The following is a 99,956-nucleotide window of genomic DNA, read 5'->3' as shown; positions in this document are numbered from 1 at the left end:
GTACGAGGAAAATCGAAGGTAGAAAACGAAATGGGCCTCGCGTTAATGGCCGTGAATTTAAGAAAATTCACGGCCATTAACTAAAGAAAAAAGAATTTACACACAAAAATAGAGAAAGGTGAATTTGAGTTTCATCAAATTCACCTTTCTCACTATTTGAAGCTAGTTATGTCCCAGCCTCTTTTTTACATCATGGATAATAATGTCCCTCCAATTATACCAGTAAGAACAATAATCCACGGTGTAATTTTCCAATAGGAAAGCATGCTAAACAGAATCACGGCAAAGACAAAATCAATCGGTTCCATAATTGATGAAGTAAAGATTGGGTTATAAAAGGCTGCAATTAAAATCCCTACAACAGCCGCATTAATACCCATAAACACTCCCTTCATTTTACCGTTCCGCCGTACAATATCCCAAAATGGTAATGTACCAAGAACAAGTAAAAAAGCCGGTAAAAAGATGGCAATCGTAGCTAAAATTCCACCAAACCAGCCATCCATGACCGCACCAATATAAGCGGCAAAAGTAAATAACGGACCTGGAACTGCTTGGGTTGCTCCATAACCAGCTAAAAATGCCCCTTCACTAATGAAATTTGTCGGAACAAATTCCCGCTCAAGTAAAGGCAACACAACGTGTCCTCCACCAAATACAAGGGATCCCGCTCGATAAAAACGATCGAACATCTCAACGAATGGAGATGCAAACGCTTCTCTTAATATCGGTAATAAGATGAGAAGACCAAAAAATAAAGTAATGCAGAAAAGTCCTATTTTTTTACTAATTGGTACTTTGAAATAAGTCGTATGATCATCACTTTTTTCTTTATATAATAAATATCCTATAAGACCGGCTATTAGTATAACTCCTACTTGTGCATATACCGTTTGCCATAACAATACAACCGCTAAGGCGAAAATAACAATAGCCTTTCGAGTTAGATCTGGTGCTAAATTTTTTGCCATTCCTAATATAGCATGGGCTACAACTGCCACCGCAACAATTTTCAAACCGTGAATCCAACCCATGTCACTTACATTCAGCTCGCCAATCAATAATGCGAAAATGATTAGGGCAATAACAGAGGGCATCGTAAAGCCGAGAAAAGAAATGATGCCTCCTAATAATCCACCGCGCATAATACCGATACCAATTCCAACCTGGCTACTAGCGGGACCTGGTAGAAACTGACATAAGGCTACTAATTCCGCATAAGATTTTTCATCTAACGACTTTCTGCGGCGAATATATTCCTCATGAAAATATCCTAAATGGGCAATAGGACCACCAAAGGAGGTTAGCCCTAATTTTAAGGATACTAAAAAAATTTCAAACCAAGTTTTAAACAATGACCTGTTGTCAATCATTTTGTTAATCTCCACTCTTATTTTCCATTTATCATAACAAGGTTTTCTATTGGGGAAAATTCAATCACAAAGAAATTAACATAATTTTAATATAAATCAATTTAAGCCCTGTCCATAAGGAAGGGCTTAGTTATAATTTATAGAAGTTACTTTTTCTTCGAACTTGTTTCAACAACTTCTTCGATCTTTAATTCTTCTGGTGTGTCATCCATTACACCTTTCGTAGATGATTTAAATTCTTTTAAAGTTTCTCCAACCGCTTTACCTAGCTGAGGTAATTTAGCAGGGCCAAAGATGATTAATGCTAACACTAATATGATGATTAACCCAGGTACACCGATACTTGCCATCTTAAAACCTCCTCTCTATTAATAAGTTATGTTTAACCGTTCCCTTCTTTTTAAAGACCAACTGGATACACTGATACTAATTTCAAATAGTAATAATAAAGGGACAATGATGATAATATCCGATAGAAAATCTGGGGGAGAAATGGACACCCCGACGATTATTAAAATAAAATAAGCAACTTTCCTCATTTTCTTTAATTTATCGGGAGTTACTAACCCGATATTGGTTAAAAACAATATAACAACCGGTAACTCAAAAACGAATCCTACTGGTAGCACGATATTAAATAACAATGTGAAATATTGTTTTATTCCATATGTTTCAATCGCACCAATCGACGTGTTCACATTCGATAAGAAGTTTAACATTAAAGGAAACAGCAAAAAGTAACTAAAACTAATACCGAATAAAAATAGTAAAAAAGAAATCGGTATATAAAAAAGGGTTCCCTTCGCCTCTTTTTCTGTTAGGCCCGGTTTTACAAATAACCAAATTTGCCATAAAGTCACTGGTAATGTAATCAGAATAGCGAGGATAAGGGCACATTTCACATAAATCATAAGCCCATCTGTATATCCAAATAAATTCCAATCAACAGTTGCGGCGGTTGGCTGCTGTTTTATCATATTTAATGTTTTCGGAGCTAACCAAAAACCAATTAAACATGATAAAACAAACGTTACGGATATTATAATTAATCGTTTTCGTAATTCCTCTAAATGCTCAACTAGTGTTAATTCTTTCTCTTCATCCATCGTTCTCACCAAATTTCATAAAGAACATCTCCTTTGGTGCCATTATTATGTGCATCAATGAACCGTTCCATTATGAACGTTCAAAAATTTTTAATACTAAGGAAATTCATAAATAGTAAAACTACTATGAAAAAAGAACTTAACGAGCTACTTTTTCGATATATTTCGACCTTTTTTAATATTTATTTGACCTTCCTTTCGATTCATAGTAATATTTTTTCATAATTCAAAAAGAATAGGTGTTCATTTTGTCGAATTTATTTAGAAAAAAAAGGATAGATGATTTATTAAATCAACATGGACAAGGTCAATTAAAAAAAACATTAGGGGCCTTTGATTTAATTTTACTCGGCGTTGGTGCAATTGTTGGAACAGGAATATTTATACTCCCTGGAACAGTAGCTGCCAGTCATTCAGGACCTGCTATTGTTTTTTCCTTTTTAATAGCAGCTTTTGTTTGTGCCCTTGCCGGAATGTGTTATTCCGAGTTTTCATCCGCCATCCCTGTGACTGGTAGTGCCTATACTTATGGCTATGTAGTGTTTGGGGAAATCATCGCTTGGTTTGTCGGTTGGGCTTTAGTATTAGAATATGGATTAGCCGCTGCCTCCGTTGCTACCGGTTGGTCATCTTATTTAATTTCATTATTAGAAGGACTTAATATTTCCATTCCTAACGCTCTATCGGGACCCTTTAACCCGGCAGAAGGAACTTTTATGAATCTTCCTGCTATTTTAATCGTATTGATCATTTCCTACTTATTAACACTCGGCATGCAAGAATCAGCAAAAGTAAATCGGATTATGGTTTTTGTTAAAGTAGGGGTTATTCTTTTATTCATCGTTGTCGGTATGTTTTATGTAAAACCCGATAATTGGCAACCATTCATGCCATTTGGTATAGAAGGGGTTGTTTCGGGGGCAGCACTTGTATTTTTTGCTTACCTAGGTTTTGATGCTGTATCTTCTGCAGCAGAAGAAGTAAAAAATCCACAACGAAATTTACCAATTGGAATCATTGGTTCTTTGTTAATTTGTTCTTTACTTTATATAGCGATGTCCCTTGTTTTGACTGGAATCACTCCATATACAACTTTAAACGTAAGCAATCCCGTTAGCTTTGCTATCGATTTAGTTGGACAAGATTGGATTGCTGGTATTATTTCATTAGGTGCTGTAACTGGGATGATGACCGTTATCCTAGTGATGATTTATGGCGGATCCCGCTTACTTTTTGCTATTGGCCGGGATGGCTTACTACCAAAAGTAATGAGTAAAATTAATCCAAAACATAACACGCCCGTTATAAATACTTGGATTTTCGGAATAGTTATAGCCTTTTGTGCTGGTTTTATCCCATTAGGTACTCTCGCAGAGTTAGTGAATATGGGGACTTTAATTGCCTTTACGATTGTTTCTTTAGGTATTATTTTCTTGCGAAGAAATAAAAACATTCTTTTATCAAATGGTTTTAAAGTGCCGTTCTTTCCAGTGCTACCCATATTATCATTTTTAGCTTGCCTCTTTTTAATGACACAGCTTTCGATTAAAACTTGGATTGCATGTGGAATTTGGTTTGTGATTGGTCTTGTATTTTACTTCTTATACGGAAGAAAACATAGTACATTAAATGAAATAAAATAGAGGAGCTTCTATTGTCCCTTTGACAATGGAAGCTCCTTTTTACTTATTTGCTTTATCCTTTAAATATTGTTGGTATGAATAGGCAACCCATATGCAATGATTATTTGCCCGGATATTATTTATTAACCCTTGAACAATCGTATTATTCAAGTTTGGATTATTTAAATCTTCCTTCAACATCATTAAAGATTCTTGGACAACCGGATCTTCATGTATCTCCTCTAGCACTTCGCTTAACAATTCATTAAGTCTTTCCTTCGAAATAGTTGGATGTACATTCGTTTTAATTAAGTACTCAGGTGTAATGAAAGGAATTTTAGAATGTTCAGCAACAATTGTCACCTTTTCGACAATTGTTTGGCACAACTTGTTTAAATCAATTGCATAATTATCTATTAGGAATAGTTCCGAATAACTTTTCGTTAGTCCATTAATAGTAAATAAAATATCAAGATGCATATGGTGATTTATATGTGCAAACTGTCTTTGAACAATTGATAGAACAATTTTATTTAACATTGTCATATACATGTGCATTCTTTCTAAAAGCTCTTGATTGAAGGACAGCACTTGCTCTTTAACGAATACTTTCGCGAAGTTTGCCTGCTGTTGAAATTCACTGAAAGTAACATATAAGAAGTGAAATAGTAAATGTTCCGTCGGCTTTTCACTGACCACACGTTCAATCTCTGCTATAAAGCCGTTCATAAACTGGTCGATTAAACTATGAATGAGCTCATCTTTTGATTTAAAGTGAAGATAAAAAGCTCCTTTTGATATACCACAACGCTCTGTTATTTGCTGTACTGATGTCGCCTCAAAACCGTTTTCAGCAAATAACTCCAGCGCTTTCTCCATGATAATTTGTTTCTTTACCAATTAAAACACTCCTACCCCATTTGTTTGACAACTGACTAATTAGTCATTAGTATAAATAACTGTAATACAAGAGTCAATTAAGGGCAGGTGTAAAGGTGAAAGGTTTAGTAAATTTTGTCCTGAAAAATAAACTTGCTGTATGGTTACTTACTATTATCATTACAGTTTCAGGTATTTATTCAGGGACACGAATGAAAATGGAATCCATACCTGACATTTCGATTCCGTACTTAATTGTGATGGGGGTATACCCAGGTGCAACTCCAGAACAAGTAATGGATGAACTGTCAATACCAATGGAAAAAGCAGTGGAAGGTCTCGAAGATGTCAAAGCTGTATATTCAAACTCATCATCCAACGTTTCCCAAATTCAAATTGAATATGATTACGGCGTTGATATGGATGAGAAAAAACGTCAGTTAGAATCCGCGATTGATAATGTTACATTACCAGAAGAAGTGGAAGAGCCTACCATTATGGCAATCAGTATGAATATGATGCCAGTTGTTGCTCTTTCGATTAGTAGTACTGAAGAAGACATTGTTGAATTAACTTCAACAGTTGAGGATATTTTATTACCTAAAATTGAAAAAATCGATGGAGTAGCTTCGGCTACGATTACTGGGCAACACATCGAGGAAGTTGAATTCACTTATAATGAAGAAAAAATGGCTTCCCTTGGATTAACAGAAGACACTGTTAAACAAATGGTTCAAGCTAGTGATATGGCCCTATCATTAGGTCTATACGAATTTGTTGAAGGTGAAGAAGCAGTAGCTGTTGACGGTGATATTCAAACTATCGATCAATTAAAAGAAATGCTTATACCAGTCACACCTACAGCTGAAAACCCAGTGCCATTTGTTAAACTTGGAGATATCGCGACAATTGAGACGGTTGGTAAAGTTCAATCCGTATCTCGTACAAATGGTAAAGATGCCATTGCAATTCAAATTGTCAAAGGCCAAGAAGCAAATACGGTAACTGTAGTTAATGCTGTAAAAGACTTAATTGAAGAAGAAGAGGCTGCTATTGATGGCTTAAAGGTTGATATCTCTTTAGACCAAGCTGAACCAATTGAAGATTCTGTATTCTCAATGGTTGAGAAAGCAGTATTCGGTGGTTTAATTGCCGTTTTAATTATTCTTTTATTCTTACGCGACTTTAAATCTACTATTATTTCAATCATTTCAATTCCAGTTTCAATCTTTATGGCTTTATTGCTACTAAACTGGTTAGATATTACGTTAAATATTATGACGTTAGGTGCCATTACGGTAGCGATTGGTCGTGTTATTGATGACTCCATCGTAGTAGTGGAGAACATTTACCGTCGTATGCACTTAAAAAATGAAAAACTCCATGGTCGTGCCTTAATTCGGGAAGCGACAATTGAAATGTTCAAACCAATTCTTTCTTCTACACTAGTAACAGTTGCAGTATTTGCACCGCTTATTTTCGTAGGTGGAATGGTTGGAGAATTATTCATGCCATTCGCTTTAACAATGACCTTCGCTTTAGGCGCGTCATTGCTTGTTGCGATAACAATCGTACCAGCATTATCCCACTTCTTATTCCGTAAAAAACTTTATGGTGAGAAAACAGAAAAGAGCCATAAAGAAGTGGGTAAACTAGCATTATGGTATAAAGGTGTACTAGAAAAAACATTAAATCATAAAGTGATTACATCCATAATCGCGATTATCATTTTAGCTGGTTCCCTTGCCCTTACTCCTTTAATCGGATTTAGTTTCATGGGCTCTGCGGAAGAAAAAGTTATGTATTTGACTTATACACCTAAAACTGGAGAGTTACTGGAAGAAACTGAAGCGAACATTAAGGAAGTAGAACAAGAATTATTAAAACGCGAAGACCTTGATATCCTTCAATTATCCATTACAGATTCAGAAAATGCTGATCCATCTGCTATGATGATGGGTGGCGGAGGCGGTGCATTAATGTACCTTATCTTTGATGACGAAATGGAAAACTTCCCTGAAGTAAGGGAAGAAATTGAAGACTATGTGTTTAACATCGGTCAATCCGGTGAGTGGAAATCACAAAACTTTAGTACATCAGCGATGTCCTCAAATGAAGTTAGCTACACGTTATACAGTGAGGATTTAAATGATTTAATGACTGCTGTTAAACAAGTAGAAGATGCTTTAAAAGAAGTAGATAACTTAGAAGATGTAACAAGTGATGCAGAAGATCCATATGTTGAAAACGTGTTTAAAGTAGATCAAGAACATGTATTGCAATATGGATTAACAACTGCTCAAATCGTGATGGCATTAAATGATTCTGGCTCAAAAGAAGTGTTAACAACGGTTGAAAATGACGGAGATGAAATTGAAGTCATTGTCCAAAGGGAAGCAAAAACTGCTCCAGAATCTTTAGAACAACTATTAGAAACTGCGATTCCAACAGCAACAGGAACTGCAGTTCCATTATCTGAATTAGTAACGGTTGAAGAAGGAACAACTTTAAATACATTAAGTCGTTCTGCTGGTGAATACTACGCAACTGTTTCAGGTACAATTGTTGGTGATGATATTTCGGTAGCTACATCGGAAGCAGATGAAAAAATCGAAGATCTTGATTTACCGAAAGGTGTAACGACTGGTGTCGCAGGCGTGGCAGCAGACATGACTGAAACATTTACACAACTAGGAGTGGCAATGATTGCGGCTATCGGTATTGTTTACTTCATTTTAGTTGTAACATTTGGTGAAGGTTTAGCACCATTTGCAATTCTATTCTCATTACCATTTACCGTAATTGGTGCGTTTATTGGATTATTTATTACAGGACATACGATTTCTGTCCAAGTAATGATGGGTCTATTAATGTTAATTGGTATCGTTGTCACAAACGCGATTGTTCTTGTAGACCGCATTATCCATATGGAACGTGATGGTTTATCTATGCGCGAAGCTATTCTAGAAGCTGGTGCAACACGTTTACGTCCAATCTTAATGACGGCTATCGCAACAATCGGTGCTATGTTACCAATGGCAATTGGTATTGGTGGTGGCGGCGGTCTTATGTCAGCCGACCTCGCAATAACAGTTATCGGAGGTTTGTTAAGTTCAACCCTTTTAACTTTAGTCATCGTTCCAATTGTTTACGAAACGCTTTCTAAAATGTTAAAGAAAAAACGTAACGAAATTCGAGAAGATTAATAGCAAATGAAAAGGTGTCTCTTTTATGGGACACCTTCTTTTTGTTTTAGTATATAAAAAAGCCGAGAACGATAGTTCCCGACTTATTGTATTGATTATTTTTGAATAAACATTTGAGTCCAGTAGTTACCATCCGCTACATAGCCTACACCAATGTGTGTGAAGTTTTTATTTAAAATATTTGCTCGATGGCCTTCTGAATTCATCCATGCTTTCACAACTTCTGAAGCTGTTCTTTGCCCTTGGGCGATATTTTCACCAGCTGATTTATATGTAATGCCGTAGTTTTTCATCATTGTAAATGGTGATCCATAAGTTGGGCTAGTATGGCTGAAATAATTTTTGTCTGCCATATCTTGTGACTTATCTTCCGCTACTCTAGCAAGTTCCCAATCACTTTTTAAAGCTGGTAGACCTGCGTTGGCACGCTCTACATTTACAAGACGTACAACTTCTTGTTCAACTGCTTGTCCTTCTTGTTCTGGTACGTTAATTTTTTGACCTGGATAAATTAAATTCGGATTTGCTAATTGTGGATTCGCATCAATTAACTCTTGAACTCCTGTTTTTGTTTTTACTGCGATTTTCCAAAGAGTATCTCCTGACACTACTGTATATGAATTAGCCGCTAAAGCGGTTACTGGTAATAATAGAGATGCTCCAAGAACAGTAGCGATCACGCCTTTTTTCAAGTTTTTAAACATCGATTGTTACCTCCTGTTTTATGTATTTTTATAGTACAGGAGTTTAATAGAGAAAATCATTAATAAAATAATGGATAGATTATTACGATATCTTTTCAAAGGGAGTATTTTGACCTACTAATCAAAAGAAACACTTATTTTATCCATCCTTTGTTCTGTTAAAATTGAAACCAATTTGTAATAGGAAAATATTCCGGTTGGAAATAAATAACCAATACTATAATGAAATTGGTAAAAAGCTGAATAGTATTTAAAAAAGATGTCTATCATAAAAGTATACTAGATTTAGATACTCTCCATATTTACTATCATTCAAGTTAAATATCATTCTATGAATCTTTCTTTAGATTCATTTTTTGATGAAACGCCTGATTATATAATATGATGGGGATGAGGTGATGGAATGAAAACGAGAATATATTTAAATAACCCTCAATTCGTATTGGGGACTACATTAAAAGACCATGAAGAACCTGAACATAATAACATGGCCTTACACGTATGTGAAAATGTTGAAAATGTACTGAACAATCGATTGAAGTTAGCGTCTTTTTTAAATTGTGATGTAGACGACTTCGTTTGTGCAAATCAAACTCATAGTGCTAATGTCCATCACGTCACGGCGGAAGATAAGGGGAGGGGCTCTAGAAGTGTAGATAATGCCATTTCCAACACAGATGCCCTTTATACGTATGAACCAAATATATTGCTCTGTACCTTTACGGCAGACTGTGTACCCGTTATTTTTTATAATGAAACAACTGGCCTCACTGGAGTTATTCATTCTGGATGGCAGGGGACTATAAAAGAAATTACTTTAAAAGTATTTGAGCATTTAATAAAAAACGAACAAAATAACCCGAAAGATATTAAGGTCGTGCTTGGACCTGCATTGAGTCAAGAGCGATTCGAAGTAGATGAAGATGTTTACCAAAAGTTTAAAGATCTAGGTTATGCTGATGAATTTATTTATTTTAAAGAAGAAACAAACAAGTACCATATTGATAATCAACAAACCGTAAAAAAACAATGTGAATTAGTTGGGATTCCATTGAATAACGTTAAAATTGACTTAACATGTACTTTCCATCATCCAGATGGTTTTTCCTATCGAGAAGATAAAAAAACGGGGAGACATTTAAGCTTCATAATGAGAAAAGAAAACTAATTTTTTGAACTTGGAACTACTTCGTAAAACTAAAGCGAAGTAGTTTTCTTTTTTAGGAATACGGTTTATTAGTTGTTATTCATGAATAATCCTTAAGTAAACATATATTATTTCATAAAGCATTTTTAAGGAGGCTATGCATTGCTCATTCATGTTGTCCGTTCGGGTGAGTCACTATGGGAAGTTGCCAATCAATATTATGTCTCTATCAATGCAATACAACAAGTAAATCAATTACCGGATCCAAACAAGTTGTTAATAGGGCAGGCATTAGTCATTCCAACAGCTGTAGACACGCATACTATTCAGGTAGGGGAAAATTTATGGTCTATCGCGCAACGTTACGGTGTCTCGGTACAATCCCTTTTAAATATAAATCAAATTACGAACCCAAATCTTTTGTACCCAGGGGTTACGATATACATTCCACCAATCATCCATACTGTCCAATCAGGCCAAACATTATCTCAAATTGCTACTCAATATGGCACAACGATTCAAGCCATCCTTAATGCCAATCCATTACAAAATCAAAACCTCATTTACATCGGAACCCCATTAGTTATTCCTAGAAGAAAACCATTAATCGAAGTCAATGCATACACCTACCAAAAGGATGAAGAAGCAGCTCAAAGCGTCAATGAAATTGGTTACTTACTCACTTATTTAAGCCCGTTTGCTTATTTAATTAAAGAAGATGGTACGTTGCAACCCTTTGAAGATGAATTGATGATAAACGCTGCTATTTCTCAGAACGTAACACCTATGTTAGCAATTACGAACTTATCCACGACATCAACTGGAACGAATTTAGCCAATGCCATTTTGTCAAATCCTGAACTGCGTGAAAAACTGATTTCAAATGTACTTCAATTGATGGATGAAAAGGGGTATAAAGGGTTAAATATTGACTTTGAATATGTTTTACCGGAGGATCGTGAAAACTACAATCAGTTTCTTCAGTTGGCCGTTAATCGATTGCATCCTAGAGGTTATTTTGTTTCCACTGCTGTTGCACCTAAAACAAGTGGAGAGCAAGAAGGGTTATTATATACTGCCCATGATTATGAAGCCCATGGGAGAATAGGTGATTTTGTTATTCTAATGACCTATGAATGGGGGTGGAGAGGGGCATCCCCACAAGCAATTTCTCCTGCTAACCAAATGCGAAGAGTTGTACAATATGCCCTCTCTGTTATGCCAGCGGATAAAATCTATTTAGGTTTCCAAATTTATGCGAGGGATTGGAAGATTCCCCATATTGAAGGAGCAACAGCTGAAACCTTTAGCCCTCAAGAAGCTGTTCGACGTGCTACTCAATTTAATGCAACCATTCAATACGACAATACCGCTCAGTCTCCTTTTTTCCGTTATGTTGATGAACAAGGGCAAAGGCATGAAGTATGGTTTGAAGATGCTCGGAGTGCCCAAGCAAAATTTGACATGGTTAAACAGTATAACTTAAGAGGAATTAGTTATTGGGCATTAGGCTATGATTATCCTCAAAATTGGGCTTTATTAAATTCCAATTTTGACATTCGGAAAGTGTGAAGTAAGAATTTTGTTTCTTAAGACATGTATGAAATTGAAAAATACGAAATATTTCCAGCTGGATATACACGCTTAATCCAGCTTTTTTGTTATGTAAACATTCCAAATAGGTGACCATTGAAAAATTAGTAACACATTTTAAAATCTTGAATATCCTATAAAGAATGCAATTTATAAAAAAAGCAATCCAACGGTTCAAATTTCGTTGGAGGATAGGAGTCACATGAAAAGATTATTACTTTTTCTTTCGATGGTAACCTTTGTTTTTTTAGTTGGTTGCAGTAATTCTGATTCAAAGGAAGAATCTAAAGAATCTAAAAGTGAAGAAACAACTTCTGAAACGAAAACGGATACTAAGACTGAAACAGAGACTAAAACTGAAAATGAAACCGATACTGATAATGCTTCTAATACTGAGACTACAGCTCCAAGTACAGATGATGAGTTTGCACAAGCATTTTCAGATTACTTAGATGAAATGATGTTATTAGCTGTGGAAGAGGAAAGAATTATTGGTTTATACGATAGTGTAACCGGTGTAAATTATACAAATGATGAAGTTTTATACTATACCCTTTTAGATGAAGTCATTCCTGGCTATCGTCAATTCGTAGCGGATTTAGAAGCGATTATGCCGAAAAATGCCGAAGTTCAAGCACTTCATGAAAAGTATATTGAAGCGGCTAATATTCAATATAACTCCTTTACCCTAATGATTTCCGCAATCGAACAGCAAAGTATGGATACAATGACTGAAGCAAATCAAGGTTTAGATGAAGCAAGACGTTTGCTAAGAGAATGGCTATACCAAGTTGACGAATTTTCAATAAAAGCGGGTATTCCATTAGAGTAAAAAGGGACGTACACAACACTAGTTGTTGTGTATTTTTTTGTGATAAAAAACGATTCCTAAGCCATATTAAGAAGGAATCCAATCGAAAGGAGAACTTCTTATGGGAAGAGATGATAGTAAAAGTAAAGGAACAAATAAAGCTTCCTTACCACAAACACCAAAAACGCAAAAAATAGCTCCTGGTAAGATGCGAGAAGAAGTTGCTCAAGAATTAGATGAACTTCACCAACTAGTTGAAAAAACAAAACATAACACTCGAAAGAAGAAATAGGAGGGATTCAATTGGATTACAATCGTGCTCAAGAAATCTATGCTTCTCCAAAGGAATATGAAGTCAGCTATAATGGTGTTTCCGTGTGGATTGATAAACTTCATGATGATGGAAAGACTGCTACTGTTCATTTACGCCAATCCCTCGAAGAACGTTCAGAAGTAGCCGTGTCAGAACTTAAAGAGGAATACCTCGTTCAATAAAAAATCATCCCATTGGATTAGTATCCAGTGGGGCGATTCTTTTTATACGCCAAAACAAAAGATGAAGTGAATCCCATTTATGCTTAATGTCCATATATTAGTTGCAATGTTTGTCTAAATAAGTGATCCAACTTCTCTGTTGCGTTCCTCTGTTCTTCTTTTAACGTCGGAATATAATTTTTAATGCGAATGCACTCTTCTTGTATATAATTATTCAAAATAGGAAGGGGTACCGTCATGTTAAACTCTTCCCCTAAATTTCTTCGTTTCAGCAATTGTTCCACTTCCAATTTTTCTTTTTTATAGTCCAGCAAAGGTAGTAAATCTTGGATGGTGATAGGTGGAACCGTTTGGAACTTTTCAATCCAACTACAGGCCAAAAGCGATTTTACGGCATAAAGATAAATTTTAACTTTCACTATTGGACGTTGAAGATATGATTTATAGTTATTGTTCGCTACATTCAAGTAATGATGTAAGCAGGAAATGGGTGAAAAGACATCCTTTTGTAGCAAACATAAGTTATCAATAAAAAAATCATTCTGGTAGTAAACGATTTCGCTATTTAACCATTCTAAAATGGTCGGATTACTTTTCCTAAAAAGACGTAAAGCTTTCGTTAGTTCCCATCCATTTATATCTAAATGATTATTTATCGGGAACTCCATACTGTCTTTTTTTGAGCCGATCCCTTGTGGATCAATGGAAAGGTACCAATTGGGGTGATGAACATAAATAAAACGAACATCATAATCACTATGTTCTGTTGCAAATCCCCAAGCTCGACTTCCTGACTCAACGGCATACAATATTTTAACTGAATACAACTCTTCAATATCCATCAACTTTTGTAAAATAGCCTCTTTCATAGATCCATCTCTCTTTTAACTATTCTTCCTACATCATACATAACAATTAAGAAGGACTAAAGGATATGAATCCTTTAGTCCAACAACAACCTCAATGTTCGAACAGCCTTGCCTTCATGTTGTAACAAATGGAATGGATGAACACCATTTATTTTTCACGTTCGTTTTTAGGTTCAAACGTTTTACAGCATGTATCTTGGGAATGATTTGCTTCTTCTGAAATCTTATCAAAGTCAAGATCCGAAGCAAACTCTGTATTCCGATTTTTGGAGTGATAATCCATATCGATTTGAATTTTTTCTGCTCCACAAAGGTTTCCCTCTTTATGGAAAAAACAGTTCGATACAGCACAGCTTACTTCTACGTTTGGCATAGCTATCCTCCTCATTGATATGTTGTGAAAAGTCAAAATGAGACTCCATTTAAACTCTTCAAATTGTATTTTGTCCAATTCAAAAGTTTTTATTTTGAAAGTATGACTCCTTTTTAGGAAAAAACGTTTTTAATAAAAAATACCATCAAAGAATGATTCTTTGATGGTACTTAATTTTACTATTTAAGATTACTCTGCTTTTTTATCTGATGTATCTCCTTTACTTTTTACATCAGTAGTTTTAGTTGGCTGGTCTACATTGATATAAAGTTTACCTGCTGCTTTCATGCGTGTTTCATTCTTAAAGCTATCTACAGCCTTCACTTCAATTTGCGCACCATCAGCAACTGTTCCTGATGGTACCGTATAGTAGCCAACGTAATGACCAGGACTCATTTCCATTAAAGGAAGTTCTGTTGCATTTTGAGCCTGAGCTTTCGTATTCGTCAATGGCATATGCACCATAAACGTTGCTCGTAGTCCAGGTTCACTGTCAAATTCGATCATGACACTTTTACCCGTTTGAATGTAAAGATCTTTTGCAGGCTTCACATTTTCAATAACTGGTGCATCATAATCTACACTTACAGTCATTGTTTTTGTCGTGCGATTTCCTGCTAAATCTTGAGCAACTACTTTTATTTCGTTAGATCCGTTCTCTAAAATAATACGTTTTGAGAATTGACCGTCTTTAACCGTTGCTGCTTGTCCATTTACTTTAACAAATTCTAAATTAGCATCTTCAATTGTACCTTTTACCGTTACCGTCTCACGATTAATTTTAGCGCCATCTGTTGGTTCAGTAATCTTCACAGCTGGTTTCACGGTATCTAACGTAACAGAAATTGGTGTGGATTCTCCTGTTGTGCGACCATTTAGAGTCGAAATGGCTTTTAACTCGTTTTGACCTTCCACAAGCGTTACCGGAATCTCAAATTGGCCATTCTCTCCTACGTCAACCGTTCCTGCATCCTTACCGTTATGCTTTAACTCAATTTTAGTTGTTGGAGAAGCAGTACCCGTTACAGTTAAACTTTTTTCATTTGTAATCAGGCTATCTGTTGGTCCAGTAATAACAGGTGCATCGACTTCATAGCTAACACGGGCACGAATCATATAGTTTCCTTCCTCTGCTGGAGCTGGAGTCCATGCACCGGAAACAAATTGATAACTTCTAGCCGCATTTTTCCCGTCTTCATCTGTTCCTAGACCAGGCGCATTAGGATTTGGCTTAGCTTGAATGTAAACCATGTAGAAATCCCCGTTTACAACAATATTATGTTCACGTAAATCTACAACAGTCCATTCACCATTACGTAGCGCCTTCGCATCGATTGGTCCTGCAATTTTTTTACCAGGTGCACCATTCGCTCCTGTTGCATCCCAAACTTCTACTTTAAAATCAGTACCTCCAGGTGCTGGCCATGACGTATCCCAGAAACGGAATACCCCATCTGTTACGATTCCACTTTCTTCTCCTTCAGGAAGGGACATTTTCACTCCCCAACCATTTCCTGCATCATAAAATGCACGGGCATTTTCTGCAGTACCGTCATCATAGCCGATTTCCCCACCAGGATACGTGTAGAATGGCTTAAGACTAATATCCATCGTTGCTCCATCACCATCGATTGAAACAGCCACTTCTTTACTATGGTAACCATCCGCAACAACTTTCAACGTATAGTCACCTTCGTATGCAGTAATTGAATAGCTACCATTTGCGTCTGTTATAACCGGTGCTATGTTCGCATCTTCTACAAGAAGTAACGTTGCTCCTTCAATTGGTTCTCCAGTTTGTTGATCAGTAATGGCACCTGCCACTGAATTTTGAGGTAATTCTTCCAACGTAAAGTTTGCAGAAACTGAACCGTCTGCCTCTAACTCTACTGATTGTTGCTCCGATGCAAATCCATATGCTTCCGCTTTTACTGTGAAATCACCAGCACTATGCGTTAAAGAGTAGGAACCATTTCCTGGATTTGTATAAACAGAACGGCCTGATTCAAGAACACTTACTTGTGCTCCTAATGGAAGAAGCGTTGGATTTGCCACTTCTTCTACAATTGGACCCGGTGCCTTTTCAGGTAATACCGGTTTAATTGTTTTTGGATCAATTGGCTTTTCTGTTTTTTCCTTTTTAGCTTCAGCAGCTTTTTCCTTTTTAGTTAACTTTGGTACTTTTTCAGTTTTTACTTCTTTAATAATACCTAATTGTTTCTTAGACAGTGACGAATCTGATAGAGCTACATCATCAATATACCAGCCATCACGCATTACGCTTCCATCTGAGTAAGAGTTAAAACCAATATACACTCGTTGACCAGCATACTCAGATAAATTGACCTCTGTACTTAACCAACCATTTGAAACACCGTTTACTTGAAGTAATTGCGTCCAATTTTCTAAGTCCGTTGAAATAACAACGTGACCATAATCCCAAGCTCTTCCTGTAGAAGATTTCTCAAAATTATGCCAATGCTTGAATTGTAAATAAGCATTCCCTTCTGGTAAATCAACTGGAGGCATCACGAGAGTTGCATTCATATTATTGTCGTATGTTCCTTCTAGATTCGTTGCATATACTTTTTCACCTGATGCAGCATTACCAGGACCAGATGTTGGGACACCCCACTCCCAGCTATTTGCATTACCAAACGAATACCAGCCAGTTGGTTGATTTTCAAAGTCGGTAAAGTAACCTGTCGTAATACCTGGTTTTACTTCAACCGTATACTCATCACTTGTTACCTCATTATTTCCAAAGTCATTGATAGTCCAGAAATATTTGAATGACGAGCCATTAATCAAACTACCTGGTACAACAACGCCAAACTCTCCAGATTTATAGTCTCCAGAAAGACGGCCCGCTTCGATTGATTGAACCTCACCATTTGCATCAGTATAGTTTAAATGTACAGACGAAATACTAATATTATCGGAGATGGAAATGGATAAAGGTAAATCCATTCCTTCAAATGTTTCCTCAGGAGCTACATGCTCGAAAGTTGGTGCTTCTGCATCTTCACCTTGTTTTGTTACTTGTCCTTCGATTGTACCTAAACCAGAAATAATAGAAGATACAGCTGAATAAGCATCAACTAAACCATAACCGTAACCATGGTTTGGAGATTCTGGATACTGTTCATCTGTTAACGGAGTTGCCGTATTCAATAGAATTTCTTCCATTTCATCGACGGTTATGTTCGCATTTACTTGGCGAAGTAATGCGGCCACACCAGATACTGCAGGACCTGACATGGATGTACCATTCCATCCACCTTCATAAGCACCACCAGGTACCGATGAACGGATGTTTACACCAGGAGCTGAAATATCAGGTTTAATTTCATCATACGGAGAAGGTCCACGTAGAGAGAAACTCGCTACTTTATTGTTAATATCCGTTGCACCGGTTGCAAAGGATTCAGGATAGTTAGCAGGAGCTGCTACAGATCCAGGTCCACCCGGATTTGTTAGCGTTGTATTTCCAGCTGAGAATTCTGGGAAAATTTCAGCTGCACGCCAGTTATTAACAACATCTCGGTACCATTCATCTAAACCGGGTCCACCACCCCAAGAATTGTTCACCACATCAGGAGCTAAGTCAACACGGGCATTGCCTTCGGAATCCGTTGGTGCTAAAATCCATTCAGCTGCTTCTAAAAGGTCTGCATCTGTACCACCAGCTGCAGTAAATGCTTTAACAGCAATAAATTTAGCACCTGGAGCAACACCGATTTGATTTGTCCCATCTGGTTCGCTACCAACCATTGTTCCTGTTACATGCGTACCATGTCCTTGATCGTCATAAGGTTCGTCTTGTCCAGCAGTGGCATCGAACCAGTTATAATCATGATCAACTTCACCCGTAGCTGCATTGTAACCACGATATTTTTCCTTTAATGCCGGATGGTCCCATTGAACACCTGTATCAATACTAGCCACTACTGTACCGGAACCGTCAATACCCATCTCCCACGTTTCAGGAGCTTTTACACGGGCGACATTCCATTCAACATTCGCAACTTCAGACGCTGGTGCTGGAGCATCCTCTACTACCGTTGCTTCCAATTTTCGTGTTTCATTTGGAAGTACTTTTTCAACTTCTGAAAAAGTAGCAATCTTTTCAGCAATCTCTTTTGTTGCTGTTACTGCCATTCCATTTACAATGTAGTAAGAATCAAAATCATCTACATTTCCCTTTTTCGCTTCTTGTTCAAGAAAATCGATGACTGATCGTTGTGACTCGATGGAAGTTGATTTCAATTCGGAGACAACAGCTGAACGTTGTACTAATTTCGTGTTTTGTGCAGATAGCTTCTTTTCCTTCGCAGTTTTTCTTGCTTCTTTTGCTACTTCTTGTGCTTCTGCCTTATCCTTAAATTTTACAAGGAAAGTTATTTTCTCTTCATCTTTAAAATTAGTTAACAAACGGTCACTAATTTTATCCTTCGCAAGAACATTACTTACACTTGATTCTCGTAAAGATTCATGAAGTTTGTTTGTTGTTTCCGCACTAGCAACAGTAGGTGCTATGAGGGAAAACGCAACGAGTAAAGATGCTGTAATGTTAAACGCTTTGGTTGAACGTTTCTTCTTTTTCACATATTCTCCTCCTTCCGATTTTTAACAACGACCCGTTCACCTGACGTTCAACTAAAAAACACCTTGTCCCTCCTTCCTAAACGATAATATCCAGGTAAACAGAAAACAAAGGTGTCATCCTAATCTCTAGTTGTTAACAATAACTATATTCGATTGGGAGATTAATTTCTGTCTAATTTTGTAAGCTACTTTCAATAATTTGGTAAATTGAATAATTGGTACCATATCGCAAATTACTTATAAGTATTAAGTGGGAATAAAACAATAGTTAAATAATCCCTTTTCTATTAAAATCTTTATTAATAAATAGCGTTACAAGTTTACAATGATAGAAAAATGATTCCTTCCACCTATTTCCATTCTATCAATCAAATTTACTATTTGATGGAACAGTATATGTTAAGGATAAAAGTATTATATTTCCTTTTATATCCTTAATATTTTACGATTCTACTATTTAATCTCATTTTAAAAATAGCGACTATTTCACTAAATCCAATTGAATACCAGCCCTTTTAAAAAGATAAAATTCAAGAAAAGTTTACTTAAAGTTCCTTCTCCCTCTGCCTATTTTCGACATCGTTTTAAAATTAAATTTACTTTGGCAGAGAGTTGTTAAATGAATGGATACATTTTTGTTATTTCAAAATTGGGAATGGTTTTATTGAATCTCCTATAAACTGACCACTGTATTTTTAATAAAATTGATACTTTTATAAATATCAGTCCTTTGCTATGTTATCTATACATTAAAATAAGGAAGGTAACATTCATGCAAAAAATACAAAATCATTCAAATACCCGTTCCCAAACTTTCGATATGGTTCTATCCGCTATGCTTATTGCTCTCGTCTTTGTTGCGACGGTTTTTTTAAATATTAAATTACCAATTACGGCTAATGGTGGTTTAGTCCACCTAGGGACAGCAATGCTTTTTATCACATCCATTCTTTTTGGTCCTAAAAAAGGAGCAATTGCTGGCGCTATTGGAATGGGCTTGTTCGATTTAATCTCTGGCTGGACATTATGGGCACCTTTTACGCTAGTTGCCCGTGGTTTACAAGGATATGTCGTTGGGAAAATCGCTTGGTCGAAAGGGCGAAATGGCAGCAGTATTACTTTTAACCTCTTCGCTACCATCCTTTCCGTTCCTGTTATGTTAGTAGGATATTATATTTGTGAAGGAATTCTTTTTCATAACTGGATTGTTCCTGTAGCTTCTATACCAGGAAACATCGTTCAAAATGTAGTAGGTATCGTTGTTGCAATACCTGTTTGTGCTGTACTGAAAAAAGTATCTTTTTTTAAATAATGACGAAAGGAGGGAGCTTTTTTTAGCCCCCTCCTTTATCGTCTGAATCGTATCTTTTAACAATAGATTACGATAAATAAACCGGAAGTGATTCACTTAATATTAATCCGTCTTTTTTAACCATCGCATCATAGGCTAAAATCCGGACCCCTGTTTCGTACGCTTGTAACAAAGCATCTGCAAAGGCTGGGTCCGTTTCCCTATTAGGGATAAACCCATGGCATCCTTTTAATTGAATAATAAATAAAATAGAACAACTGTAGCCTTCACGAGCTGCCTTTACTAACTCTAATACATGTTTTGTTCCCCTTACAGTGGGGGCATCAGGGAACATCGCCATTCCCTCCCTTTCAAGGGTAACACCCTTTACTTCAATAAATCCCTTTTGGTCACCTTGTTCAAAAAATAAATCGAAACGGGAACTACCATAGGTAACTTCTTTTTTAACCGTATCTACCTTTCCAAATTCCAACAGCTTTCCTTCTTTTAATGCATCAAAGGCAACCAAATTTGGAGCTTGGGAATCAATATTAACCCAATCCCCATTCTTTACAACTGCTATAAGAGAAAACTTTGTTTTCCGATTAGGATGATTATTTCGTTCTAGAAGCACTTTTGCATCGGGTAGAAGAAGTTCTCTTAAACGGCCTGTATTTTTCACATGTACCCTTTCTAACATCCCATCGATAAAAACTTCAGCGATAAATCGGTTTATTCGATTACTAAATCTTCCTTCGATTATTTCACCATACTGCATTTACTTCACTTCCTATATCAATTCCAATTACGTTTTCTTGTCTCAAGTATAACAAGAGTTGCCTTTTAACCCAAAGTTACATAAAAATGCTTCTTGTGATGATTGAAAAGATATGAGTTGATTCCATAACTCTATTCTATAAATATTCAACAAAAATCGTTATATTTGTTGGTTAAACTTCACTTTTTGTATTTCTGTTTACCTTACTTTTTTAAAAGGATGTTACATTTAACCTGTTCATCACATGAACACTAAAGAAATATTATAGAACAATTGATTACTGGGGAAATTATTTCTCCCAATGATACTCGTTATGATTTTGAAGTATATAAACAAGAAAATTATAAACAATAGATGAGAGCATGGAAATTTTTTAACTCATGGAGGTATTTTGATGACAGATTTAAAAGACAAGGTTGTGATCGTCACTGGCGGTGCATCTGGTATTGGGTTAGCTACTGCAAAAGCTTTTTTAGAAAAAGGTTCTAAAGTTGTAATTGGTGATTATAATAAGGAAGCCGGGGAAGAAGTAGTCCATACATTAAAAGAACACTATACAGATGTTTTATTTATAGAAGTAAATGTAGCTGATGAAAAATCCGTTGAAAACCTTGTATCACAAACCGTTTCCCAATTCGGTCAACTTGATGTCATTTTTAATAATGCTGGAATCGGTATTCAAAAACCAACTCATGAATTAACAGATGATGAATATAAACGTGTCATTGCCGTTAACCAAGACGGTGTATTTTATGGGATGAAATATGCACTTCGTGAAATGCTTAAAACAGGTGGAGGTTCAATCATTAACACTTCATCCATTTTAGGAAGTGTTGGTGAACCAACTTCTATTCCTTATGCTGCTAGTAAAGGTGCTGTTAACTTAATAACAAAATCAGCTGCTTTAGAATATGCTAATCGTAATATTCGAGTAAATGCCGTAGCCCCAGGATTTATTGAAACAGGTTTGGTTAACAAAGAAGCGCTTGGTGATTTTTACGATAGCTTAGTCGAAAAGCATCCTATCGGTCGTTTAGGTAAACCAGAAGAAATTGCCCATGCTGTTGTTTTCTTAGCAGAAAATGACTTTGTAACAGGTACTACAATCCTTGTTGATGGTGGATATACTGCGAAATAATTTATTTGATAAGCAAAGGGATAATTTATTCTCCTTTGCTTTTTTGTTTTATAAAATGATTTAGCGCACACCTAAACATGTTATTTTAGATGATGGTGGGTTGTACCTATTTAAAAAAATTTTTATTCGACGATAAATACTTATAAATTTTTTTAAAAGGGTGTAGCTCATGAGTATATTCACAAAAAGAGAAAAATCGTTGAAATTGAGAGAAGAAGCGGATAAACAAAAGCAACATGTAAAAATAAACATTCATCAATACCCTAATTTACTTCAACAGTTATCTATCATTGAACTTACTTTGGAAGATTTAGCTGTAGCGAAGGCAATACAACCTCTTATTCACGACAACATTGAGAAAATATATAACCCTATTTATAATCATTCCTTTGAAGGAATACGAAAAGTCGTAGATATGACACCATTAGGAATCGATCTAGCGGGTTGTCAGCAATACGTCATCAGCTTTTTTGATGGAATCATCGATGATGAGTTTGCTGCTAAAAGATATCAAATCGGTAAATATTATTTAAAGGTTGGGGTTGAAGTTAGATGGTACCTTTGCACAAACCAAGCTTTTTTAAACAAGATTATTGATATCCTTCATGAAGAATATAAAGACGATTTGGAGAGCTTAACACTAGCATTAAAAGTAACAAATAAAATTTTCAATTTAGAATTACAACTTTGCCTATCAGCTCTGCAAGAACTACAAAACGAAGCTGCCGCAGCGAAAGAAATTCAAGCGAAACAAAACGTAAAGCAAAACATTGGCGCTATTACAGAGGAACTGGCAGCTATGTCAGAAGAAGTTGGCGCATCCGTTGCCGATGCCATTGTTCGCTCCGAAAGTATAAAGTCAGACATAAACGAAGGTTTGCAATCAGCTATTATTACTTCTGAAACGTCTATGACTGGAAGAAAACAGTTAGATCAAGTTATTGAACAAACCCTTTCTTTAAAAAATAGTGTAAATGATATTAAAACAAGTATTAGTTCATTAGAAGCAAACTCAAGGGAAATTGGAGATATCGTTTCCGTTATTACTTCTATTGCGGAACAGACAAATTTATTAGCGTTAAATGCAGCAATTGAAGCAGCAAGAGCAGGGGAACATGGCAAAGGATTTTCTGTAGTAGCAGCAGAGGTTAGAAAGTTAGCAGAACAAACAAAAGATTCTTCAAGCGATATTAAAGAGCTGGTCGCTTCCACAACGAAGCAAATCGAAGAAGTGGTCAATCAAATAAACGACGTTAATAATAAAACATTATCAGCTAATCAAAATGTACAAGATACGGTGAATAGTTTTGACGAAATTTTAGCAGCCAGCAGTGCTAGTAAAGAACAGAACGAGCGAAACAACCAAGAAATGATAAAATTCACAAGTGCATTAAAAGAAATTGGTGAAGCAGGTCAAAAAGTTGCAGAATTGGCAGATGAATTAAATCAACAAATGCAGGAATATTAAAATTAAGGGCCCTTTAAGGACCCTTTTTATCTTTTGTAAAAACTACTCTACTTTTTGCTATCTTTACTCATTTGAATATATTCTTCTTCCGTTATAGCATGAAAAGGCACTTTCTCTTCAGCCATCCATAATGATAAATCGAAGCTTTTAGCATCTCCATCAAAATGCCCTTCCAACTTAACCGATTCTCCATCTACAGTTGTAAAGAACTCCAGTATTTTCCCATCAGTTATGCCGTTCAATTCATACTTTGTTTCCTTATATTGTTTTTCCCCATTTCCTATATGTTCCATTACACGGAGAGTTGCCGTCACTTCCCCCTCGCGAAGTGCCTCGTTGATTTTTAAGAATAGTTGTATTGATCCATCATTCGAAGAATAGTAGTAGCCATAGATGCTATTAAGCTCAGAGAAAAATTGGTTTTTCCGTTCTTTTTCGATTTGTTCCGAATGATATTCAGCATCTTCCATTTCATTTGTTACCCACCAATAAGCTACACCAAGCACCGCAACTAGTATCACCGCTACCCGATATTTCTTCATTTACCTACTCCCCCTAATTATCAAAAGGTGAAAACTTTAGTACTCTATTAGTTTATGTTAAACGTTTATTTAATAAATGTGGTAATGTAAATTACTCCTTATTATAAATAAAGACACCCTTCGCCCTCCATGAACTGCCCCGAAAAAATAGATTCAGGGCTGTTCACCAATTGGGAAAGGATGTCCTTATTTCTTTTGAATATATCAAACTATATTTTTTTCGAACAACGGGGAAATTTAGTTGGACTAAATATTCGAGACCGTTACACATTCATAACCTTCTTCTTTTAAAAACTTCAACACTGGCTCTAATGCCTCTACCGTAGTTGCATGAATGTCATGCATTAAAATGACAGAACCATCTTTCACATTTTCTTTTACTATACTCAAAATGGCTTTCGGATCATGGGATTTCCAATCAAGTGTATCTATTGTCCATAATGTAGCTGGCATTCCACTTACCTCATCGACCCGGTCATTTATCGCGCCGTAAGGAGGTCGGAAAACCGTAGGATATTCTCCTACAGCTTTTAAAATTGCTTCATTGGTCTGCTTGACTTCCTTTTTAACTTCATCATTACTTAAAGTCGTTAAATCTTTATGACTCCATGTATGATTACCTAATTCATGCCCCTTACTAGCTATATCTTTTACAATATTCGGATAGAAGTCTACTCGATTACCGAGCATAAAAAAGGTTGCTTTAGCATTATATTTATCTAATAATTTAAGAATTTTCTCTGTATTTTTTGGGTGTGGTCCATCATCAAATGTAAGAGCGACACGTTTTCCACCCGTAGATGCGCCTTTATCTGAAGGTTTCTCTGAATCTTCTCCATTATTTACTTTCGGTGGTACCGTTTGATGATCAGGCTCAACTTCAACGGCCAATTTATTTTTCCACTCATCTGTTAAAAATTCTTTAAATTGATCAAATGGAATCGAAATTTCAGGCGTACCTGCAGCACCAGCAGTAACTTCATATTCGTTAAATTTGAAGACGACTGACTTATCAGTGAGATACATATTAGAGAAGTGATTATCTTCATCTTCGATCCAATTCTTTAAATCTTCTTTGAAGAAATATAGACTATATTGTTCCGATTGTTCAAAGGCATTTCGTAATAATTCATAAATTTTATCCCGATTTTGTTCGTTATCATTTAAAATAGCTGTTTGTTGTATATATTGATTGTTATGTATATCAACTAAAAATACTTTTGTACTTTGTGTACCATTTGCTCCGACAACGTAACTTTCATTTGAAAAAACGATGGAGTAAACATTATCAATTACCGGGTAAATATTAAATGATATATTCAATTCCGCTATATTTTCTTTAAGAAATTCCTTATTGTTTTTTACTTCATTTAAGAAATTTTGCTTAGATTCCGATACATAATCGGCAATTCCTTGATTTAACTGTTCATCTTTAAATTTTGGATAATGAATTGCGATATGAAAAGTCGTTTCATCAAACACTTCCGATACGATATTCACTCCAGAGTATGCAGACGCTTCCGTCTTTTTACTACTATTCTTTTCATTAGAAGTGTCACTTCCATCATTCTTTACTAATAAAGATTTGAATAATAGAATAGCTCCTAAAAATACAAAAATAGATAATACAAATATAATGATTCTTTTAGCTTTCATCACATGACACCTTCTAACTTCTCTTGTTGTAAACAGTTCCCATTATACGCTCCGAGATAGGTATTAACAATATGAACTTGAAACAATTTAAAAGAATTTTTCCCTTCTATCAATTGGTCATAATAATCGGAGTTTTAGGAAAAAATAAATACTAAAAGAAACGGATAGGATGTCTAAAAATGAAAGAATATACGAACTACAAAACCTTTTGTATGAGTGAATACGATACGTTAAAACGAGTCATTCTTTGCCAACCTCAATATATGACAATTCGAGAAGTCATAAATGAGACGCAAGAACATTTTATAGATGAAGGCATTCATATTGAACGGGCCCTTCAGCAGCATGAGGAATTTGTTAAAACCCTTAAAAATCATGATATTGATGTAATTTTACTGCCTTACCATAAAAAGTATCCAGAACAGGTCTTCACACGGGATATCGGTTTTACATTAGGTCAAACTATCTTTGTCGCAAACATGGCAACAGATGTTCGTGCAGGAGAGGAAAATGTATTAAAACAATGGTTAGAGGACGAAGAAATCTCCTATTATAATTTAGTTGAAGAGTTAATAGAAGGTGGAGATGTTCTCATAGATCGGGATACAGTATATGTTGGACTAAGTAACCGAACAAACCAAAAAGCAGCCGATCAACTACAACGTCTGTTAACTGACTTTCAAATCGTCACAATTCCTTTTAAAGAAAGATACTTACATTTGGACTGTGTATTTAATGTTATTTCTCCTAATGTCGCCCTAATCTATCCGAAAGCCTTATCACAAAAGGAAATTGACTTATTCGCCTCTCGTTATGATTTAATAGAGGTTTCAGAAGAAGAACAATTTCAATTAGGTACAAATGTGTTGAGTATCGGGAACAAACGATTATTTAGCTTACCTGTAAATACCAATGTAAATAATCAACTGCGAAAACGGGGCTTTGAGGTAATTGAAGTCGACATTACGGAAATTATTAAATCAGGTGGTTCCTTCCGGTGCTGTACCCTTCCGATTTTACGCGAAAGCTAAAAAATGCCCATATAAACAACCTTAAATATAATAGGTTGTTTATATGGGCTTTATTTTGTTAAAAAGCTGTCTTTAAAAGAAAAATTTTAGAAAGCAGGAATAGCTGTTTCATCATAATTTTCTTCTAAAAACTTTTTCACTTCTGGACTTGTCATCGCCTCTGCTAATTTTTGAATCGCTTCAGAATCTACATTATCTTTACGAGCAACTAAAGTAATAGCAAAGTCATTTTCCACTCCTTCAGTAAGGAGCGCATCACTTTTCGGCGTTAATCCTAGTGGTGCTGCATAAGCAGGTGTCATAACGACAGCATCTGCATCATCATACATTCTCGCTAACATTAACAAATCGACTTCTTCAAACTTTAAATTTTTTGGATTTTCGATAATATCGGCTTTTGTATAATAATTATCCGTTTTTTCTTTTAATTTTATAACATTATGTTGGGCTAACAAGGATAATGAGCGATCCACGTTAGAAATGTCATTGGCAATTGCAACAACAGCACCTTCAGGTAACTCTTCCATTGATTTATAATTTTTTGAGTAAACACCGTAATTCGCAAAATAGATTGGTTCAACAGGGACTAAATCTGCATCATTGTTTCGATTGAATTCCTCCATGTACGGAACATGTTGGAAGAAATTCGCATCCACTTCACCTGCTGCAAGAGCACTGTTCGGTTGGACATTATCACTTAATACGACCACTTCAAGTTGAATGCCTTCTTCTTCAAGTTTTGGTTTAACAAGGTCTAAAATTTCTGTCATCGGTGGGATTAATGAAGCTACTTTTAATGTTACTTCCTCCTGCTTTTGATCTTGTCCATTTTCATTATTTTTTGCTTCATCTGTTTGGCCACAACCAGCCAAAATAAATAAAAAAACAGTTATAAGGGAAAGCACTTTTTTCATGATTTTTCCTCCAGTATTTTATCTTTTATCAATGATTCTCGATAGATTTGTTCCAATAAATTGGATGATTTGTACAAGTATGACCATGATAATAATCACATAAATCATTAATTCGGTTTTAAATTGCTGGTACCCGTACCGAATAGCAAAATCCCCTATTCCACCGCCACCAACTACCCCCATGATTGTTGAATAGGAAATAAAACTAATAATCGAAGTTGTTAATCCAAGAACGAGACCTGAACGAGCTTCTACATAAACAAATTTAAAAATCACTTCTTTAACAGAAGCACCCATTGAAATTGCTGCTTCGATAACTCCTTTTGGGACGTCCAGTAAGGATTGTTCGACTAACCGCGCATAGTGGGCAATAGCGATTATCGAAAGTGGCACCGTTGCTGCTATTGTTCCGATAGCTGTTCCGATAATGAATCTTGTAAACGGTATTAAAAAGACAACTAATAATAGGAACGGAAAGGAACGGATTGTATTGACTAATAAATTGAACGTCGAGAAAAGGAATCGATTCTCTAGCATATTGCCTTTTCGGCAAAGAAAAAGTAATGTCCCAACTGGGAGACCGATTAGAACGGCTGCAAGGATAGAAACTCCTACCATGACAAAGGTTTCTCCAATCGCTTGCCAAATCTCCGTTTCATATTGACCTAAAGTATCAAGCATGATCTATCTCAACATCCTTTGTTAGTTGTTCGACAAAGTATTTTGGGCTATTCTCTTTATTTAATATTCCCGTTGGTTTACATTTTACTGTGTCATAAATTTCTCCGTCTGCCATGACCGTTACGCGATTACAAATACTTCGAATGACTTCCATCTCATGACTGACGATAACAATTGTCACGCCTAAACTTTTATTAATATTTTCTAATACCGTTAATATATCAGCAGTAGTACTTGGATCTAGGGCAGAGGTTGGCTCATCACATAATAATACTTGCGGCTTGTTCGCTAATGCTCTAGCTATCGCAACCCGCTGTTTTTGGCCACCGCTTAATTGGGCAGGATATTTATCCATTAAACTATCCAAACCAACAAATTGAAGACACTCCATAACGCGGCTTCGTCGTTCTGCTCTTGGGTAGTTTGCCAATTCTAAAGGTATAACGACATTGTCATAAACCGTTTTATTGGCAACTAAATTAAAATGCTGAAATATCATTCCTAATGATTTGCGAACTTGTCGAAGTTTTTTACTATTCATACTTGTTAGTTGTTGACCATTTATTTCTACTTCGCCTTCATCTGGGACTTCCAACAAATTCATTAATCTTAATAAAGTCGATTTACCAGCGCCACTTGCCCCAATTATGCCATGGATTTCCCCCTGATTAATCGTTAAAGAAACTGATTTTACTGCTTGAAACGTTGAAAAGCTTTTTGAAACACGATCTAATTTAAGCATAAAAAAACCCCTTTCTATGATGGGAAGGGTGATGTCAATTCTTCTCATTATAGCCCAATAAAAGATGGTTGTCATTTTCGTTTAGTTTTCAAAGTAACTAACTACCGGCTCTACTTTTACCTTTTAATAGTTCAATAATCCATTGTAAATTTATAATGATTTTTGAATAAAATCAAGGTATACATTTATACTAAGGAAGATTTTAAATTCTCTGTTGAAAAAGAGAAAGAAGGGCAATTTTTATGGATACCATTATTTACTTTTTACTTACTATTGCGTTCTTCATTTTATTGATAATAGGTATCCTTTTAGCTAAACAGGATGGCTGGATCGACGTCAGTAATGTTCTATTACTCGTTATAATAGCCTTGCTCTATGATAACGGAATTCTAGCTTTAGGAAAGTTTATAGGGGAAGGCGATTTACTGAAAGCTTTAAATGAAATACGTTATTGGTTACATGCATTGATTACCCCTCTACTCGTGCTTTTTGCCTGGCATACGATAGTAAATACTAAGATAAAATGGGCTTCAAAAAAAGGAATACAATGGCTCGTTATCTTTCTTACACTTTTTTTCATCATCTTCGAATTATACTCACTAGTTCCTAGTTTCTCTTTAGAGCCTACTTGGAAGAATGGGGTTTTAAGTTATACAAAGAATGAAGAAGACATTCCTGTTATGATTATTGGCGTATCCATTATTTTATTAATAACTTCCATTTTGGTTTGGTGGAAACAAAGATGGCCATGGTACTTTATTGGCATTCTTTCTATGGGATTAGTCCCTATACTCAATTATCTTTTGCAAATCAATGCTCCTCATAATATAGCCGAATTTCTTTTAATAGTTGCACTACTTGCAACAAAGGCTTATCAACAAAAACGACTAATACAAGAAAAATCCCGCCTTTCTTAAAAGGTGAGATTTTAAAAATTTATATACTACTTATTCATTTTACTTAGAAAATCTCCTAATAAACTGTCGAGATCATTTTCCATGTCTGTCGGTTCTTCTTCCACATTAATCGATTGATGTTGTGTTGCTTTGTCCCAATCAAAGGTGTCCAAATCATCCATCATTTCTATATTCCCGTCAGTAGGTGTTCCTTTACTATCTTCCCCATAAGTTGTTTCTTTAATGGATGACTCTTTGTACATCTCTTCTGGTAAATACAAAGCTTCATCTATATCTAAGGAGTTACTATTTAAAGATGATAACAAAGCAGTGGCACGAACAGGATCCATTAAAAGTTGGTAAAGTATCGTTCCTAGTAGCGCCTCTGAATGCTCATGTTTTAGCCAGTCTCGTTGGGATTTGCTTAAACTATGAGGAAGGGGAATCGTAATCGTTTCCCTTTCCTTCGAAAAAGATTGACCGACCCCTCGCAAGACAAACTCGGCAATTTTACTTGAGAAATTCCGTCTTTCAATTTCCTTTAGCTTTTGTAAATGTTTCAGTAGATGGTCAGGTGTATCGGAAGGGATACGAAATGAAATGGCTTGTCCCCTCTTTATCTCATTAGAATTTGAGCTTTTCATATGATCACCCTAATTAATTTTTCACAGGTTCTTGAGGTGATTTCGGCTTTTCCATCTTTCGGGCAAAATCCGTAATAAGTTTATAATAAGCATTGGCCATCATCCAAATGCTCTCTTTTTCATCTTCAAAAAATTCAATATTATATCCATCTAAATTGTTATTTAATGTTTTTATATATTCTTTTAATACATTAGCTCCTCCACCTACAAAATAGCAGATTTCTGTTTGGGAATTTTTTTGCCAAACATTTCTTAATAGACGGTATTGCTTTTTAGCTAGTTCAAGTAAGATCCGGTCTGTAATATCATGGACACTTGTCCGACTTCCCTTTACCATAATATGATTCCGATCATTTTTCCTCGTAATAATTTCAACAACATCACGACGACTATCCAATTCAATACCATGTTTGGAGCGAATTTCTTCTCTAATTGCCTCTAATGATTCCGATACACCTAGATTAAATCCTTGTGCTTTATCATCATCAACATTTCGGTTTTTAATGACGGCAATATCCGTTGATAGTCCTCCTATATCTTGGATGATAATTCTTTTATCGATTAAATCTTTATTAATAACTTTTAGTTGATTGTCCATTACGAGATTAATGTAAGCGGCAAATCCTTCTGGATATATCTTTACCTCATTGAATTTAATATTTACCTTTAACCCTTGATATTTTGGTGTAACTAGAAACTCTACTTGGTGGACAGAACCAACTAATTTAGAGCGATATCCTGCATCCTTTCCTTCCTTTACTTCACGTAGAGGTAGGCCCGTTCCAAGGGTATAATTTGCATCAATCACATTTTTTGTACGAGGGAACTGGCTCGTATTTTTTTCATGAACAGCATCTAATGCTAACGTTGCAAAAAGCATGACTAATGTTTGATCTTCTTCGGATTTTGCACTTCCCGGATCTAGTTCCGTAGCATTGCCACTTTTCGTTGCCAAATGACCTACACGATAGATCGCATTATTTTCTTTCAATGCAGGTGAATGTACTTTAATATGAATTCCTTCTAATGGATTTTTATTATCTAATTCTTCTTTTCCAATTACCGGTCGATCTTCCGTGTCAATTGCCATAATATTAGGAATATTTAACTCATACTCTAATTCTCCAAAAATAGCTTTAATGGAATCATTACCAACATCAACAGCTGCCATTCGAGTGTTCATCATTTAATCATTCCTTTTCATTAGTTTAGTAAAACCTTACTTCTAACTTAAAGGTTATAGGAGATTTCTACATTCTTCAATTGGCATTACCTAAAAGATATATAACTGTAAACATCTTGTAAACTGTTGTGTTTTGTAGACATTTCGGTAATCTTTAGTAACAAATTTGTTTACATCTTGCTATTATCCCATGTAAACGAGTTTGTTTACATGTAAACAAAATTGCCTACATGTAGTTTACTATTTGTAAACTTGCAAACATTTTTGTAGACGAAACGAATATTGGGATTCTTTTTAAAATCAGAGTAACTATCCTTACGGCCTAAAATAAAAAACTCAACCATTAGTCGATGCTAATGGTTGAGCTTTGTTATCGTCCACATATTTAAATAGCTGTATACCCACCATCTACTAAGAGACTTGCCCCTGTAATAAATGACGCATCATCACTTGCAAGGAAGGCAACTGCTTTCGCCACTTCCTCTGGTTTTCCTAATCTACCAATCGGATGAAGGTTAATTAGCTCTTGTCGCATTTCTGGTGTTAAACCAGCGAGCAAAGGCGTATCAATATAACCCGGATTTACATTATTTATTCGGATACCTTTAGAAGCATACTCGGCAGTTGCCGTTTGCGTTAATAGTTTTACTCCACCTTTTGCTGCACTATAAGCACCTACGCCTGCTTTCCCTACAAAACCATGGATTGAATCATTATTAACGATTGCTCCTCCGTTTTCTTGCTTTAACATTTGTGCAATTGCATATTTGTTACATAAGAAAACACCATTCAAGTTAACATCAACTATTTTCTTCCACTCCGAATAATCTGTTTCATGTACAACTGTCATGCCACCGATTCCTGCATTTGCAAAAAGTACGTCGACACTACCATATTTCTCAACTGTAGCATCAATAAGATTTTTAACGTCCTCTTCATTAGTTACATCTGTTCGAATATAAGTTGTTTCATTTCCTTCACTATTAAGTTGATCAGACAAATTCTTCCCTTTATCTGACATATCTGAGATAACGACCTTTGCACCCTCTTGTACAAATTGCTTTACTGCCGCTTCACCAATTCCACTTGCACCACCCGTAACGATAACTACTTTCCCTTTAAAACGTTCTGACACTTATATTTCCTCCTTGTTCTAGTACGTGTAATGTATTGAATATTGTTGATTAGAAATCTATGTTAATGTAAACCACTAAAGCCTAAAATTATTATATTCAATAAAGTAAATACTATAAGCCCAATTAAAATAATCTAGTTGAAAGATACTGATCCTACTACTTTAAATGTTCATTTAAAATATTCTCTTCTAGAACTGCAAATTTATCACCATATACTTTTGTTATATGATTTTCTCCCCACGAACAAAGGGCATCCAAAATCCCTTTCAAACTCCATCCATACTCACTTAATTCATATTCCACTTTTGGTGGTACTTGATTATAGACAATTCGATTTATAACTCCATCTTCCTCTAATTCCCGCAACTGTTGGGTTAACATTTTTTGCGTTATGTTCGGCATAAGACGTTTTAATTCATTTGTACGTTTCTTTCCGTGGGTTAAGTGACATAAAATGACGCATTTCCACTTTCCACCAATTACTTCTAAAGTAGCTTCTACAGATATATTGTACTTCTTTTGTTGCATACTAAATTCTCCTTTATAGGTACTTTAAAGTTCCTATAGTACTTTCTTGTGCCTATATCACTTTAAAGTACGTACTTCTCTTTTAAATCTTTTTATCTCATAATAGCATCTGCGGGTTGAAAAGAACATATTCACTGTAGCGCTAAGTGAAAGGAACAATCTGTTACTAAAATGATTAGGAGGAAAAATTATGTCGTCTACAAATAATAAACGAAGTACTTTCGCCTTGTTAGCCCTTGCAGTGAGTGCATTTGCCATAGGCACTACAGAGTTTATTAGTGTCGGACTATTGCCTTTAATTGCCGAGGATTTAAATATATCCGTTACTACAGCGGGTTTAACGGTTTCTTTATACGCGTTAGGCGTAACATTTGGAGCACCTATTTTAACTTCAGTTACTTCTAGAGTGCCACGTAAAACTTTATTAATTTGGATTATGATTATATTTATTTTAGGGAATAGCATCGCTGCAGTTGCTACTAACATCGGGGTATTACTAGGAGCTCGAGTGATTTCTGCCTTTTCCCATGGAGTTTTCATGTCCATCGGATCAACGATTGCAGCTGATTTAGTACCAGAGAATAAAAGAGCTAGTGCCATTTCCATTATGTTTACCGGACTGACAGTCGCAACGGTTACTGGAGTTCCTTTTGGGACATTTATCGGCCAACAAATGGGTTGGAGAGTGGCCTTTCTCGTAATTGTATTAATTGGGGTCATTGCCCTTATCGCGAATAGTATTCTTGTACCATCAGATTTACGAAAAGGGAAGCTTACTAAAATTAAAGATCAATTAAAACTCATTACAAATGGTCGTTTATTATTAATATTTATCATTACCGCTTTAGGATACGGAGGAACCTTCGTAGTTTTCACTTATTTAGCACCATTACTACAAAATATCACTGGGTTAAAAGAAGATACAGTTGCTATCATTTTACTTATTTACGGTATAGCCATTGCCATTGGGAATATGGTAGGTGGAAAACTTTCCAACCAAAATCCCATTAAAGCATTATTTTATATGTTTATAATTCAAGCCGTTATTCTATTCATTTTGTACTTTACAATCCCTTATAAAGTCGTTGGATTAATCACGATATTCTTTATGGGACTGATGGCGTTTATGAATGTACCGGGTCTACAAGTTTATGTCGTTATGTTGGCAGAACGCTATGTTCCTTCTGCAGTAGACGTAGCGTCGGCTATTAATATTGCCGCATTTAATGCCGGAATTGCACTTGGCTCCTTCTTAGGTGGTCTTGTGACAAACTCTATTGGAATCATTCATACAACTTGGATAGGAGCTCTTATGGTTTTAGCAGCCGTCCTTTTAACAGGGTATAGTCGTTCACTTGAAAAAAAAGACGCCTGACTGTAATTAAACTAGCACTTTAAAGTAAAATAAGGGAGTGATATGTAATTCAATTTTATTACATGTTTCTCTTAATATAAAAAATGGAGGTATATATCATGGTGAAAAATTTACAAGATACAACAACATTGAATAACGGGGTTAAAATGCCTTGGTTTGGACTTGGTGTTTTCAAAGTAGAAGAAGGACCTGAATTAGTAAACGCCGTTAAATATGCTATTAAACACGGTTATCGTAGTATTGACACAGCAGCTATTTATGAAAATGAAGCAGGTGTTGGACAAGCAATTCGTGAAGCAATTGAAGAAGAAGGTATTTCTAGAGAAGATTTATTTATTACTTCGAAAGTTTGGAATTCTGAATTAGGCTACGAATCGACACTTGCAGCTTATGAAGCAAGTTTAAATAAGTTAGGTCTTGATTATTTAGATTTATACCTAATTCATTGGCCAGTAGAAGGTAAATACAAAGATGCTTGGAGAGCATTGGAAACTCTTTATAAAGAAGGAAAAGTTAGAGCAATTGGGGTAAGTAACTTCCAAGTGCATCACCTTGAAGACTTACTAAAAGATGCAGAAATTAAACCAATGATCAACCAAGTTGAATATCACCCACGTTTAACACAACTGGAAGTAAAAACGTTCTGCCAAGATAATGGCATTCAATTAGAAGCTTGGTCACCATTAATGCAAGGTCAACTATTAGATCAACCAGTTTTAAAAGATATAGCAAATAAATATAATAAAACTGTGCCACAAGTCATCTTAAGATGGGACTTACAAAATGGAGTTGTGACAATTCCAAAATCAACAAAAGAGCACCGAATTGTGGAAAATGCTAACATTTTTGACTTTGAACTATCAAATGAGGATATGGAGCTTATTAATAGCTTAAATCAAAATTTACGAGTAGGTCCAGATCCTGATAATTTTGATTTTTAATTAAAAATTCATCAAAAAGATGCGTTTGGATAATAATCCGAACGCATTTTTTTGATGATCATTTCCATCTTCTATTTACTACTATGTAAAGTCTCCTAGGATTGAACCAACCTATTTTTATTTTTCCTTTCCACCTTTTTCTCTGTATACGGTCATTATTTTGGAGAAAAATAAACCATTATTAATGGTATATCTCATATTCAAATTTTTTAGGGGAAAACTAGATGAAAATTCGGTTTGGTTATGTTGCAAATGCTTTGGGCTTATGGGATGCAAGTCCATCAAAAACAATAACTTTTACGCATTATTCAAAACTACCTAAAGGTGAACGGATAAACAAGTTAAAATCTATCACCGCCCAAAATTTATATCATACGAAAAGAATTTTGTATTATAATATCGCGCATGAAATTCAATTATATCGGTTATCAAGTTCCATTGTCCCTTTAGCAACTCATCCTGAAGTAATGTGGGATTTCTATACTCCATTCAAAGATAAATGGGACGAACTTGGAGAACTAATACAAAAATTTAATTTGAGAGTAAGTTTTCATCCAAATCAATATACTCTTTTCACAAGCCCAAGAGAAGAAGTCACAATGAATGCTGTTAAAGATATGGAGTATCATTTTAAAATGCTTCAAGCATTGAATGCCCTCCATAATGGATTAATTAATATTCATATAGGCGGAGCATATGGAGATAAAAATCAATCTTTAAAAAGATTCCACCATAATCTAAAACAATTACCAAAGGAAATTCGCAATCATATGACGCTAGAAAATGATGACAAAACGTATAACGTTCGGGAAACCCTCTCTACTTGTGAAAAGGAAAATATCCCAATGGTACTCGATTATCATCACTATATGGCAAATAAAGGGGATGTTGATCTCCCTCATTATTTACTTCGAATATTTAACACATGGAATTCTTTTAACAATGTTCCGAAAGTGCACATTTCTTCACCAAAATCTAATCAAACCTATCGTTCACATGCAGATTTTGTTTCGATTGACTTTGTTCTCCCTTTCTTGAAGATCGCAAAAGAACTCAATCAGGACTTTGACATAATGGTTGAAGCAAAACAAAAAAACCTTGCTATGCATAAACTTGTAGATGAAGTAAGTGCCATTCGGGGGGTAAAACGTATCTCGAGCTCTTCTATTGAATGGTAACTTTAAAATGTTACTGTAATTGGATTCTATCCTTAAAAACCACTTCTTTTATGTGTCATATGCCCTCTCTAGTCCAAAATAAGGAACTCATAATTTATAAAACAAAAGGGAGAATATAAATAAATATGACTAATGAATGAAGGTGATGGAATGGATAACCAATATTATCAGGCCGGAGATATTGTATATGTTTTTTACCGCAATCCCCATACTCAAGATGTAGCAAATGTTCAAGCGGCAGCAGTTGTAAATAATCCTCAGAAAGAGGATGAGTTAGCTTTATTTTTATATGAAACCTATTATCCACTCTCAAATGAAATGGCTGTCTATTCTACAGAAGAAGAAGCAAATCAAGCATATAACTATTATTATGGGAATGATTCTGAAAGGTTATTGCAATGAATAAACCATTTACACCGAAACTTGTCTATTTTGAACCTGATGCATTAGATTATCCTTTAGGTAAAGAACTATATGACAAATTCAAAAAAATGGATATCGAAATTCGCCAAACTACTTCCCACAATCAAGTGCGAAACCTCCCTGGCGATAATGATTTTAAAAAGTATCGTGTTGCAAAATCAACCCTTGTAGTAGGAATTAGAAAAACGCTTAAATTTGATACTTCTAAACCTTCAGCGGAATATGCAATTCCTTTTGCTACTGGGTGTATGGGTCATTGTCATTATTGCTACTTACAAACTACTATGGGCAATAAACCATATATCCGTACATATGTTAATGTTGAGGAAATCCTTGAAGCCGCTGATAAATATATGGAAGAGCGTGCACCAGAAATAACAAGATTCGAAGCCTCTTGTACATCTGATATTGTAGGAATTGATCATTTAACCCATACACTTAAAAGGGCAATCGAACATTTTGGAAAGTCGGAATATGGTAAATTAAGATTTGTTACGAAATTTCATCATGTGGATCATTTACTTGATGCTAAACATAACGGAAAAACGAGATTTCGCTTTAGTGTGAATGCGGACTATGTTATTAAAAACTTCGAACCCGGGACATCCCCTTTAGAGAAAAGAATTGAAGCGGCAGGAAAAGTTGCAAGAGCTGGCTATCCACTTGGATTTATAGTTGCACCTATCTATCTTCATGAAGGGTGGGAAGATGGCTACTATAAAATGTTTGAACGTTTAGATGCGGAATTGCCTAAAGATGCTAGAGAAGATCTTACTTTCGAGTTTATCCAGCATCGCTTTACAAAGCCTGCAAAGAGAGTAATTGAAAAAAACTACCCTATGACAAAACTAGAATTAGATGAAGAAAAAAGAAGATACAAATGGGGAAAATACGGAATAGGGAAATATATTTACCAAAAAGATGAGGAAGAAGATATAAAAAAACATCTTTATAATTACATGGAGAAGTTTTTCCCGAAGGCGAAATTAGAATATTTTACTTAAACGTAAAGAGTAAGTTTACCCTCACCCTTCCTATTCTAATTTAGAAATATAACTGTTCAACGCAAAAAAATGCCCCACCTAATTGGTGGGGCATTTTTAATGCTATTCGAGGAATTCCTGCATATCTTTATCTAAATAAACCCAACCTTTCCAACCAATATGAATCGTGTCACGCATAAAATACGGATCATATTCATGGTCGGAATAATCAGCGTAAGTAAAGCCACTATCACTAATCTGCTGTTTTATACGATCGTAGTAATCTTGTCTTCCTTTTTGAGGGAATCCTGTGTAATCATAATACGATCCATTTACAGGGATAATCACAAAGAGCGGTTTAGCCTCAGCTTCCTTAAGAATATCAAGCATTAACTGGAAATCATCGTACTCAAGGGATTCTGCATAGGAATGATCTTTGTTCTTTCCTTCCATGCTCTTAATGTAATGTTTCTTATGATTATACACTTTGTCATCAATATAAAATTGGGAATGCTGTGTCCGTTTCTCGCCGTAAGCATCGGCTTGTGCCTTCAGTTCTTCCCATGTTTTGTCCTTCACTTCATCTGACTGATGGCGATTAGTTGGTTTATCTTTCAGAAGAGTAAAATACAAATCCTTTTTCTCAAGCATGGATATATAAGCCTTTGCAGGAACAGATAAAGTATTAAACATAGCCTTTTTATCATTCAAGTAAGCATCGTAAAGCTTATAAAGTATCGGGTCGTTTTTGACCGCATTATACGTCATTAGACGCTCCATCAATTGGCGTTTCACCTGCTCGTCTACAACCTTATTGAAAGGAAGCTGGTACGCTTGCAAGGAAGAATAGTTTGGTGCAAAATGCTGTTCGTCTGTACCATGCTTTACAAACCATTGCGGCGATACGATGATGACCATTTGCTTGTTCTTCAATTGATCGGCATGCGTTGCAAAGTTTAAATCATGAATAATTGAAGTCATTCCGCCTTTCCCTACTAAATAAGGTGTAAAGGCAGCATCATTCGTTTCAAAATAATTCGATGGATGGAATGGATCCCAACGCGACAATTCAGAAGAACCATAAATTGGAACATACGTTGAGCTTTTAAGCATTTCACTTTGCAAATATGTTCCTTGGAACATATTTGGTTCCAAGCTGATAGCCGATTCCTCTAAACGATCTGCTGGAATTATCTTAACCAGCCATGATACGGGTACAAATACGACCCCGGCAAACAGGACCAATGCAAGAATGATTGGTCCAAATAAATACTTCTTCTTCATTATTTCAGCTCATTCAGACGATCAACGATAGCATTTGGTGTATTCCAAGTATCCCGATCGAACTCCGTAATTGGTACATTGATATCAAGCTGCTCCTGGAATTGAACAAGTAATTCTACTGTCGCAAATGAATCAATCAACCCTTCTTCGAATATATCTAAATCATGATTTTCTTTCACAACATCATCTTCACAAACTTCCGCAATCACTTGTAGTACTCTCTCTTTAAAATTCATATGTATAATCTCCTTTTATTGAAATGGTTTGCCAGAAAACAGATAAAAACCGAAACAAACGACATGAAAAGTAATAACGATAGATACAATTGTCATGGCTCTTCCTGTTGGCCAGCGTTTATGTTTCTTATTCCAGGTCTCAAAGAAATTAAAACCAGTCATCATTAGAGCATGGTAAGCTCCATAAATGATGTATTGAATCGCTAATCCATGCCATACACCCATGAGTAGGAACAGCAGGATATAACCTAGATTCGAAACGAGCATTTTGTTCTTAATCCACTTTTTCTTCTTCATAAGAAAGACGAAGCGCATAAATACATAATCACGGAACCAGAACGATAGTGACATATGCCATCTATTCCAGAAATCCTTGATGTTACGACTTAAGAATGGCTTATTAAAGTTCTCCGGTGACCGGATTCCCATAATATAACTGACCCCGACTGCAAAAGCCGTATAACCTGCAAAGTCGAAGAATAGGTACAAGCTATAGCTGTACATATACAATAAATGATAACTAAACTTGCCATCCGCTATATAATCTAGGTTCATAATGAAGTACGAATTGATACTATAACCGATGATAAATTTATACAAAAAACCTATGAAAATTTTATTGATTCCTTTATAAAGTAGTTCTTTGTATTCCTCAGGTGCCCAGCGCTTTTCTTCATCCTTCTGGAATCGACGGAAGCGGTCAATCGGACCTGATGAAATTGTTGGGTAAAACAACATAAAATTGACAAGCTGAAAGATCGAGAGCTGCTCCTTTATCAATCCATCTCTTGTTTCGATAATGATTTGGACAGCTCGGAATGTCAGATAGGAAATACCTAAAAAGCTTGCCCAGTTATCTACTGCCAAAATCGGCAAGACTTTGGATAAAATTAAAGGCAGAATTGACAGTAAACTTATTACATAAAATACAAGGCTGCTATTTTTAGTCTGTCGATAAGTAATATAGCCTTTAATTAGTACTAGCTGAAGGATGGTGAAGGCTATTAACGAGAAAAAGCCTGAACCCCCTTCTGAAAATATAATCGCCAATACAACAATGGAGACAAAAACGTTGTAATACCGGAAACGTTTTCCCATTGTGCCTAGAATCATCGTCGGCAATAGTAAGATTCCTAGAATGATAAAGAAAAGAAAAGAGCTATACGGCGTCATACGAATACCTCTTCCTTCATTTTCTTACGATCTGCTTTCCCATTGTTCGTCATTGGAAGAGCAGTATAATACGTGAACTTACGAGGGATCATATAGGCTGGCAAGCGCAAAGCAAGATCTTTTCGAATAGCCGCTGTCAGCATATACTCCTTCTCAAAGTTATGATCCGCCGGGACAACTGCCGCAATCAAGTATTCAATTTCTTCATTTGGCGCATATGGGATAATAATGGCAGCCTTAATATATTCAGACTGATTAAGGTGGAACTCAATCTCTTCCAGCTCCATCCGGTAACCATGCAACTTGATTTGATAATCCAGTCTGCCCTGGCAGTACACCAGCCCGTCCTGAATAAAGCCGACATCTCCAGTACGATAGGCGTTCATTCCGTCCATAATGCCGAATGATTTTTCTGTCAGTAACGGCTCACCTAAATAACCTTTTGACACACTTGGACCGGCAAGGATAAGCTCTCCCTTTTCACCTTCTGGGAGTGGATTACCTAATTCGTCCACAACAAAAATACGCATATCCGGTTTTGGATAACCTACTGGCAGTGCTTTCTCTTTAGCTAGCCATTCTTCCGTAATTTCAATAGATGTCACAGCAACAGTTGCTTCTGTAGGCCCATAAGTATTAAAAATCCTTGCTCTTGGGAAGCGTTCTTTCAGCTCTTTTGCTACAGCTAGTGGTAACACTTCACCACAGAAAAGGAATACCTCAAGCTCCGGAAGCATCTTTTGATTAAAGTCTGGATTTGGAAAACACATTTGCACAAAGGATGGCGTTGATGTCCATATTTGCAAAGCAGAGCGACTTAAGTTTTCAAATAAAAGCTTCGGCTTATTGATGACTTCTTTCTCCAAAGCATGGATTGAACCCCCGCTCTGCAGCGCTGGATAAAAATCCATTACAGACAAGTCGAATGAAAATGGTGCCTGATTCAAGAATACCTTCCCTTGATCTAACGGAAAATCACCTGTCATCCAATCGGTAAAAGATTGCAGATTTGCTGCTGTTATTTGAACGCCCTTTGGATTTCCAGTACTGCCGGACGTATAAATGATATAAAACACTTCATCGGGCTTGACCCAGTATTCACTACGAATAAGTTCTTCCTGTTCGAGATCAAGTCCTAATGTTTGTAAAACCGTAACATTATCAAAATCTAGCATACTATCTGTTGTATTAATAACTAAACCTGCACCTGATTTTTCCACAATTAGGCGCACCCGTTCCATTGGAATGGATGTATCTACGGGTATATAAGGATGGCCAGCCTGTACACAGGCGAGGAACGATACAGGCATATCAATACCCATATGACCATATACAACAACTGGCTTTTGCCGCTCGAGCTGCATAGTATGTATTAAGTTTGCTAGCTTGCTGGATTTGTCCCAAAGCATTCTGTAATTCAGCACATGGTCCTCTGTACGAAATGCTGTCTGTTCAGGATTTCTGGCCGCATGCTGTGCAATACGAGTTAAAAGTTTCATTTTATTATCTTCTCCATTTAGAAATCATTGTAAATATAGTTGCCTGTATTTGCTGTATGGAAGCCGTACATCAAGAACAAGGTAACAAGGATTGCTAGATAAAAAAAAGTATGCAAAGCAAAACGGACACCTGTGTTCGTATATATCTGTTTGAGCTTATTCATCTTCTCTCTTCCTTTTATTCAAATTTATAGCCGGTTCCAATCACAGTCCGGATATGATGCGATTCACAGCCTAATTTAGCTCTCAGCTTTTTAATGTGTGTATCAACAACTCGAATATCACCATCGAAGTCCAAACCCCATACGTGATTTAAAATGGTTTCACGAGAAAGGACATTATTTTTATGCTGAATTAGGAATACCAATAATTCATATTCTTTTGGCGTCAATTCCACTTGTTGACCTTCAAGCTGAAGCTGATGGGACTTCGTATTAATGATTGCTTCACCGAAGCTAATCATATGACCAGTCGGCAAGTAATGTTCTGTTGCTCGTTTCATTAAAGAATTAGCCCGTGCAACTAATACTTTTGGACTGAATGGCTTAGTAACATAATCATCGGCCCCAAGTTCAAACCCATGAATTTTGTCATCGTCACTGGATTTTGCTGTCAGCAGAATAATAGGTACACCTGATCCCATTCGAATCTGCCTAGTGACAGCAAATCCATCCATATGTGGCATCATGATATCGAGGATGACTAAATCCGGATAAACAGCGTCAAACCAGTCAATGGCACTGCTGCCATTATCCGTTTCATAGACATCCCAACCGTCTTTTTTGAAATAATCGGCTACAACTTCTCGGATTCTCACTTCATCCTCGACAAGCAACACTTTCTTCCCCATCGTGAATCTTCCTTCCAATTTCTATATATTAACAAGGTTATATGTCTTTCATGTGTCCTCTTAGGCATTTAATCCTATTAATTGAAATGAACATAGAAACGCACGCCATCCGGCATATTTTCCGCTCCGTAATGGAATCCATGCAGATCAAGAATTTGCTGGACAATTGCCAACCCTAATCCCGTACCGCCCGTCATACGACTTCGAGAAGATTCAGTACGATAGAAACGTTTCCAGATCTTATCCAACTGCTCTTCTGGTATATGCATCCCTTTGTTTTCGATTATAAACACACTGTCGCCATTTTCCTGATTCAATTCGATTCGAATCGTAATGACAGAATCGGGCTCACTGTGTCGGACTGCATTCATTAAGAAATTTTTCATTACTCGTTCCATCCACTCATAATCGGCCAAAATTGGTTGTTCATTCTTCGGCATGATTTCAATGGTAACGTTTTTCTCTTTTGCTATACAGAATAATTTATCTGCCAAATTCTCAATCATTTCACTGAGCAGGAAAGATATTTTTCTAAGTTTAATGGCACCGTTCTCCAACTTAGCCAAATCCAACATATCTTTAATTAACACTTCCATTTTGTCCGCTTCCTCAATGATCACTTCTACATAGTGGTCTTGCTTATCGGGACTGACACCATCCTGCAGCCCCTCGGCGAAGCTTTTCACAATGCTGAGCGGTGTCTTCAGTTCATGCGATGCATACTCGAAAAACTCTCGCTGCTCCTTTTCCATTTGCTCACGTTGTTCCATATCCTGCTTCAGCTTTCCATTGGCTTTTTTCAAGTCATTTAATGCAATATTCAAGTTTTGTGCCATAATAAGCATATTATTGGAAAGGCTCCCAAGCTCATCCTTCTGTTTAATCGGCTTCGCTGACGAGAAGTCTAAATGCACCATTTTTTTTGCCATTTCATTCAGCTTAATCAGTGGTCTGCTTACAAGACGGGAGAAGAAAATCGACAGCAAAAGGATAAGGAAGAAGCCTGCTATTCCGATATATAGATAAAATATCCGTAGCGCTTCATTAGTATCTTTAATTTCCTGAAGAGATGTAACAGAGAACATATATTGTATTTCTCCGTCTTTCTTTAATGGCTCAATTAGTACTAAATTATGTTTTCCACTCCATGGCTCCACCCAGTCAATTTGCATACTTTCCCCTTTGGAAAGCCGCTTTAACTGCGCCTCCTCGAGGGGGAACCATTCTAGTAACGCATCATAAAGAAGTCCTAGTCCCCTATTCATGACCCCATTTTTCGGTAGTGAAGTGCTTTTTACTTTTCCTTCAATTGTCACTTCATTTTCGGCCAATTCTTCACCAACACTAGACGCATTTTTTGTAATAATAGATGGATATATGACGGAAGGAACCATCGCATCTGCTTCTCCTTGCACAATCAATGTATCTCCCTTTGTAATATTCAATGCGCGCAACTGTTTTCCATAATTGATAACGAGTAAGGAAAGCGACACTTCTAGCACTTTGCCATCATCAGTTTCTAGCATAATGTTAAAAGGATCCTGGACCAATTGATACCCATCCGCGTCCACAATCGTCAACGGGCTTTTAGTCTCCCTCATGTAAGAAAGCGTCTGTTTTGTCAGTTCCTCTTCACTCCAGGAATTACTCTCATACCCTTCTGCTAATTGATGGATATGCTTTGCAACTTCTTTCGTTTTATAATGCTGATAAAAACGATCAAAGAATAATAGTTGAAATATCATAATCATGGCGTAAAACACCAAAAAGAATAAAGCTGTTACAGCGAATAATTTAACGGTGATACCGCGTTTTCTCATGTTATACCCCTTTATTTCATACAACTGTTTATTAATAACTTAAGCTATCGATATGTTTTTTGTGTGTCCAAATACAACCCTCCATATAGTAAACATTTTTTTAACGTTTTGAAACCTTTTTTGTATCTTGGTTAAGATTTCCTCTGACTAACAATGCTTTGCGTCCCCTCAATGATGCGTGTGCCCGAAAACAAAAAAGAGACCGCCTAATAAACGGTCTCCTTCAATATAAATATGGCTTTAATATCTTATAATCCTGTTACTATCCCTTAATAAGGAATTCATTCCCGTCTTCATCAGTGAAAAGTGCATAGCTCCCCCACTGCATTTCATTTAACTCTTCCTTAAAGTTAACACCATTTGCTAACATTTTTTCGTACGTATCCTTCACATTATCACAATCAAACACAATGGATGCTTGTTTACTTTCATATCCTTTCATCATGGCCTTTGGATAAAGAACGAGGCGACTTTTAGTGTTTGGTGGAGCCACTTCAAGCCACGATGCTTTAGGTCCCATTGGATGTTCAGCAACGACTTCAAACCCTACCTTTTTCGTCCAAAATTCCTTAGCTCTCTCTTGGTCATCTACATATACTGCAACAGTTGCGATATTTGTTATCATTACTTTTCCTCCTTAAAATTACTAGCTCTATCCTACTAAAAAAGGGATTATTCATCTTGTAAAAAATCGACATGTTTAGCTTTTTGAGGACTATTGTTCACTTTTTCGAGCATCCAGTTTCTATATTCCTTTGGCGTGAGACCCATACATTCCTTAAAATCCTTTGAGAAATGGGCATAATCGTAGTATCCGAACTCTTCCATTAGATCGTATAAGTCGGTTTGTGGATGAAAAAATAATTTTAATCGGACTTGATTAAATCGAGCTACTTTACTCAGCTTTTTTGGGGAAAGTCCTGTCAATTCAATAACTTTACGTTCAAATTGTCTTTGAGAATAATTACTCATTAAAATGGCGTCTTGTAATTGTACTTGAACAGGTCGATTAAATAAGTCGGCTAATATTTGGATGAAATCGTTATTTGTAAAATAATTTGGGTGAAAGGCATCCAAAATGAAACGATTAACTAACTTAATTCCTTCTTCCAGAGATGCTTCTTTTAAATTGCTTTCCATTAATTTAATATCTTCCTCTTTAAATAGATATTTTAGAGGAACAAATGTATCTTTCATCTTCTTTAAATCAACAGCTTGGTCGAGGAAATAGTTTAATGCCCACGGCTTTATACGAACACCAAATAGACGGATTTCACCATCTGACTTTAATCGATGGTAACGAGTCAAAGAACCAATTAAAAATGAAGTCTCCATTTGTTCATTATTTACTCGATAATTTGATCCAAAATGAAAAATTAGTTCATAACATCCATCCGGCCAAAGGACTTCATCGTGGTTCCATTCGTTATAGCGATGATTTAAATACCAAATGCATTTAACATATGGAGCTAACTTTTCCGGAGGTTTTCTCTCTATATATGGCATTAACATTTCTCCTTAAAATCTATAAAAAGTTACCCTTCTTACCTTTCTACATAAACCTTAATCATAGAAATTCCTTTCCTAAAAAACCTCATTTACTTATATGGTTCACCAAATGACCCTATCTTTAAAAGAGGAATTAGAGAAAAGGGGATTTTGTACAAGTCCTAATTGAATTCTTTCAGATCAAGCTAACTTATTTATTCTAAGCCGCGATTCTCTTTTCTTCAAACTTAAAAAAACAGCAACCATGTGCTGTTTTTTTAAGTTCTGTATGAAAAAATACTAGCATCCATTAAAACCATCTTTTTCAAATATCCATTTTTCTGCGAACTCTGGAAAATCAATAAATGGATTCCGGTTTCCTTGTAAATCATAAATAGCAAGGTTTCGGTGTTTTTCATATAAAGACACTGGAAATTTCTGATGCCACTCAAGTAAAACCTTCATATTGACCAAATTATTGTTAATCGTTCCAGGGTATCGAGCCAAAAAATAAAAAGTAGCCCTTGCAACAATTCCCTTTCCATATTCAGGTTCGAATTTCCCTTCATCTGCCTTCCCGCAACCTTCCTCAATACCTAAGATATGGCCTTCCGGAACATAGTCAAGAAAATCATAATAGGGACTGTTCCCACGGCGGCTGTTGCATGTGGGGTCACAGGCAAATAAATGGTGCAAATCCCCTCTCATTGGTTGACTCTTATCAAACCAAGATTGGGGTACTACATGCTCACAATTTAACGTCACCTCATCGGATAAATGAGTGATAGTCCCACCTGTAGCTTCTAAAATACGTATATCCGCTTCTATAACAGTGAGCGGATCCATCTCTTTCCCTGAATATACGCTTTTAAGTTTCCCATTCTTCTGAAGATCTACCCATGGATAGACATAACGGTGAGGAGCGTAACCTAACTTATTTTGATGTGTTTTTTCTAGTAACTCATGAATATTCTTTCTATCAAGAGAAGTATTTTTATAATACGTTTGTTTAATTTCTTTGTCCCTATCTTCCTCATAGTAAGTCTGGTTATTGCTGTACTCTAAATAGACTGCCTTTGCTATGTTGAGTTCTTGTGCCAACATTTCTTTGTTGCTAATTTTCAAATCCTGCGTCAATTCGTTTTCGTTAAACCATTCTACTACTTGATATGGAATCAAATTCACTTTACGCTCCATTTTTCTCCCTCCTTAAATAGGATTAAATTGAAGCAAAATCATGATGCTATTAATAGTTTAACAATTCTGTATATTATTTCATAGTAACTTTTAGAGTGTTTTTTAATCTAGTAGAATATAGCGATTGGAATAGACTAACTGTTGGTTGTTGGATATTAACAACCATTCACACAACTAGAGTTCAATTTAAGAATTCAAAAAAACAGCACTTCTCCATCTTTAAATGAGAGAATGCTGTTATTTTTTTTCATAAAAACCAAAGGATATGGCTCTCTGTAATATAATGCTGAGTTGAGCGCTATACGCCTCTTTTATTTCCCCAGATGAGTGTATGGAGCTGCGGTAATATTTTAACGTTCTTTAATTCTTCATCCATCATCACTTGATCTATTAGCGTTTGATACTTTTCTAATAAATGGCTAACTAACTGCGTATTGTCCAAGGAAGTAATGTCATCATTTCCAACCTGAAGATAAAAAGGAATGGTCGGATATCTACGATGAACTTCTTTAGCATAAAGATAATCCTCTTGATTAAATACAACAACTTTAAGAGATATATGTTGATTGTTATTTCTATCTCTAAGTTTCTTTAAAATAGTAGAGAGTATAGAGAAATCTGTCGTCATTTTAGAACTAGGAGGCTTTGGTGAAATGGTTAGTTCATCGATATCATACAACCAGTCTTGCCATTTACTACCCTGTGTTTCCACGCCTATCTTTATATTATTCTCTTTTAAAAGGGCAACAAGTGCATCTAAATTACGAAGAAGCGCAGGATTACCTCCTGAAATCGTGACGAATGAAAACCCATTTCCTCCTAGGCGTTTCAACTCAGACCAAACTTCTTGCGCTGTCATTTGAACAATAAGATGTTTGCCCGTACCATCCCATGTAAATGCAGAGTCACACCAAGAACATGAATAATCACAGCCGGCAGTACGTACAAACATTGTCTTCTGGCCCACTACCATCCCTTCACCTTGAATCGTAGGACCAAAAATCTCTATAATAGGTAATTTACTCAAACTCCATCCACTCCCTTCTTGCCTCAGCATAGCTTGTAGGAGTTTCATAAAGCCTGATAAATTCTACACGCGCCCCATTATATCGTTGTTCATCACGCATGGCCTCATTCAACTTTTCATAAATCCAAACAACGATATTCTCTGCCGTCGTATTCATCGGTGGCAGTGTTTCGTTTATATAGTGATGATCTAAATAAATTTCTATTTTTTGTTTCCAGATGTCCTTAATGTCCCCAAAATCAATCATGAGGCCCCGTTCGTCAGTATAACCACTTAATCCTAAGACTGCACGATATGTATGACCATGTAAATTTTTACACTTTCCCTCATAATCATGTAAGTGATGTGCAGCATCGAAAGTAAACTCTTTGCATACAAGCACACGTTTCGAATGGTATTTTAATTGACTTCTTTGAATATCTTCATCCATTTTTTGTAGCTTATCAACAATTCTAAAATTAGGCATGTTTTCAAAATTCCCTCCCTGAAAATATTCCCGAAATTTTTCAAGAGAGGCGCTAACAATCTTTCTAATAAAACGTATGCATTAAACAAAAAAAGCCACGTCCTTTATGGACATGGCGAATTGTCATGTTTCCATAGTTTTTTATAGAGGGTATAAGCTATGAACCTCTCCCGTTCAAATCCGGGCATTCTTTTATGAATATAGTATATAAATTGGCTCTAAATTTCAAATAAAAATTCCTTATATTCTCTGAACATGACTTTATAAGTTTATTTAGCAATAGAACCTAGTTGTACGATCTATCATTCTTTTATTTGCTTATTCAGCTTCTTGCTCTTTTCTTCTATCAACAAAAAGTTTTTTCCCCTCTATAAATTAACAATTTAGCGCTTCATATCTTAAATTGAGCATTTGAATCAAATATTTAACACAAAACCATAAAAGGTCCTGCCTTATATATAGGCAGGACCTTTTAGTTTATTTAAGCATTGTCGCTGTTAAAAATTCCCGAGTTCTCTCCTCTTTCGGATGGTTGAAAAATTGTTCAGGTGTGCCGCGTTCAATAATTTTCCCATCATGCATATACACAATCCAATCAGCTACTTCTCTTGCGAATCCCATTTCATGGGTTACAACAACCATTGTCATTCCTTCTTCAGCCAAGTCTTTCATGGTTGTTAAAACCTCTCCCACAAGCTCGGGATCGAGTGCCGATGTTGGCTCATCAAAAAGCATAATGTCTGGTTCCATCGCAAGTGCTCTAGCAATCGCCACCCGTTGCTTTTGCCCCCCTGATAGTTTACTAGGATAGACATCCGACTTATCTTCCAAACCTACTTTTTTCAGTAATTGTTTTGCTTTGATGATAGCTTTCTCTTTGTCTACACCCTTTACCATAATAGGTGCTTCAATAATATTTTCCAGAACCGTTTTGTGTGGGAATAAGTTGAAATTTTGAAACACCATACCTACCTTTTCTCTAATCTTGTTAAGGTCATCTGTCCGTGGATTGACTTCATTTCCCTCAATTATAATATTGCCGTTATCCTTTCTTTCTAAAAAGTTCAAACAACGAAGGAGGGTACTTTTCCCTGACCCACTCGATCCTATTAGACAAACAACATCGCTCTCGTAAACTGTCATGTCGATATTTTTCAATACATGTAAATCTCCAAACGATTTATTCAATTGTTTTATTTTAATCATTTCCTTGGTGTCCATTCTTTTCAGCTCCTATCTGTCACTTACCGTTAATTTTTGTTCAGTTCGGTTCACTACAAATGTCATCAACGCTACTAATAATAAATAGTAGACTGCTACAATAAGTAAATAGGTCATTTCGTCAAAATTATTTGACCCAAGTGTTGTCGCCACATTAAACAGCTCATTCATGGAGATAAATGCGGCTAACGAAGAATCTTTTAAACTTATGATAAATTGATTGCCTAAAGGCGGCAACGCTCTACGGAATGCCTGCGGGAGAATAATCCTTCTTAATGTCAGTGTCTTTGTCATTCCCAAAGAGCGTCCTGCCTCAAACTGGCCTTTATCGACTGACTGGATTGCTCCCCGAAGGATTTCAGAAATATAAGCTCCATTATGTAACGCTAGAGCAAGTGAAGCAGCCCAAAAATCAGGAAGAAGGAAAATCCCGCTAATTCCGAAGTAGAGGATAAATATTTGAACAATTAGCGGTGTTCCGCGAACCAAATAGACATATATATCTGAAATAAGTTCTAAAATTTTTATATTAGAAATTTTTAATAAGGCAAAAACAAGTCCGATGACGATTCCAATTAAGATAGAAACCACCGTCAGCTCTAATGTTAAAAGCATAGCTTTAAAGAATACACCTTTTGTGTCCATTAGTATGTGGAAAAAATGCGAAAAACTTGGCAAAGTACTACTTCCTTTCTTTTATAGCATTGGTTTACTCTGGTTTTTTGGTAATGTCCTCACCAAAATATTTGATACTGATTTGAGTCAGTGTTCCATTTTCCCGAAGTTGTTCCAAAGATTCATTTACTCGTTTCAATAGTTGTGGATTATCCTGGGGCAGCACGACCGCTTGTTCACTGCGATTAATTAATTGCTGTCCTTTAATCTCGAACCCTTCCTTTTCAGCAGTTTTTCCTGTAACAAAATCTGTGATTACTGCATCGTGACGTCCGCTGCTCAACGCCTTTAATGCTGTAATATCGCTGTCATATGTTTTTATTTTGTCTGTATACTTAGAAGCTGTATCGGCATATGTTGATCCTTTTGCAACAGCTACTTCCTTTCCCTTTAAATCTTCGACAGTCCTAATTTTACTATCCGGTCTGGTGAAAATTTTCGGCCCTGAATAATAATACGGGGTAGAGAAAGAAACATGTTTACTTCGCTGTGGGTTAATCGTGTGGCTTGCAACGGCTGCATCTGCTCTACCTGTTTTTACCCCTTCAACAATCCCTTTGAACTTGATTCGTTTCTGAACCGGCTCAAGGCCCATTTCCTTTGCAATCGCTTCACCAACTTCAATATCAAAGCCCGACATTGTGAGATCGTCATTTATATAACTAAATGGCTTGAATTCACCAGAAGTAGCAAAAATAAATTGATCTTTATTTATCAGTTCAGATCCGTCTTCAAGCTTCTGCTTCTCAGCACAACCAGACAAAAAGCAAACTACTATTGTACTAAAGACCAATAGTAACTTTTTATTCAACAACATATTGCTATAACTCCTTTCTTTTTCGATTATTCCTTCAATACCTCTTGCTATATAACTTGCTTATGATAGTTAATACCCAATCTACTCCCGATAAAACAAAAAAAGTATCAGGCACTTTTAATAGTACCCGACACTTTTCTACAAATTCGTATTATATAATTATCTTTCAAGTCTTCTCTTTCCTCTAAAAATGCAGCATTTTAGATGTATAGAACTAAGAAAAACGCACTTACTTATGATACGGTTCGCCGTAACGTTGGATAGGGTAAAAGAAAATTCAAATTGAAATTAATTATTGCGGAATTACGAATGGTGTAATAATTAATTTTCCAAATAAAAATAAGAGGTTGCTAATAAACAACCTCTTAAAAGTCTTATAATGTCATACCGAAAAAACTAGCAATTGAAGCTAAAGAACCGATATTTCCTAAAGAACCTTGAATAAATTTCACCATCTTAGATCCTTCTTCTGTATCATTTTTTTCATATGCTTCTTTCAGTTTTTCAGCAAAGTACTCTAATTGTGCTTTATTGCTCTCGTTTGATTTTTCTGAAATCTCTTTTAACAATTCCGCAAATAGTTTATCTGATTCATCTGATTTTACTTGATTTACCTGTACTACATCATCACCATTATTCAAATTTGGGTTGCCATTTACATTTCCACCAATATGGATAGTTCTACCTTCATTATTCAAAAAACCATCTCCTGACATAACTATTTGTTGTAGTACTTTATCAATATTTACTTGGATTTGGGGGGGCAAATCTCCATAAGGAATATTTCCAGAAATCCCATCCTTAGCAACCACTTGTGCTACTTCCCTTATTTTGCCTCTAAATTTCCCCTTATCTAAGCGTAAATCTTGTTTTTTTTTAAAATCGCCTCTAACTAATTCACGATATTCTGGAGTGATTTCAAATGTTGGAAATAAATTATAGTATGAAGCTAAAAAAGTATTTCCACAAATATCACAATTAAACTCATTGTCGATAATATCTTCTTTATTATCTACTTTAATAATTTTCCGAGCACATATTAATTCTTCGTTAGAACATTTTAATTCCCATTTTAACTTGAGCTCACCTTCTTCTACAAGGCGTAAAAGGTATTCAAATACAGACTCAAGAGAAGTAGCATTAGCGTATTTTAAAACAGCTGTTGGGTAAAAGCTTGAGACCGTACTAAAAGCTAAAAGCTCTACAAAATTTTGTATTTCTCTTTTTTCTTTTAAGTTTACAGACATTACTTTCACCTCACTATTTATTGAATAACAACACCTACGTTTTGAATTAAGTTTTCTCTAACATATTTAATAACTTCTTCAGTAGCAGGTGTTGTAAAGTAAACACTGTCTGTAGTCAATCCTACTCTTATAGTAAAGTTTTTTTCGATACCGTCAACAGGAAACTTGAATTTTATGAATCCACCTTGATGCTGTAAATAAGGTCTCAATGTGTCATATAAGGGTTGCCCTCTCAAGTCTCCAACATTTGTACGCATTCCTACTCGTTCCATACCATTTAGTATAAGTGCTGTGAAAGGAGCTGTTAACAAATGATCTCCAAATGTTTCTGATGCATTCTTTAAACTTTCAATTAATTCTGTTTCACTTTCATCATCGAAATATGAGTTTAAAGCGTTTAAGATATTTAAAATTGCTTGTGCTTGTTCTTCAGTAAAATCTTCTAAGTCTAGCTCAGGCGTTGAAGTAGCATCAATTAATTCCCCATTAAGGGCGCTTGCAATTTGTTCTACGTCATTACCAAAAGGAGCTAAAATTGCTTTGGGTTCCAAAACAATATCTAAATCACCTATTTTTGTAATTGCAGAGGCTATTTTAGTTGCATTTTTAGCATCTGTTCTTATTTCAACAATACCCTCATTTAGGTTTAAATAAGCCGTAGTAATTTCACTTTTGGGAGTAGTAAACACTTGAGTTCCGCTTATAGTTCTTCTGTTCCCACTATTATATACGTATCGTAATAAAATTTCATTCTCATTTAACTCGGCTGCCGCTATTAATTTTGGCTCCGAAGTAAGTTCACTTGCTTCGATAGTTAACACATTTCCAAAGAAATTATGCTCTCCATCAATTAAATGTTTCTTTAATCCTCGTAGAGCCTGTAAATCTACAGCTTTGAACCAAGCTACAGATGTTTTTCCTGATAATAGTCTATTTTCTAAAGATTCTAAGCCATCTCGATTTCCATCAGCTATGTAATCCCATAGCCTTTGAGCTAAATCAAATGAAGTTCCTGTTGTATCTAGTCTTAAATCTGTACAAATTTCTTTTAAAGATTCTTTAGGTAATTTAATTAAGTCTGGTAAAAATGTAATATCAGTTACTTTATTCATTTCTACATCTCCCTTTTTATACAATAAATGTAATTTAAATTATACATTTTAATATAAATATTATAAATCTTTTTTCATTGACTATATTGTTTTATTTTCTCATAAAAATCTCCCTGACTCCTGGTCATATATTTTGAAAAAGTATTTCCACTGTTTCACGCCCACCCCTCTACACATAAATCACTCTTATTACAGCGAAAAAAGGCTTAGTGAGAAGAAAGCCATTATAGAAAGGAGCGGAAAATAATGAATACATATTATTTTGTATTCAAGAATTAATAATTTTTTATGTACGTTTATAAAATAATTGTTATTCAAAAACAGACATCAACATATGGAAACAAGAATTATCAAAGTAATAAATATAATCCACGTTATAAAGGAGCGAAAAACAAATGAAGCAATCAAATCAAGAAACTATAAACAACGTTGTTCAACTAAAAAAAGAATCCTCCTTAACTCCATCGTCGATATCGGCATTACCTGACTTAACGATTACACCGACAGAAGCAAATGAACGCATCGACAAGCTTAAGGATTTCGTAAAGACGTCGATGGTGCACGGCGTTGATTACGGCTCAATCGATGGTTTCTCAAAACCTACAATTCAATCAGCACTTAAATTGGTCTGAGAAAAGACGTAGAGGAAAGAATACCAATCCTGAAATTATTAATGGTGCTCATGTGCCTATAATTTCTACACAACTTTGGGAAGATGTTCAACAGAAGAAAAGGAAGCGTTCATATCGCCCTACACAATCTGATAAACCTTTCATTTTATCTAAATTGCTACGATGCCCTATATGTGGGCATGGCATGGTCTCAGGAAAGTCTAATGGTAATTACCGCTTTTATCAATGTGGGCAATATAAAGCAAAGGGCTCTACTGCGTGTAAACCAAATTCCATCAACGCTGATGTAGCTTAAAAACAAGTACTGGATGAATTAAGACTTACAGTAGAAAAACCTTACTTTATCGATAAGCTTGTAATGACATTAAATGACCGGCGATTACATGCTGAACAACCCTTGTCCGAGGAAAAAAAACGCCTTTATTCATCCAAAGCAAAGATTGAAAAACAGATGGATAATATAGTTAATCAATTGATGGATACACCTGAATTACAAGATGTATTCAAAAAGAAATTGCTTGAATTAAAAGAAGCTGTTTCCAAAATCATTGAACGTATCCAAAAGGTTGAAGAAGAATTAAAGTCTCTTGATACACAACCAATTGATGCAGAAGCACTTAAAAATTTACTTTCCCATTTTGACAATATTATAAATCGCGCTTCGGCTATAGAAATTAAACAGCTTCTTTCCCTCTTCGTCAAAAATATTCATATAACTAAAGATCCTATAAGCTCTGAATACAGTCGTCAAAAAAGTCGTCAAATATCGAAAATCAATCTACTATTTGATTTCACTATTGAATCAATGGCTGGGGTTACTGGAGAATGGTTTAATGAAATGGTTTCTCTAGATTATATTCAACCTATGGATTCTTCTCTTTTAGATTTACCTTCAAATAACGAAAAAACAATAAGGGAAGCATTAGCCTCCCTTTCAGTTTTAGCCCTATTTATGATACGGTTCGCCTTTAATAATTCTAAAGCTACGATAAATTTGTTCTACTAATACTAGTTTCATTAATTGATGGGGAAGGGTCATTTTCCCAAAGCTTAATTTTTCATCCGCGCGTTTTAAAACATCTTCATGGAGACCTAGGGAACCACCGATCACAAAGGCCACCTTACTTGTACCATATGTCATAAGGGATTCTAAATCCTTTGCCATTTCTTCAGAAGATTTCATTTTACCGTTAATCGCTAAGGCAACGACATGCATACCGTCGTTTATCTTCGCCAATATCCTCTCGCCTTCTTTTCGTTTCACGATCTCCATTTCGGCATCGCTTAATTGTTCTGGTGCCTTTTCGTCTGCTACTTCAACTAGTTCAATTTTGGCGTAAGCCCCTAACCGTTTAACATATTCTTCAATCCCCATCTTTAAATACTTTTCTTTTAACTTTCCGACTGAAATGATTGTGATATTCACAACTTATCCACCTTTACAAAACATTCATAAAGTTATTTCCCAACATCAACTTTTAGTACTATACATGCCGTTCATTTCCTATAAGGCAGATAATACTAGTATTTTTACGTTTAGCTATTGTTAGAAAATTTAAATACAAACAATTTATCCACGTTAATATTTCATTTACAAACAACTTATCCACAAAAGTTATACACATATCCACAAGCACATTCTACATATTGTGTAAAGTTATTTACTTGATACAACATATGTTGCTTGCTCTTCACAGTAAGAACATTTTGTGGATAACTTTTCTTCATCTGAAAGTTGATCCATTATTGGAAACTCTTTTGTTTCCGCTACTAGCATATCTAAAGCGTGATTTATATGGGTTTCACAGCTATAAGTTTTCATTTTTTTGTGCCTCCTTAATTTCTGAAATTTCCACAAACTTATTCACAATTTGTTCTATGTTATCCACAAACTATTGTATCAAACAAAAAACGAGTAGGAAAGAAAAGGCTTTTCTTCCACTACTCGTTGTGTAAAACTTTTGTAACGAATTAATTAGTTATCCACAAACTAATCCGTATTATATACTTGTTCCTTCAGTTAACGTTAATTTTAAATCCACTATTTTTCCTTGACGGTATACTTTTAATGCTAATGTATCCCCAATATCCGTTTCGTTATATAAGTGTTGACGAAGATCGATGGAGTTTTCAATTTTTTGACCGTCCATTTCAACAATAACATCATACTGTTCAATACCAGCTTTATCTGCAGCTGAACCTTGCACTACTTCTGAAACAACAACCCCTGTTGTTACTTCTTCAGGTAATTTTAATGTTTGTTGTTGGTAGAACGCTGGTACATCAGTTAAATCTAATAAACCAATACCCATTGTAGGTCGTTTTACTTCACCATTTCGCTCTAATTCTTCTACGATTGGAATAACTGTATTAATTGGGATAGAAAAACCTAATCCCTCAACAGAGGATTCAGCAATTTTCATGGAATTAATTCCTATTAATTCACCAGCAATATTAATTAAGGCACCACCGCTGTTACCTGGATTAATCGCTGCATCCGTTTGTAAAACTTCTGTTTCCCAATCTTCATATCCATCTGAATTTAAATCTACAGGTACTGAACGATCTTTACCAGAAATGACACCCGTTGTGACTGAACCATAAAAATCTAGACCTAGTGGGTTCCCAATTGCAATAACCGTTTCGCCTTGTTTTAATACGTCTGAATCACCAAATTTAGCGACTGTTTTTACATTTTTATTGGAAATTGAAACAACTGCTAAATCTGTCCAAATATCACTACCTACTAACGTTGCCTCTTCTTTTGTACCGTCAGCTAACGTTACCTCAAGCTGTTTTGCTCCTTCTACTACATGGTAATTCGTAATGACATATGCTTTATCACCTTCTGATTTATAGATGACACCCGAACCACTACCAGCTTCTTGTTCTGTCGCTTTTTGATTCCAGAAATCAGTTACTTCTTGAATATTTGTTATTCCTACAACTGCACCAGAAACAGATTCTACTGCCGATGTTATATCTGTTGTAACTTCTGTTGCAGTTTGAGTAACAGTTGTTTCTGAAGTATTCTCGTTGTTGTTTTCGTTTCCTGGAAGTTGATCTGCCATGGATGGAACGAGAAGCCAAATCAGTAAAGCACCAACGATAATTCCTGCAAGTCCGCTAATAAAATAGCCGGCTTTGCTACCTCCTGCCTTTTTATTTGCTCTTCTTCTATTTTCCTCTTCTTGTTCACGCTTTAATCGTTCTTGAAGAGGGGAGTAATTTAAATCATTTTGTTCTTCTTGATTTTTTTCTTCATCATGATTGTAGTTCATCTATTTCTCAATCCTTTCGTTCTCTTGTTGTCATTATGATACAATTCGAACATTAAAATTACATGAAAATGAAATAAAACAAAATTAAAAAAGAAGATACGACATTTTTTGTCATACCTTCTTAAGAATAAATTATACTGTTACAAGCAATGTTGGTTCTTCTGCATCTGTATCATGTAAATGTACATATTCTCCAGCGAGAATACCACAAGATTGCAATGTTTGTGTGACGCTCATCCGCGCTAAATCTTTCATATTATTATCCTTACTTAAATGGGATAAATAAATTTGTGTTGGCTTTTCAAAAACGACTTCACTCATAGCAACAGCAGCATCTTCATTTGATACATGTCCCACATCGCTTAAAATACGACGCTTTATAGACCAAGGATAGCGCCCCATTTGAAGCATTCCAATGTCATGGTTACTTTCAAATACAAAGGAATCTGCCCCTCTTATAATCCCTTTCATTCGATCGCTGACGTAACCTGTGTCTGTTATTAACACCAGTTTTCGATCATTTTCATGAAAAACATAAAACATCGGATCTGCAGCATCATGGGAAACCGCAAAGGATTCGATATCAATCGAACCAAAGGATTTAACTGTCTCCATATCAAACACAAAACGTTGATCAAGTGGAATTGTACCTACATGCCCATCCATCGCCTGCCATGTTTTTTCATTGGCATAAATCGGCACTTTATATTTCCTAGCGACAACGCCTAAACCTTTAATATGGTCGCTATGTTCATGTGTTACTAAAATACCCGATAAATTTTTCATATCGCGATCAATTTTAGCAAACAGTTGCTCCATCTTTTTGCCACTTAAACCGGCATCGACTAAAAATGCATGTTCGTCATTTTCAACATAAATTGCATTTCCAGTACTCCCACTTGCCAAAACACTAAACCGCATATGATAATTACTCCCTACTTTTTTTCTATATCTGTTTCATTTCCTAACTTCGATTCTTTCGTAATACCCTCTTCAATCGTATCTTCCACTTCTTCTACTTTTGAAGCATCGAGCTTTACTTCGATCCCATCTACGGCGTTAACAAAGTACTTTTCCTCTTCATTTTCAGAAGTTTGCACTCGAACTTCCCATGTCGGAACAAATACTTGCTTTTGAGTAAGGGGAACTAACGTTGAATATCCTAACCTCATTTCCGTAATAGTAGAATTAGCATTTATAAGACCTTGGGCATAAAGGGTATAAATAGCTTGTATCGGTTTTAAAATCTTTTTTTCTTCATCATAAGCTTCTATATTTTCTAATAATGTTTGTTCATACATGACAACTTCATTATCTTCATTCCAATAAATCGTAACGAGTCCACTCTCATTATAGATTGTTCGATTATTCACCTGTTGGTAGAAGGTAGCTTTGTTACTCTCATAATCTATGTCCCATAACCTATAGGAAGAGCCTTCATAAACATTTAATTTTAGAAAATCATTAAAAGCGACTTCATTTTCTAAATTAGGAATTTTAACTGGTTCTTTTAATGTTACTATGAGCTTACTTTTATCTTCAAATGAAATGTTTTCAGCATTTTGAATATCTACTTTATCTTCTTCAAAATCTTTTACTTTACCCGAAATATAACTAGCACTTTCAATGTTATTTGGTAATACCCTGTATGTTATATTATCATCTTTTAGACGGGCTTCAATATCGTTCTCTACTAATCCTCCTAATGCTTCCATTTGTTGCTTTTCCGCATGTCGGTTTAAGTAAAGGGAATATAATAAGACATCTAAAATAAGAAATACGACGATGAATATAGATTTTGATTTACTCCAATCCATATTCAGCCCCTCCTATTGATTCCGTCGTTAAACGTGTCCAACTACCATCGTTATTTATAGTAAACCAACTAGGTATAAGCGTATAGACAAAGTTATAGTTTTTCTCTTCTTGAGATAAATAGTAACCTAAAACAATTTCATTAATGTCTTCTATACTTGGAAGTGCCTCACCCACCTCAGCTCCGGAAGGTAACAGTTGATTTGATATATCAAATGGCGTATCGAGTATAAAAGAAGGTCTTTTATATTGGAAAATTTGATTATCACCCCAAGTTGTTGAAATTCGTGTTGAGGTAATTTGACTAAATACAGGAAGATCATGGGCGAACAATTGATACTCTGTTACATGTTTTAAAACATTGCTATATACATATCGGTAGTCCCCTGTTAGTCCTCCATGGTCATTAATAAAGTCAAAACTATCTTGGAACAAAACGGATGGTTTAATTTCGTCTATACTTTCTGATGCAGGATAAACGAAATTAATCGTTCTTGTACTGGCATCAGAAGTCATAGCAGCCATTCCATCGGTATATTTCGTTGATGTATTACTTTCAATATTTTTTTGAACAATATTCGAGTCTTTAAATAAAATATCTTTAAATGTTTCAGGTGACACTTGATTGATAGAATAAGTAAATTTCGGTACTTCTACTGGGTTCGTTGATACATATAATGAAAGATTATTTTTCCTCTCCAGTTCTGTGTATGGAACAGATTGGTTCACTACTTCCATAAAAGTAGACTCAAAATTATTTTTGCTAATAGCCACATCCGTACTATATAGTGTACGATTTTCTTCACTTATAAATAAAAATTGAATGGAATTCGTTTTACTATATTCACTCCAATCGATTATTAAATGACTAAATGTAGTTTCGGGTAAATCATTTTGAGAGAACTCTAAAACGGAAAGAAATGTTTCCATTGGCACTTCATAAGAGAAGAAAAGGGTCATACGATTATCCGTATGAATAGCCGAATTAATCTCCTCTTCCGATAAATTGCTTTGCATAAAGATTAGATTAGATGCACTTAAATCAGCCATCGTTTTCATTATCCGATCGATTTGAGAAGATTGAATGGTACCAAGCAACTTGTCGTTTTCATGAGCTAATATACGATATGGTTTAAGTACTTCATGAAGTTCCTTTTGTTCACCAACAGTAATTTGCTGTACTTGCGATCCTTCAATAGGTTGATAGTTTGGTGTATATGTCCAAATGGAAAAGGTTAATATGAGACTTAAAATGACTAGGAGGAACAAAACAAATGATTTAATTTGCTCGATATGTTTCACTCCCAATCACCCTCCTCATCTAATTCAAATGGTAGCGTGAAGAAAATAGTCGTACCTACACCTTCCTCACTTTCTGCCCAAATTTTCCCCCCGTGGGCTTCAATCATTTCCTTGGCAATAGCTAGACCTAAACCGGTCCCCCCCATTGCACGGGAACGAGCCCGGTCTACTCGATAAAACCGTTCGAAAATTTTCGTTACATTTTCTTTTGGAATCCCCATTCCATCATCAGAAATCATCACTTTTAACATATTTTCTTGGACTGTAAATCCAAATCGTATATTTCCGCCATCTGGTGAATATTTCAATGCATTCGAAATAATATTATCAATTACTTGAGTTAATTTATCCGTGTCAATTTCGACAAAATAGGATGTTTCAGGAATGTAACGAAGGAACTTCACATTTTGGGATTTTGACATTTCAAAACGATCAATAATTCGGTTAAAGAATTTATTAAATTCCACAAATTCTTTATTTAATTTATAATCACGGCTATCCATTTTTGATAGATTTAATAAATCGTTTACTAAACGAATCATTCGTTCCGTTTCAGTTTGCGTTACATTTAAGAAAGTAGGTGCAATATTTTCATCTCTCCATGCACCATCAGCAAGCGCCTCTAAATAGCTTCGCATTGTCGTTAATGGCGTCCGCAACTCATGGGAAACGTTGGCTACAAACTCTCTTCGTTCCATTTCAATTTTCTCTTGCTCTGTATTGTCATGTATAACTGTAATTAGTCCGTTTACAAAGCCAGTTTCTTTTTGAATGACAGAGAAATTCGCTCGAAGAATAAATGGTTTTTCTTCCGTACTATAATCTAAATTAATCGATTCTTTCATATGAATTAAATCTTCAAAGCTATATTCTTGATCGAGCCCAAGAACAGATGCAATGGGACGATTTAATGTTGTTTCACGTGTAACATTTAAGAACATTAAGGCAGGTTCATTAATTAAAATAACCTTTCCTTTTCGATCTGTTGCAATAACACCATCCGTCATATTCGTTAATACGGATGCTAACTTTCTTCGTTCCGCTTCAGTTGTCGATTGGGCTTCTTGCAATCGATTCGTTAAATGGTTAAAGGCAATGGCAAGCTGCCCAATTTCATCGTCTCCATAGACACGAACTTTTCTAGAGTAATTTCCTCTAGACATAGCTAAAGCTTGTCTACGCATATCTAGAATTGGTTTCGTAATCGTTTTTGCAAAGAAGATCCCCAATATGACGGTGATCACAAGGGACATAGCTGTACCGACAGCAAAAATTCGATTGATATCACTCATTTGTTCAAATACTTTTTCAATATTCGATTCAATATAAATGGCACCCATCACTTCGCCATCAGGACCAACAGTATTTAATATGGGTGTTGCAAGAACCCAAACCCTTTTTCTTGTATCTTCATCAAGGGCGATTTCATCTAAATATGTTTCAGCGGAAATTGATTTTGTTACCGTATCCGCATTAAATCGTTGACCAACAATCGATTGATTATCCGCATCCGAAGTCGCAAGCACTTTATTACGATTGTCCATAATGATAATTTCATTAATGTCATTCGTCTTAAATTCTTGTAATATGGCACTGAGACTTTGTTCTTTTGTTAAAGTTGTATCATCTCGTTCCCTTAACAACTCTTCCCGAATACTATATTGGACTAAATCAATTCTTTGTTTAATAGATTCTTGAAAATTCGTTTTTAAATTATCTTCTAATTCGGTTGAAAAATAAATGCCTATAATTTGTAACGCAATAATAATAAGTAATACGTAGATTAAAACGACTTTTACGTGAATCGACTTAAAAAAGCTTACTTTGTGCATCGTATTTACTCCTGTTCAGGATTTCGTAAATAATAACCTACACCACGGCGTGTGACGATCCAGTTTGGATGGCTTGGATTATCTTCTATTTTTTCACGTAGGCGACGGATCGTAACGTCTACAGTTCGGACATCTCCAAAATAGTCATATCCCCAAACAGTTTGAAGTAAATGTTCCCGTGTCATCACTTGACCGATATGTTTTGCTAAGTAATGTAACAATTCAAACTCACGGTGAGTTAACTCAATTGCTTCTCCACGTTTTAATACAAGGTAAGCATCTGGTTGGATAATTAAAGCACCAACTGTAATGTCGTTTGTCTCTTCTTTTGATTCTTCTACTTGAGCAGATACTTTTAAACGACGCATATTCGCTTTAACACGGGCAATTAATTCACGTGTACTAAATGGTTTTGTTACATAATCGTCAGCACCCATTTCAAGACCTAACACTTTATCAATTTCAGAACCTTTTGCCGTTAACATAATAATTGGGAAATCATATTTTTTACGTACTTCTCGACAAACTTCCATTCCGTCTCTTTTAGGAAGCATAATATCTAGTAGCATTAAATCCGGTTGAGATTCTTCAATCTTCTCTAACGCTTCATCTCCATCATAGGCACAGATTACTTGGTAACCTTCTTTTACTAAATTAAATTGCAAAATATCTGCAATCGGCTTTTCATCATCAACGACTAAAATTGTCTTGGTCATTTTATTCTCTCCTTTTCATATATCTATCTATCGTTTTAGTAAATTAAGTTCAAATTTTATTCTTCACAATCCATTGATACCTTCAATTAATTGAAGAAATCGTACATAAACAATTAAGGCCCTTATAAAGTCCACTTCATATTAACTCACTAGCCTTATGAAAAGTTTCACAACTAGTATAGGTTCTCGTTTTTTATTACGGTTTTCCTCGAATAGTACAAATTCAACTTTATATTATTTACTCTATCATGCATTGTTATTAAATGCATAAAGATATTATACCAAATAAAGTGGTATAACGAGTATTAGAAGCCTAATTACAATATGAAGTCAAAGTAGTATTCTCCCAGCTTCAAAAACTTTATTTTCTGGGAAATAATTTTCGACAAAATTTTCTTACTGTTTTAAAAAAAAAGACAGTCCTCTTTTATAGGACTGTCTAAGAATTCATGTTAGTTTAAATAATCGAGTGGGTTAACTAATGATCCACCTTTGTGTACTTCAAAGTGTAAATGGGTACCAGTTGATCTACCTGTTGAACCCATTATTCCAATTACTGAACCTTGAGGAACAACTTGTCCTTCACTTACTTTAATTTCAGATAAGTGTGCATATATTGTTTCATAACCATTATTATGGCTAATAACGATTTTTTGACCATATGTTCCATCCCAACCAGTAAAGGTTACGACACCATTATCCGATGCAAGGATATTATAGTTTGATGGTCGTGCAATATCGATTCCTCTATGGTAACTTCCCCAGCGTGATCCCATCTTACTTGAAATATATCCACCAACTGCTGGCCATTTAAATTCACCTGTTCCACGAGAAGAAACAACTTTTGTTCCTTTAATCGTAATACTTTCAACCGGTTCAGATAATACCGTTTCTTTCGTAACAGTTTCCTCTGTTACTTTTCCGTTAAGATGCTTAATTTGATAAGAAACTTCCTTCTCACCATTTTTCCCTTCTTGTTTAACTTCTGTTTCACCTTTAAACTTCGATTCATCTTCTTCAACGACTTCTTTAAATGGAATTTCCTCAACATTTAATTTTTCAATCGTAATTTGCACATTAACTAATGGTTTTTCAACTGTCACATTTATCCCTTGGCCGATTTGTAATAAAACATCCTCTGTTAACCCAGGATTTAACTCCAATAATTGAGCGGTTGTTAAATTGTGCTTGCTGGCAATCGTACCGAGTACGTCACCTTCTTGAACTTTATATACTTCCTTCACTTTTGAACCCGTCTTTAAATATTGAACTGCTTTTTCAGGAGTTAATATTTCTGCAGGATTTACTGCCGTTTCTTCGCCAGAAAGTTTTTCTGTTATCGTAATTTCTTTTATCCGTGTTTCATTTTGTTTCAATTCGGGTAATGTATCAAGAGAAGCATTTGCTTCATATTGTTTTAATTGTTCTTCTGTTACATATTGAAGTTTTAGTAAACGAAGCGTTTTTTCATAGTCTGCTTGGTCTTTTAAATAAACGACAGGTTGGCCATTTACTTTAAGCGCATAACTCTCAGCTTCAACTATTTGTTCATCTTTTAGTTTTGATAGAGTTGTAGAATCTTCCGTTTCATAAGAAAAAACTTGTTCAGGGACTAGTGTAACATTCGAACTTATTTCTAATACACGATCTTTATAAAGTTCTTTTGCTTCTTGTTCCTTTGTTCGGATCATTTTTTGGACAGATTCTTCATTTGAAACTGCACCAATATATGTATCTCCTACATAAACGTGATAGATTTTTTCTAATGAATCATTATCATTAGCGAAAGCTAAATTGAATGAAACAGTAGAAAATAACATAGTAGCTACTGCAACTTTATTAAATAATTTATATTTACTAGATTTAAGACTTAGTCTGTGTTGCTTTGTAAAGTCTCTTTTGATGTTCTCTTTCGAACTCATAATTAAGCCCCTTCCAAAGACTCCCTCTAAAAATAGGAGGGTTAATTTTCCACATAGAATTTTACACTTCATTACGATAACATAATCTTTTTTACGATTGAACAATTTGAGCCTTTTGTAATGAAAATGTATTATTTGCTCAATTATTGTCATAAAGTGAGAAAATTTAACTAATTAAAAAAATATTGATAATGTTCTATTTACATTTTCGCCATTTTTTCCCTCAGAATCATATATTTTTCTCGATAACATCCATTTTATCTATAAAAAAGTGACCATTCTTTTTAACTATACATAATGAAAATGAAAGATAATTTCGTAGTTAATCCTCTTATTTCGACATTTGAAACTAGTTCATTTTAAAAAAGTATAGGCATTTATACTCTCTTTTCTTGAGGTACTAAGTCATAAAAAAACTGCTAATGACATAAAGTCACTAGCAGTTCTTTTTTATATTAAGGCTTAGTCCCAAATAGGATTTACAACATTTGTTTGTTCACGAGCAGGTCCAACTGAAAACGTCATTAAATTAATACCTGTTAACTCTACAATACGTTCTACATATTTTCGAGCGTTTTCTGGAAGCTCCTCTAACGTACGAACACCTGTAATATCTTCAGTCCAACCTGGAAGTTCTTCATAAACCGGTTCACAAGCTTCAATCACATGTAAACTTGCAGGATATTCTGTAATCACTTCACCGTTATATTTGTAAGCAGTACAAATTTTCACCGTTTCTAATCCTGTTAAGACATCGATCGAGTTTAATGCTAGATCCGTAATACCACTTACACGACGAGAATGGCGTACGACAACAGAGTCGAACCAACCTACACGGCGAGGACGGCCAGTAGTTGTACCATATTCACGACCAACTTCACGGATATGATGTCCAACTTCATCGAATAATTCGGTTGGGAATGGACCATCACCTACACGAGAAGTGTACGCTTTACTAACACCTACAACACGAGAGATGTGAGATGGACCAATACCAGTACCAGTCGTCACTCCTCCTGCAACAGGGTTAGAAGATGTAACAAATGGATAAGTACCATGGTCAACGTCTAACATAACGCCTTGGGCACCTTCAAATAATATACGGCCACCTTCATCGATTACATCGTTTAAAACTTTAGAAGTATCTGTTACGTATTTCGCGATTTCTTGTCCATAACCATAATACTCTTCAAAAATATCTTCGAATTTTAAACCTTCCACTTCGTAAAATTTTTCGAATAGGCGGTTTTTCAATTGTAAATTTTCTCGTAGTTTTTGTTCGAAAACTTCACGATCTAGTAAATCCGCAATACGGATCCCAATGCGGGCAATTTTATCTTGATAACAAGGGCCAATTCCTTTACAAGTCGTTCCGATTTTGTTGTCACCACGAGATGCTTCATCCACTTTATCTTGATAAATATGGTATGGAAGAATAACTTGAGCACGATTCGAAATACGTAAGTTCGATGTATCAATACCGCGCTCTTCTAAACCTTTTAATTCAGTTACTAAAGATTTTGGGTTAATCACCATCCCGTTCCCCATAACTGAAGTTTTCTCTTTATAAAAAATACCTGATGGAATTAAATGTAATTTATAAGTTTCATCGCCAATTTTGATTGTATGACCTGCGTTATCTCCACCCGAAAAACGAGCAATAATATCTGCTTTCTTTGATAGGAAGTCAGTAATTTTCCCTTTACCTTCGTCTCCCCATTGAGTCCCTACAACTACAACTGATGTCATAACCAGCACCTCCGCTAGACGCGAGTGCGTCTTTTCTCCTCTTAACATGGGTTATTATTATTTTACCCACTATTAAAAAATTCATTTTATCAAACAGAACTATTGTAACAGTGACAACTAGTAGAAGTCAATGGAGAATAAGAAAAAACACGAACAAATAATAATTTAAAATTACTAATTGTTCGTGTTCTGAAATAGATTAATAGATGTTAGGTTAAGCATTGACTGGCATAGGATGTTGAGACCAGTCGATGTTAATAAATTTATTAAACTCTTTTTTAAATGCGAGAGTAACCGTACCTGTAGGACCATTACGTTGCTTCGCAATGATGATTTCAATCATATTTTTGTTTTCTGATTCTTTATCGTAATAGTCATCACGATACAAGAACGCTACGATATCGGCATCTTGCTCAATACTTCCGGATTCACGTATATCACTCATCATAGGGCGTTTATCTTGACGTTGCTCAACACCACGAGATAACTGTGATAAAGCAATAACCGGAACTTTTAATTCACGAGCAAGGGCTTTTAATGAACGAGAGATTTCGGATACTTCTTGTTGACGGTTTTCGCCACTTCGACCGCTCCCTTGGATTAATTGTAAGTAATCGATTAAGATCATTCCTAATCCATGTTCTTGAGCTAGTCGACGACATTTTGCACGGATTTCATTAATACGTAAACCAGGCGTATCATCAATATAAATACCAGAATTCGATAAACTACCCATAGCCATTGTTAATTTGCTCCAGTCATCTGCAGTAAGCGCACCGGTACGTAAAGTTTGGGCATCAATATTTCCTTCTGCACAAAGCAAACGCATCACTAGCTGCTCGGCACCCATCTCCAGAGAGAAGATTGCTACGTTTTCACGGGCTTTGATGGCAACATTTTGTGCAATATTTAATGCAAAGGCTGTTTTACCAACGGATGGACGTGCAGCAACGATAATTAAGTCATTTCGTTGGAATCCAGCTGTCATACGGTCTAAATCATTAAAGCCGGTAGGAATACCAGTTACATCTCCGTCACGGAATTGAAGCTGTTCGATATTGTCATAGGTTTGCACGAGCACGTCTTTTACATGCTTGAAATCCCCTGCATTTTTACGATTGGCTACTTCCATAACTTTCTTTTCAGCATCTGCTAAAAGGGCTTCAACTTCATCTTCTCGTGTATAGCCATCTTCTACAATTTTTGTAGCTACACGAATTAAACGGCGTAAAAGCGCCTTTTCTTCTACAATTTTTGCATAGTAGGCAATGTTTGCAGCAGTTGGAACGGCGTTAGCAAGCTCTGTTAAGTAAGAGAGCCCACCTACATCTTCCAATTCCTTTTTTACTGAAAGTTCTTCTGTAACTGTAACAACATCTATCGCTTTTCCTTGATCGCTTAAGTCCAACATCGTTTGGAAGATTTTTTTATGGGCAATGCGATAAAAATCATCCGGTATTAAAATTTCTGATGCTGTAATTAAGCTCTGTGGTTCAAGAAATATCGCACCGATAACCGATTGTTCTGCTTCATGGTTATGCGGTGGAACGCGGTCCAAAACGGAATCGTTCATAGACATCTCTCCTTATGCCTCTTCAACCACGTGCACTTTTAATGTTGCTTTTACTTCTGGATGTAGTTTAACTGGTACATTTGTATAACCTAATGAACGAATTCCTTCGCTTTCCATTTTACGTTTATCAATTTTAATACCGTGTTTTTTTTGAAGTGCTTCCGCAATTTGTTTTGTTGAAATGGAACCGAATAGTCTACCGCCTTCTCCAGCTTTCGCTTTAATTTCAACTTCCATTTTTTCTAGTTGTTCTTTTAAGTTTTTTGCTGCTTCTAATTCAGCTGCAGCATTTTTTTCTTCTAATTTCTTTTGCCCCTCTAATTGGCTCATTGCTTGTTTCGTTGCTTCCACAGCGTAACCGTTTTTAATTAAGAAGTTATGTGCGTACCCGTCTGCAACGTTTTTTATTTCGCCTTTTTTCCCTTTACCTTTAACATCTTTTAGAAATACTACTTTCATTCTTCATTACTCCCTTCCAATGTCTCTATAATTGCTTTCCTTAATAGCATGACTGCTTCATCGATTGTCTCTGCATCAATTTGACAAGCGGCATTTGTTAAATGACCGCCACCGCCGAGATTTTCCATTACTAATTGAACGTTAATATCTCCTAGCGAACGTGCGCTAATTCCAATTAAACCGTCTGAGCGATGGGCAATAACGAAGGATGCAGATACATCTTTCATTGTTAATAAAATATCTGCCGTTTGTGCAATTAATACAGAATCGTATTGTTTATTTCTCTCTCCGCATGCTACTGCAACACCTGGATGTATAAATTCTACTGTCTGTATAATTTTCGAACGTTCAATATACGTATCAATATCTTCTTTAAGTAATTGTTGAACGAGAATCGTATCTGCACCATATGTTCTTAAATAGGATGCTGCTTCAAACGTACGTGCTCCTGTACGCAAAGTGAAACTTTTCGTATCAACAATAATTCCCGATAAAAGGGACGTCGCTTCAAGTTTCGTTAGTTTCTCCTCTTCAGGTTGATATTCTAGTAACTCGGTTACTAATTCAGCTGTAGAGGAAGCATATGGTTCCATATAAACTAACGTTGGGTTTTGAATAAACTCTTCTCCCCGTCTATGGTGGTCAATCACAACAACTTTTTCTGATTTATTTAATAAACGGTCATCAATAACAAGACTCGGTTTATGGGTATCTACAACGATTACTAACGATTTCTCTGTCATAGTAGACAGAGCTTCATCCGGTGTAATGAAATACTTGTAAATATCAGAGTTTTCCTCAATCTCATCCATTAAGCGACTAACGCTTCCATTCAGCTCATTAAAATCAATTACGACAAAACCATCTACTTTATTTTTTTGAGCCATTTTCCGAACACCAATTGCGGCTCCAATTGCATCCATATCAGGATTTTTATGTCCCATCACGAACACTTGATCACTTTCAATAATTAAATCTTGTAACGCATGGGAAATAACGCGTGCCCGGACTCTTGTTCGTTTTTCTACCGGGTTTGTTTTCCCACCATAAAATTTAAGTTTCCCATTAGGCTGTTTAATAGCCACTTGGTCACCACCACGACCTAACACTAAGTCTAAACTGGATTGAGCTAATTCCCCGAGTTTAATAAGGGAAGAGGAGCCTGCTCCAACCCCGATACTTAAAGTTAGAGACAAGTTTTTCTGTGCTGTTTTTTCACGTATGTCATCTAAAATAGAAAACTTCTTCTTTTCTAATTCACTTAAAATCGATTCATTTAAAACAGCTAAAAAACGGTCCGACGATATCCGTCTTGCAAATATGCCGTGTGCAAATGCCCAATCATTAATAATGGACGTTACAATCGTATTTGTTAAACTTCTTGATTGGTCATCCATTCCTTGGGTTAACTCATCATAATTATCTATAAAAAGAATCGCAATAACTGTACGATCTTCAAAATATTGAGATTGGATCTTTAATTGCTCTGTTACGTCAAAGAAATATAGTAGTCTTTCTTCTTGTTTATAAACCACTTTATATTTCCGATCATCAATCGTTACTGTCTGTTCACGTTTTTCATCTGATTTTGTAAGATTATATAAATCATCAGAGAGAACAAACATTTCTTCTCCTATTAGTGTGCCATCGTCCACAATTTCAGACATATAAGGGTTCGCCCATTCAATGATAAACTTTTCGTTCACAAGCAATATCCCGATTGGCATTTCAAGAAGGGCTTCCGAACCTACTTTTTTCATTCGGAACGACAGAGATTCTATATGCTTTTCTGTATGCTCAAAGGTAATTTTTTCAAATCGCCACGCATATATTAACCCGATGGTTGTAACTAGTGCATAGACTAATCCTGCCCAAACATGCCAAAAGAGCAATAGAATAGCACCTAATAAGCCAATCATCGTTAGATACATAAGAGGATGTCGAATAATTCGCTTCCTATAAGTATCCATTTTATCAGCTCCCTACTTCTGAATCTTACCTTTGACAAATGACCGAATGTCAAAACCTAAATCGACAATTCCGATTAATACGAAGTAAGAATACAACGGAATTGCCATGATTGTAATTAACACTTTTAAAAAGCTCGGAGAACCGTATGCATCCAAGCAAAAGTGTACAAATGAAATACCTTGTAATGTTAATAGTATCCATAACACTATTGAAAAATTTAAACAAATCACAAAAAGTGCTGTACCTGGTTCAGGCGAAAGGAATAGGTTAATCGATAGTACGATTAAGTAATACCATAATACAGCCCTCGGCAAACGCATATCTTTAAATGCATTAAATTTCGGTACATTCACTCCAAAACGTTTTAACAACGGTAAGTTAATCGTTATAATAATAAAGGCAAAAAGAAAGACACCTAATGTAATCGAAGCAGGGATTACTGTTTCCATCGTTTCAAACATGACATTCATCATATCAGCAGTTATTGCTGATTGTTGCCCATTTAAACTTTCAGAAAGGGTCATCGCTTGGGAATAATTTTCCCGCATAAATTCCATGAACTCTTTAATGAAGTCTGTTTCTAACAATTTTATTGAAATAAGATATTCTATAGCAAAAGTAATTAGTATTGTTACCCCAGTGGACATCAATAAAAATACTTTACTTCTCTTTAAGCGTAGTGCATCACCCATTACAACGCCAATAGCTGCAAAGATGAGTGAAAAGGGTAAAGCTAATAACCCTCCAAAAAAGAATGGAATTATACATCCTAATACCGCTACTAAAACGGAGGAACTTCGGTCGTATTTTGCACTATACCAAGCTAGTGGAAGTGGTGCGAAAAGCATAGCAATGAGATTAAGAACTGGTACATATATGGCTATTGCAATTAAAATTGTAAATAGCGCAATCATCATTGCACCATGAGCAATCCTTTTAGTTTGATTATTCGGCATTTATAACCTTCCTTTTATGAAATCAAATAATCCTGTTCATTCGTATATTGTATCATCTTTTTAGCTATTGGACAAAAATGCAGAAAGGCGGTAAAAGTCTTAATATACTAAATTATTCAATAGGCGGCTAACAATTGCTAAATTCATCGATTAATAAAAAACATGGATTATTACAAAAAAAGTCGACAAAACCAAATTATGATTTTGTCGACTTTTTGAATTATCATCTAATCTTACTAGTGTAAGAATTAAATTTAATCTTATTTATCTTCAGCTACGAATGGAAGAAGTGCCATAATACGAGCACGTTTAATAGCTGATGTTAATTTACGTTGGTATTTTGCACTTGTACCAGTTACGCGACGTGGAAGAATTTTACCACGTTCAGAAATGAACTTTTTAAGTAGATCTACATCTTTGTAGTCGATGTGCGTAATATTGTTAGAAGTGAAGTAACAAACTTTACGGCGTTTGCGGCCTCCGCGACGTTGTGCCATTTCGATGTTCCTCCTTTTTTAGTTTTTTGTCTCTATTAGAACGGTAAATCGTCTTCAGAAACTTCAATTGGACCTTTGCTCGACGCAAACGGGTCCTCATCTACACGTGTATAGTTTTGCTGATTCCCAGAAGGTTGAGCTTGTGGGTATGAAGCAAATGGATCTTGCTCCGCGCTTCCAAATTGTTGGTTTGGTTGGCTTGTACTATATGCAGGTTGGTTCCCTCCATATTGTGGTCGCCCTCCATACTGTTGATTTGGCATACCAGCTCCACCAGTGTTTCGCGGTTCTAAAAATTGTACCGAATCCGCTACAACATCTGTTGTGTAAACACGTTTTCCATCTTGACCTTCGAAGCTACCTGTTTGAATACGACCTTCAACACCAACCAAACTTCCTTTTTTCATGAAGTTTGCTAAGTTTTCGGCCTGTTTTCGCCAAGCAATACATCCGATAAAGTCTGCTTCACGTTCACCTTGTTGGTTCGAAAATGTTCTATTTACAGCGATTGTAAAACGAGTCATCGGAACGCCACTCGGTGTGTAGCGAAGCTCTGGATCTTTCGTTAGTCTTCCAACTAATACGACACGGTTTATCACAATTTCAACCTCCTTTTCAGCATTTTAGTTAAAGTTAAATGTTAAAATTATTCTTCTTCACGTACAGCCATGTGACGAATAATGTCTTCGCTAATGTTCGCTAAACGAGTGAACTCGTTAATAGCTTCTGAACCAGCGTTAGCTTTTACGATTTGGTAGTAACCTTCACGGAAGTCGTTGATTTCATAAGCTAAACGGCGTTTGCCCCACTCTTTAGACTCGATGATTTCAGCGCCATTTGAAGATAAAACTTCATTGAAGCGTTCTACTAATGCTTTTTTCGCTTCGTCTTCAATGTTCGGACGAACGATGTACATTATTTCATACTTTTTCATTATTTTGCACCTCCTTATGGACTTGGGCTCTCCTATTAAGAGAGCAAGGAGTAAGTATTATATACTCACATCTGAGAATTGTACCACACTTCAAATATTCATGCAACAAATATAAATACTTCCAAATTAAGATTTGAACCGATTATAATGGTAGCTAGAGAGGAGAGGTAACATGTCTGAACCAAAAATAATTGAGCTTGATATGAAAGCCATAACGAAAATGAATTTATGGTTAACATTCCTTTTGTGTGTCCTATTTTTCGTTGGAAATAGTTATCTTCATCAACAATCATCATTTTCTTTTACTTTTTTGGATATTTTTCTTTTTATCGTTTACTACTTTGCACTAATCGTTCTTCATGAAATATTTCATTTGATCGGATTTATGATTTTTGGGAAAATCCAATTTAAACAACTAGATTATGGTGTTAATTTAAAACTTGGTATTGCCTATGCTACAACGTCTGTTCCTTTAAAAAATAATGAAATGAAAAAAGCATTATTGTTACCCTTTTGGACAACAGGTGTCATTCCTACATTAATCGGTTTTTTCTTTAACTCTTCTATGTTTGTTCTATTAGGAGCTATACTCATAGCTGGAGCAGTAGGTGATTTTTATATGTATAAGGAATTGCGTAAATTCCCAAAAGATGCCTTAATAAAAGATGATCCAAAGCTTCCGAGGCTTTATGTATATAATGATTAAAATAGAGGTGAACTATGTCAAATAATTTTAAGATTGTTTCATTAAATGAAAAAAAAATTATGAAACATACAATCATTTTAACAATTATTCTAAGTATTCTATTTGTAGTATTAAATTATGTAATACATAAAGATTTTTCTCCAAGCATACTCGGTTTTATCCTTGGGGTAGTCATCTATCTTGTCGTTTCTCTTCTTTTAGTTGTCGTCAATGAAATTCTAAATCTATTAGGTTATCGATATCGTTGTAAAGTTGCACCTGAATCATTATCTTTATCCATTCATCCTGAGAAAGGGTTAGTTTATTCAAAAACGACAGAAAAAATTAAAAATGCCCAGTATCAATCGATATTTCTAACTTCTTTCTCCTTTACAGGGATTATTCCATTGGCGATAGGGTTTGCAATTGGTAGTTATCCGCTATTACTTGCTAGTGCTTCTTTTATAGCAGGGGGATTGGCCAATTTTGTTGGTATTTATAAGTTAAGACACTTCCCGGATGATGCGTTAGTAAAAGATGAGCCTGAACAATTTAGTGTTTATGTCTATTTAGAAGACGAAAAACCGGAATCCTAAGTTGGACTCCGGTTTTCTTTTCAAATATATTGTGATTAAACATTAAAACGGAATAGCATAACATCGCCATCTTGTACGACGTAATCTTTTCCTTCTAAACGCACTTTTCCAGCTTCTTTTGCTGCTGCCATTGAACCAGCTGCCACTAAATCCTCATAAGCAACTGTTTCTGCACGAATAAATCCGCGCTCAAAATCTGAGTGGATAATACCCGCACATTGTGGAGCTTTCATTCCTTTACGGAAAGTCCATGCACGTACTTCTTGTACACCAGCAGTGAAATAAGTTGCTAATCCTAGTAAATCATAGGATGCACGAATTAACTGATCTAAACCGGATTCTTCAATTCCTAACTCTTCTAGGAACATCGCTTTTTCTTCATCGTCCAACTCTAAAATTTCTTCTTCGATCTTAGCACAAATTGTAATGACTTGTGCCCCTTCGGCATTTGCAAACTCACGTACTTGTTGTACGTATTGATTATTTGCCGCGTCTGCCACTTCATCTTCTGATACATTGGCTACGTAAAGCATTGGTTTAATCGTTAAAAGGTGAAGCCCTTTAATAATTTTTAATTCATCGTCCGTTAATTCAACAGAACGCGCTGGTTTTTCCATTTCTAACGCTTCTTTAATTTTTATTAAAACGGGTTCTTCAATTAAAGCTTCCTTATCTTTTTGTTTTGCCATTTTGCTAACTCGTTGTAGACGTTTTTCTACTGATTCCATATCAGCTAAAATTAATTCTAAATTAATGACTTCAATATCATCAATCGGATTTACTGATCCAGAAACGTGTGTAATATTTTCATCTTCAAAACAACGGACAACTTGGCAAATCGCATCTACTTCACGGATATGGGATAAGAATTTATTTCCTAACCCTTCTCCTTTGGATGCTCCCTTTACAATTCCTGCGATATCTGTAAATTCAAATGCAGTCGGAACAGTTTTTTTCGGTTGTACTAATTCCGTTAATTTATCTAAACGGGCATCAGGTACCTCTACTACTCCTACGTTAGGATCGATAGTTGCGAATGGATAGTTTGCTGCTAAAGCACCCGCTTTTGTAATTGCGTTAAATAATGTAGATTTCCCTACGTTCGGTAAACCTACGATACCAGCTGTTAAAGACATTCGGTTGACACGACCTTTCTTATATCAATCTTTTCCATTTTATTTTCTTCGTTTTTGAAACCAATGTTTATTATATGGATAAGTAGTGAAAAAGTCTATTTCACTAAATATTACTCTTGTCTTGCTTTTTCTAATATTTTTTTCATTTTCTTACCAAAGTCCCGTCGAGGAATCATCACACTATGACCACAACCTTGGCATTTTATTCGTATATCTGCTCCCATACGAATGATTTTCCATGCATTTGTTCCACATGGATGTTGTTTCTTCATTTCTACAATATCATGCAGTCCAAATTCTTTTGTTTCCATTATTCCTCATCTCCTTCTGATTCTTTATTACCACGATCATAAAGCATCATTTTCGGATATGCCATTGGAATTCCATTTTTGTCTAAGATTTCTTTTACATCACGTCGAATCACACGGGCAATTGTATAGTGCTGTAAAGGTTGTGTTTCTGCAACGATACGTATTGTCACTTCCGTCCCTACTACATTTTGAACACCTAAAAAGGACGGAACACCTACTAATTCCTCAAATTTCGAAGGCAACGTTTCTAAATAAGCTGTTAATAATCTTTCTACTTTTTCGATATCAGCATCAATGGCAACTTGCATATCAATAATCGCTTTGGAATTATTTACGGAGAAGTTAACAACATCTAAAATTTGGCCATTCGGAATGATATATTGTTCTCCCGTAACTCCTAAAATTTTCGTAGTTCTTAACCCTATCTCGGTTACTGTACCTTCAGAATTATTTAACCGAATATAATCCCCTACACCAAATTGATCCTCAAGAATAATAAAGAACCCAGTAATAATATCCTTAACTAAACTTTGAGCTCCAAACCCGATTGCTAAACCGGCAATCCCTGCACCAGCAAGTAAACCGCCGATATTAATTTCAACAGCTGACAAAATTGCTATCATCGCTGAGAAGTATACTAAATAGGACAATGTACTATGCAGTAATTTTATAATCGTTTGTTGACGTCTTTCACTTTGATTAATTGGTGTTTTTAGTTTTAAAGAAAAAACTCGTGTTATAATCTTTTTCCCTATAAAAATGACTATATAGGATATGACAAGAATCATGACAATTTTTATAGAGGCATGAATGATAAACTCCCACAATTCATCACTCGTAAAATAATCCCAAGTTTTTTCCGCCATTTTAGCTAAGCCTTTTGCTTCTTTTTCCACAGCTTTTGTAGCCATTTTTCCACTCCTTGTATAACTAACTAAAAATTTGAATATACTTCATTACAATATAGGAAATTTTCTACCATTTAGGTACATGTTTATTAATTCAAAAGAAAGCGAGAATTGCTTATGCAAAAAATGATAAATGACCCGTTAAAATCATTCGTTCATTATGAACAAACAGGTGCACTATGGCAATTAAGTGACCTATTTCTAAATTATATCCCATTCGACGAAGAACATATTATTTTTTGTTGTATCGGTACAGACAGGTCAACTGGGGATGCATTAGGACCTTTAACAGGTAGTTTTTTATCTAGTTTTCATTCATTCCCCTTTGAAGTTATTGGGACATTGGAAAATCCGTTACATGCAATCAATTTAGCACCAACAATGGAGGAAATAAAACAAAAACCCTCAGTACCATTTATTGTTGCAATTGATGCTTGTTTAGGTAACGAACAGAATATCGGCCATATTATCGTCCATGAAGGACCGTTATTTCCTGGAAAAGCTGTTAAGAAAGAATTACCTCCCGTCGGAGACATCTCGATTAAAGGGATCGTTAATGTTGGAGGATTTATGGAAATGCTTGTTTTACAAAATACCCGACTAAATACTACGTATGCTATGAGCAATAAAATTGCACGTGCAATACTTCTTGCCTATCAACGTCATCTATTGAAAAAGAAACATGATCGTAACGACCAAGCCGACTATAATGATTCCAGGGAGCAAATTGGCTACACGAATCTTCGTTAAACCAGCTATATTTAATCCAATGGCCATAATCATTACACCACCGGTAGCCGTCATTTCTTGAATGAACAAGCTTAACGCGGCTTCTGGTATATACTCACTTATAATCTTTGCAGATACCGTAATCATACCTTCATATAAAAGAACAGGGAATGCTGAGATTAATACCCCTATCCCAAGAGTAGAAGATAACACAATGGCAGTAAATCCATCAATAATCCCTTTCGTAATAAGGACAGAATGATCATTTCTAATTCCACTATCTAATGCACCTAATATACCCATTGATCCTATAATAAAAATCAACGTAGCATTTACAAACCCTTCAGCAATCCCTTTTTCGGGCGATTTATTGCCCATTTTATGTTCCATCCATTTTCCTAACTGGAACAGTTTTTTATCTAAATCAATCCATTCGCCGATGACAGCACCTATGACAATACTAATAATCACGATGATAAAATTGCTCGTTTTGAATCCCATTTGGATTCCTAATAAAGTAACTGCTAACCCAATACTCATTAAAACCGTGCTTTTCATATTCTCAGATATATTTTTAAAAAATCGGCCGATAATTGAGCCGACTACTATTAATAATACATTGATGAATGTTCCTAGAAGTACCATTGATTAACCTCTTCTCAGAAAAAAGAGCGCCGAAATTTGGCGCTCACAACTTTTCCTATTCCTGTTCTAGTTGTAAAATTTCTAAAATACGCTCTAAATCATCTTCAGAATAAAATTCAATTTCAATTTTCCCTTTATTCTTTGACTTTCTAATTTGTACATTAGTACCAAAATATTCACGTAATTGTGTTTCTGTTGCTTGAACGAAAATATCCTTTTTCTTCGGCTTATCTGTTTCACGTGAAACTTCTTCATTAAGTTGTTTAATATAAACTTCTAATTGACGCACATTTAAGGATTGTTTAATTACCTTGTTTGCCACTTCAGGTATTCTTCTTTTATTTTTCAAACCAAGAAGTGTCCGTCCATGTCCCATTGATAATTGACCACTATTTACTAAATCCCTTACCTCGTCTGGCAATTGCAATAAACGTAAATGGTTCGTAATGTAAGGTCTACTTTTCCCTAATCGTTTTGCAAGTTCTTCTTGCGTAAAGTTTAATTTTTCCATTAAACTTTCGTAAGCTTCTGCTTCTTCAATAGGGGTTAAGTCTTCCCTTTGGAGGTTTTCCAAAATGGCTAGTTCCATCATTTGTTCTTCCGTCAGATCTTTTACGATGGCTGGAATTTCCTCTAAGTTAGCTAACTTTGCAGCACGGAAGCGTCTTTCACCGACAACAATTTCATATTTTTTTCCCTTTTTTCTTACAACAATCGGTTGTATAATCCCGTGTTCACTTATTGATTGAGCTAGTTCAGTAATTGCTTCATCATCAAATAGTTTACGTGGTTGAAAAGGATTAACGACTAGTTTCTGTAATGCGATTTTTTCAATTTGCTCTTCGTTTGGTTGTAAATGTTCTAATGTCTCAGTAGGAAATAACGCACCAATTCCTTTTCCTAATCCTCTAGCCATTTTAAATCACTTCCCTTGCTAACTCTAAATAGACTTCAGCACCTCTTGATTTTGAATCGTAAATAATAATCGGTTCTCCATGGCTTGGTGCCTCACTTAAACGAACGTTTCGGGGAATAATCGTTTTATACACCTTATCTTGAAAATATTTTTTTACTTCATCGATTACTTGTATACCTAAATTCGTACGAGCATCTAACATTGTTAATAAAACACCGTCGATATATAACTGTTGATTTAAATGTTTTTGAACGAGACGTACGGTTGATAATAATTGGCTTAACCCTTCTAGAGCGTAGTATTCACATTGAACAGGAATAATGACGGCGTCCGATGCGGTTAAAGCATTAATTGTTAGCAACCCTAATGAAGGTGGGCAATCTATAATAATATAATCATACTGTTCTTTCACATTTTGTAAGGCATGTTTTAATCTAACTTCACGAGAAATAGTTGAAACGAGTTCAATTTCTGCACCTGCAAGGGAAATAGTTGCCGGAACAACATACAAATTTTCAACTTTTGATTGTTGGACGACGTTTACGACTTCTTCATCATCGATTAGAACATCGTAGATACAACTCTGAATTTCACCTTTATTTATACCAACTCCACTTGTAGCATTACCTTGTGGATCAATGTCTATTAAAAGTACTTTTTTCCCTAAATAAGCAAGACAAGCGCTTAAATTAACAGATGTTGTAGTTTTTCCTACACCACCTTTTTGGTTCGTAATGGCAATAATTCTTCCCAAGCTTTATGCACCTGCTTTCATCAATCAATTTATTAAAAAATGAAATACACCTTAACGTATGATTCAAACTTTAAACCCTTGGAATCTATATGAAGTAAATAAGTATTTCTATTTTATCAAATTTATATAATAGATGTATGACATTCTAAAAACATATTGTATAAATTTTATAGAAAAAGGGGCATCTCAAAAAATGAGACACCTCCTTTATTGTTAAATATGAAGTAATAAATATCACTATAACCTAATTGGGAAGCAAAAAAGTTATCTATTGGAATACTTTGAACTTATTTTTTCTTTGGTATTTTAACAGTAATTTGGTAGTACTCTTCTGTATCTTCCTCTTCTGTTTTTACATTAATACCACTTTTTGTCACCATTGAAAGGGATTGTTTAATTGTATTTAAGGCAATACGAATATCTTTACTTATCGCCTTTCTTTTTGGTTTTTCTTTTTTCACTTCTTCTTTTGGTTCAGTAAGTTGTTGAATATATTCCTCTAATTGGCGTACATTCCAATCATTTTCTTTGATCATTGTAACTAATGCCACTTGCACTTCTTCTTCTTTAATTGAAATCATCGCACGAGCATGGCGCTCCGTGATTTCTCTCTTTAAGATTGCTTCTTGTACAAACTGAGGTAGTTTTAATAAACGTAATTTATTTGCGACAGTAGATTGACCTTTCCCTAAACGTTGAGCAAGTGCTTCTTGAGTTAGTGAATGAAGTTCGAGCAATTGCTGATAAGCCAATGCTTCTTCGATTGCCGTTAGTTCTTCTCGTTGAAGATTCTCAATTAAAGCAATAGAAGCCGTTTCTTTATCACTTAAATTACGAACAATTGCAGGTACTTCAGTCCAATTTAGTTTTTTCATTGCTCGGTAACGACGTTCACCCGCAATAATCTCATAGCGATCGTCTTCATAACTTCGTACAACAATCGGTTGAATCACACCGTGGGTATGAATCGTTCTTGATAACTCTTCAATTTTATCTTCATCAAAAACCGTACGAGGTTGGAACCGATTTGGAATAATTTTATCGATTGGGATTTTTACTACTTCTTCTGCAGCCTTATTCTTATCATCTTGTGCTACTACTTGTTCGACTTCATTTTTTTCTTCAGAAACAGTTTTTTCGCCGCCTCCGAAAAAACGTGAAAAAGGACTTTTCATTCAATAGGCACCACCTTTTAGAAACTATCTTGCTCGATACTCAATATAAATATTATTTATTATTATTTATAAAATGTACAGAGTCTGATAGATGTAAAAATCTATTAAATTAACATAAATATAAAATATGTATGCTTCAAGATGCAAAATTATATCTAAAAATTTGTGACAAATAAAAGTTTTCTAATAAAAACAAAGATAAAAACACGATGATTTTCCATATAGAGTAAATGTTTCATGTGGAACATTTGTTAGATTAATAGAAACACAACTCTTTTATTCTACTAAAAAAACCTAACTTATAAAATTAAATTGCACATTAGCCGTATATCAATAATTTTTATAAAATTCCTATACGGCTAATAAAACAATTTTTAAACGATTGGTGTTTTATTTGGAACCCCTGGCTTACGAGGATATTTTTTTGGTGTTTGTTTAACTTTATCAAATACATACAAAGTACGTTCGCTTTCTTCTATAGGCAATGTATAGGCAAATTCTTCTTTTAAAGATCCACCCAATGTTGTAATTGCTTTTTTCGCATCTTTTAACTCTTCCGGTCCTGCCGCTGCTTTTAATGCAACAAAGTAACCACCTTGTTTAGCAAGTGGGAAGCAAAGTTCAGATAATACGGATAATCTTGCGACCGCCCTCGCCGTTACTACATCAAACTTTTCACGGTATGATGTATTTTGTCCAAATTCTTCAGCACGAGCATGAACAAACTCCACATGATCCAATTGTAATTGTTCACTTAAATGATTTAAAAATGTTATACGTTTATTTAAAGAATCAACAATCGTTACATGTAAATGAGGGAAACATATTTTGATTGGTAAACTTGGGAAGCCTGCACCTGCACCTACATCACAAACAGACTCTACTTTCGTAAAATCAAAGTAAAAACTTGCACTTATGGAATCATAGAAATGCTTTAAATAGACGCCTTCAAAATCTGTGATTGCCGTTAAATTCATTTTTTCATTCCACTCTACGAGCAGTTCAAAATATTTTTTAAACTGAGCGATTTGTTGATCACTAAGTTCAATCCCCTTATTTTTTAATGCTTCAATAAATTGTTGTTCGTTCATATGAATCTCCTTTATTTGAGAATGGATGCTTATTTACAAAAGAAGGAGCGTCCGAGAAAAGTTGGTACTCGAACGCTCATTGAACAATTATTCGTTACTTACTCGCGCAATCTTCCCTTGTTCAATATAAACAAGCAAAATTGAAATATCTGCAGGGTTAACACCCGAAATACGAGAAGCTTGTGCAATTGATAATGGACGTACTTCTTTTAGTTTTTCCCGTGCTTCTGTTGCTAAGCTAGAAATATCATCATAATCAATATCTTCTGGTATTTTTTTACCTTCCATTTTATGAAGTTTTTCTACTTGATTTAAAGCTTTTTGAATATAACCTTCATATTTCAATTGAACTTCTATTTGTTCCTTCACTTCTTCACTTAATTCAAGACCAGATGGAGATAATGAAGCAACTAAATCATAAGTCATTTCAGTTCGTTTTACTAAATCTGAAGCACGAATACCATCTTTTAATTCTGTACCGCCTACAGAGCGGATAACTTCTTGTGTCGTTTCATTTGGTTTAATAATAACTTCACGAAGTCGAGCAATCTCGGTTTCAATTTGTTCTTTTTTCTCCGTAAATTTAGCAAAACGTTCTTCTGAAATTAACCCTAATTTATAGCCTAATTCCGTTAAACGTAAGTCTGCATTATCATGACGAAGTAATAATCGATATTCTGCACGGGATGTTAGTAGACGATAAGGTTCATTTGTTCCTTTTGTTACTAAATCATCAATTAATACACCGATATAAGCTTCTGAACGTTTTAAAATAACTTCTTCTTTTCCTAAAACTTTTGCCGCAGCGTTAATACCCGCCATTAACCCTTGACCAGCAGCTTCTTCATACCCACTCGTACCGTTAATTTGGCCAGCTGTATAAAGATTTTTAATTCTTTTCGTTTCTAATGTTGGCCATAATTGAGTCGGAACAATGGCATCATATTCAATCGCATAACCTGCACGCATCATTTCTGCTTTTTCTAACCCAGGAATCGTTTGTAACATTTTCCGTTGAATATGCTCTGGTAAACTTGTTGATAAGCCTTGTACATAGACCTCTTGCGTATCGCGGCCTTCCGGTTCCAAGAATAATTGGTGACGAGGTTTATCGTTAAAGCGAACAATTTTCGTTTCAATAGATGGACAATATCGTGGTCCTGTACCTGTAATGGCCCCTGTATACATCGGTGCTTTATCAAGATTATCGTTAATAATTTGATGTGTTTCAGGACTTGTATACGTTAACCAACAAGGAATTTGATCCATGATAAATTCAGTTGTTTCAAAACTAAAAGCACGTGGTACATCATCGCCAGGTTGAATTTCCGTTTTACTATAATCTATCGTTTTACTGTCTACACGTGGTGGTGTACCAGTTTTAAAACGTACCATCTCAAAGCCAAGATCCCGCATATTATCTGCTAATTTAATAGACGGTTGTTGATTATTTGGCCCACTTGAATATTTTAATTCCCCAATAATAATTTCACCGCGCAAATACGTACCTGTTGTTACAATAACAGCTTTTGCTCTGTAAATCGCACCTGTTTGAGTAATAACACCTTGAACAACACCATCTTCAACGATTAATTCATCCACAATTGATTGATGAATCGTTAAATTTTCTTCTTCCTCTAATAATCGTTTCATTTCACGTTGGTAAAGGACTTTATCTGCTTGAGCACGTAAAGCTCGTACTGCAGGACCTTTCCCTGTATTTAACATACGCATTTGGATATGTGTTTTATCGATTACTTTTCCCATCACACCGCCTAATGCGTCAATTTCACGTACAACGATTCCTTTTGCTGGTCCACCTACAGATGGATTACATGGCATAAAGGCAATCATGTCTAGGTTAATTGTCACCATGAGTGTTTTCGCACCCATTTTAGCTGCGGCATATGCTGATTCTACACCAGCATGACCTGCACCGATGACAATAACATCATATTGTCCAGCTTCATATGTTGTTGTCATGCCGTCTCTTCCTCTCTCATTTATCATTTATTTTCCTAAACAGAATTGTGAGAATAGCTGATTAATCAAGCTCTCTTGTACTGTGTCACCGACTATTTCCCCTAATAGTTCCCATGTTTTCGTAACATCAATTTGAATCATATCAACCGGAACACCTGAATGAGCTGCATCAATTGCATCTTCAATCGTTGATTTTGCTTGATGAAGTAAAGCAATATGGCGGGCATTGGAAACATACGTTAAATCATTTGCTTCCACTTGGCCTTCAAAGAAAGTCTTAGCAATTGCTTCTTCAAGCTCGATAATTCCTTGTTCTTGTAAAATAGATGTTGTTACAACAGGACGGCCATTAGACAATTCCTTCACTTTTTCTAAATTGATTTGTTGCGGTAAATCTGTTTTATTGACAACGACTATAAAGTCCATATTTTGAATTGTTTCAAATAGACGTTCATCTTCTTCAGATAATTTTTCTGCCGAATTTAACACAAGTAAAATTAAATCTGCTTCCTTTAATACTTGGCGAGATTTTTCTACCCCTATTCTTTCAACGATATCTTCCGTTTCACGAATCCCTGCTGTATCGACTAGACGTAAAGGTACACCGCGCACATTGACATACTCTTCTATAATATCACGAGTTGTGCCTGCAACATCAGTAACAATTGCCTTATTCTCGTGAATTAAACTATTTAATAATGAAGATTTCCCTACATTCGGTCTACCAAGAATAACGGTAGAAAGCCCTTCTCGTAATATTTTTCCTTGAGATGAAGTTTGTAATAACTTTGCGATTTCATCCCGTACCCATGAACATTTTTCTAAAAGTACTGGAATTGTCATCTCTTCTACATCATCATACTCAGGATAATCTATATTAACCTCTACATGAGCTAATGTCTCGATTAATGCTTGACGCAATTGGCTGATTAATCTGGAAAGCTTTCCTTCCATTTGCCCCAAAGCCACATTCATCGCACGATCCGTTTTTGCTCGGATTAAATCCATTACTGCCTCAGCTTGAGATAAATCAATACGTCCATTTAAGAAAGCACGTTTTGTAAATTCTCCCGGTTCAGCTAATCTTGCTCCATTTTGTAAAACGAGCTGTAACACCCGATTAACCGAAACAATTCCCCCATGGCAGTTAATTTCAACTACATCTTCACGGGTAAAGGTTTTTGGTGCCCGCATTAACGAAATCATGACTTCCTCCACGATTTCTTCACTTCTAGGTTCAATTAAATGACCATAGTGAATCGTATGGGTTTTTTCCTCCATTAATTTTTTGCCACTAGGTGACTTGAACATTTTATCTGCTATTTTAACTGCTTCATCCCCACTTAAACGAACAATGGCAATGGCTCCTTCGCCCATTGGTGTGGATATCGCGGCAATTGTATCATATTCCATTTTAAAATCCTCCTACTAAATCAATTACACATAGGTGTAATTTTTCGACCACGCTAAAACGTCATAAAATGAATACTTTTATCTTGTGAAAACTATACAAAGTTATCCACATGTGAATAACTGTTACGAACTTTATTTACTAACAATTTAGAGTAACATATTTTATTGAATAACGAAAGTAAAGCAAATTTTCCACATGTGGATAACATGAATAATAAAAATTAGAAAAAGCAAAATAAAAAACGACCTTTCAAAGGTCGTTTTTGAATCTGTATGTTAAAAAATTATTTAACTGGTTCAATTACTAAATGTCGGTTCGGTTCAGTACCTTCCGAATACGTCTCAATATCAACTCGATTAGCTAATGCATTATGAATGACTTTTCTTTCATAAGAAGGCATCGGCTCTAAAGAAACCTTTTTACCTGAGCGAATCGCTTTATCTGCCATTCGTTCAGCTAATTGCTCTAAAGCGATTTGACGTCGTTCACGGTAATTTTCTACATCGAGTTTAACCATTAAGAAAGATTTTGAGCTTTTATTAACTACTAATTGGGTTAATTGTTGTAATGCATTTAATGTAGCACCACGTTTCCCTATTAAAAGAGCAGCCTTTTCACTTTCCAATTTAAATAAGACGTTTTTACCTTGAATTTTTCCATCAATGGATAAGTCATCAATCCCCATTTCAATTGCTATCTGTTGCAAATAATCTTGCGCAATATCTAGTGGATTTTCTTCTTTTTCGTTTTCTACCTCGAATTCAACTGTTTCAACTGTTTCCTCTTGAATATTTTCTTCATGATGTGGAGCTTCAACAATTGGTTCTGTAATCATTTCATTGACAGTTACACGAACTTCCGCTTGTCGTGCACCAAAACCTAAAAATCCCTTTTTACCTTCTTGTAAAACTTCAACTTCTACTTGATCACGAGTAGTCTTAAGTTGTTGTAACGCTAATGAGATCGCTTCTTCTACTGTTGCGCCTAATTGCGTAATTTGTTTCACTTTTTCGCTCCTCCTGTTGTAGCAGGTTCTGTTTTCTTTCTATTCCAAGGCTTATAAATAACAAGGTTTTGAATAACTGAGATGATGTTTCCGACAACCCAATATAAAGATAATGCAGCTGGTAATACAGCACCAAATACAATAATCATTACTGGCATGATGTACATCAACACTTTCATTTGAGGGTTGTCCATTGCAGGTCCAGTCATTAATACAACAAATTGAATTAAACCAGCTAAAATCGCTAATGTAATACTTGAATCTGCAAGTGGGAAAATAAGAAATGTCCCTAAATCAAAGGTTGGTGTTGCATTCATACGGCTAATTGCATGATAGAATCCAATTAAAATAGGCATTTGAATTAACATTGGGAAACATCCTGCCGCCGGATTTACACCAGAGTTTTGCATTAATGCCATCATTTCTTGCTGATACTTTTGTTGTGTAACAGCATCCTTTGAAGCATATTTCCTTTGTAATTCTTTCATTTTTGGTTGGATTTCTTGCATTTTTTTCGAGCTTTTAACTTGTTTAATCGTTAATGGAAGAATGACTAATCGGATTATGATTGTAACGGCAATAATCCCAAGAGCATACGTACCTAATAATTCTGCGAAATACTTAATAACTGATACTAATGGCCAAACGATAAATTCATTCCAAAAGCCTTCGCTTTCAGATGAAATTGGCTGATCAAATTCTGTACAACCAGACAGCAACAATGCTACTGAAACTAGCGACAGAATCATCCAATGACTTTTCTTCAACCTTCTTCCTCCTAGAATACTATTCAACTTTTTTGCTATTTTACCACGTGTAGCCGCTTACACTCTACAAATTGTTTTAATTCCCTCTATAAATATTGACAATTATTAATTAGTTTTGAAAATTTTATTAACTTTTCATAGAGAAATTCATAGAGTTACTTATTTCTTCTTTAATACTTTTGCAATTTTTAGCACGTGTTCAATACTTTTTTTCGTTTCATGAAAATCTAAAGTGGCCGCCGGATTTCTGGCGATAATAACATAATCCATATCTTGTCTTATTTCATTTTTTAATTCTAAAAATACTTGTCGAATATAACGTTTAATTTGAACCCTTGTGACAGCTTTCCCTACTTTTTTACCGACAGATAAACCGATACGAAATTCTGTTTGATCCTCATTCGGTAAACAATAAACAACGAATTGACGATTCGCAAAGGACTTTCCCTTTTTAAATACTTTTTGAAAGTCTTCATTTTTTTTAATTCGTTGGCGTTTTTTCATTTCTTCACCTACTAACACATGATTACTTTCTCTTATTCTTTATTAAAATGAAGAAAAAAAAAGCCACTGAATAGGCTCAGTGGACTTATGCTGATAATACTTTTCTTCCTTTACGACGACGAGCAGCTAATACTTTACGTCCGTTTTTCGTGCTCATACGTGCGCGGAATCCGTGTACTTTACTATGTTTACGTTTTTTTGGTTGATATGTGCGTTTCATTATATATTACACCTCCAAATGAAAGTTTAAAGTTCTATCCTACATACAGACCATAACATTATATATTTAAAAGAATTAGCTTGTCAATCAAATATTTGACATGCTGCTTTTATCGATTTCTTAACTAAATATAAATATCCACAACGGACAGTCATTTTTATAAACATCCGTTGTGGATATTTTTTTATTTATAAATTTTATCCACAACACTTATTGACAAGTTTTTCACAAATTCTATCCTTGTGGATAATCTTATAGTGAATAAATTTTAACTGTGTGGATAAGTTTCACCAGCTATTGAAATGACAATCTTTTTTTGTTACGATAAATGTGTTTTCTTTTGTGGACATTTAATTTGGGAAATATTTTATCCACAGATGTTAATAACTTGTGGACAAACTTTAACACAGCTTTGGGATAATAGTTATCCACATGCTGTGATTATGTGTTTAATAGGTTTTCTATTATCATATATAAATCTAGTTTATTTATTTGAAATGGAAAATATACATGAAAAGGAGTTAAAAGCTTGGAACATTTAGAAGAATTATGGATGAATGTCCTGGCTCAAGTTGAACAAAAAATTTCAAAACCAAGCTTTGAGACGTGGCTTAAATCGACGAAATTACTTTCTTATAAAGGAACCAATGTAACTATTGCCGCCCCTAACTCATTTACTCGTGATTGGCTTGAAAATCATTATCTTCATCTAATCGCGGGTATTTTATCTGAACTTACAGGTAAAGACTTGCTAATTAAATTTGTTGTTCAAAAGGATCAGGACGATTATGACAGCCTAGATTTACCTGCTCCGGTAATACAGGCAAATAATAACGATGATCATTCTGAAATGACACCAGGAATGCTCAATCCAAAATATACATTTGATACATTTGTTATCGGCTCGGGGAATCGATTTGCCCATGCAGCATCTTTAGCCGTTGCAGAAGCACCTGCAAAGGCCTATAACCCGTTCTTTATCTATGGGGGAGTAGGATTAGGTAAAACCCATTTAATGCATGCCATCGGTCATTATGTACTTGAACATAACCCAAATGCAAAGGTCGTTTATTTATCATCAGAGAAATTTACAAATGAATTTATTAACTCAATTCGAGATAACAAAGCTGTAGATTTCCGTAACAAATATCGTAATGTCGATGTTTTATTAATTGATGACATTCAATTTTTAGCTGGGAAAGAATCCACTCAAGAAGAGTTTTTCCACACATTTAATACTTTGCATACAGAGTCAAAACAAATTGTTATTTCTAGTGATCGACCACCTAAAGAAATTCCAACCTTAGAAGATCGTCTTCGTTCCCGTTTTGAATGGGGACTTATAACGGATATTACACCACCAGATTTAGAAACACGTATTGCGATTCTTCGTAAAAAGGCGAAAGCAGACGGGTTAGATATACCAAATGAAGTGATGCATTATATAGCAAATCAAATCGATACAAATATTCGTGAGCTGGAAGGTGCACTCATTCGAGTAGTTGCTTATTCTTCTTTAGTCAATAAAGATATTTCAACAGAGCTTGCAGCAGAAGCATTGAAAGATATTATTCCAAACTCAAAGCCACGTATGATTTCTATTTTAGATATCCAAACTGCTGTTGGTGAGCACTTCCATATCAAATTAGAAGATTTTTCAGCAAAACGACGGACAAAATCGATTGCCTTTCCAAGACAGGTTGCTATGTATTTATCTCGTGAGTTAACTGATTTTTCTTTACCGAAAATAGGAGAAGAATTTGGAGGTCGGGATCATACTACCGTCATTCATGCTCATGAAAAAATTGCCTCTTTATTAAAAGAGGATCAACAACTTCAGCAAGATATTAAACAAATTCGTAGTATGTTAGGGAAATAATATTGTGGATAACATAGTGAATTTCTCACAACTTTATTCACACTTTATCAACATGTGGATAATTTGATTTCATGCGTGTTTGAATGAGTTATACACAAATCCACAGGGCCTATTACTATATCTATTAATATCTTTAAAAAATAATATAATTAATTAAGAGAGGGTCTAATGATGAAATTTGATATAATGCGAGATCATTTACTAGATGGATTAAATGATGTAATGAAAGCCGTAAGTTCCAAAACAACAATTCCGATTTTAACGGGGATTAAATTGGACGTAACGAACGAAGGTTTAACATTAACAGGTAGTGATGCAGATATAACAATCCAAACATTTATTCCTATTGAGGAAAACGGAGATCAATTAATCAATGTAACTGAAACAGGATCTATTGTATTACAAGCAAGAATGTTTAATGAGATTGTCCGTAAATTGCCAACAAATGATGTTGAAATTGAAGTTTCAAATGGTTTACAAACACATATCCGTTCTGGTAAATCTGAATTTCACCTTATTGGATCAGATGCTTCAGAGTACCCATTATTACCTGAAGTTTCTACTGACAGACAATTTTCAATACCAGCCGACTTATTAAAATCAATTATTCGTGAAACTGTTTTCGCAGTAGCTGCATCTGAAAGTCGTCCTGTATTAACAGGGGTTAATTGGCAAATCCATGGTGACGAATTAATTTGTATCGCAACAGATAGTCACCGTTTAGCAAGAAGAAAAACGACATTAGAACATTTACCAACAGATGTAAGTTCTGTCGTTATACCAGGAAAAAGTTTAAATGAGTTAAATAAAATTTTAGGGGATTCAACAAATCCTGTTCAAATCGTTATTACAAATCAACAAGTTTTATTTAAAACAGAAAATGTATTATTCTTCTCTCGTCTTTTAGAAGGGAATTATCCAGAAACATCTCGTTTAATTCCTGAAGAATTTAAAACAAACATTACAATAAACGGAAAATCACTATTACAAGCAATTGATCGTGCTTCTTTATTAGCTCGTGAAGATCGTAATAATGTTGTTCGTTTCGAAACATTTGATGGAAATATCGTCGAAATTTCATCAAACTCTCCTGAAATCGGAAAAGTAGAAGAACAAATTCCTGTGGAAACATTAGAAGGGGAAAACTTAAAAATTTCCTTCAGTGCAAAATATATGATGGAAGCATTAAAAGCAATTGATGGCCAAGATGTAGTCATTCAATTTACAGGTGCAATGAGACCATTTACATTACGATCTATACATGATGATGCAATTTTACAATTGATCTTACCGGTAAGAACTTATTAATCAAACATTATGGATAATAGAGATAGTCATTCGTGGCTATCTTTTTTATTTCTTTTGGTTACAAAAACTTCCTGACAACGCCCTTATCCTACTTTCCTTGGATTTTTTCCTTAATTTTAGGTATGATATAAGGATAGATGTACGTAATCGGAGGATGAATTTAATTTGGATGAAATTATAATTGATACAGAATTTATAACCCTTGGTCAAGCTTTAAAAGTCACAGATGCTATTAGTTCTGGTGGCATGTCTAAATGGTTCCTACAAGAAAATGATGTCTATGTTAACGGTGAAATTGACAAACGGCGTGGCCGTAAACTACGTCATGGTGATGTAATTAATATCCCTGGTTGTGGTAGATTCGTTATCGTCAATAAGAACGGAGAAAATTAAATGTTCATCGAGCATTTACAGCTTACCAATTATCGTAACTATGAATCATTAACATTAGATTTTTCACCTAAAATTAATGTGTTTATTGGAGAGAATGCGCAAGGTAAAACAAACGTGATGGAATCTATTTATGTTTTAGCTATGGCAAAATCCCATCGAACAAGTAATGATAAAGAATTAATCCGTTGGCAAGCAGACTATGGTAAAATAGATGGTGTTGTCCAAAATCGTTACGGTAGTTTTCCAATGGAATTATCTGTTACGAAAAAAGGTAAAAAGGGCAAAATAAACCATTTAGAACAAACGAAGTTAAGTAATTATATTGGTCAAATGAACGTGGTGATGTTTGCTCCAGAAGATTTAAATGTCGTCAAAGGTAGTCCTCAAGTAAGAAGGAGATTTATCGACATGGAAATAGGACAAATATCACCAGTATATTTACATGAGTTACTTACATTCCAAAAATTACTAAAACAGCGCAATCATTTGCTAAAAATCAATCAAGGTAAACAGCAAATCGATGACGTTTTATTTGCTATTTATACTGAGCAATATATTCAGTCAGCTGTCCAAATTATTCGTAAAAGACTGCAATTTATACAACTTTTACAAGATTGGGCTGAAAAAATTCATTCTGGTATCTCAAGGGGTCTAGAAAAGTTAACGATCCAATATCGAGCAACTTCTGGACTAAATCCAGAGTGGAATGATGAAGAAATGGCTACATACTTGGAAAAGAAGTTAGCAGAAGTGAGAAAGCGAGAACTTGAAAGAGGCATTACATTAGTTGGTCCCCATCGAGATGATTTACAATTTCTGGTAAATGATTATGATGTTCAAACTTATGGATCTCAAGGTCAACAACGCACAACGGCGTTATCTTTGAAACTAGCTGAAATCGAGTTAATAAAGCAAGAAACGAAAGAAGCACCTATTTTACTTTTAGATGACGTATTGTCTGAATTAGATGATTATCGCCAATCGCATTTATTAAACACCATTCAAGGTGAAGTGCAAACGTTTGTCACGACAACAAGTGTTGATGGGATTCATCATGAAACAATACAACATGCGAAAATGTTTCACGTGAAACAAGGTGTAGTAGAAACTCAATAAATAAACCTATCAATATAATTTTTTATACTAAGCGAATTGTACTGTAACCTAAGAATGGCAGTTTGAAAATTCGCTGAAGTTTTCATATAGAAAGTTTTAGAAATTTTAATAAAGCTTTTTAATTTTGACACATACTGAAGTAATGAAAGAGTAGGTGAACATGGTGGCTTTAGAAGAGAAACAAGTTCAACAAGCTTATGATGCGGATCAAATTCAAGTGTTAGAAGGATTAGAAGCTGTTCGTAAGCGTCCAGGGATGTATATTGGCTCCACAAGCTCTAAAGGGCTTCACCATTTAGTTTGGGAAATCGTGGATAATAGTATTGACGAAGCATTAGCAGGTTTTTGTACGGAAATTACAGTTGCAATTGAAAAAGACAACTGGATTCGTGTAGAAGATAATGGTCGTGGTATTCCAGTCAATATTCAAGAAAAGATGGGAATGCCAGCAGTTGAAGTTATTATGACGGTCCTACATGCTGGTGGTAAATTCGGCGGTGGCGGATATAAAGTATCAGGTGGACTTCACGGTGTTGGTGCATCTGTAGTGAATGCTTTATCCGTTGCAACAGAAGTATATGTAAAACGTGATGGTCATATTCATTCCATTAAATTTGAACGTGGTAAAACAGTTCAACCAGTACAAATAATTGGTGAAACAGAAGAAACAGGTACAACAACTCGTTTTAAAGCGGATCCTGAAATTTTCAAGGAAACAACTGTTTACGAATACGATATTTTAGCAACTCGAATACGAGAACTTGCTTATTTAAATCGTGGTATTCGTATTACTATTGTGGATGAGCGAGAAGAAGAACAGCGTATAAACACATATCACTTTGAAGGTGGTATTCGTGAGTATGTAGAGCATTTAAATAAAACAAAAGAACCGATTCATGACCCAATTGATATTATGGGTGAAAAAGATGGTATTTCGGTTGAAATTGCAATGCAGTATAATGCTGGATTCTCTTCGAACATTTATTCATTTGCTAACAATATTAATACTTATGAGGGCGGTACCCATGAATCCGGTTTTAAAACAGCCCTTACACGAGTAATTAATGACTATGCTCGTAAAGGTAACTTATTAAAAGATACTGAAGGAAATTTAACTGGTGAGGATGTAAGGGAAGGATTGACGGCAATTATATCTGTCAAACACCCAGATCCACAATTTGAAGGACAAACAAAAACGAAATTAGGAAATTCAGAAGTAAGTTCAATTACAAACTCTTTATTTTCTGATGGTTTTGAACGTTTCATGTTAGAAAATCCTTCTGTTGCGCGAAAAATCGTTGAAAAAGGGTTAATGGCTGCCCGTGCCCGTGTTGCAGCGAAAAAGGCACGTGAGTTTACACGTCGTAAATCTGCATTAGAAGTATCAAGCCTTCCAGGTAAACTTGCAGATTGTTCTTCGACAAATCCTGCCGAGTCAGAAATTTATATTGTAGAAGGAGATTCTGCAGGCGGTTCTGCTAAATCAGGCCGCGATCGCTATTTCCAAGCTATCCTACCATTGCGCGGTAAAATTTTAAATGTTGAAAAGGCAAACATTAATCGAATTTTGTCGAATGCTGAAATTCGTGCGATGATTACAGCTTTCGGTACCGGTATTGGAGAAGAATTTGATTTAGAAAAAGCACGTTATCATAAAATTGTTATTATGACAGATGCCGATGTTGATGGTGCTCACATCCGGATTCTTTTATTAACATTCTTCTTCCGCTTCATGCGCCCGCTTATTGAAGCTGGTTATGTATATGCAGCTCAACCACCTTTGTATCAAGTAAAACAAGGTAAACATGTTGAGTATTGTTATTCAGACGAAGAATTACAAGCGATTTTAGAACGTTTACCAAGCATGCCGAAACCAGTCGTCCAACGTTATAAAGGTCTAGGTGAAATGAATGCAGAACAACTTTGGGATACAACGATGGATCCAGAGCATCGTACCCTTCTTCAAGTCGAATTAGATGATGCGATGAAAGCAGATCAAATTTTCCAAGAATTAATGGGGGATGAAGTCGAACCTCGTCGGAAATTCATTGAAGATAATGCGGTATATGTACAAAACTTAGACATTTAACTTGGTTCTGAAGGGAGGTCTTTCATATGTCTGAAAATCAACATGAAGGTGTAAAAGGAATAAAAATTAGTGAAGAAGTACAAACATCGTTTTTAAACTATGCAATGAGTGTTATCGTATCACGGGCATTACCAGATGTACGTGATGGTTTAAAACCGGTACACCGTCGTATTTTATATGGAATGCATGAGTTAGGAAATACTTCAGATAAACCATATAAAAAATCAGCTCGTATTGTTGGGGACGTAATGGGGAAATACCATCCCCATGGTGACTCATCTATTTACGATGCTATGGTACGTATGGCACAAGATTTTAGTTATCGTTATATGTTAGTAGATGGTCATGGTAACTTTGGTTCTGTGGATGGCGACGGAGCTGCGGCAATGCGTTATACAGAATCTCGTATGTCTAAAATAACGATGGAAATGTTGCGAGATATTAATAAAGATACGATTGATTATCAAGCGAACTATGATGGAAACGAAAAAGAGCCTATCGTATTACCAGCTCGTATTCCAAATCTTTTATTAAACGGTGCTTCTGGTATCGCGGTAGGGATGGCGACAAACATTCCACCCCATCAATTAGGGGAAACAATCGATGCGGTTATCGCTTTATCTGAAAATCCAGCAATTACAACGGAAGAGTTAATGGAAATTATCCCTGGTCCTGATTTCCCAACAGGTGGTTTAATACTGGGACGAAGTGGTATCCGCCGAGCATATGAAACTGGTCGGGGTTCCATTACTGTCCGTGCGAAAGCAGAAATCGAAACGAAATCGAATGGTAAAGAAACAATTATCGTTCATGAAATTCCGTATCAAGTTAATAAAGCAAGATTAATTGAGAAGATTGCTGAATTAGTACGGGATAAAAAGATTGATGGCATTACAAACTTACGCGATGAATCGGATCGTCGTGGTATGCGTATCGTTATTGAAGTCCGTAAAGATGCAAATGCTAACGTTATTCTAAATAATTTATATAAACAAACTGCTATGCAGTCTAACTTTGGCGTTAACATGCTAGCACTAGTTAATGGTCAACCGAAAGTTTTAAGTTTGAAAGAAGTACTGTTCCACTACTTAGAACATCAAAAGGTAGTAATTACTCGCCGTACGCAATTTGAGTTAAGAAAAGCTGAAGATCGTGCACATATTTTAGAAGGTTTAAGAATCGCCCTTGATCATATTGATGAAATTATTAGTATTATCCGTTCTTCCCGATCTGGGGATGAAGCTAGACCAGTGTTAATGGAGCGTTTTAGTTTAACGGAACGCCAAGCGCAAGCGATTTTAGATATGCGTTTAGTACGTTTAAGTGGTTTAGAACGGGAAAAAATTGAAAATGAATATCAAGAACTTCAAGTATTAATTGCCGAGTTAAAAGCAATTTTAGCTGATGAAAGTAAAGTAATCGAAATCATTCGAACAGAATTAATAGAAATTAAAGAACGTTATAATGATAAACGCCGTACGGAAATTACTGCTGGTGGCCTTGAAATGATCGAAGACGAGGATTTAATTCCTCGGGAAGATTCTGTTATTACTTTGACGCATAACGGTTACATAAAGCGACTTGCTTCTAATACGTACCGAAGTCAAAAACGTGGTGGCCGTGGTGTTCAAGGAATGGGTACCCATGAAGATGATTTCGTTGAACATTTATTGTTCACTTCTACTCATGATACGATATTATTCTTTACTTCAAAAGGGAAAGTATACCGTGCAAAAGGATATGAAATCCCTGAGTTCGGTCGAACAGCTAAAGGTTTACCAATCATAAATCTGTTGCCTTTAGAAAAAGAAGAAAAAGTAACAGCGATGATTCATGTCGATGAATTCAAAGAAGATGCATACTTTATTTTTACGACTAAAACAGGTATTACAAAACGTACGCAACTTTCTCAATTTGCTAATATTCGTACAAGTGGATTAATCGCGATTCATTTACATGATGATGATGATTTGATCTCAGTTCGGTTAACCGACGGAACGAAAGATGTTATAATCGGAACCCATGATGGTATGTTAATTCGTTTTAAAGAAGAAGAAATTCGTTCAATGGGACGTACCGCATCGGGCGTACGTGGTATTAAACTTCGAGAAGGCGATTATGTAGTAGGAATGGAAATTGTTGAGCCAGGCCAAGAAATTTTAGTTGTTACTGAAAAGGGTTATGGAAAACGAACTCCAGAAACTGAATATCGTCTACAAAGTCGCGGTGGTGTAGGTCTTAAAACAATCCAAATTACAGATAAAAATGGTCCGATGTGTGCTGTGAAAACGGTAGATGGATCAGAAGATATCATGTTAATTACGATTAACGGTATTTTAATTCGAATGGATGTAAATGATATTTCAATCATTGGTCGAAGCACTCAAGGTGTTCGTTTAATTCGTCTAAGCGAGGATGAGCTAGTCGCAACAGTTGCTCGTGTAAAGAAAGATGAAGAAGCCGAAGAGGATTTGGCAGATGAAAAAAATACAACGACTGAAACTAATAATACCCCAGTAATCGAATCTACTGAAACTGATTCTGAAACTGAATAAGAGAAAAAAATAAAACTGATTCAAAGGTTCCTAGGAACTTTTGAATCAGTTTTTTTCATTTCCAAAGATAAAATACCTAAAAAGGGTACTAGATTTTATAATTTTCCTATTTTTAAAATGGAAAAGCGGTATTTATAATGTAATAAATAGTCTTTTTATGCTATTCTGGATGCACGCTTTTATAGAATATCCATGTTTTGATAGATTATTAAGGGATATTTATAAAATTCTTCTTCGAAATATAGTATAATATCTCTATATATACACCGATTTCCCTATTTCTTTAGATTCATATACAACAATTTTAAACAAATAAAGGAGGTTTTTAGGTTGGGGGCTACATATGTAAATACAAATGAACTTCTCATAGGGCAAGTAATAGCGGAAGATATCTTTGCTAATACACAATTCCCGATTATTTTAAAAAACACAATGATTACGCAAGAGCATTTACACATTTTAACTGCCTTTCAAATTACTAATATACCAGTCCTAGTTGATAATAATGTAAAAAAATCTATTGAAACAAATGAGAATAGCAAGTTGGATATACCGACCGTTAAAATTTCGTTTGAAACTAAATTTCAACAAGCAGTAAATAATTTTAAAAAGTTATTCGTTGGGTGGGAAGCTGGTTCGAAAATCGATATAACAAAGGTAAGAGAGATTATTTTACCGTTAGTAGAAGAATTTTTAGAAGATCGTTCAATTTTATTTAATTTAAATCATTTTTCAAATGCTAAAGAGTATTTATATAACCATTGTATCTCGACCGGATTAATAGCTGCTTTAATTACGCATAAACTTGGTTATAATCAGGGGTATGTATTCCAAATGGCCATTGCAGGATCTTTAGCAGATAGTGGGATGGCCAAAGTTCCTTACCGGATAAGAGAAAAAAGAGGGTCTTTAAATGAAACGGAGTTTTCTGAAATCCGTAAACACCCCCTTTATAGTTTTCAAATGGTAAAAAGTTTACCGGCTATAAAAGAAGAGATGAAGTTAGCGATTTACCAACATCATGAACGTTTAGATGGTAGTGGGTATGTAGATGGTGTGAAATTAGGGAAGATTTCTTTATTTTCACAAACGATTGCTATCGCTGATACATTTCATGCTATGACAAGTGATCGAGTTTATTGTCCAAAAGAGTCCCCATTTAAAGTAATTGAAATGATAAAGGAATATGAATTTGGTAAGTTTGATATTAAAGTAGTTCATGCGCTTACGGATTTAGTAGCTAGTCTCCCAATAGGCACCCAAGTTGAGGTATCCAATCTAGGGTTCGGGGAAATTATCTTTATTAACCATCTTTCACCGACACGTCCATTAATAAAATTACAAAATACCGGTGAAATAATTGATTTATCCAAGCAAAGAAATTTATATATTTCTCAAGTGATGTTTAATTAGAGGAGAGAATATCTCCTCTTTTTTTTTATGAGACGAAACTAAGACTGTAAATGGGTACTGCTATGACTTTTTACTAGCTTAGGTAAAAGATTTAAATATAATTAAATTTTTTCGAGGAAAGTGTTGACTTCGTATTAAAACCTTGTTATTATAAGTAAGTCGCCAAGAGGTGACGCATTAAATGAACCTTGAAAACTGAACAACAAAACGTTAATGAATACAGTTTCAACTTAATTGTTGAAACAAAATTTTGGACATCATTATGATGCCAGCAAAAATTTGAGCTTTATCAAATTTT

Annotated in this window: 96 protein-coding genes and 1 riboswitch; of the genes, 30 read left to right on the top strand and 66 right to left on the bottom strand. The window is 35.4% G+C overall.

Annotation, left to right across the window (positions count from 1 at the left end; genetic code table 11):
* Window positions 1-185 precede the first annotated feature (185 nt).
* The 3 genes from chrA to tatC form a co-directional block, all read right to left on the bottom strand.
* Window positions 186-1,373, bottom strand: coding sequence for a chromate efflux transporter (gene chrA / locus H9636_RS08905; protein ID WP_191707272.1), 1,188 nt, complete (start codon window positions 1,371-1,373; stop codon window positions 186-188).
* 146 nt (window positions 1,374-1,519) lie between these two features.
* Window positions 1,520-1,723: a twin-arginine translocase TatA/TatE family subunit gene (gene tatA, locus H9636_RS08900; protein ID WP_191707271.1), complete on the bottom strand. Its 204-nt coding sequence runs from the start codon at window positions 1,721-1,723 to the stop codon at window positions 1,520-1,522.
* Window positions 1,724-1,741: 18 nt separating this feature from the next.
* On the bottom strand, window positions 1,742-2,479 hold the full coding sequence (gene tatC / locus H9636_RS08895; RefSeq protein ID WP_191707270.1) for a twin-arginine translocase subunit TatC: 738 nt from the start codon (window positions 2,477-2,479) through the stop codon (window positions 1,742-1,744).
* A 248-nt stretch (window positions 2,480-2,727) separates the two neighbouring features.
* Between tatC and H9636_RS08890 the strand changes: the two genes are divergently transcribed.
* A complete protein-coding gene (locus H9636_RS08890; protein WP_225230149.1) occupies window positions 2,728-4,122 on the top strand; it encodes an amino acid permease in 1,395 nt (464 codons plus the stop codon).
* Window positions 4,123-4,161: 39 nt separating this feature from the next.
* Here the strand turns inward: H9636_RS08890 and H9636_RS08885 are convergent, their stop codons facing one another.
* The gene (locus tag H9636_RS08885) at window positions 4,162-5,001 is read right to left on the bottom strand and encodes a TetR/AcrR family transcriptional regulator (RefSeq protein WP_191707269.1); all 840 of its coding nucleotides are present in this window, start codon (window positions 4,999-5,001) and stop codon (window positions 4,162-4,164) included.
* A gap of 95 nt (window positions 5,002-5,096) precedes the next feature.
* Here H9636_RS08885 and H9636_RS08880 point away from each other — a divergent pair, with 95 nt between their 5' ends.
* Window positions 5,097-8,186 carry an efflux RND transporter permease subunit gene (locus tag H9636_RS08880; protein WP_191707268.1) on the top strand — a complete coding sequence of 1,030 codons (3,090 nt, stop codon included), beginning with the start codon at window positions 5,097-5,099 and terminating at the stop codon, window positions 8,184-8,186.
* A 95-nt stretch (window positions 8,187-8,281) separates the two neighbouring features.
* Here H9636_RS08880 and safA read toward each other — a convergent pair whose 3' ends face one another.
* Window positions 8,282-8,890, bottom strand: coding sequence for a SafA/ExsA family spore coat assembly protein (safA, locus tag H9636_RS08875; RefSeq protein ID WP_191707267.1), 609 nt, complete (start codon window positions 8,888-8,890; stop codon window positions 8,282-8,284).
* A 403-nt stretch (window positions 8,891-9,293) separates the two neighbouring features.
* On the opposite strand from safA, the gene pgeF reads away from it, so the two are divergent.
* From pgeF to H9636_RS08850, 5 genes are all read left to right on the top strand, one after another.
* A complete protein-coding gene (gene pgeF / locus H9636_RS08870) occupies window positions 9,294-10,058 on the top strand; it encodes a peptidoglycan editing factor PgeF (RefSeq protein ID WP_191707266.1) in 765 nt (254 codons plus the stop codon).
* Window positions 10,059-10,199: 141 nt separating this feature from the next.
* Window positions 10,200-11,609: a LysM peptidoglycan-binding domain-containing protein gene (locus tag H9636_RS08865; RefSeq protein WP_191707265.1), complete on the top strand. Its 1,410-nt coding sequence runs from the start codon at window positions 10,200-10,202 to the stop codon at window positions 11,607-11,609.
* Between the two features lie 223 nt (window positions 11,610-11,832).
* On the top strand, window positions 11,833-12,462 hold the full coding sequence (locus tag H9636_RS08860) for a hypothetical protein (protein WP_191707264.1): 630 nt from the start codon (window positions 11,833-11,835) through the stop codon (window positions 12,460-12,462).
* A gap of 100 nt (window positions 12,463-12,562) precedes the next feature.
* The gene (locus tag H9636_RS08855) at window positions 12,563-12,733 is read left to right on the top strand and encodes a YfhD family protein (protein WP_191707263.1); all 171 of its coding nucleotides are present in this window, start codon (window positions 12,563-12,565) and stop codon (window positions 12,731-12,733) included.
* An 11-nt stretch (window positions 12,734-12,744) separates the two neighbouring features.
* Window positions 12,745-12,936, top strand: a complete 192-nt coding sequence (locus H9636_RS08850; protein ID WP_191707262.1) for an H-type small acid-soluble spore protein — start codon at window positions 12,745-12,747, stop codon at window positions 12,934-12,936.
* Between the two features lie 83 nt (window positions 12,937-13,019).
* Here the strand turns inward: H9636_RS08850 and H9636_RS08845 are convergent, their stop codons facing one another.
* The 3 genes from H9636_RS08845 to H9636_RS08835 all read right to left on the bottom strand — a co-directional run bounded on the left by H9636_RS08845 (window position 13,020) and on the right by H9636_RS08835 (window position 18,786).
* Window positions 13,020-13,805: a nucleotidyltransferase domain-containing protein gene (locus H9636_RS08845; RefSeq protein ID WP_191707261.1), complete on the bottom strand. Its 786-nt coding sequence runs from the start codon at window positions 13,803-13,805 to the stop codon at window positions 13,020-13,022.
* Window positions 13,806-13,953: 148 nt separating this feature from the next.
* Window positions 13,954-14,178, bottom strand: a complete 225-nt coding sequence (locus H9636_RS08840) for a DUF1540 domain-containing protein (protein WP_191707260.1) — start codon at window positions 14,176-14,178, stop codon at window positions 13,954-13,956.
* Between the two features lie 189 nt (window positions 14,179-14,367).
* On the bottom strand, window positions 14,368-18,786 hold the full coding sequence (locus H9636_RS08835) for a S8 family serine peptidase (protein ID WP_191707259.1): 4,419 nt from the start codon (window positions 18,784-18,786) through the stop codon (window positions 14,368-14,370).
* 772 nt (window positions 18,787-19,558) lie between these two features.
* On the opposite strand from H9636_RS08835, the gene H9636_RS08830 reads away from it, so the two are divergent.
* Entirely contained in the window at window positions 19,559-20,098 is a 540-nt protein-coding gene (locus H9636_RS08830) for an ECF transporter S component (protein WP_191707258.1), read from the top strand.
* Window positions 20,099-20,165: 67 nt separating this feature from the next.
* Here the strand turns inward: H9636_RS08830 and sfsA are convergent, their stop codons facing one another.
* On the bottom strand, window positions 20,166-20,855 hold the full coding sequence (sfsA, locus tag H9636_RS08825; protein WP_191707257.1) for a DNA/RNA nuclease SfsA: 690 nt from the start codon (window positions 20,853-20,855) through the stop codon (window positions 20,166-20,168).
* A gap of 394 nt (window positions 20,856-21,249) precedes the next feature.
* Between sfsA and H9636_RS08820 the strand changes: the two genes are divergently transcribed.
* Window positions 21,250-21,993: an SDR family NAD(P)-dependent oxidoreductase gene (locus H9636_RS08820; protein ID WP_191707256.1), complete on the top strand. Its 744-nt coding sequence runs from the start codon at window positions 21,250-21,252 to the stop codon at window positions 21,991-21,993.
* A 169-nt stretch (window positions 21,994-22,162) separates the two neighbouring features.
* Window positions 22,163-23,461, top strand: a complete 1,299-nt coding sequence (locus H9636_RS08815) for a globin-coupled sensor protein (protein ID WP_191707255.1) — start codon at window positions 22,163-22,165, stop codon at window positions 23,459-23,461.
* Between the two features lie 47 nt (window positions 23,462-23,508).
* Here H9636_RS08815 and H9636_RS08810 read toward each other — a convergent pair whose 3' ends face one another.
* The gene (locus H9636_RS08810; RefSeq protein WP_191707254.1) at window positions 23,509-24,003 is read right to left on the bottom strand and encodes a hypothetical protein; all 495 of its coding nucleotides are present in this window, start codon (window positions 24,001-24,003) and stop codon (window positions 23,509-23,511) included.
* 246 nt (window positions 24,004-24,249) lie between these two features.
* The gene (locus tag H9636_RS08805; RefSeq protein WP_191707253.1) at window positions 24,250-25,659 is read right to left on the bottom strand and encodes a polysaccharide deacetylase family protein; all 1,410 of its coding nucleotides are present in this window, start codon (window positions 25,657-25,659) and stop codon (window positions 24,250-24,252) included.
* A 179-nt stretch (window positions 25,660-25,838) separates the two neighbouring features.
* On the opposite strand from H9636_RS08805, the gene H9636_RS08800 reads away from it, so the two are divergent.
* Complete coding sequence (locus H9636_RS08800) at window positions 25,839-26,690, top strand: dimethylarginine dimethylaminohydrolase family protein (RefSeq protein ID WP_191707252.1); 852 nt, start codon at window positions 25,839-25,841, stop codon at window positions 26,688-26,690.
* 86 nt (window positions 26,691-26,776) lie between these two features.
* Here H9636_RS08800 and H9636_RS08795 read toward each other — a convergent pair whose 3' ends face one another.
* The 3 genes from H9636_RS08795 to H9636_RS08785 are packed head-to-tail and all read right to left on the bottom strand — an operon-like array spanning window position 26,777 to window position 29,027.
* Window positions 26,777-27,604, bottom strand: coding sequence for a MetQ/NlpA family ABC transporter substrate-binding protein (locus tag H9636_RS08795; RefSeq protein ID WP_191707251.1), 828 nt, complete (start codon window positions 27,602-27,604; stop codon window positions 26,777-26,779).
* An 18-nt stretch (window positions 27,605-27,622) separates the two neighbouring features.
* A complete protein-coding gene (locus tag H9636_RS08790) occupies window positions 27,623-28,285 on the bottom strand; it encodes a methionine ABC transporter permease (RefSeq protein ID WP_191707250.1) in 663 nt (220 codons plus the stop codon).
* Window positions 28,278-29,027, bottom strand: coding sequence for a methionine ABC transporter ATP-binding protein (locus H9636_RS08785; protein WP_191707249.1), 750 nt, complete (start codon window positions 29,025-29,027; stop codon window positions 28,278-28,280). The genes H9636_RS08790 and H9636_RS08785 overlap by 8 nt, the downstream gene beginning before the upstream one ends.
* Before the next feature lie 242 nt (window positions 29,028-29,269).
* Here H9636_RS08785 and H9636_RS08780 point away from each other — a divergent pair, with 242 nt between their 5' ends.
* Window positions 29,270-29,944, top strand: a complete 675-nt coding sequence (locus tag H9636_RS08780; protein ID WP_191707248.1) for a hypothetical protein — start codon at window positions 29,270-29,272, stop codon at window positions 29,942-29,944.
* Window positions 29,945-29,970: 26 nt separating this feature from the next.
* Here H9636_RS08780 and H9636_RS08775 read toward each other — a convergent pair whose 3' ends face one another.
* The 4 genes from H9636_RS08775 to H9636_RS08760 all read right to left on the bottom strand — a co-directional run bounded on the left by H9636_RS08775 (window position 29,971) and on the right by H9636_RS08760 (window position 33,414).
* Window positions 29,971-30,567, bottom strand: coding sequence for a hypothetical protein (locus H9636_RS08775; protein ID WP_191707247.1), 597 nt, complete (start codon window positions 30,565-30,567; stop codon window positions 29,971-29,973).
* A 13-nt stretch (window positions 30,568-30,580) separates the two neighbouring features.
* Complete coding sequence (locus H9636_RS08770; RefSeq protein ID WP_191707246.1) at window positions 30,581-31,753, bottom strand: ParM/StbA family protein; 1,173 nt, start codon at window positions 31,751-31,753, stop codon at window positions 30,581-30,583.
* A gap of 382 nt (window positions 31,754-32,135) precedes the next feature.
* Complete coding sequence (locus H9636_RS08765) at window positions 32,136-32,885, bottom strand: SDR family NAD(P)-dependent oxidoreductase (RefSeq protein ID WP_191707245.1); 750 nt, start codon at window positions 32,883-32,885, stop codon at window positions 32,136-32,138.
* 157 nt (window positions 32,886-33,042) lie between these two features.
* Entirely contained in the window at window positions 33,043-33,414 is a 372-nt protein-coding gene (locus H9636_RS08760; protein ID WP_191707244.1) for a winged helix-turn-helix transcriptional regulator, read from the bottom strand.
* A gap of 190 nt (window positions 33,415-33,604) precedes the next feature.
* Between H9636_RS08760 and H9636_RS08755 the strand changes: the two genes are divergently transcribed.
* The 5 genes from H9636_RS08755 to splB all read left to right on the top strand — a co-directional run bounded on the left by H9636_RS08755 (window position 33,605) and on the right by splB (window position 38,335).
* The gene (locus H9636_RS08755) at window positions 33,605-34,789 is read left to right on the top strand and encodes an MFS transporter (protein WP_191707243.1); all 1,185 of its coding nucleotides are present in this window, start codon (window positions 33,605-33,607) and stop codon (window positions 34,787-34,789) included.
* Between the two features lie 98 nt (window positions 34,790-34,887).
* Window positions 34,888-35,730: an aldo/keto reductase gene (locus H9636_RS08750; RefSeq protein WP_191707242.1), complete on the top strand. Its 843-nt coding sequence runs from the start codon at window positions 34,888-34,890 to the stop codon at window positions 35,728-35,730.
* Between the two features lie 224 nt (window positions 35,731-35,954).
* Entirely contained in the window at window positions 35,955-36,908 is a 954-nt protein-coding gene (gene uvsE, locus H9636_RS08745) for a UV DNA damage repair endonuclease UvsE (protein ID WP_191707241.1), read from the top strand.
* A 150-nt stretch (window positions 36,909-37,058) separates the two neighbouring features.
* A complete protein-coding gene (locus H9636_RS08740) occupies window positions 37,059-37,310 on the top strand; it encodes a transcriptional regulator SplA domain-containing protein (protein ID WP_191707240.1) in 252 nt (83 codons plus the stop codon).
* The gene (gene splB / locus H9636_RS08735; protein ID WP_191707239.1) at window positions 37,307-38,335 is read left to right on the top strand and encodes a spore photoproduct lyase; all 1,029 of its coding nucleotides are present in this window, start codon (window positions 37,307-37,309) and stop codon (window positions 38,333-38,335) included. Before H9636_RS08740 ends, splB begins: the two co-directional genes overlap by 4 nt.
* A gap of 102 nt (window positions 38,336-38,437) precedes the next feature.
* Here splB and dltD read toward each other — a convergent pair whose 3' ends face one another.
* From dltD to H9636_RS08650, 17 genes are all read right to left on the bottom strand, one after another.
* Window positions 38,438-39,598: a D-alanyl-lipoteichoic acid biosynthesis protein DltD gene (gene dltD, locus H9636_RS08730; protein WP_191707238.1), complete on the bottom strand. Its 1,161-nt coding sequence runs from the start codon at window positions 39,596-39,598 to the stop codon at window positions 38,438-38,440.
* Window positions 39,598-39,834, bottom strand: coding sequence for a D-alanine--poly(phosphoribitol) ligase subunit DltC (dltC, locus tag H9636_RS08725; protein ID WP_191707237.1), 237 nt, complete (start codon window positions 39,832-39,834; stop codon window positions 39,598-39,600). The genes dltD and dltC overlap by 1 nt, the downstream gene beginning before the upstream one ends.
* Before the next feature lie 15 nt (window positions 39,835-39,849).
* A complete protein-coding gene (gene dltB, locus H9636_RS08720) occupies window positions 39,850-41,007 on the bottom strand; it encodes a D-alanyl-lipoteichoic acid biosynthesis protein DltB (RefSeq protein WP_191707236.1) in 1,158 nt (385 codons plus the stop codon).
* Entirely contained in the window at window positions 41,004-42,506 is a 1,503-nt protein-coding gene (dltA, locus tag H9636_RS08715; protein WP_191707235.1) for a D-alanine--poly(phosphoribitol) ligase subunit DltA, read from the bottom strand. The genes dltB and dltA overlap by 4 nt, the downstream gene beginning before the upstream one ends.
* A gap of 17 nt (window positions 42,507-42,523) precedes the next feature.
* Window positions 42,524-42,670 (bottom strand): teichoic acid D-Ala incorporation-associated protein DltX, encoded by a 147-nt coding sequence (locus H9636_RS08710; RefSeq protein ID WP_191707234.1) that lies wholly within the window; start codon window positions 42,668-42,670, stop codon window positions 42,524-42,526.
* A gap of 14 nt (window positions 42,671-42,684) precedes the next feature.
* Window positions 42,685-43,356, bottom strand: coding sequence for a response regulator transcription factor (locus tag H9636_RS08705; protein WP_191707233.1), 672 nt, complete (start codon window positions 43,354-43,356; stop codon window positions 42,685-42,687).
* A 77-nt stretch (window positions 43,357-43,433) separates the two neighbouring features.
* Window positions 43,434-45,176, bottom strand: a complete 1,743-nt coding sequence (locus tag H9636_RS08700; RefSeq protein ID WP_191707232.1) for a sensor histidine kinase — start codon at window positions 45,174-45,176, stop codon at window positions 43,434-43,436.
* Between the two features lie 262 nt (window positions 45,177-45,438).
* The gene (locus tag H9636_RS08695) at window positions 45,439-45,801 is read right to left on the bottom strand and encodes a VOC family protein (RefSeq protein WP_191707231.1); all 363 of its coding nucleotides are present in this window, start codon (window positions 45,799-45,801) and stop codon (window positions 45,439-45,441) included.
* A gap of 47 nt (window positions 45,802-45,848) precedes the next feature.
* The gene (locus H9636_RS08690; protein ID WP_191707230.1) at window positions 45,849-46,682 is read right to left on the bottom strand and encodes an AraC family transcriptional regulator; all 834 of its coding nucleotides are present in this window, start codon (window positions 46,680-46,682) and stop codon (window positions 45,849-45,851) included.
* Between the two features lie 282 nt (window positions 46,683-46,964).
* Window positions 46,965-47,768: an endonuclease I family protein gene (locus tag H9636_RS08685; RefSeq protein ID WP_191707274.1), complete on the bottom strand. Its 804-nt coding sequence runs from the start codon at window positions 47,766-47,768 to the stop codon at window positions 46,965-46,967.
* Window positions 47,769-48,159: 391 nt separating this feature from the next.
* Window positions 48,160-48,888 (bottom strand): 7-carboxy-7-deazaguanine synthase QueE, encoded by a 729-nt coding sequence (gene queE / locus H9636_RS08680; protein ID WP_191707229.1) that lies wholly within the window; start codon window positions 48,886-48,888, stop codon window positions 48,160-48,162.
* Window positions 48,881-49,354 carry a 6-carboxytetrahydropterin synthase QueD gene (gene queD / locus H9636_RS08675; protein ID WP_191707228.1) on the bottom strand — a complete coding sequence of 158 codons (474 nt, stop codon included), beginning with the start codon at window positions 49,352-49,354 and terminating at the stop codon, window positions 48,881-48,883. Before queD ends, queE begins: the two co-directional genes overlap by 8 nt.
* A gap of 127 nt (window positions 49,355-49,481) precedes the next feature.
* Window positions 49,482-49,528, bottom strand: a riboswitch (PreQ1 riboswitch).
* Window positions 49,529-49,831: 303 nt separating this feature from the next.
* Complete coding sequence (locus H9636_RS08670; RefSeq protein WP_318241010.1) at window positions 49,832-50,575, bottom strand: amino acid ABC transporter ATP-binding protein; 744 nt, start codon at window positions 50,573-50,575, stop codon at window positions 49,832-49,834.
* 12 nt (window positions 50,576-50,587) lie between these two features.
* Window positions 50,588-51,253 (bottom strand): amino acid ABC transporter permease, encoded by a 666-nt coding sequence (locus H9636_RS08665; RefSeq protein ID WP_191707227.1) that lies wholly within the window; start codon window positions 51,251-51,253, stop codon window positions 50,588-50,590.
* Between the two features lie 31 nt (window positions 51,254-51,284).
* Window positions 51,285-52,067: a transporter substrate-binding domain-containing protein gene (locus tag H9636_RS08660; RefSeq protein ID WP_191707226.1), complete on the bottom strand. Its 783-nt coding sequence runs from the start codon at window positions 52,065-52,067 to the stop codon at window positions 51,285-51,287.
* A gap of 374 nt (window positions 52,068-52,441) precedes the next feature.
* Window positions 52,442-53,314, bottom strand: coding sequence for a hypothetical protein (locus tag H9636_RS08655; protein WP_191707225.1), 873 nt, complete (start codon window positions 53,312-53,314; stop codon window positions 52,442-52,444).
* 17 nt (window positions 53,315-53,331) lie between these two features.
* The gene (locus H9636_RS08650; RefSeq protein WP_191707224.1) at window positions 53,332-54,426 is read right to left on the bottom strand and encodes a hypothetical protein; all 1,095 of its coding nucleotides are present in this window, start codon (window positions 54,424-54,426) and stop codon (window positions 53,332-53,334) included.
* A 395-nt stretch (window positions 54,427-54,821) separates the two neighbouring features.
* Between H9636_RS08650 and H9636_RS08645 the strand changes: the two genes are divergently transcribed.
* The 3 genes from H9636_RS08645 to H9636_RS08635 all read left to right on the top strand — a co-directional run bounded on the left by H9636_RS08645 (window position 54,822) and on the right by H9636_RS08635 (window position 56,064).
* Window positions 54,822-55,058: a hypothetical protein gene (locus H9636_RS08645; RefSeq protein WP_191707223.1), complete on the top strand. Its 237-nt coding sequence runs from the start codon at window positions 54,822-54,824 to the stop codon at window positions 55,056-55,058.
* Complete coding sequence (locus H9636_RS19450) at window positions 55,012-55,353, top strand: recombinase zinc beta ribbon domain-containing protein (RefSeq protein ID WP_225230151.1); 342 nt, start codon at window positions 55,012-55,014, stop codon at window positions 55,351-55,353. The genes H9636_RS08645 and H9636_RS19450 overlap by 47 nt, the downstream gene beginning before the upstream one ends.
* 63 nt (window positions 55,354-55,416) lie before the next feature.
* Window positions 55,417-56,064: a hypothetical protein gene (locus tag H9636_RS08635; RefSeq protein ID WP_191707221.1), complete on the top strand. Its 648-nt coding sequence runs from the start codon at window positions 55,417-55,419 to the stop codon at window positions 56,062-56,064.
* Here the strand turns inward: H9636_RS08635 and rlmH are convergent.
* The 17 genes from rlmH to rpsF form a co-directional block, all read right to left on the bottom strand.
* Window positions 56,005-56,484, bottom strand: a complete 480-nt coding sequence (rlmH, locus tag H9636_RS08630; RefSeq protein ID WP_191707220.1) for a 23S rRNA (pseudouridine(1915)-N(3))-methyltransferase RlmH — start codon at window positions 56,482-56,484, stop codon at window positions 56,005-56,007. The two genes, H9636_RS08635 and rlmH, sit on opposite strands and share 60 nt — an antisense overlap.
* A 231-nt stretch (window positions 56,485-56,715) precedes the next feature.
* Window positions 56,716-56,880: a CxxH/CxxC protein gene (locus H9636_RS08625; protein WP_191707219.1), complete on the bottom strand. Its 165-nt coding sequence runs from the start codon at window positions 56,878-56,880 to the stop codon at window positions 56,716-56,718.
* Window positions 56,881-57,058: 178 nt separating this feature from the next.
* Window positions 57,059-58,339 carry a S1C family serine protease gene (locus tag H9636_RS08620; RefSeq protein ID WP_191707218.1) on the bottom strand — a complete coding sequence of 427 codons (1,281 nt, stop codon included), beginning with the start codon at window positions 58,337-58,339 and terminating at the stop codon, window positions 57,059-57,061.
* A 132-nt stretch (window positions 58,340-58,471) separates the two neighbouring features.
* The gene (locus tag H9636_RS08615; protein WP_191707217.1) at window positions 58,472-59,260 is read right to left on the bottom strand and encodes an MBL fold metallo-hydrolase; all 789 of its coding nucleotides are present in this window, start codon (window positions 59,258-59,260) and stop codon (window positions 58,472-58,474) included.
* Between the two features lie 14 nt (window positions 59,261-59,274).
* Window positions 59,275-60,156, bottom strand: a complete 882-nt coding sequence (locus H9636_RS08610; protein ID WP_191707216.1) for a two-component system regulatory protein YycI — start codon at window positions 60,154-60,156, stop codon at window positions 59,275-59,277.
* Window positions 60,143-61,456 carry a YycH family regulatory protein gene (locus H9636_RS08605; protein ID WP_191707215.1) on the bottom strand — a complete coding sequence of 438 codons (1,314 nt, stop codon included), beginning with the start codon at window positions 61,454-61,456 and terminating at the stop codon, window positions 60,143-60,145. Before H9636_RS08605 ends, H9636_RS08610 begins: the two co-directional genes overlap by 14 nt.
* On the bottom strand, window positions 61,453-63,288 hold the full coding sequence (walK, locus tag H9636_RS08600; protein ID WP_191707214.1) for a cell wall metabolism sensor histidine kinase WalK: 1,836 nt from the start codon (window positions 63,286-63,288) through the stop codon (window positions 61,453-61,455). Before walK ends, H9636_RS08605 begins: the two co-directional genes overlap by 4 nt.
* 5 nt (window positions 63,289-63,293) lie before the next feature.
* The gene (gene yycF, locus H9636_RS08595) at window positions 63,294-64,004 is read right to left on the bottom strand and encodes a response regulator YycF (RefSeq protein WP_191707213.1); all 711 of its coding nucleotides are present in this window, start codon (window positions 64,002-64,004) and stop codon (window positions 63,294-63,296) included.
* Between the two features lie 452 nt (window positions 64,005-64,456).
* Complete coding sequence (locus H9636_RS08590) at window positions 64,457-65,926, bottom strand: peptidoglycan DD-metalloendopeptidase family protein (RefSeq protein WP_191707212.1); 1,470 nt, start codon at window positions 65,924-65,926, stop codon at window positions 64,457-64,459.
* Window positions 65,927-66,388: 462 nt separating this feature from the next.
* The gene (locus H9636_RS08585; RefSeq protein WP_191707211.1) at window positions 66,389-67,675 is read right to left on the bottom strand and encodes an adenylosuccinate synthase; all 1,287 of its coding nucleotides are present in this window, start codon (window positions 67,673-67,675) and stop codon (window positions 66,389-66,391) included.
* A gap of 214 nt (window positions 67,676-67,889) precedes the next feature.
* Window positions 67,890-69,248, bottom strand: a complete 1,359-nt coding sequence (dnaB, locus tag H9636_RS08580) for a replicative DNA helicase (protein ID WP_122972066.1) — start codon at window positions 69,246-69,248, stop codon at window positions 67,890-67,892.
* A 12-nt stretch (window positions 69,249-69,260) separates the two neighbouring features.
* Window positions 69,261-69,707, bottom strand: coding sequence for a 50S ribosomal protein L9 (rplI, locus tag H9636_RS08575; protein WP_191707210.1), 447 nt, complete (start codon window positions 69,705-69,707; stop codon window positions 69,261-69,263).
* The gene (locus H9636_RS08570) at window positions 69,704-71,677 is read right to left on the bottom strand and encodes a DHH family phosphoesterase (protein ID WP_191707209.1); all 1,974 of its coding nucleotides are present in this window, start codon (window positions 71,675-71,677) and stop codon (window positions 69,704-69,706) included. The genes rplI and H9636_RS08570 overlap by 4 nt, the downstream gene beginning before the upstream one ends.
* Before the next feature lie 12 nt (window positions 71,678-71,689).
* Window positions 71,690-72,634 (bottom strand): YybS family protein, encoded by a 945-nt coding sequence (locus H9636_RS08565; RefSeq protein ID WP_191707208.1) that lies wholly within the window; start codon window positions 72,632-72,634, stop codon window positions 71,690-71,692.
* Window positions 72,635-72,894: 260 nt separating this feature from the next.
* On the bottom strand, window positions 72,895-73,131 hold the full coding sequence (gene rpsR / locus H9636_RS08560; protein WP_122972062.1) for a 30S ribosomal protein S18: 237 nt from the start codon (window positions 73,129-73,131) through the stop codon (window positions 72,895-72,897).
* A gap of 35 nt (window positions 73,132-73,166) precedes the next feature.
* On the bottom strand, window positions 73,167-73,730 hold the full coding sequence (ssb, locus tag H9636_RS08555; protein WP_191707207.1) for a single-stranded DNA-binding protein: 564 nt from the start codon (window positions 73,728-73,730) through the stop codon (window positions 73,167-73,169).
* A gap of 47 nt (window positions 73,731-73,777) precedes the next feature.
* Window positions 73,778-74,065: a 30S ribosomal protein S6 gene (rpsF, locus tag H9636_RS08550; protein WP_191707206.1), complete on the bottom strand. Its 288-nt coding sequence runs from the start codon at window positions 74,063-74,065 to the stop codon at window positions 73,778-73,780.
* Window positions 74,066-74,237: 172 nt separating this feature from the next.
* Here rpsF and H9636_RS08545 point away from each other — a divergent pair, with 172 nt between their 5' ends.
* Window positions 74,238-74,771, top strand: a complete 534-nt coding sequence (locus H9636_RS08545) for a DUF3267 domain-containing protein (protein WP_191707205.1) — start codon at window positions 74,238-74,240, stop codon at window positions 74,769-74,771.
* Window positions 74,772-74,785: 14 nt separating this feature from the next.
* Entirely contained in the window at window positions 74,786-75,346 is a 561-nt protein-coding gene (locus tag H9636_RS08540) for a metalloprotease family protein (RefSeq protein WP_191707204.1), read from the top strand.
* Between the two features lie 35 nt (window positions 75,347-75,381).
* Here H9636_RS08540 and ychF read toward each other — a convergent pair whose 3' ends face one another.
* The 3 genes from ychF to H9636_RS08525 all read right to left on the bottom strand — a co-directional run bounded on the left by ychF (window position 75,382) and on the right by H9636_RS08525 (window position 77,704).
* Window positions 75,382-76,482 carry a redox-regulated ATPase YchF gene (gene ychF / locus H9636_RS08535; RefSeq protein WP_191707203.1) on the bottom strand — a complete coding sequence of 367 codons (1,101 nt, stop codon included), beginning with the start codon at window positions 76,480-76,482 and terminating at the stop codon, window positions 75,382-75,384.
* A gap of 110 nt (window positions 76,483-76,592) precedes the next feature.
* On the bottom strand, window positions 76,593-76,793 hold the full coding sequence (locus H9636_RS08530; RefSeq protein ID WP_191707202.1) for a DUF951 domain-containing protein: 201 nt from the start codon (window positions 76,791-76,793) through the stop codon (window positions 76,593-76,595).
* Entirely contained in the window at window positions 76,793-77,704 is a 912-nt protein-coding gene (locus H9636_RS08525) for a mechanosensitive ion channel family protein (RefSeq protein ID WP_191707201.1), read from the bottom strand. Before H9636_RS08525 ends, H9636_RS08530 begins: the two co-directional genes overlap by 1 nt.
* 114 nt (window positions 77,705-77,818) lie before the next feature.
* Here H9636_RS08525 and yyaC point away from each other — a divergent pair, with 114 nt between their 5' ends.
* A complete protein-coding gene (gene yyaC, locus H9636_RS08520) occupies window positions 77,819-78,451 on the top strand; it encodes a spore protease YyaC (RefSeq protein ID WP_191707200.1) in 633 nt (210 codons plus the stop codon).
* Here yyaC and H9636_RS08515 read toward each other — a convergent pair.
* From H9636_RS08515 to rpmH, 11 genes are all read right to left on the bottom strand, one after another.
* Complete coding sequence (locus H9636_RS08515) at window positions 78,368-79,075, bottom strand: DUF554 domain-containing protein (RefSeq protein WP_191707199.1); 708 nt, start codon at window positions 79,073-79,075, stop codon at window positions 78,368-78,370. The genes yyaC and H9636_RS08515 overlap by 84 nt on opposite strands.
* 55 nt (window positions 79,076-79,130) lie before the next feature.
* Window positions 79,131-79,991 carry a ParB/RepB/Spo0J family partition protein gene (locus H9636_RS08510; protein ID WP_191707198.1) on the bottom strand — a complete coding sequence of 287 codons (861 nt, stop codon included), beginning with the start codon at window positions 79,989-79,991 and terminating at the stop codon, window positions 79,131-79,133.
* A 1-nt stretch (window position 79,992) separates the two neighbouring features.
* Window positions 79,993-80,745, bottom strand: a complete 753-nt coding sequence (locus H9636_RS08505; RefSeq protein ID WP_191707197.1) for a ParA family protein — start codon at window positions 80,743-80,745, stop codon at window positions 79,993-79,995.
* Between the two features lie 287 nt (window positions 80,746-81,032).
* Complete coding sequence (noc, locus tag H9636_RS08500) at window positions 81,033-81,920, bottom strand: nucleoid occlusion protein (RefSeq protein ID WP_191707196.1); 888 nt, start codon at window positions 81,918-81,920, stop codon at window positions 81,033-81,035.
* A 374-nt stretch (window positions 81,921-82,294) separates the two neighbouring features.
* Window positions 82,295-83,011, bottom strand: coding sequence for a 16S rRNA (guanine(527)-N(7))-methyltransferase RsmG (gene rsmG / locus H9636_RS08495; RefSeq protein WP_191707195.1), 717 nt, complete (start codon window positions 83,009-83,011; stop codon window positions 82,295-82,297).
* An 87-nt stretch (window positions 83,012-83,098) separates the two neighbouring features.
* Complete coding sequence (gene mnmG, locus H9636_RS08490) at window positions 83,099-84,994, bottom strand: tRNA uridine-5-carboxymethylaminomethyl(34) synthesis enzyme MnmG (RefSeq protein ID WP_191707194.1); 1,896 nt, start codon at window positions 84,992-84,994, stop codon at window positions 83,099-83,101.
* 27 nt (window positions 84,995-85,021) lie between these two features.
* Window positions 85,022-86,407: a tRNA uridine-5-carboxymethylaminomethyl(34) synthesis GTPase MnmE gene (gene mnmE / locus H9636_RS08485; protein WP_191707193.1), complete on the bottom strand. Its 1,386-nt coding sequence runs from the start codon at window positions 86,405-86,407 to the stop codon at window positions 85,022-85,024.
* Between the two features lie 284 nt (window positions 86,408-86,691).
* Window positions 86,692-87,414, bottom strand: coding sequence for an RNA-binding cell elongation regulator Jag/EloR (gene jag / locus H9636_RS08480; protein ID WP_191707192.1), 723 nt, complete (start codon window positions 87,412-87,414; stop codon window positions 86,692-86,694).
* A complete protein-coding gene (gene yidC / locus H9636_RS08475; RefSeq protein ID WP_191707191.1) occupies window positions 87,411-88,181 on the bottom strand; it encodes a membrane protein insertase YidC in 771 nt (256 codons plus the stop codon). Before yidC ends, jag begins: the two co-directional genes overlap by 4 nt.
* 159 nt (window positions 88,182-88,340) lie before the next feature.
* Window positions 88,341-88,685 (bottom strand): ribonuclease P protein component, encoded by a 345-nt coding sequence (gene rnpA / locus H9636_RS08470; protein ID WP_191707190.1) that lies wholly within the window; start codon window positions 88,683-88,685, stop codon window positions 88,341-88,343.
* Between the two features lie 85 nt (window positions 88,686-88,770).
* Entirely contained in the window at window positions 88,771-88,905 is a 135-nt protein-coding gene (rpmH, locus tag H9636_RS08465; RefSeq protein ID WP_004233310.1) for a 50S ribosomal protein L34, read from the bottom strand.
* Window positions 88,906-89,434: 529 nt separating this feature from the next.
* Between rpmH and dnaA the strand changes: the two genes are divergently transcribed.
* The 7 genes from dnaA (at window position 89,435) to H9636_RS08430 (ending at window position 99,658) form a co-directional block, all read left to right on the top strand.
* On the top strand, window positions 89,435-90,784 hold the full coding sequence (gene dnaA, locus H9636_RS08460) for a chromosomal replication initiator protein DnaA (protein ID WP_191707189.1): 1,350 nt from the start codon (window positions 89,435-89,437) through the stop codon (window positions 90,782-90,784).
* A gap of 171 nt (window positions 90,785-90,955) precedes the next feature.
* Window positions 90,956-92,092, top strand: a complete 1,137-nt coding sequence (gene dnaN, locus H9636_RS08455) for a DNA polymerase III subunit beta (protein ID WP_191707188.1) — start codon at window positions 90,956-90,958, stop codon at window positions 92,090-92,092.
* A 165-nt stretch (window positions 92,093-92,257) separates the two neighbouring features.
* Window positions 92,258-92,485: a S4 domain-containing protein YaaA gene (gene yaaA, locus H9636_RS08450; RefSeq protein ID WP_191707187.1), complete on the top strand. Its 228-nt coding sequence runs from the start codon at window positions 92,258-92,260 to the stop codon at window positions 92,483-92,485.
* The gene (gene recF / locus H9636_RS08445) at window positions 92,486-93,601 is read left to right on the top strand and encodes a DNA replication/repair protein RecF (RefSeq protein ID WP_191707186.1); all 1,116 of its coding nucleotides are present in this window, start codon (window positions 92,486-92,488) and stop codon (window positions 93,599-93,601) included.
* A 160-nt stretch (window positions 93,602-93,761) separates the two neighbouring features.
* Window positions 93,762-95,690: a DNA topoisomerase (ATP-hydrolyzing) subunit B gene (gene gyrB, locus H9636_RS08440; RefSeq protein WP_191707185.1), complete on the top strand. Its 1,929-nt coding sequence runs from the start codon at window positions 93,762-93,764 to the stop codon at window positions 95,688-95,690.
* 26 nt (window positions 95,691-95,716) lie between these two features.
* A complete protein-coding gene (gene gyrA, locus H9636_RS08435; protein WP_191707184.1) occupies window positions 95,717-98,245 on the top strand; it encodes a DNA gyrase subunit A in 2,529 nt (842 codons plus the stop codon).
* A gap of 330 nt (window positions 98,246-98,575) precedes the next feature.
* The gene (locus H9636_RS08430) at window positions 98,576-99,658 is read left to right on the top strand and encodes an HD-GYP domain-containing protein (protein ID WP_191707183.1); all 1,083 of its coding nucleotides are present in this window, start codon (window positions 98,576-98,578) and stop codon (window positions 99,656-99,658) included.
* Window positions 99,659-99,956: the final 298 nt, after the last annotated feature.

It is taken from the genome of Ureibacillus galli (assembly GCF_014836845.1).
Taxonomy (GTDB): Bacteria; Bacillota; Bacilli; order Bacillales_A; family Planococcaceae; genus Ureibacillus; species Ureibacillus galli.
The sequence above is the reverse complement of the archived record's forward strand: the minus strand, read 5'-3'. Positions and strand labels throughout refer to the sequence as shown.

Bases quoted from the DNA above. Each gene is read 5' to 3' on its own strand.
- dltD (WP_191707238.1), bottom strand. From the start codon at position 39,598: ATGAAGAAGAAGTATTTATTTGGACCAATCATTCTTGCATTGGTCCTG.
- H9636_RS08525 (WP_191707201.1), bottom strand. From the start codon at position 77,704: ATGGCTACAAAAGCTGTGGAAAAAGAAGCAAAAGGCTTAGCTAAAATG.
- H9636_RS08670 (WP_318241010.1), bottom strand. From the start codon at position 50,575: ATGGACACCAAGGAAATGATTAAAATAAAACAATTGAATAAATCGTTT.
- H9636_RS08785 (WP_191707249.1), bottom strand. From the start codon at position 29,027: ATGCTTAAATTAGATCGTGTTTCAAAAAGCTTTTCAACGTTTCAAGCA.
- H9636_RS08530 (WP_191707202.1), bottom strand. From the start codon at position 76,793: ATGGAAACAAAAGAATTTGGACTGCATGATATTGTAGAAATGAAGAAA.
- rpsF (WP_191707206.1), bottom strand. From the start codon at position 74,065: ATGAAAAAGTATGAAATAATGTACATCGTTCGTCCGAACATTGAAGAC.
- H9636_RS19450 (WP_225230151.1), top strand. From the start codon at position 55,012: ATGGTTTCTCAAAACCTACAATTCAATCAGCACTTAAATTGGTCTGAG.
- H9636_RS08615 (WP_191707217.1), bottom strand. From the start codon at position 59,260: ATGCGGTTTAGTGTTTTGGCAAGTGGGAGTACTGGAAATGCAATTTAT.
- walK (WP_191707214.1), bottom strand. From the start codon at position 63,288: ATGCACAAAGTAAGCTTTTTTAAGTCGATTCACGTAAAAGTCGTTTTA.
- H9636_RS08590 (WP_191707212.1), bottom strand. From the start codon at position 65,926: ATGAGTTCGAAAGAGAACATCAAAAGAGACTTTACAAAGCAACACAGA.
- H9636_RS08860 (WP_191707264.1), top strand. From the start codon at position 11,833: ATGAAAAGATTATTACTTTTTCTTTCGATGGTAACCTTTGTTTTTTTA.
- mnmE (WP_191707193.1), bottom strand. From the start codon at position 86,407: ATGGAATATGATACAATTGCCGCGATATCCACACCAATGGGCGAAGGA.
- dnaB (WP_122972066.1), bottom strand. From the start codon at position 69,248: ATGAACGATTCCGTTTTGGACCGCGTTCCACCGCATAACCATGAAGCA.
- noc (WP_191707196.1), bottom strand. From the start codon at position 81,920: ATGAAAAGTCCTTTTTCACGTTTTTTCGGAGGCGGCGAAAAAACTGTT.
- splB (WP_191707239.1), top strand. From the start codon at position 37,307: ATGAATAAACCATTTACACCGAAACTTGTCTATTTTGAACCTGATGCA.
- H9636_RS08650 (WP_191707224.1), bottom strand. From the start codon at position 54,426: ATGAATAAAGTAACTGATATTACATTTTTACCAGACTTAATTAAATTA.
- H9636_RS08790 (WP_191707250.1), bottom strand. From the start codon at position 28,285: ATGCTTGATACTTTAGGTCAATATGAAACGGAGATTTGGCAAGCGATT.
- recF (WP_191707186.1), top strand. From the start codon at position 92,486: ATGTTCATCGAGCATTTACAGCTTACCAATTATCGTAACTATGAATCA.
- yycF (WP_191707213.1), bottom strand. From the start codon at position 64,004: ATGACCAAGACAATTTTAGTCGTTGATGATGAAAAGCCGATTGCAGAT.
- ychF (WP_191707203.1), bottom strand. From the start codon at position 76,482: ATGTCTTTAACAGCTGGTATCGTAGGTTTACCGAACGTAGGGAAATCT.
- dltA (WP_191707235.1), bottom strand. From the start codon at position 42,506: ATGAAACTTTTAACTCGTATTGCACAGCATGCGGCCAGAAATCCTGAA.
- queD (WP_191707228.1), bottom strand. From the start codon at position 49,354: ATGCCTAATTTTAGAATTGTTGATAAGCTACAAAAAATGGATGAAGAT.
- rplI (WP_191707210.1), bottom strand. From the start codon at position 69,707: ATGAAAGTAGTATTTCTAAAAGATGTTAAAGGTAAAGGGAAAAAAGGC.
- safA (WP_191707267.1), bottom strand. From the start codon at position 8,890: ATGTTTAAAAACTTGAAAAAAGGCGTGATCGCTACTGTTCTTGGAGCA.
- H9636_RS08620 (WP_191707218.1), bottom strand. From the start codon at position 58,339: ATGAACTACAATCATGATGAAGAAAAAAATCAAGAAGAACAAAATGAT.
- H9636_RS08810 (WP_191707254.1), bottom strand. From the start codon at position 24,003: ATGAAGAAATATCGGGTAGCGGTGATACTAGTTGCGGTGCTTGGTGTA.
- tatC (WP_191707270.1), bottom strand. From the start codon at position 2,479: ATGGATGAAGAGAAAGAATTAACACTAGTTGAGCATTTAGAGGAATTA.
- H9636_RS08515 (WP_191707199.1), bottom strand. From the start codon at position 79,075: ATGGTACTTCTAGGAACATTCATCAATGTATTATTAATAGTAGTCGGC.
- uvsE (WP_191707241.1), top strand. From the start codon at position 35,955: ATGAAAATTCGGTTTGGTTATGTTGCAAATGCTTTGGGCTTATGGGAT.
- H9636_RS08685 (WP_191707274.1), bottom strand. From the start codon at position 47,768: ATGTTGGCACAAGAACTCAACATAGCAAAGGCAGTCTATTTAGAGTAC.
- H9636_RS08655 (WP_191707225.1), bottom strand. From the start codon at position 53,314: ATGTCTGTAAACTTAAAAGAAAAAAGAGAAATACAAAATTTTGTAGAG.
- gyrA (WP_191707184.1), top strand. From the start codon at position 95,717: ATGTCTGAAAATCAACATGAAGGTGTAAAAGGAATAAAAATTAGTGAA.
- H9636_RS08645 (WP_191707223.1), top strand. From the start codon at position 54,822: ATGAAGCAATCAAATCAAGAAACTATAAACAACGTTGTTCAACTAAAA.
- gyrB (WP_191707185.1), top strand. From the start codon at position 93,762: ATGGTGGCTTTAGAAGAGAAACAAGTTCAACAAGCTTATGATGCGGAT.
- H9636_RS08705 (WP_191707233.1), bottom strand. From the start codon at position 43,356: ATGGGGAAGAAAGTGTTGCTTGTCGAGGATGAAGTGAGAATCCGAGAA.
- H9636_RS08755 (WP_191707243.1), top strand. From the start codon at position 33,605: ATGTCGTCTACAAATAATAAACGAAGTACTTTCGCCTTGTTAGCCCTT.
- H9636_RS08750 (WP_191707242.1), top strand. From the start codon at position 34,888: ATGGTGAAAAATTTACAAGATACAACAACATTGAATAACGGGGTTAAA.
- chrA (WP_191707272.1), bottom strand. From the start codon at position 1,373: ATGATTGACAACAGGTCATTGTTTAAAACTTGGTTTGAAATTTTTTTA.
- H9636_RS08635 (WP_191707221.1), top strand. From the start codon at position 55,417: ATGACATTAAATGACCGGCGATTACATGCTGAACAACCCTTGTCCGAG.
- H9636_RS08545 (WP_191707205.1), top strand. From the start codon at position 74,238: ATGTCTGAACCAAAAATAATTGAGCTTGATATGAAAGCCATAACGAAA.
- dltC (WP_191707237.1), bottom strand. From the start codon at position 39,834: ATGAATTTTAAAGAGAGAGTACTACAAGTGATTGCGGAAGTTTGTGAA.
- H9636_RS08775 (WP_191707247.1), bottom strand. From the start codon at position 30,567: ATGAAAAGCTCAAATTCTAATGAGATAAAGAGGGGACAAGCCATTTCA.
- H9636_RS08570 (WP_191707209.1), bottom strand. From the start codon at position 71,677: ATGGATACTTATAGGAAGCGAATTATTCGACATCCTCTTATGTATCTA.
- H9636_RS08510 (WP_191707198.1), bottom strand. From the start codon at position 79,991: ATGGCTAGAGGATTAGGAAAAGGAATTGGTGCGTTATTTCCTACTGAG.
- H9636_RS08625 (WP_191707219.1), bottom strand. From the start codon at position 56,880: ATGAAAACTTATAGCTGTGAAACCCATATAAATCACGCTTTAGATATG.
- H9636_RS08710 (WP_191707234.1), bottom strand. From the start codon at position 42,670: ATGAATAAGCTCAAACAGATATATACGAACACAGGTGTCCGTTTTGCT.
- pgeF (WP_191707266.1), top strand. From the start codon at position 9,294: ATGAAAACGAGAATATATTTAAATAACCCTCAATTCGTATTGGGGACT.
- tatA (WP_191707271.1), bottom strand. From the start codon at position 1,723: ATGGCAAGTATCGGTGTACCTGGGTTAATCATCATATTAGTGTTAGCA.
- H9636_RS08780 (WP_191707248.1), top strand. From the start codon at position 29,270: ATGGATACCATTATTTACTTTTTACTTACTATTGCGTTCTTCATTTTA.
- H9636_RS08695 (WP_191707231.1), bottom strand. From the start codon at position 45,801: ATGATAACAAATATCGCAACTGTTGCAGTATATGTAGATGACCAAGAG.
- dnaN (WP_191707188.1), top strand. From the start codon at position 90,956: ATGAAATTTGATATAATGCGAGATCATTTACTAGATGGATTAAATGAT.
- H9636_RS08845 (WP_191707261.1), bottom strand. From the start codon at position 13,805: ATGAAAGAGGCTATTTTACAAAAGTTGATGGATATTGAAGAGTTGTAT.
- sfsA (WP_191707257.1), bottom strand. From the start codon at position 20,855: ATGCAGTATGGTGAAATAATCGAAGGAAGATTTAGTAATCGAATAAAC.
- H9636_RS08740 (WP_191707240.1), top strand. From the start codon at position 37,059: ATGGATAACCAATATTATCAGGCCGGAGATATTGTATATGTTTTTTAC.
- H9636_RS08815 (WP_191707255.1), top strand. From the start codon at position 22,163: ATGAGTATATTCACAAAAAGAGAAAAATCGTTGAAATTGAGAGAAGAA.
- H9636_RS08540 (WP_191707204.1), top strand. From the start codon at position 74,786: ATGTCAAATAATTTTAAGATTGTTTCATTAAATGAAAAAAAAATTATG.
- rnpA (WP_191707190.1), bottom strand. From the start codon at position 88,685: ATGAAAAAACGCCAACGAATTAAAAAAAATGAAGACTTTCAAAAAGTA.
- H9636_RS08830 (WP_191707258.1), top strand. From the start codon at position 19,559: ATGCAAAAAATACAAAATCATTCAAATACCCGTTCCCAAACTTTCGAT.
- H9636_RS08855 (WP_191707263.1), top strand. From the start codon at position 12,563: ATGGGAAGAGATGATAGTAAAAGTAAAGGAACAAATAAAGCTTCCTTA.
- yyaC (WP_191707200.1), top strand. From the start codon at position 77,819: ATGCAAAAAATGATAAATGACCCGTTAAAATCATTCGTTCATTATGAA.
- H9636_RS08565 (WP_191707208.1), bottom strand. From the start codon at position 72,634: ATGCCGAATAATCAAACTAAAAGGATTGCTCATGGTGCAATGATGATT.
- rpmH (WP_004233310.1), bottom strand. From the start codon at position 88,905: ATGAAACGCACATATCAACCAAAAAAACGTAAACATAGTAAAGTACAC.
- H9636_RS08770 (WP_191707246.1), bottom strand. From the start codon at position 31,753: ATGATGAACACTCGAATGGCAGCTGTTGATGTTGGTAATGATTCCATT.
- mnmG (WP_191707194.1), bottom strand. From the start codon at position 84,994: ATGACAACAACATATGAAGCTGGACAATATGATGTTATTGTCATCGGT.
- H9636_RS08760 (WP_191707244.1), bottom strand. From the start codon at position 33,414: ATGCAACAAAAGAAGTACAATATATCTGTAGAAGCTACTTTAGAAGTA.
- dltB (WP_191707236.1), bottom strand. From the start codon at position 41,007: ATGACGCCGTATAGCTCTTTTCTTTTCTTTATCATTCTAGGAATCTTA.
- H9636_RS08840 (WP_191707260.1), bottom strand. From the start codon at position 14,178: ATGCCAAACGTAGAAGTAAGCTGTGCTGTATCGAACTGTTTTTTCCAT.
- H9636_RS08700 (WP_191707232.1), bottom strand. From the start codon at position 45,176: ATGAGAAAACGCGGTATCACCGTTAAATTATTCGCTGTAACAGCTTTA.
- H9636_RS08795 (WP_191707251.1), bottom strand. From the start codon at position 27,604: ATGAAAAAAGTGCTTTCCCTTATAACTGTTTTTTTATTTATTTTGGCT.
- H9636_RS08660 (WP_191707226.1), bottom strand. From the start codon at position 52,067: ATGTTGTTGAATAAAAAGTTACTATTGGTCTTTAGTACAATAGTAGTT.
- H9636_RS08690 (WP_191707230.1), bottom strand. From the start codon at position 46,682: ATGCCATATATAGAGAGAAAACCTCCGGAAAAGTTAGCTCCATATGTT.
- rsmG (WP_191707195.1), bottom strand. From the start codon at position 83,011: ATGAACGAACAACAATTTATTGAAGCATTAAAAAATAAGGGGATTGAA.
- H9636_RS08820 (WP_191707256.1), top strand. From the start codon at position 21,250: ATGACAGATTTAAAAGACAAGGTTGTGATCGTCACTGGCGGTGCATCT.
- H9636_RS08800 (WP_191707252.1), top strand. From the start codon at position 25,839: ATGAAAGAATATACGAACTACAAAACCTTTTGTATGAGTGAATACGAT.
- H9636_RS08610 (WP_191707216.1), bottom strand. From the start codon at position 60,156: ATGGATTGGAGTAAATCAAAATCTATATTCATCGTCGTATTTCTTATT.
- H9636_RS08805 (WP_191707253.1), bottom strand. From the start codon at position 25,659: ATGAAAGCTAAAAGAATCATTATATTTGTATTATCTATTTTTGTATTT.
- H9636_RS08585 (WP_191707211.1), bottom strand. From the start codon at position 67,675: ATGACATCAGTTGTAGTTGTAGGGACTCAATGGGGAGACGAAGGTAAA.
- rpsR (WP_122972062.1), bottom strand. From the start codon at position 73,131: ATGGCACAACGTCGCGGAGGCCGCAAACGCCGTAAAGTTTGTTACTTC.